This is a genomic window from Mycobacterium sp. 852002-51961_SCH5331710 (genome assembly GCF_001665535.1).
Classification (GTDB): Bacteria; Actinomycetota; Actinomycetes; order Mycobacteriales; family Mycobacteriaceae; genus Mycobacterium.
The window spans coordinates 1-81275 of the sequence record NZ_LZSQ01000075.1 but is presented as its reverse complement, the minus strand read 5'-3'; the positions used below and the strand labels follow the sequence as shown (position 1 = coordinate 81275).

At 69.1% G+C, this 81275-nt stretch carries 70 protein-coding genes and 2 pseudogenes; 24 read left to right on the top strand and 48 right to left on the bottom strand.

The window, feature by feature from the left end; all coding sequences use genetic code 11:
• Positions 1-51: 51 nt before the first annotated feature.
• Positions 52-264: pseudogene (locus tag A5752_RS28300) on the top strand (DnaJ C-terminal domain-containing protein); the annotation flags it as partial.
• A gap of 21 nt (positions 265-285) precedes the next feature.
• Here the strand turns inward: A5752_RS28300 and A5752_RS13000 are convergent.
• A pseudogene (locus A5752_RS13000) lies at positions 286-996 on the bottom strand (DnaJ domain-containing protein); the annotation flags it as partial.
• A 30-nt stretch (positions 997-1026) separates the two neighbouring features.
• Positions 1027-2058 (bottom strand): heat-inducible transcriptional repressor HrcA, encoded by a 1032-nt coding sequence (gene hrcA, locus A5752_RS12995; RefSeq protein WP_067085724.1) that lies wholly within the window; start codon positions 2056-2058, stop codon positions 1027-1029.
• A 166-nt stretch (positions 2059-2224) separates the two neighbouring features.
• Between hrcA and A5752_RS12990 the strand changes: the two genes are divergently transcribed.
• Positions 2225-2539, top strand: coding sequence for a type II toxin-antitoxin system VapB family antitoxin (locus tag A5752_RS12990; protein WP_067085722.1), 315 nt, complete (start codon positions 2225-2227; stop codon positions 2537-2539).
• Positions 2540-2550: 11 nt separating this feature from the next.
• Here A5752_RS12990 and mbtG read toward each other — a convergent pair whose 3' ends face one another.
• The 8 genes from mbtG to A5752_RS12950 form a co-directional block, all read right to left on the bottom strand.
• A complete protein-coding gene (gene mbtG, locus A5752_RS12985; RefSeq protein WP_067085720.1) occupies positions 2551-3846 on the bottom strand; it encodes an NADPH-dependent L-lysine N(6)-monooxygenase MbtG in 1296 nt (431 codons plus the stop codon).
• A complete protein-coding gene (locus A5752_RS12980; protein ID WP_067085764.1) occupies positions 3843-8174 on the bottom strand; it encodes a non-ribosomal peptide synthetase in 4332 nt (1443 codons plus the stop codon). The genes mbtG and A5752_RS12980 overlap by 4 nt, the downstream gene beginning before the upstream one ends.
• A gap of 47 nt (positions 8175-8221) precedes the next feature.
• Positions 8222-13300 (bottom strand): non-ribosomal peptide synthetase, encoded by a 5079-nt coding sequence (locus A5752_RS12975; RefSeq protein WP_067085719.1) that lies wholly within the window; start codon positions 13298-13300, stop codon positions 8222-8224.
• Positions 13297-16236: a mycobactin polyketide synthase MbtD gene (gene mbtD / locus A5752_RS12970; protein WP_067085716.1), complete on the bottom strand. Its 2940-nt coding sequence runs from the start codon at positions 16234-16236 to the stop codon at positions 13297-13299. The genes A5752_RS12975 and mbtD overlap by 4 nt, the downstream gene beginning before the upstream one ends.
• Complete coding sequence (locus A5752_RS12965; protein WP_067085714.1) at positions 16236-17564, bottom strand: beta-ketoacyl [acyl carrier protein] synthase domain-containing protein; 1329 nt, start codon at positions 17562-17564, stop codon at positions 16236-16238. Before A5752_RS12965 ends, mbtD begins: the two co-directional genes overlap by 1 nt.
• Positions 17554-18300, bottom strand: a complete 747-nt coding sequence (locus A5752_RS12960; RefSeq protein ID WP_067085712.1) for a thioesterase II family protein — start codon at positions 18298-18300, stop codon at positions 17554-17556. The genes A5752_RS12965 and A5752_RS12960 overlap by 11 nt, the downstream gene beginning before the upstream one ends.
• Before the next feature lie 250 nt (positions 18301-18550).
• Positions 18551-20287 carry an ABC transporter ATP-binding protein gene (locus tag A5752_RS12955; RefSeq protein WP_067085761.1) on the bottom strand — a complete coding sequence of 579 codons (1737 nt, stop codon included), beginning with the start codon at positions 20285-20287 and terminating at the stop codon, positions 18551-18553.
• The gene (locus A5752_RS12950) at positions 20284-22110 is read right to left on the bottom strand and encodes an ABC transporter ATP-binding protein (protein WP_067085710.1); all 1827 of its coding nucleotides are present in this window, start codon (positions 22108-22110) and stop codon (positions 20284-20286) included. Before A5752_RS12950 ends, A5752_RS12955 begins: the two co-directional genes overlap by 4 nt.
• Positions 22111-22230: 120 nt before the next feature.
• On the opposite strand from A5752_RS12950, the gene A5752_RS12945 reads away from it, so the two are divergent.
• Entirely contained in the window at positions 22231-23091 is an 861-nt protein-coding gene (locus A5752_RS12945) for an LLM class F420-dependent oxidoreductase (RefSeq protein WP_067085708.1), read from the top strand.
• Between the two features lie 4 nt (positions 23092-23095).
• Here the strand turns inward: A5752_RS12945 and A5752_RS12940 are convergent, their stop codons facing one another.
• Complete coding sequence (locus A5752_RS12940) at positions 23096-26581, bottom strand: non-ribosomal peptide synthetase (protein WP_067085706.1); 3486 nt, start codon at positions 26579-26581, stop codon at positions 23096-23098.
• 101 nt (positions 26582-26682) lie between these two features.
• Here A5752_RS12940 and A5752_RS12935 point away from each other — a divergent pair, with 101 nt between their 5' ends.
• Positions 26683-28365 (top strand): (2,3-dihydroxybenzoyl)adenylate synthase, encoded by a 1683-nt coding sequence (locus tag A5752_RS12935; protein WP_067085704.1) that lies wholly within the window; start codon positions 26683-26685, stop codon positions 28363-28365.
• Between the two features lie 13 nt (positions 28366-28378).
• Here A5752_RS12935 and A5752_RS12930 read toward each other — a convergent pair whose 3' ends face one another.
• From A5752_RS12930 to hemW, 4 genes are all read right to left on the bottom strand, one after another.
• Positions 28379-33550: a type I polyketide synthase gene (locus tag A5752_RS12930; protein ID WP_067085702.1), complete on the bottom strand. Its 5172-nt coding sequence runs from the start codon at positions 33548-33550 to the stop codon at positions 28379-28381.
• Positions 33551-33730: 180 nt separating this feature from the next.
• On the bottom strand, positions 33731-34429 hold the full coding sequence (locus A5752_RS12925; RefSeq protein ID WP_067085700.1) for an anti-sigma factor: 699 nt from the start codon (positions 34427-34429) through the stop codon (positions 33731-33733).
• Complete coding sequence (locus A5752_RS12920) at positions 34426-34941, bottom strand: sigma-70 family RNA polymerase sigma factor (RefSeq protein WP_067085699.1); 516 nt, start codon at positions 34939-34941, stop codon at positions 34426-34428. Before A5752_RS12920 ends, A5752_RS12925 begins: the two co-directional genes overlap by 4 nt.
• A gap of 125 nt (positions 34942-35066) precedes the next feature.
• The gene (gene hemW / locus A5752_RS12915) at positions 35067-36206 is read right to left on the bottom strand and encodes a radical SAM family heme chaperone HemW (protein ID WP_067085758.1); all 1140 of its coding nucleotides are present in this window, start codon (positions 36204-36206) and stop codon (positions 35067-35069) included.
• A gap of 138 nt (positions 36207-36344) precedes the next feature.
• Between hemW and A5752_RS28225 the strand changes: the two genes are divergently transcribed.
• From A5752_RS28225 to A5752_RS12900, 4 genes are all read left to right on the top strand, one after another.
• Positions 36345-36455: an Ms4527A family Cys-rich leader peptide gene (locus tag A5752_RS28225; protein WP_353612402.1), complete on the top strand. Its 111-nt coding sequence runs from the start codon at positions 36345-36347 to the stop codon at positions 36453-36455.
• 111 nt (positions 36456-36566) lie between these two features.
• The gene (locus A5752_RS12910; protein ID WP_067085697.1) at positions 36567-38249 is read left to right on the top strand and encodes a nitrite/sulfite reductase; all 1683 of its coding nucleotides are present in this window, start codon (positions 36567-36569) and stop codon (positions 38247-38249) included.
• 8 nt (positions 38250-38257) lie between these two features.
• A complete protein-coding gene (locus tag A5752_RS12905; protein WP_067085755.1) occupies positions 38258-38950 on the top strand; it encodes a phosphoadenylyl-sulfate reductase in 693 nt (230 codons plus the stop codon).
• Positions 38951-38957: 7 nt separating this feature from the next.
• The gene (locus A5752_RS12900) at positions 38958-39665 is read left to right on the top strand and encodes a sirohydrochlorin chelatase (RefSeq protein WP_067085695.1); all 708 of its coding nucleotides are present in this window, start codon (positions 38958-38960) and stop codon (positions 39663-39665) included.
• 7 nt (positions 39666-39672) lie between these two features.
• Here A5752_RS12900 and A5752_RS12895 read toward each other — a convergent pair whose 3' ends face one another.
• The 7 genes from A5752_RS12895 to A5752_RS12870 all read right to left on the bottom strand — a co-directional run bounded on the left by A5752_RS12895 (position 39673) and on the right by A5752_RS12870 (position 45112).
• Positions 39673-40743 (bottom strand): class I SAM-dependent methyltransferase, encoded by a 1071-nt coding sequence (locus tag A5752_RS12895; RefSeq protein ID WP_067085693.1) that lies wholly within the window; start codon positions 40741-40743, stop codon positions 39673-39675.
• Positions 40744-40808: 65 nt separating this feature from the next.
• Positions 40809-41864, bottom strand: a complete 1056-nt coding sequence (locus A5752_RS12890) for a sulfate/molybdate ABC transporter ATP-binding protein (protein WP_067085691.1) — start codon at positions 41862-41864, stop codon at positions 40809-40811.
• Between the two features lie 13 nt (positions 41865-41877).
• The gene (gene cysW, locus A5752_RS12885; protein WP_067085689.1) at positions 41878-42693 is read right to left on the bottom strand and encodes a sulfate ABC transporter permease subunit CysW; all 816 of its coding nucleotides are present in this window, start codon (positions 42691-42693) and stop codon (positions 41878-41880) included.
• Complete coding sequence (gene cysT / locus A5752_RS12880; protein ID WP_067085687.1) at positions 42690-43553, bottom strand: sulfate ABC transporter permease subunit CysT; 864 nt, start codon at positions 43551-43553, stop codon at positions 42690-42692. The genes cysW and cysT overlap by 4 nt, the downstream gene beginning before the upstream one ends.
• Complete coding sequence (locus A5752_RS12875; protein ID WP_067085685.1) at positions 43550-44563, bottom strand: sulfate ABC transporter substrate-binding protein; 1014 nt, start codon at positions 44561-44563, stop codon at positions 43550-43552. The genes cysT and A5752_RS12875 overlap by 4 nt, the downstream gene beginning before the upstream one ends.
• 118 nt (positions 44564-44681) lie before the next feature.
• On the bottom strand, positions 44682-44774 hold the full coding sequence (locus A5752_RS28220) for an Ms4533A family Cys-rich leader peptide (RefSeq protein ID WP_353612401.1): 93 nt from the start codon (positions 44772-44774) through the stop codon (positions 44682-44684).
• Positions 44775-44914: 140 nt separating this feature from the next.
• Positions 44915-45112 carry a hypothetical protein gene (locus A5752_RS12870; protein ID WP_067085683.1) on the bottom strand — a complete coding sequence of 66 codons (198 nt, stop codon included), beginning with the start codon at positions 45110-45112 and terminating at the stop codon, positions 44915-44917.
• Between the two features lie 32 nt (positions 45113-45144).
• On the opposite strand from A5752_RS12870, the gene A5752_RS12865 reads away from it, so the two are divergent.
• Together A5752_RS12865 and A5752_RS12860 are read left to right on the top strand one after the other, a co-directional pair.
• The gene (locus A5752_RS12865) at positions 45145-46359 is read left to right on the top strand and encodes an FAD-dependent oxidoreductase (protein WP_067085681.1); all 1215 of its coding nucleotides are present in this window, start codon (positions 45145-45147) and stop codon (positions 46357-46359) included.
• Between the two features lie 58 nt (positions 46360-46417).
• A complete protein-coding gene (locus A5752_RS12860; protein WP_067085679.1) occupies positions 46418-48454 on the top strand; it encodes a glycoside hydrolase family 15 protein in 2037 nt (678 codons plus the stop codon).
• A 90-nt stretch (positions 48455-48544) separates the two neighbouring features.
• Here the strand turns inward: A5752_RS12860 and A5752_RS12855 are convergent, their stop codons facing one another.
• From A5752_RS12855 to lepA, 3 genes are all read right to left on the bottom strand, one after another.
• Positions 48545-49252 carry a sensor domain-containing protein gene (locus A5752_RS12855; protein WP_082963860.1) on the bottom strand — a complete coding sequence of 236 codons (708 nt, stop codon included), beginning with the start codon at positions 49250-49252 and terminating at the stop codon, positions 48545-48547.
• 62 nt (positions 49253-49314) lie between these two features.
• Positions 49315-50034 carry a sensor domain-containing protein gene (locus A5752_RS12850; protein WP_067085677.1) on the bottom strand — a complete coding sequence of 240 codons (720 nt, stop codon included), beginning with the start codon at positions 50032-50034 and terminating at the stop codon, positions 49315-49317.
• A 6-nt stretch (positions 50035-50040) separates the two neighbouring features.
• On the bottom strand, positions 50041-51951 hold the full coding sequence (gene lepA, locus A5752_RS12845) for a translation elongation factor 4 (RefSeq protein ID WP_067085745.1): 1911 nt from the start codon (positions 51949-51951) through the stop codon (positions 50041-50043).
• Positions 51952-51972: 21 nt separating this feature from the next.
• Between lepA and A5752_RS12840 the strand changes: the two genes are divergently transcribed.
• On the top strand, positions 51973-52584 hold the full coding sequence (locus tag A5752_RS12840) for a type II toxin-antitoxin system PemK/MazF family toxin (protein ID WP_067085748.1): 612 nt from the start codon (positions 51973-51975) through the stop codon (positions 52582-52584).
• Positions 52585-52654: 70 nt separating this feature from the next.
• Here A5752_RS12840 and A5752_RS12835 read toward each other — a convergent pair whose 3' ends face one another.
• Together A5752_RS12835 and A5752_RS12830 are read right to left on the bottom strand one after the other, a co-directional pair.
• Entirely contained in the window at positions 52655-53212 is a 558-nt protein-coding gene (locus tag A5752_RS12835; protein ID WP_082963864.1) for a GNAT family N-acetyltransferase, read from the bottom strand.
• Between the two features lie 40 nt (positions 53213-53252).
• Positions 53253-53681: a CBS domain-containing protein gene (locus A5752_RS12830; RefSeq protein ID WP_067085673.1), complete on the bottom strand. Its 429-nt coding sequence runs from the start codon at positions 53679-53681 to the stop codon at positions 53253-53255.
• A gap of 150 nt (positions 53682-53831) precedes the next feature.
• Between A5752_RS12830 and A5752_RS12825 the strand changes: the two genes are divergently transcribed.
• Both A5752_RS12825 and A5752_RS12820 read left to right on the top strand, forming a co-directional pair.
• A complete protein-coding gene (locus A5752_RS12825; RefSeq protein WP_067085671.1) occupies positions 53832-54854 on the top strand; it encodes an aldo/keto reductase in 1023 nt (340 codons plus the stop codon).
• 37 nt (positions 54855-54891) lie between these two features.
• Positions 54892-55749 carry a ribonuclease Z gene (locus A5752_RS12820; RefSeq protein WP_067085669.1) on the top strand — a complete coding sequence of 286 codons (858 nt, stop codon included), beginning with the start codon at positions 54892-54894 and terminating at the stop codon, positions 55747-55749.
• A 6-nt stretch (positions 55750-55755) separates the two neighbouring features.
• Here A5752_RS12820 and A5752_RS12815 read toward each other — a convergent pair whose 3' ends face one another.
• Together A5752_RS12815 and A5752_RS12810 are read right to left on the bottom strand one after the other, a co-directional pair.
• Positions 55756-56622: a TIGR03560 family F420-dependent LLM class oxidoreductase gene (locus A5752_RS12815; RefSeq protein WP_067085667.1), complete on the bottom strand. Its 867-nt coding sequence runs from the start codon at positions 56620-56622 to the stop codon at positions 55756-55758.
• Positions 56619-57314 (bottom strand): hypothetical protein, encoded by a 696-nt coding sequence (locus A5752_RS12810; protein ID WP_231983395.1) that lies wholly within the window; start codon positions 57312-57314, stop codon positions 56619-56621. Before A5752_RS12810 ends, A5752_RS12815 begins: the two co-directional genes overlap by 4 nt.
• 99 nt (positions 57315-57413) lie before the next feature.
• Between A5752_RS12810 and A5752_RS12805 the strand changes: the two genes are divergently transcribed.
• Positions 57414-57893, top strand: coding sequence for a MarR family winged helix-turn-helix transcriptional regulator (locus A5752_RS12805; RefSeq protein ID WP_231983394.1), 480 nt, complete (start codon positions 57414-57416; stop codon positions 57891-57893).
• On the opposite strand, the gene A5752_RS12800 is transcribed toward A5752_RS12805, so the two are convergent.
• Genes A5752_RS12800 through A5752_RS12790 form a run of 3 tightly spaced genes read right to left on the bottom strand, consistent with a single transcriptional unit; the run spans position 57890 to position 61361 of the window.
• Positions 57890-58729, bottom strand: coding sequence for a transglutaminase family protein (locus A5752_RS12800; protein ID WP_067085656.1), 840 nt, complete (start codon positions 58727-58729; stop codon positions 57890-57892). The two genes, A5752_RS12805 and A5752_RS12800, sit on opposite strands and share 4 nt — an antisense overlap.
• Positions 58729-59700, bottom strand: coding sequence for an alpha-E domain-containing protein (locus A5752_RS12795; protein ID WP_067085655.1), 972 nt, complete (start codon positions 59698-59700; stop codon positions 58729-58731). The genes A5752_RS12800 and A5752_RS12795 overlap by 1 nt, the downstream gene beginning before the upstream one ends.
• 14 nt (positions 59701-59714) lie before the next feature.
• Positions 59715-61361: a circularly permuted type 2 ATP-grasp protein gene (locus A5752_RS12790; protein WP_197500605.1), complete on the bottom strand. Its 1647-nt coding sequence runs from the start codon at positions 61359-61361 to the stop codon at positions 59715-59717.
• Between the two features lie 147 nt (positions 61362-61508).
• Between A5752_RS12790 and rpsT the strand changes: the two genes are divergently transcribed.
• Positions 61509-61769 carry a 30S ribosomal protein S20 gene (gene rpsT / locus A5752_RS12785; RefSeq protein WP_067085653.1) on the top strand — a complete coding sequence of 87 codons (261 nt, stop codon included), beginning with the start codon at positions 61509-61511 and terminating at the stop codon, positions 61767-61769.
• Positions 61770-61830: 61 nt separating this feature from the next.
• Here the strand turns inward: rpsT and holA are convergent, their stop codons facing one another.
• The 5 genes from holA to A5752_RS12760 all read right to left on the bottom strand — a co-directional run bounded on the left by holA (position 61831) and on the right by A5752_RS12760 (position 66721).
• The gene (gene holA, locus A5752_RS12780; protein ID WP_197500607.1) at positions 61831-62772 is read right to left on the bottom strand and encodes a DNA polymerase III subunit delta; all 942 of its coding nucleotides are present in this window, start codon (positions 62770-62772) and stop codon (positions 61831-61833) included.
• A gap of 14 nt (positions 62773-62786) precedes the next feature.
• Positions 62787-62996 (bottom strand): hypothetical protein, encoded by a 210-nt coding sequence (locus tag A5752_RS12775; protein ID WP_067085649.1) that lies wholly within the window; start codon positions 62994-62996, stop codon positions 62787-62789.
• A gap of 278 nt (positions 62997-63274) precedes the next feature.
• The gene (locus tag A5752_RS27490; RefSeq protein WP_156613816.1) at positions 63275-64042 is read right to left on the bottom strand and encodes a hypothetical protein; all 768 of its coding nucleotides are present in this window, start codon (positions 64040-64042) and stop codon (positions 63275-63277) included.
• Positions 64043-64193: 151 nt separating this feature from the next.
• Positions 64194-65891 (bottom strand): ComEC/Rec2 family competence protein, encoded by a 1698-nt coding sequence (locus tag A5752_RS12765; RefSeq protein ID WP_082963863.1) that lies wholly within the window; start codon positions 65889-65891, stop codon positions 64194-64196.
• Positions 65892-65896: 5 nt separating this feature from the next.
• Positions 65897-66721, bottom strand: a complete 825-nt coding sequence (locus A5752_RS12760) for a ComEA family DNA-binding protein (protein WP_067085645.1) — start codon at positions 66719-66721, stop codon at positions 65897-65899.
• Between the two features lie 113 nt (positions 66722-66834).
• On the opposite strand from A5752_RS12760, the gene A5752_RS12755 reads away from it, so the two are divergent.
• From A5752_RS12755 to A5752_RS12745, 3 genes are read left to right on the top strand one after another with little or no spacing between them, the layout of a single operon-like run.
• A complete protein-coding gene (locus A5752_RS12755) occupies positions 66835-67560 on the top strand; it encodes a hypothetical protein (protein ID WP_082963858.1) in 726 nt (241 codons plus the stop codon).
• 37 nt (positions 67561-67597) lie between these two features.
• Positions 67598-68404 (top strand): SDR family NAD(P)-dependent oxidoreductase, encoded by an 807-nt coding sequence (locus tag A5752_RS12750; protein ID WP_197500604.1) that lies wholly within the window; start codon positions 67598-67600, stop codon positions 68402-68404.
• 23 nt (positions 68405-68427) lie between these two features.
• A complete protein-coding gene (locus A5752_RS12745) occupies positions 68428-69480 on the top strand; it encodes an NAD(P)H-dependent amine dehydrogenase family protein (protein ID WP_067085643.1) in 1053 nt (350 codons plus the stop codon).
• A 3-nt stretch (positions 69481-69483) separates the two neighbouring features.
• Here the strand turns inward: A5752_RS12745 and A5752_RS12740 are convergent, their stop codons facing one another.
• From A5752_RS12740 to A5752_RS12690, 11 genes are all read right to left on the bottom strand, one after another.
• On the bottom strand, positions 69484-70107 hold the full coding sequence (locus A5752_RS12740) for a maleylpyruvate isomerase family mycothiol-dependent enzyme (protein ID WP_067085641.1): 624 nt from the start codon (positions 70105-70107) through the stop codon (positions 69484-69486).
• Positions 70104-70589 carry an SRPBCC family protein gene (locus A5752_RS12735; RefSeq protein WP_067085639.1) on the bottom strand — a complete coding sequence of 162 codons (486 nt, stop codon included), beginning with the start codon at positions 70587-70589 and terminating at the stop codon, positions 70104-70106. The genes A5752_RS12740 and A5752_RS12735 overlap by 4 nt, the downstream gene beginning before the upstream one ends.
• Positions 70586-70906 (bottom strand): ArsR/SmtB family transcription factor, encoded by a 321-nt coding sequence (locus A5752_RS12730; RefSeq protein WP_502686723.1) that lies wholly within the window; start codon positions 70904-70906, stop codon positions 70586-70588. The genes A5752_RS12735 and A5752_RS12730 overlap by 4 nt, the downstream gene beginning before the upstream one ends.
• Positions 70907-70980: 74 nt before the next feature.
• Positions 70981-71817: a DegV family protein gene (locus A5752_RS12725; protein ID WP_067085637.1), complete on the bottom strand. Its 837-nt coding sequence runs from the start codon at positions 71815-71817 to the stop codon at positions 70981-70983.
• The gene (gene octT, locus A5752_RS12720; RefSeq protein ID WP_067085636.1) at positions 71808-72530 is read right to left on the bottom strand and encodes a diglucosylglycerate octanoyltransferase; all 723 of its coding nucleotides are present in this window, start codon (positions 72528-72530) and stop codon (positions 71808-71810) included. Before octT ends, A5752_RS12725 begins: the two co-directional genes overlap by 10 nt.
• The gene (gpgP, locus tag A5752_RS12715; RefSeq protein ID WP_067085728.1) at positions 72520-73179 is read right to left on the bottom strand and encodes a glucosyl-3-phosphoglycerate phosphatase; all 660 of its coding nucleotides are present in this window, start codon (positions 73177-73179) and stop codon (positions 72520-72522) included. The genes octT and gpgP overlap by 11 nt, the downstream gene beginning before the upstream one ends.
• A gap of 20 nt (positions 73180-73199) precedes the next feature.
• A complete protein-coding gene (gene rsfS, locus A5752_RS12710; protein ID WP_067085634.1) occupies positions 73200-73601 on the bottom strand; it encodes a ribosome silencing factor in 402 nt (133 codons plus the stop codon).
• Positions 73598-74236, bottom strand: coding sequence for a nicotinate-nucleotide adenylyltransferase (gene nadD, locus A5752_RS12705; RefSeq protein ID WP_082963857.1), 639 nt, complete (start codon positions 74234-74236; stop codon positions 73598-73600). The genes rsfS and nadD overlap by 4 nt, the downstream gene beginning before the upstream one ends.
• 32 nt (positions 74237-74268) lie before the next feature.
• Positions 74269-75717, bottom strand: coding sequence for a vWA domain-containing protein (locus tag A5752_RS12700; RefSeq protein ID WP_067085631.1), 1449 nt, complete (start codon positions 75715-75717; stop codon positions 74269-74271).
• Position 75718: 1 nt separating this feature from the next.
• A complete protein-coding gene (locus tag A5752_RS12695) occupies positions 75719-76621 on the bottom strand; it encodes an AAA family ATPase (protein ID WP_067085629.1) in 903 nt (300 codons plus the stop codon).
• Positions 76622-76636: 15 nt separating this feature from the next.
• The gene (locus A5752_RS12690) at positions 76637-77893 is read right to left on the bottom strand and encodes a glutamate-5-semialdehyde dehydrogenase (protein ID WP_067085627.1); all 1257 of its coding nucleotides are present in this window, start codon (positions 77891-77893) and stop codon (positions 76637-76639) included.
• Positions 77894-77967: 74 nt separating this feature from the next.
• On the opposite strand from A5752_RS12690, the gene A5752_RS12685 reads away from it, so the two are divergent.
• From A5752_RS12685 to A5752_RS12660, 6 genes are all read left to right on the top strand, one after another.
• Positions 77968-78858 carry a PfkB family carbohydrate kinase gene (locus A5752_RS12685; RefSeq protein WP_067085625.1) on the top strand — a complete coding sequence of 297 codons (891 nt, stop codon included), beginning with the start codon at positions 77968-77970 and terminating at the stop codon, positions 78856-78858.
• Complete coding sequence (locus tag A5752_RS12680; protein WP_067085622.1) at positions 78855-79691, top strand: enoyl-CoA hydratase/isomerase family protein; 837 nt, start codon at positions 78855-78857, stop codon at positions 79689-79691. Before A5752_RS12685 ends, A5752_RS12680 begins: the two co-directional genes overlap by 4 nt.
• 52 nt (positions 79692-79743) lie before the next feature.
• Entirely contained in the window at positions 79744-80073 is a 330-nt protein-coding gene (locus A5752_RS12675; RefSeq protein WP_067085620.1) for an ArsR/SmtB family transcription factor, read from the top strand.
• Between the two features lie 5 nt (positions 80074-80078).
• Positions 80079-80681, top strand: a complete 603-nt coding sequence (locus A5752_RS12670) for a methyltransferase family protein (RefSeq protein ID WP_067085726.1) — start codon at positions 80079-80081, stop codon at positions 80679-80681.
• Positions 80682-80726: 45 nt separating this feature from the next.
• Positions 80727-80909, top strand: coding sequence for a glycine zipper 2TM domain-containing protein (locus A5752_RS12665; protein WP_067085618.1), 183 nt, complete (start codon positions 80727-80729; stop codon positions 80907-80909).
• A 49-nt stretch (positions 80910-80958) separates the two neighbouring features.
• The coding region (locus A5752_RS12660; protein WP_156613814.1) for a DUF222 domain-containing protein at positions 80959-81275 on the top strand (317 nt) is incomplete at its 3' end.

Genomic DNA, 81275 nt, shown 5'->3' with positions numbered 1-81275 from the left:
CGCGCCCGCCGCGAGATCAGCGTGAAGATCCCGGCCGGTGTCGGCGACGGGATGCGGGTGCGGTTGGCCGCGCAGGGCGAGGTCGGCCCCGGCGGCGGACCCGCAGGCGACCTGTACGTCGAGGTGCACGAGCAACCGCACTCCACCTTCCTGCGCGACGGCGACGACCTGCACTGCACCATCTCGGTGCCGATGGTCGACGCGGCGTTGGGCACCACCGTCACCGTCGACGCGATCCTCGACGGGCCGACGGAGATCACGATCCCGTCGGGCACGCAGCCGGGCGCCATCGTGTCCCTGCGCGGCCAACCGCACCCGCATCCCGTCGCCGACACCGGCCGGGATCTTCACGCTGATCTCGCGGCGGGCGCGCACGCGGCCGTCGCCGCCGCAACGGTGGCAGGGGTCGGGGATGACCTCGCCGACGCCGCCGCACACCGGGCACGGCCGCGAGGTCATGACCTGACCCAGCAGCGACCGCTGCACGGTCTGGATCTCGCCGCGGCCGCCGCAGGTGTCGCAGGTGACCGGGGTGGAGTTGCCGTGGGTGCCCTTGCCGTGGCAGAGGTCGCACAGGATCGCGGTGTCAACGGTGACCTGCTTGGTCACGCCGGTGGCGCACTCCTCCAGGTCGAGCCGCATGCGTAGCAGCGAATCCGAACCCGGGCGGACCCGGCCGACCGGGCCGCGTGTGGTGGTGCCGCCGCCGAAGAACGCCTCGAACACGTCGCCCAGCCCGCCGAACCCAGCGAACCCGTTGCCGGCCGCGGATGCGGCCGACTCCAGCGGATCGCCGCCGAGGTCGACGATGCGGCGCTTCTCCGGATCGCTGAGGACCTCGTAGGCCGCGCTGATGTCCTTGAACCGCGCCTGGGCCTCTTCGTCCGGGTTGACGTCGGGATGCAGTTCACGCGCCAACCTGCGATAGGCGCGTTTGATCTCCGCGTCCGTCGCGCCCTTGCTCACTCCGAGCAGCCCGTAATAGTCGCGTGCCACGCTGACTTGCCTGACCTTCCTGTGCCGGTGTTACCGGCTGCCTAAGACTTCCCCGATATAGAGAGCAACCGCAGCGACATTAGCGATAGTTCCCGGATAGTCCATTCGGGTGGGGCCCAGCACCCCCATGCCGCCGTACACCTTGCCCGAACTTCCGTACGCGGTCGTCACCACGGAGGCGCCCGCCATCTCCTCGGCCTCGGTCTCGTGGCCGATGCGCACGGTCACCTTGCCCGCTTCCTGCTGCGCCGCGAGCAGCCGCAGCACCACCACCTGTTCCTCGAGCGCCTCGAGCACCGACCGCAGGGAGCCGCCGAAGTCGGCGGTGTTGCGGGTGAGGTTGGCGGTGCCGCCCAGCAGCAGCCGCTCCTCGCGGTGTTCGACCAGCGTCTCCACCAGTACGGTCGCCGACCGGCCGATCGCGTCGGCGAGCCCGCCGTGCCCGTCGAGCTGCGACGCCAGGTCGGCAACCGCGATCGATGCGGCCGCCAGAGGCTTGCCCTCGAGGGCCTGGCCGAGCAGGTCGCGCAGCTTGGTGAGGTCGTGCTCGTCGAGCGCGTCACCGAGCTCGACGATGCGCTGGTCCACCCGGCCGGTGTCGGTGATGACCACCAGCAGCAACTTGGCCGAGGTGAGTGCGACGACCTCGAGGTGGCGGACCGTCGAGGTGGACAGCGTGGGGTACTGCACGATCGCGACCTGGCGCGTCAGCTGAGCGAGCAGGCGCACGGCGCGGCGCAGCACGTCGTCGAGGTCGACGCCGGATTCGAGGAACGTCAGGATCGCGCGGCGTTCGGGCGTCGACAGCGGTTTGATGTCGTCGATGCGGTCGACGAACTCGCGGTAACCCTTCTCGGTGGGGACGCGTCCGGAGCTGGTGTGGGGCTGGGTGATGTACCCCTCGGCCTCCAGCACCGCCATGTCATTGCGCACAGTCGCACTGGAGACACCGAGATTGTGCCGCTCGACGAGGGTCTTCGACCCGATCGGCTCCTTGGTGGCCACGAAGTCGGCGACGATCGCGCGCAGCACCTCGAACCGTCGGTCGTCGGCGCTACCCATGTCTGCTCACCTACCCCTCGAATCGCGTTAAAACCCATTTTAGGGGCACCAACAGCATCGATAGCGTGCGAGCGGCCCTGACGGCCCCGCGACACCCCGCCTGCGGTGCACTAACCTTGCGTTGTTATGCCGTTGCCGGGGGGGACGAGCGAAGGACGCATGCCCGATGATCTTCAAGGGAGTCAGGGAGGGCAGGCCCTACCCCGACCACGGGTTGTCGCACCGCCAGTGGGCGCAGATCCCGCCGCGCCAGATCCGGCTCGACGAATTGGTCACCACGACGACGGTGCTCGCGTTGGACCGGTTGCTCTCCGAGGATTCGACGTTCTACGGCGACCTGTTCCCGCATGCGGTGCGGTGGAAGGGCATCGTCTACCTCGAAGACGGGCTGCACCGCGCGGTGCGGGCGGCGCTGCGTAACCGCACGATCCTGCACGCGCGCGTGTTCGACATGGACGTCCCCCTCGCACAACAGGTCTAGCGCTCCGGCCGTCAACGAACGGATTGATGCTCGCGTGACGGTGAGTCGGTGGCCGCGCCGAGGTCGGCGCCGAGGATCCGGTCGGACAACAGACCCAGGCACGACAGGTTGGGGAACCCGGGCCCCTGAGTCAGCCCCGACAGGCCGGGCAAAAACAGTTTCGGGCGCACCCCGCTGACGGCGAGGTCGTCGCCCATCGCCTCCTGCAGCGCCTCCGAGCTCAGCGGTGCGCCCAGGCCCAACTCCAGCAGATCCAGCGCGTCCTGGCCGAGCAGCGGAACGAACCACATCGCGTCGGCGCCCGAACCGTCGATGACGAGATCGAATCCGTGCACGGTCTCCAGCGATTCGCCGCCCTGGGTGGTGCTCAGCGTCAACCGGATTCGGCCGTCGCAGGCCACCGCATGCGCCACCCGGCCGCGCAGGTGGCGGATCCGGTCGTCGGCGAGCAACGCGTCCTGCACCCGCGCGGAGAACACCCCGCGGTCGGTGCGCAGCAGCGCGTCGCGTCGCTCGGCCATCGTCAGTCCGGTCCAGCCCGTCGGATCGGAGAACAACGTGTTCTCGAAGAAGCCTTCGCCTCGGGTGAACAATGTCACCTGCGGCGAGATCACCGTGATCGTCGAAACCCGGTGCCGGAACAGCTCATTGAGCATCGACGCCGCGGTCTCTCCCCCGCCGATGACGGCGACGCGTTCGGCGCGGATCAGCTCGTACTGCGCCGCGCGGTGCCAGAACTGCGCTATCGAGAGCACCCGCGGATTGCCGGGCAGGATCGAGCGCTCCGGTTGACCGGGGCCGGTGATCATCAGGCCGTCGGCGGTCACGGTGCGGTCGGGGGTGTGCAGCGTCCACCGCGGCCCGCCGGATTCGGTGGCGACCGAGACTTCGCGCACCTCACCCCGCACCACGTTCATCTCGACATTGCCTGCGACCCAACGCAGGTACTGGCTCCACCTGCGGTGCGTGGGCGCGGGACGTCCGCGGTCCACCCATTCGGCGAACTGGCCGGTCGAGATCAGATACTGCTGCCAGCTGTGCCGGGTCATCCGCTCGTCGAGTTCGGCGTTGCGGCGCGGCACCAGCGCCGAGCGGTACGGGAAGCCGACGTCCTTCTCGGGGCTGGTCCCCAGCCGGTGTTGACCGTCGGTCCAACCCCCGTCGGCCTGCCAGTTGGCGGCCACGCCTGTCTTCTCCACGGCGACGATCTCGGGCACGTCGATGCCCATGTCGCGCAGTTCGGCGGCCTTGGCGGCGACGGCGACGGCCTTCGCGCCCGCGCCCACCACCGCGAGTGTCCGGCTCATGAGACGACCTCTCGTAGCGATTCCTGCCACATCGCCTGCAGTGCGGCGACGTCATCGGCGGTCAAGATGTCGGGCAGCGTGCGCCATTGCGTACCGAGCACCGGTGCATCGCTGTCACCGAGAACGGCTGCCAGCACGGTCAATTCGTGCCTGACGGCAAGCCGCGGCTCGGGCAGCGGCGACACGCGCGCCAGCAGCGCACGGTCGGGCCGCAGCGTGCCGCCGTCGAAACCGGCGTGCACGCGGCCCAGGAAATTGAGCAGCAATTGCGGTTCCGGCCGCGCCCCCAGCCGTTCGGCGGTGTCGGGTCGCAGGTAGCGCAACAGTCCGTAATCGATGCCGTCGCCGGGGACTGCGGCGACGTCGCGGGCCGTCTGCACCCGTAGCGGATAGATGGCGGTGAGCAACCCGACGGTGTCGGACGTGTCGGCGCCGTCGACGACGGTGTCGGCGCGGCCGTGGGTCTCCAGCGCCAACAACGGCGGCGGCGTGTCCTGGCCGCGGTGTCGGCGCCAGCGGGTGACGGTGCGCGCCGCGGCCTCAGCCAGCAGATGTGGCGTGGATTCGGGAGCGTTGAGCAACCGCGCGGTGACGTGGCTGTCCGTCACCGCCATGGAGACGACGACGTCGCCGACGCGATCGGTCTGCGGCCGCAGCCTGCGGGCGCCGAGAGGCGGGTCGTCACCGTCGAGTTGGGCCGCCCAGAAGTCGGCCGTGTCGAGCGTGTGCGCGCGCTCGGCGAGCAGGCGCGACCACCGTCGGTAGCTGGTGTGCTCGCGGGTGGGCGCCGGCTCGCGCCCCGACGCGAGCGCGTGCCACGCGGCGTCGAGTTCGCCAAGCAGGATCCGCCACGACGCGGGGTCGACCGCCAGCACATGCGCGGTCAGCAGCAGCACACCGGGAGCGCCGGGCGGGCGCAACCACACTGCGACGAGCATCGAGCCACGTTGCGGGTCAAGGCGTTCCACCGATCGTCGGGCGTGTTCGGCGACGGCCTCGACGAGGGCTTCGTCAGAATCACCGTCGACGGGCACCTCGGTCAGCGAAGTCCGCTCGTCGTGCTCGACGAGCGTCATCGCCTGCCGGTCGAGCCGGCTTCTCAGCACCGGATGAGCGTCGACGACGGTACGCAGGATCCGCTCGAGTTGCTCACCGGTGATGCCGTCGGGCAGCCGGATGGCCTCGGTCTGCGCCAGTCGGCGCGGATCGCCGTGCTCATAGAGCCAGTGCGCATTGGGCAGCACGGGCATCGGGCCGCCCGGGTCGTCGTCGTGTTCGGCGACCGCCGACTCGTTCTCGATGGCCGCGGCGAGTTCGCGCAGCGTTGCGCACTCGAGCATGCGCCTGGCGCGCAACGGAATTCCGCGCCTGCGGGCAGCCTGCACCACCGAGAGCGCCACGATGCTGTCCAGCCCGAGCGCGAGGAAGTCCGCGGTGACGTCGATGGTGAGGCGCTCGCCACCGTCAAGCAGCTCGCAGAGCACGGACGCCAGGGCCTTCTCCGTCTCCGTCTCCGGGGCGGCCGACGGACCGTTCTCGACGGCGATGGCGTTCAGCGCGGCCTCGTCGACCTTGCCGTGCGTGGTCAGCGGCAACTGGTCGACGACGACGATCGAGTGCGGAACCATGTAGCGCGGCAGGCGTTTCGACACCATGGCGCGCAGTTCCGATACCGCGGGCGCGGGCTCGGCGGCGACGAACGCGACCAACTGCGGACCCCACTGTTGACGGCGAACCGCCACGTGGGCGTGCCGCACCGCGGGATGGGTGTGCAGAACCGCCGAGATTTCGTTCGGTTCCACCCGGAAGCCGCGAATCTTGACCTGCGCGTCGGACCGCCCGAGGAACTCCAGCGCACCGTCGGGCCGGCGCCGTACGACGTCTCCGGTGCGGTACATGCGCTCACCGGCCGCGAACGGATCGGCGACGAAACGGCTCGCGGTCTCGCCGAAGCGGCCGAGATATCCGCGGGTCAACTGGGCGCCCGACAGGTACAGCTCACCGGGCACGCCGTCGGGCACCGGGCGCAGCCACGAGTCCAGCACGTGGGCCCTGCTGGGCGAGGTGGGGCGCCCGATGGTCGGCTGTTCGTGTTCGGCGATGGTGGCGACGACGGCCTCCACGGTGGTTTCCGTTGGGCCGTAACAGTTGTACGCCGCCATGCCGGTTCGTGCGCATTCGTCGCGGATGAGGTTCCACGCCGGTATTCCGACGGCCTCGCCCCCCAGCGCCAGCACCCCGAGCGGCACCGTCGTCAGCAGCCCCACTGCGTGCAGTTGGGCGAACATCGACGGGGTGGTGTCGATCAGGTCGATCCCGTACCGCCCGATGGTCTCGACCAGCGCCTCGGCGTCGCGCTGGATCTCGTCGTCGACGATGTGTACCGCGTGCCCGTCGAGCAGTGCCGCCAGCGGCTGCCAGGCCGCGTCGAAGGTGAACGACCAGGCGTGCGCCACCCGCAGCGGATGGCGCAATCGAGTGGCAGCGGGCCGCAACACGTTTCGGGCGTGATCCTCGGCGTAGGCCAGCAATGCCTGGTGGGTGCCGACGACGCCCTTCGGCCTGCCGGTCGTTCCGGATGTGAACACCATGTACGCGGCCTGGCCCGGCAGGGCCGGCGCGGGTCGGAAGTCCTCGACTCCCTTGTCGGCCGCCGCGGCGAGCATGTCGTCGTCTATGACGATCGTCGCACCGCACTGTTCGAGGATGTCGGCGATCCGCTCGTCGGGCATCCCCAGATCGAGTGGCACGATGACGCCGCCGGCCTTGAGCACCGCCAGCATCGCGACCACATATTGCGGTCCGCGCGAAAGGTGAATCGCGACGGGCGTTTCCGTGCGCACTCCCTCCGACGCCAGCGTGGCGGCCAGCCGGTCGGCGGCCTCGTCGAGTTGCCGATAGGTGAGTTCGCCGCCGGACCAGCTCAACGCCGGTGAGCCCAGCCGGGCGCCGGCGGTCTCGGTGAACGCGGTGTGCACGCCGAGATGGGTGGGCACCGCTGCCGTCGGAGCGATCGGAGCCCGGCCTTCATCGTCGAGCAGGACGCTGAGGTCGCGTAGCGGACGGTCCCAGTTCGCGATCAGCCGCTGGGTGGTGGTGAGCACGCGATGCCCGAGCGATTCCGGGCTCATCTGGCCGAGGGCGCCGTCGATGACCTCGACCAGGACGGTGAGCTCGTCGTCGATCATGTGTGCGGCGATGGTGACCGGGAAGTGCGACACGCTCTCCAGCGCGGCCGGGCGGAACGTCGCGCCGTTGGCGACGAAGTCGCCGCCGCCGACCAGCCCGCCAGGCGGGAAGTTCTCGTAGACCAGCAGGGTGTCGAACAACTCGCCGATGCCGCCGAGCGAGCGCAGCTCGTTGTGGGGCAGGTAGCTGTGGTCGCGCAGCTTGGCCGCTTCGCGTTGCAGCGCAACGCATTGCGTGCCGACGCGGGCCGCCGGATCGAGACGGACCCGCAGCGGCACCGTGTTGATGAACAAGCCGACCATGGTCTCGACGCCCGCCAGCTCGCCTGGGCGCCCGGACACCGTCACGCCGAATACCACATCGGAGCGGTCCGTGAACGCCGAAAGCACCGCCGCCCAGGCCATCTGGACCAGCGTGTTGACCGTGACACCGCGCGAGCGCGCGGCCTCCGCCAATTGCTGGGTGGCGGCGCTGTCCAGGCTCAGTTCGGTGCGGCGCGGTTCACCGGTGGGCGGCTCACCGGAGGTGAGCGCCGGCGTCACGAGCGTCGGGCCGTCGAGGTCGGCCAGGTGCTCGCGCCACAGGTTGCGGCTGGTCTCCTGGTCGCGGCCGGCGAGCCAGCCGATGTAGTCGCGGTACGGGCGCGGCGGGGGCGGCAGGACGGCTTGGTCACCGCCCGACTCGTACAGCGCGAACAGCTCACCGACAAACAGGGGCAGCGACCAGCCGTCGATGATGATGTGGTGGGCGACCACAACGAACCGGAAATGCGATCCGGGCACCTCGATGAGGACGAACCGGATCGCCGGTCCCTTCGCGAGGTTGAACGGGCGGCGCCGTTCGTCGGCCTCCAGCGCGTCGACTTCGTCGGCCGCTGCGGTGATCCGACGCCAGGGCACGTCGACGCGGTTGGGCACTACCTGGACCGGTTTGCTCTGCGCCCGAAGGAAACTCGCTCGCAGGTTGGGGTGGCGGGCGAGCAGCGTCGCCGCGCACTCCCGCAGCAGGTCCGCGTCGAGCTCGCCGGTGATGTCGGCCGCCATCGCGATGACGTAAGGGTCCTCTCCCCCGTCGGCGTCGTCGCCGACGCTCAACTGCGCGAGCGAGAACAGCCCCTGCTGTAGCGGGCTGAGCGCCATCACGTCCTCGATGGCGACCTTCGATTCGGCCTTGGGTTGCGTCGAGGTCACGGCGCGCCCTCTTGCGACGCCGACCACATCGACGTGACCGCCGCCAGCTCATCGGACGACAGACCCGAGGCGGCCATCGGCTCGTGACGCACGTCGGGCGCCTCGCTCTGCGCGGTGGCGTCGACCTTGGCCGCAAGCTCGCCGATCGTGGGGTGTTCGAACACCATTCGCGCGGTGACGGCCACACCCGCGTCGCGCGCCCGTGCCGCGAGTTGGACCGCGAGGATGGAGTCGCCCCCCAACTCGAAGAAGTCGTCGGTGCGGTTCACCTCGGGCACATTGACGACGTCGGCCAGCAGGGCCGCCAGCACGCGCTCGGTCTCCGTGCGCACGGGTTCGGCCGGCCCGGAGGGGGTGGACGGGCGGCGCTGCTCGGCGGCATCGACGAACTCGAGGTCGCCGTCCGCGGTCCACCGGCCCCGCCTGCCCGTCGCCCGCAGATCGGCTCCGGTCTCGTCGACGACGTGGTCGTAGACGTCGCCGACCACGCCGATCGCAACCGGATCGCGCCAGCCGTCGAGCACGCTGGCCGAGGCCGCCGCGCTGAACCGCTGCACGAGACGGCGCTCGTCGCGGTCGGCGATCTGCACGTCGCGCACCCGTTGGCCGGGGTCCTCGGCGAATGCGGCCAGCACACGGTTGAGCCATCCGACGAACCGTTCGGCGGTGCTGCGCCGGTACAGGTCGGTCCGGTAGATGACGTGGCCGCGGTAGCCGTCCTCGGCGCCGAAGAAGTTGACCGACAAGTCGGCGTGCGCCACGTCGAACGGCGGCTCGAGCGCGGTGAACGTGGTGTCGCCGTCGGCGCGCGACTCGATCACCTGGTCGGCGGGCAGCGCCTCGCGCACGTGCACGACGACACCGAACAACGGGTTGCGCGACAACGACCGTGCCGGGCTGACCGCGTCGACCACCTGGTCGAACGGCAGGTCCTGGTGGGCGTAGGCCTCCAACGCGGTGCCGCGGGCCCGGCGCAGCACCTCGCGCAGCGTCGGGTTGTCGCTCAGATCGTTGCGCAGCACCACGATGTTGATGAAGAAGCCGACGAGCTGGTCGAGCTCGGACTCGGTGCGGCCCGCGACCGGGGTGCCCAACGGAATGTCCGGGCGCTCACCGGCTTTGTGCAGTGCGACCGCGACGGCCGCCTGCAGCAGCATGAACTCGGTGACACCGAGTTCCGAGCTCAGTTCCGCGAGCTTGCCGCGGGTGGTGGCGTCGATGCCGAACTCGACCGCGTCGCCTTCGCCGCTCAGCACGGGCGGACGCGGGAAATCCGGTGTCAGGCCGGGGTCTTCGTGCATGCCGGCCAACTGTTCGCGCCAGTACTCACGCTGCGCCGCGATCGGCCCGTCGGTCTCGCCGAGCAGCGTCGCCTGCCACGCCGCGTAGTCCGCGTACTGGACCGGCAGTGGCGCGAATCCCGGCGCCTCACCGGCACGCCGGGCGCGGTACGCCGTCAGCAGGTCGGTGAACAACACCATGGCAGACCAGTGGTCGGCGGCGATGTGGTGCACGACCAGCGACACCACGTGCGCATCCGGGGTGGCGAGCACGGCGGCGCGCACGGGCGGGTCGGCCTCGAGGTCGAAGACATGCCTGCGCTCGTTGCCGAGTTCGGTTTCCAACCAGATGTCGTCGGTGCCGTGGGCGCGGCGCACCGCGACCTCGAGAGCGTCGTTGACGATCTGGTATGGCGCGCCGTCGATTTCGCGATACGTCGTGCGCAGCACCTCGTGCCTGCCCACCACGTCCCGCACCGCCTGCACGAACGCCTCGGTGTCACACGGTCCGTGGATGCGGGCCGCGAACGGGATGTTGTTGACCGGGCTGGGTCCGTCGATGCGGTACTGGAACCACATGCGAAGCTGCGAGGCCGACATGAGCAGCGGCCTGTCGTGCGGTACGGGCACCAGCCTGGGACGGGCCGGCCCGGCGGCCGACGAGTCGATTCGCTGCGCGAGGGCGGCGACGGTGCCCAGTTCGAAGACCTCGCGCACGCCGATGTCGACGTTGAATGCACTGCGCACTCCGGCAACGAGTTTGGTGGCCAACAGCGAGTGGCCACCGAGGTCGAAGAACGAGTCGTCGGCACCGATGCGGTCGCGTTCGAGGAGTTCGGCGAACAGGTCGGCGATTCGGCGTTCGGTCCCGTCGGCGGGTTCGCGGAACGCGGCGCCGGAGTCGATGTCGGGTTCGGGCAGCGCGGCCCGGTCGATCTTGCCGTGCGCGGTGATGGGGATCTCGTCGATGACGACGTAGGCGGCGGGGGTCATGTACTCGGGTAGCGCGGCCGCGACGCGGCTGCGGATCCGCTCGACGTCGACGGTGTCGATGTCCTCGGCAGGCGTGACGTAGCCGACGAGGCTCTTGCCCATGCCGGGCAGATCGCTGACCACCACGACCGCCTGGCCGACGCTGGGGTCGACGGAGATGGCCGCCGCAACCTCGCCGAGTTCGATGCGGAACCCGCGGATCTTGACCTGCTCGTCGGCGCGACCGACGAATTCGATGTCGCCGTCGCCGTTGCGGCGGGCCAGGTCGCCCGATCGGTAGAGCCGACCGCCGGGGTTGAACGGATCGGCGACGAACCGCTCGGCGGTCAGCCTGGGACGGTCGTGATAGCCGTGCGCGATATGCGTTCCGCCGATGTAGATCTCCCCGATCACCCCGACCGGAACCGGGCGCAGGGCGTCGTCGAGCAGGTGGATCTGCGTGTTGATCTTGGGCTTGCCGATTGGCACGATGCGCGTGCCCTGCTTGCCCTCGACCTTGTACCGGCTGGCGTTGATGACGGTCTCGGTGGGGCCGTAGAAATTGTGCAGCAGCGCGTCGAACGTGGCGTGGAACTTGTCGGCCAGCTCGCCGGGCAGCGCCTCGCCGCCGATGGGCACGCGCTGCAGGGTCCGCCACTGGTTGACCCCGGGCAGTGACAGGAACAACCCGAGCAGCGAGGGCACGAAATGCATTGAGGTGATGCCCTCGTCGTGTAGCAGCTCGGTGAGGTACCCGACGTCGCGCAGACCGTCCGGGCGCGGGATCACCAGGCGGCCGCCGCACGCGAGCATGCCGAAGATCTCGGCGATCGAGACGTCGAAGCTCGGCGAGGCGACCTGTAGCAGCCGCTCGTTCTCGTCGATCCCGTAGTCACCCTTGAACCAGACGAAGTATTCCGCGACGGGCCGGTGGGGCACCGGAACGCCCTTGGGCAAACCGGTCGAGCCCGACGTGTAGATCAGGTATGCGGTGCTGTCCGGGTCCAGCGGGCGGACGCGGTCGGCGTCGGTGGGGTTGGTGGCGGGGAACCCGTCGAGGTCGGTGATCGGTTCCCGGATGGTCAGCTTCGGATCGGAGTCCGACAGGATGAACGTCAGCCGGTCCACGGGATAGGTGGGATCGACGGGTTGGTACACCGCGCCCGCCTTGATCACGCCGAGGGCGGTGATCACGAGTTCCGGTGAGCGGTCCAGCAGCACCGCGACCCGATCCTCGGTTCCGATGCCCCGCTCGATCAGCCAGTGCGCCAACCGGTTCGCCGACTCGTTGAGTTCGCGGTAGGTGTAGTTGCGGCCCTCGTAGACGACGGCGACCGCGTCGGGTGTGCGGGCGACCTGCGCCTCCACCAGCGCCGTCATGGTGGATGGCTCGGTGACGAACTCCTCGCCCGCCGAGACCCGGCGGAGCCATTCGACGTCGTCGGGCCCCATCAGGTCGAGATCGCTGATCGGCAGGTCGGGGCGTCGCAGCGCATCGTCGAGCAGCACCAGGTAGTGCTCGAGCAGGTGTCGGACCAGCGCCGCGTCCAGGATCTCGACGAGGTACTCGGCCTCGACCACGATTCCGGGAGCGTCGAACTCCACCATGAAACCCAGCGGCAGCTGGGTGAGGTGTCCGCGTAGTTCGGCTCGGCGGCAGGTGATTCCGGGCGGGTTGAATCCCTGACTGTCGGCGCCGCGGGCCCCGAAGGTCACCCGCGTCATCCGTTCGACGCCGTGGCGGCGATCCGGGTTCAGTTCGCGCACCACCCGGTCCAGGTTCACGCGCTGATGCGCGAACGCGCCGACCGCGGTGTCGCGGGCGGCGGCGAGGACGTCGCGGAAATTCTGATGTGCTCCCGCGCGCAGGCGCAGCGCCACCGTGTTGCCGTAATAGCCGATCACGTCCTCGACGTCGGCGGTGCGGTTGAGCACGGGCGTGGCGACCAGGAAGTCGTCGGCGTGGGTGTAGCGCTGCAGCAGCACCCCGAAGGCGGCCAGCAGCACCATGTACGGCGTCGCGCCGGACTCCTTGGCCAGCGCGGCGACCCGATCGACGGTCGCATCGGGCAATTGCAGCGTCAGCCGTTGCGACCGCCAGTTCGTCGGCACCGCAGAGCCGTTGGGACCGGGCAGCTCGAGCGGTTCGGGTGGGTCGGCCAGCACGTCGCGCCAGTAGTCCAGGTCCTCGTCGACCGAGCCGAGCGCATGCGACGGCGGCGTGACCGCGGGTGCCAGCGCTTCACCGGCGTAGGCGCGCGTCAGGTCGCCGAAGAAGACCTGCCAGCTGCCGTCGTCCCAAGCGATGTGGTGCGCGACGAGCAGCATGACGTGTTCGTCGGGCGCGGTACGCACGAGCGTCAGCCGCAGCGGCGAATCGGCGCTCAGATCGAAGGAGGCGCCGAACTCGCGCTGGGCCAGCACCTCGAGGCGCAACCGACGCGCGTGTTCGGACAGGTCCGTCAAATCGTGCACGGCCCAGCCGGGTGACAGGTCCTCGTGCACGGTCGGTTGTGGTTCGCCGTTCTCGTCGACGCCGTAGGTGGTGCGCAGCAGCGAATGGCGCGCGGCGACCGCCTTGACTGCGTCATGCAGGCGGGCGACATCCAGGTCACCGGTGAGCCGGTAGGACAGGCAGATGTTGAGGATGGCGCCGGTCGGGTCGGCGGCCTGGACGAACCACATGCGGCGCTGCCCGTCGGACAGGCCGACCTGCGCGGCCGAGGCGCTCTCCGCGCGCAGTCCCCGCTCGGCGAGCTTGCGGCGCAGCAGCTCGAGCCGGCGGTCTTGTACCTGCTCGCGGATGTCGACCGTGTCAGTCACGCGTTGTTCACCTTTTCTGATCGTTTGGTGCTGTCGAGGTCGGCGACGAGCTCGCCGCCGGTGATGCCACCGAGCAGCACGGCCAGCGACACCTTGTGGCCGGTCGCGCGCTGCAGCCGTTTACGGAGGTCGAGAGCCAGCAGAGAGTCGACCCCGAGGTCGAGCAGCGATGTGTCGAGATCGATTGCGTCCGCCTCGACGTCGAGGACCGCGCCGAGCTCGGCCCTTACCAGCGCCGTGGTGTCGACATCGGCTTCGGTTGACACCGTGTTCATTTCGACGTGGCCGTCGGTTCGGCTTCCCAGGAACACCCGCAACCGGGTCTCGTCGGCGCTGAACAGCAGCGGGTCCTGGACGTGGTCACGAAGGCTGGCCTCGACGGCTGCGTCCGGTGCCATCGCCAGCAGCCCGGACCGCTCGATCTTGGTGACCTCGGCCGCGTCGGCGATGCCGCTGCCGCGCCACAGCCCGTACCTGGCGGCCACGCAGTGCTGACCTTCGGCGCGCAGTTGACCCGCCATCACGTCGAGCATCCGGTTGGCGGCCGAGTATGCGGCGTGACCGCGACCGCCCCAGACACCCGACACCGAGGAGCACACCAGGATTCGAGCGTCGGAGCGCAGGGGCCAGGACTCGGCCATCCTGGCCAGCCCGCCGATCTTCGCGTTCGCCGCGTCGACGAACGCCTCGGAGGTGAGCGCGTCGCGGTCGGCGAACGTCGCCGCGCCCGCGGCGTGGATGAGCAGCGACGCCCCAGCGCCCGCGTACCGCCCGGCAGCCGCGGCGACCTGCTCGCCGGAGGTGATGTCGCACCGGGGCGCGACCACCTCGAGATCCCGTGCGACGGCGGCGAGTTCGGCGCAGACGGCGCCGTCGACGCCGCTGCGGCTGAGCAGCACGATGCGGCGCGCCCCGTGGGCGGCGAGATACCGCGCGAAGTGCAGCCCGACCGCGCCGTTGCCGCCGGTGATCACCACATCGTCGAACGCCCCGGGCTCCGAGAGCCAGGACGGTGCCGGCTCTACAGACTCACCGATGGATCGGACGTAAACCTCTGGGCCTGAGCCGTTGTCGCGCACCGCCGCCTCGTCGACGCGCGAGAGAAGTGCGCCGACCACCGTTGCGCTGAGCGCGTCGTCGGGATCCCACGACGGGAGGTCGAGATGTCTGAACACCTGCTCCGGACGTTCGAAGCCGAGGCTGCGGTGCATCGCGGCCAGCGCGGCCTGGGCGGGCAGGGCGACCGGCTCTGCGGGGTGCACGTGCTCACCGCCGACGGTGACCAGGCACACCGCGCGGCATTGCGGTCCTGCGGCGTCGACGTAGTCGAGCAGACCCTCACCGGCGAGTTGGGCGAGCTCGTGGGCCGCGCGTTCGACGTCGGGGTGGTCCAGCAGGGGCGCGACGGCGACGACGAGGTCGGCCTCGGTCGGCTCCACGACCTCAGCGTCGCTGCGGCGCAATGCCGTTCGCAGCGTCTCGGCGAGCGGCCCGCGCGGACCGGCGAGGTCGACGACCGCGACCCGCTGTCCGGGTGCGTCCGGACCGATCGCGGTGATGTTCCACGCCTCGCGGGCGACGGTGAGGCCGTAGACCGGTGCCAGCGGTTGCGGTTCGGCCCACAGCCGGAGCGCCCGCATCGGCGCGTTCGGGAAGCCACGCAAATGCGGCTGGGCGTCGATGTCCGCCATGTCGGCCCACCGGAATTCGGGGTCGGCCACGGCGACTGTAGCGATGCTGGCCGATACCGAGTCAATGAGCGGATGGTCGCGGTGCCCCGAGCCGACGACCACCGGATCGTCCTCGGACAGGATCTCCCCCAGCGCGAACAGCAGGGTCGGATGCGCCGACATCTCGATGTACGCGGTGGCGCCGTGGCTCCCTGCGGCAGCAACGGCACGATCGAATCGCACAGTGTTGCGCAGGTTCTCGTACCAGTAGGACGTGAAGTCGGTTCCCGCGGGCACGACGTCCGCTGTGGTGGATCCGATGAACCGGATCGGCGCGTCGGCGAAGTCGGCGTCCGGGAGCATGGCGAGCAGGTCGTCGCGCACCCGTTCCAGCGCGCTGGTGTGACCCGGGTAGTTCACGTCGAGTTCGCGGGCGAACAGGCCCTGTTCGGTCGCGGTCGCGAGCAACGCGCGGATCGCGGCCCGCTCCCCCGAGATCGCCACCGACGCGTCGGCGTTGACCGCGGACACCTCGAGCCAGCCGGGGGTCGACTCGATCAACCGTTCGGCGTCGGTGAGCGAAACCCCCAGCGCGGCCATGCCGTAGTCGCCCGAGAGACGGTCGACGGCCGTGGCGCGGGCGACGACGACGGCGGCCGCATCCGGCAGCGCGATGCTCCCGGCGACATAGGCCGCGGCGACCTCACCGAGGCTGTGGCCGACCACGAGGTCCGGCACTATTCCGCACGAGCGCCACAGGTGGGCCAGCGCGACGGCATGGGTGAACTGGGCCGACTGGATCTCGGTCTGCGACCAGGTCCCGCCGGTGGTGTCGGAGGTCAGGTACGGCAGCGGTGAGGGCTGCCCCGCGGCGACGAACGCCTCGGCGCAGCGGTCGGCGAGCGTGCGGTACACCCCCGACCGCCGGTAGGCGTCCGCGCCCATGGACGGCCACTGGTTGCCCTGCCCCGGAAACACGAAAGCCGTTCGCATCGTCGGTGATTGCGACGATCGGGCCACCAGCGGATGCGTGCCTCCGTCGGCGACCGCGCGGAGCCCGTCGGCCAGTTCGGCGGTGTCCGCAGCACGGACCACGGCGCGGTGCCTGCGCAGGCGTCGGGTGCGTAGCAGCGTCGCGGCGACGGCCCGCACGTCGGGTTCGCGCTCGAGATAGCGCAGTATCGCCTCGGCGTCGGCGGCGAGGAGTTCCTCGGCGTGCGTGCTCAAGACGACGGGCACCCGGCCGTCGGGAAATCCGGTGGGCATCACGCCGCCTCGGGTCGGATCGCCGGAACCGAGACGATCACGTGGGCGTTGGTACCGCTCATACCGAACGCGGTGACCGCCGCGAACCGCTCACCGTTGATGTCCGGCCAGGGTGTCAGCTCGGATGCCAGGCGCAATCCCTGGCATTCCCAGTCGATTTCGCGGCTGGCTTCGTCGGTGTGCAGCGTGGCGGGGATCGCACCGTGTTCGGCGGAGATCAGTGCCTTGGCCAGGCCGAGCCCGCCGGCGGCGGCCTGCGTGTGGCCGAGGTTCGACTTCACCGAACCCAGCAGCGGACCCTCGCCGGGTTCGGTGGCGCCGTACGTGCCGGCGAGCGAGAGCAATTCCGTGCGGTCGCCGAGCCGGGTGCCGGTGCCGTGTCCTTCGACCATTCCGATGTCCTGCGGGCGCAGACCGCTCGACTCGAGCGCCCGTGCGAACAGCCGGGTCTGCGCCTGTCCGCTCGGTGCGGTCAGGCCGACGGAACGCCCGTCCTGGTTGAGGCAGGTGGCCCGCAGTTCGGCGAGGATCTCACGCCCGTCGCTTAAGGCTCGAGATCTTCGCTGCAGCACGAACATGGCCGCGCCCTCGGCCCACACGGTGCCGCTGGCCAGTGCGCTGTAGGGCCGGCAGTGGCCGTCGTCGGACAGCGCGTGCTGTTTGGAGAATTCGACGAAGAAGCCGGGTGAGCCCATCACGCAGACCCCGCCGGCCAGCGCGAGGTCGCAGTCCTGCGACCGCAGGGACTGTGCCGCGGTGTGAATCGCGGTCAGCGTCGACGAGCAGGAGGTGTCGATCGTCAGCGCAGGCCCGGCCAGCCCCAGGGTGTAGGCGATGCGGCCGCTGATCACGCCGAGCGCAGTGCCGGACATCAAATGCCCGGTCAGATTGGAGAATTCGGCAAGGTCGGGTCCGTACCCCATCACCGAGGCGCCGACGTAGCAGCCGGCGTCGTGACCCGCCAGATCGTCGGGGTTGATCCCACTGTTCTCCAGCGCCCGCCACGCCACACGCAGCGCGACCCGCTGCTGCGGATCCATCGCCACGGCCTCCCGCGGCGAGATCCCGAAGAACTCCGGATCGAAACTCGCTGCATCGTCGAGAAATCCACCGAGGTCGTGGATGCGTTTGAACCCGTCGCGCTGTGAACCGTCGAGGATGTCGCGCACCGACCATCCGCGATCCCGCGGGAACGGGCACAGGCCCTCACGTCCGTTGACCAACAGGTCCCAGTAGTCGTCGGCGGTGTCGATCCCCCCCGGCGCCTCGATCGCCATCCCCACGATGACGATGGGATCGTCGACGCCGTGTGGCGCGCTAACCGGCATTGACCAACTCCGCGACCGCGTCGAGGTGGTCGTTGATGTAGAAGTGTCCGCCGTCGAACAGCGACAACGTGAAGGCGCCCTGGGTGTGGGTTTCCCATCCGCGCAACATGTCTGGACTGATGCGGTGGTCGCCGCGGCCGCCGATCGTGTGGATGTCGGCAGCGAGGCGGACGTCAGGTTCACACGCGTAGCGGTTGAACGCCACATAGTCCGCGCGCACCGCGCGCACGAGCAGTTCGATGAAGTCCTCGTCGGCCAGCAGCCGGGGGTCCGTTCCACCGAGGTCGACCATGTTGGCCACGACTTCGGCATCGGCCGTCGGCAGTCTCGGTGAGGTGGCGATGGTCGACGGCGCCTGGCTCGCCGAAACCCACAGTTGGCGGACGGGAACGCCGTGACGTTCTGCCACACGGCCGAATTCGAACGCGATCACCGCGCCCATGCAGTGGCCGAACAGCCGCAGCGGACCCAGTTCGGACCAGTCCCCCGCGGCGAACAGGTCGGCGGCCAGATCCTCCACCGTGTTTGGCGCGGGATGGCTCAGCCGGTCCGCCCGTTGCGGGTACTGGACCACATAGGCGTCGTCACCGGTACGGGCCAAGGCCGAGGCGAATGCCCGGTACGCCGCCGCAGCACCGCCCGCGTGGGGGAAGACGACGGTCGCCCCCTCACTGGACTGCCCAGCGGAGCGTTTAATCCAGGGCGCGAAGGTCAGTTGGCTTCGTTCGTCGATCATCGTGTCGGGGTCGCGTCGGGACGGCGATGAAGCCCGGGCAGGTGCGGTGGGCGGGCCTGCGATCGCGCGGTGAAAACACTCATGAATTCCTCCGTGTGATTAGCGCAGGCTGTCCTAAGTCGGAAGTGAGGTTACCCTATCCTTCTCGACGCGGACACGGCTACGTCGCCCCTCCGGCGGGCCGCCTCAAGAGTTTCTGGCGCAACCACCTCTCAGTGCGGCCGCACCTGCGTTGACGTGTGCAAACGCGCTACCCGAACGCTGCGGCCATGACCCACCCACTCGCGGCGACGCGCTGATTCCAGAACTGCGCATACTGCCCGCCGCGGGCCGTCAGCTCGGCGTGGCTGCCCTGGTCCTCGACCGTTCCGTCTGCCGACAGAACCACGATGTTGTCGGCGGCGGTGACCGTGGACAGCTTGTGGGCGATCACGATGACCGTGCTGCGCCGGGCCAATGTCCGGATCGATTCGGCGACGTGGTGTTCGTTCTCGGGATCCAGCGCGCTGGTCGCTTCGTCGAACAGCACGATCGGCGCGTTCTTGACCAGCGCCCGCGCAATGGACACCCGCTGCCGTTCGCCGCCCGAGAGCGCCGAACCGCCCTCGCCCACCCGGGTCTGCCAGCCGTCGGGCAGTCGCTCCACGACCGACAGCAGGCCCGCGGTCCGGGCCGCCTCGACGATGGCGTCGTCGCCGGCGTCGGGCCGGCCGATGCGGATGTTCTCCCACAGCGTGTCGTCGAACAGGTACACGTCCTGGAACACCAGCGACAGCTGCGCCATCAGATCCGCGGTGAGCTGGTCGCGGACGTCCACCCCGCCGACGCGCACCACGCCGGCGTCGACGTCGTAGAAGCGGGCGATCAGCTTGGTGATCGTCGACTTACCGGACCCGGACGGACCGACCAGCGCGGTCAGGGTGCCCGGTTCGGCGACAAAGCTCACGTCGGACAACACTTTTCGGTCCGAGTAGCCGAACGCGACGCGATCCAGCTCGACGCGCCCGGGTGTGGAGAGCGCGCTCGCGGCGGCGGGTTCCGGCAGTGCCGGGGTGTCCAGGATCGTCGTGATGCGCGCCAACTCCGCCGTCGCCAACCTGACCGCGGATCCGAGCTCGGCCAGCTGGGACAGCGGCGAGGCGAACCGGGCCGCGAGCCCGAGGATGGCGACCAACGTGACCGGGTTGACGTCGCCCTGCGCCGCCACCCACACGCCGGCGGCGATCAGCGCCGAGAACACCGCCTGCACCGCAACGCCGTTCAGCAGCAACCCGGTCACCGACTGCCACAGGGCGGCGCGCCCGGCGCGATGCTGATCTCGCAGTGCGTCACCGAGCGGCGTGTAGTCACCCCCGGTGCGGCCGAACGCCCGCAGCACCGGTTGGTAGCGCGCGAACTCGATCACCCGGTTGTTGACCTCGGTCGCCGCGTCGTGCGTCCGCTCCTCGGCGGTGGCGATCAGCCGCGAGGCGAACCGCCCGCACACGACCAGCAGCACACCGCCGACCAACGCGACGAGCCCGACGCGCCAGTCGAAGAAGAACAACCCGATCACGACCGTGACCGCGCTCACGGTGTTGACCACCAGCGGGGTGACCAAGTTGCCGCCGCTGGTGCCGACAAACACCGTTCCCTTGACCGCGATTTGGGAGACCTTGCCGACCGTCTCGCGGGTGAACCAGCCCAGCGGCAGGGTCACCATGTGGTCGCCGAGCCGGTGGTGCAGCAGACGCATGGTGGTCAGCGCCATTCGGATCGCGAGTTTCGCCTGCAGGTAGTTGAGCGCCGAGGCGACCAGCACGGTGAGCGCCATGGTCCCCAGCCAGCGGCCCGCGGCGGCGAAGTCACCGTCGAACAACGACACGGTCACCGGCACCAGGAGCAGCATCACCAACCCGTGCAGGACGCCGTAGACGGTCACCACCGACAGGAAGCTGAACATCCGGCCCCGCTGCGGGCCGAGGATCTGCAGAAAGCCCCGGATCATCGCGCGACCTCCCATTCCTGCGCGTTACCTGCGGTGTAGGTTCGCCACATCCGCGCGTATTGCCCGCCGGCAGCAAGCAATTCATCGTGCCTGCCCTGTTCGACGACGCGTCCCGAGTCGAGCACGACGATGTTGTCCGCGGAGGCGATCGAGCCAAGGCGGTGCGCGATGACCAGCACGGTGCGTCCGACGATGAGACGCGACAGCGCCTCCTGGATCAGGGCCTCCGAGTCCGGATCGGCGAACGCCGTCGCCTCGTCGAGCACCAGGATCGGCGTGTCGGCCAGCAGAGCGCGCGCAATGCTGACGCGTTGCGCCTCGCCGCCGGAGAAGTGCGCATCCTCATCGACGATGGAGTCATACCCGTTGGGCAGCGCCAAGATCCGGTCGTGGATGCGGGCGGCCTTCGCCGCGGCGACGACCTCGTCGTCACCGGCGTCGGACCGGCCGAGTCGGATGTTGTCGGCGACGCTGATGCCGAGAAGTTGCACGTCCTGCAGGACGAACCCGACGTGTCGGTACAGCTCTGCCGAGGCGATGTCGCGCACGTCGACCCCTCCGATGCGGACCGCACCCGCGGCGACGTCGTGAAATCGCGGCACCAGCGTGGCCAGCGTCGACTTGCCGCTGCCCGACGGACCGACGAGCGCGGTGATGGTCCCGGCCGCGAGCGTGAGCGAAACGTCGTGCAGGACGGTGTGCTTACCGTCGTACGCGAACCGCACACTGTCGAACTCGACCGAATTGTCCTGCGGCACCGCGGCTTCACGCGGGACGGGCAGTGCTGGTGTGTCGAGGAGGCGCTGCAGGCGCCCGGCGGCGGCCGCGGCCTGCCGTTTGATGTGCGTGGAGTAGCCGACGGTCAGGACGGCGGCCGGGATGGTCACGGCCACCAGTGTCGAGCCGAGCACCTCGATCGGGCTGACCCAGCCGCTGCGGACGAACCAGTATCCACCGGCCAAGTTGGCCAGCAGCAGCACCGGGGTGTCGATGAAGATCGACGACACCGCCTTGACCCGCACCAGCGGTCCGATCCATTCGGCGAAACCCGAGTTGAACTCGTCGGCGGCGTCGGCGAAACGCTTGTGCGCCTTGCCCGCCTGACCGAAGGTCTTGACCACCGATACCCCGGCGATGAACTCGACGATGGTGGCGCTGATCCGCTCGACTCCCCGGTCGAGCCGTTCCATCTGGGTTCGGGAGTCGCGCCCGAGCGCGAGGTAGACGCCGATGTAGAACGGCACGGTGGCCATCGCGAGCAGGCCCAGCCGCCAGTCGAGGTAGAAGCAGTAGATGAGGCCGAACAGCGGCGTGGCCAGCGCACCGGTGTTCTCCACCGCGGAATGGGCCACTAGGAAATGCAATTCGCCGACGTCGTTCTGGACGGCCTTGCGCACCTCGCCCGACGACCTGCTGCCGAACCAGCCCAGCGGCAACCGGCCGAGCTTGTCGACGATGCGCAGCCGCAGCGACCGCTGCAGGTCCACGTCGGCGAAGTGGGTGATCGTCAGCGCGGCACCGCCGGCCAGCGTGCGCACCAGCAGCGCGACGATCACCACGGCGACGATCGTCCAGAGCCTGGCGGTGTCGGGCGGGCCCTGCGCGAGCAGTTCACGGCCGATCTCGACGATCCCGATGAACGGCACGATGGTGGCCGCCGACGCCAGCAGCTGGTACCGCTGCGCCCGTGACGACCGCGCCCGGGTGGGGGCGAGCAGCTGCTGTAGCGCGAGCTTGTCGTAGGTAGCCGCCCGCTTGGCCGCGTCGCCCGCGGGTTCGGGTGAATCCGTCTCGACGACGGGCGCTGGTTGCACGGCGGTCATGCACCCTCCAGGTCTCGGGGTAAGGGTCGCCTAACCCTACCGGCCGCGTGACGACTGGCGGTCGCTACGTAACGTGAAGTGGTCGGTTATGGGCTCACTCCTCTCTCGAAAGGGACCTTCATGGATCTGGCAGGCGTCGGTGTCTGGAGTTCGCAGTTGCGCTACGGCGATCAGGGTCAAGCGGCCGAGGCCGCCGCGGAGTTGGAGGAGCTCGGCTTCACCGCGCTGTGGATCCCCGACGTCGGTGGGCCCGTCCTCGACTCGGTGGAACACCTGCTCTCGGCGACCAAGCAGGTGGTGATCGCCACCGGCATCCTGAACCTCTGGATGCACGAGCCCGCCGATGTGGCCGCCCGCTACGCGGCGTTGACCGAAACCCACGGTGAGCGCTTCCTGCTCGGCATCGGGGTGAGCCATGCACCGTTGATCGACAGCAAGGAACCGGGGCTCTACCGCAAACCGCTGGCCGCGACCCGCAAGTACTTGGACGGGATCGATGCGACCCCACAGCCGGTTCCGGTCGCCAACCGCGTGCTCGCGGCCCTGGGCCCGAAGATGCTCGAGCTGGCCGCGACCCGGGCTCGCGGCGCACACCCCTATCTCGTCACCCCGGACCACACTCGGTACGCGCGTGAGCATCTGGGTGAGGGCCCGCTGCTGCTGCCCGAGCAGACCGTGCTGCTCACGACCGACCGGGACGAGGCACGCTCCGTCGGAACCGATTGGCTGCGTTCATATCTGGCGCTGCCCAACTACCGCAACAACCTGTTGCGGTCGGGGTTCACCGAAGACGAAGTGGAGACGGTCAGCGACCGGCTGTTCGACGCGATCATCGCCTGGGGTGATGAGAAGACCGTGCTCAACCGCGTCCAGGAACACCTCGACGCCGGCGCCGATCACGTGTGCATCCAGGTGCTCACCGCCGATCCGCGGGAGTTCCCGCACGATCAGTGGCGTCGGTTGGCGGCGGCGCTCCGCTGAGGCTCTAGGCCGACGACTCGAGCTCGGACAGCACGGCCGCGCTGTCCATCTGGGCCACCTCGAGGTAGACCTCGGCGACCGCATTGAGCCGCTCGCCGTCCGGTTCGCGACGTAGGAGCCGTTCGGCGAGCTTGGCGACGCACCTGGTCGCGAACATGTCGGTGACCAACACCGTCGGGGTGTCCAGCCAGTCCCGCACCTGGGCGATCACCTGCGTGGCCAGCACCGAATCCCCGCCGAGGGAGAAGAAGTCGTCGTCGATCCCGATCCGGACGTCGTCATCGACGTCGAGCACATCTGCGACGATCGCGACCAGCGCCGACTCCAGCGGTGTGGTCGATGTCCGGAACTCCTGTGCCGCAGGCGGTTCGGCATCGGCCAGCAGGTGCGCAACGGCCTTGCGGTCGATCTTGCCGTTGACGGTGAACGGTATCCGGTCGGACACCACGATGATCTTCGGGATCATGTGCGCCGGTACGAGATCGGACATCGCCGCGGTGACCGACCCCGCGTCGATCGAGGGATCGTCCGTGCGCACCAGCGCCGCGAGCACGTCGCGCTCGGCGGGGACAACGGCGGCGACCGCGGCGGCGATGCCGCCGACGCGCTTGAGCGCGGCCTCCACCTCGCCGAGTTCGATGCGGTATCCGCTGATCTTGACACGGTGGTCGACGCGCCCGACGAACTCCAGCGTGCCGTCGGGCAGGTAACGCACGAGATCACCGGTGCGATACCAGGTTCGGCCGTCATGTTCGACGAACTTCTCTGCGGTCAGGTCGGGCCGTCCGCGGTATCCGCGGGCGATACCCCGGCCGGTGAACCAGAGTTCGCCGGACACCCAGTCGGGGCAGTCCGAACCGTCGGCGGCCGCCACGCGGCAGGCGTTGTTCGGAAAAGGCGTGCCGTAGGGCACCGACGTCCAGCGCGCCGGCGGGTCGTCGACCTCGCAGATCGTGCCGTGCACCGCGGTCTCGGTCGCGCCCCCCAGGCCCGCGGCGCGCACATCGGGGGCCGAGTTCCGCAGGGCGCGAATCAGTTCCGGCCGCACCCAGTCTCCGCCGAGCAGCACCACGCGCAGACCAGTCAGCCGATCGCCGCCCACCTCGAGGAGCATGTCGAGCCAGCCGGGCATCCAGTTCAGGAACGTCACGCCGTGCTGCTGAATCAGCCCGGCCCAGGTGTCCGGGTCGCGACGCTGATCCTCATCGACCACCACCACCGCGCCGCCCGCGCGCAGCAACGCGAAGATCTCCAGCACCGACATGTCGGCTTCCAGCGACGCCAGGGCCAGGCTGCGGTCGCTGGCGTGCAGTCCGAAGTGGTCGGTGACGAATTCGATGGTGTTCATGACCGCGTCGTGGGTGAGCTCCACACCCTTGGGCTCGCCGGTGGAGCCCGACGTGAACAGCACGTAGGCAAGCGAATTCGGATCGACGTCGGCGGGTTGCGCGTCGGCATCGCGGGCGGACGCGTCGGTGACCGTGACGACCGGCACGCCGGTGTGCGTCGCCTCGGCGCCGCCGCAGACGAGTACCGCGGTGACCCCGCTCGACTCCAGGATCCGCGCGCTGCGCTCGACGGGCTGGTCCGCGCCGATCGGGAGGTAGGCCGCGCCCGCCGCGAGGATGCCGAGCACCGCGGGAATCTGCTCGGCGCACTTCGGTCCGATCAGGGCGACGAGGTCACCGGGGCGAACGCCGTTGTCGCGCAACGTCGCCGCGACGCCCAGCGCGCGGGTGCGCAGTTCGCCGTAGCTCAGGTCGCCGTCACGGCTGACCACCGCCGGTGCGCGGGGGTTGTCGAGGGCGTTGCGGAAGAAGCCGTCGTGGATCGCCTCGCCGCTCGGCGGGGCCGTGGTGCCGTTCACCGCTTGGCGCACGGCTCGTTGCGCCTCGGTCACCGCGGGCGGGTCGGGTGCGTCCCACGCGGCGTCATCGGTCGCCAGTCGGGTGAGTTCGGCGAGGTGATAGGCGAACATCGCGTCGGCCACACCCGGACGGAATGCGTCAACGCGCACGTCCCAGTTGATCATCAGGCCGTCGGCCAGCGGGGTCGCTTGCGCGTCAATGAGCACCTGTGGCCCTTGCGAAATCGTCCACACGGGAACGCCGAACTGGTCGGTCACCTCACCGGCGAACAGATCGCCGAGGCCCAGCGCGCTGGTGTAGACGATCGGGGCGAGCACCTGGTTGCCACGGTGCCGCCCGAGGTCCCTGAGCACCGACAGACCGGAGTAGCTCGAGTGCCGAGCGGTGTTGTGCAGGGTCTCCTGGACGGCGCGCGCCCGCTGCGCGGGTGTGCGGCTTTCGGTGAGGTCGATGTCGAGCATCAGCGAGGACGTGAAGCAGCCCACGAGCTTCTCGACGTCGGGGTGGAACGGCTCTCGCCCGAACATCGGCAGGTTGAGCAGGAACCGCGAATTGCTCGACCACCGCGCCAGCGCATGGGAATACGACGCCGCGACGGCCATCGCCGGCGTGATGCCGCGGCGGTGCGCGGCGGCGAACAGGGCGTCTCGGGTTGCGACGTCGAAGATGTGCCACAGGCGGACGCTGCGCCGGGGGTCGGCCTGTTCGGCGGGCGGCACCAACGGCAGTGCGGGCGCTTCGGGGAGTTCCGGGATGCGCTCGGTCCACCATTGCACGTCGTCGTCGGACGGGCCTGGGTTCGACGCGGTCAACGCGGCCCGGTATTCGCGGTAGCTGTATCCGAGGTCGGCAAGCTCACCGCCGCGGTAGAACACGGCGAGGTCGGCCATGAACTTGCGGTAGCTCACCGCGTCGGCGGCGTTCATGTCCATGTCGACATGCAACCGGGTGCGCCCATCGGGGCGCAGCGACAGGCTCAGTTCGAGCACGTCACCGTCGAGGATCTGATGCGACTTCTCGTTTCGGATGGTCTCGAGGCGTTGCTCGGCAGCCGCGTGGTCCAGCTCGCGCAGGTCGTAGATCGTCACGGGCAGGCGCCGGTCCCCGATGCGCTGTGTGCCGTCGGGGAGGATTTCGACGCGCAACATCGGATGGCGCGCAACCAGTTTCGTCGCCGCACTCTGCAGCCGTTCCGGGTCCACGCCGACGCCGTCGAATTCGACGTACAGGTGGGCGGCCACCCCGCCGAGTTGCTGATCGTCGTTGCGGCCCAACCACATCGCGTGCTGCATCGGCGCCAGCGGGAAGGGTTCGTTCTCGTCGCCGGCGGCGGCGGGTTCGGTGGCCCGCTCGGTGGCGTCCTCGCGGGCACGGTCGGCCACCAGCGCCGACCACGCCGACACCGTGGGATTCTCCGCGAGTGCGGCGAAGTTGATGTCGATGCCCTGCTTCCGCCAGCGACCGGACAGCGACATCATGCGGATCGAGTCGAGGCCGGAGGCGATCAGGTCGGCGTTCGGGTCGACCTCGTCGGGATTCACGCCGAGGAGTTCGGCGACCTCCTCGCGGACGGTGCGATCGGTCGTGCGCTCCGTCGACGAACCAGTCTCACCCACACCCACGCGTGCCCTCCAGATTAGTACAGGCTGCCCTAACTAACCCGAGGCACGCTACCTTATATTCGACGCACCGAACACACCTACCCCACGAGGTCGCATCCTTCATGAGCACCGGTTTTGAGCAGCGCCCATCCGCAGAACAGCCGCTCGACAACACCGGATTCGGCGACCTCACGGCCGGTTTCGTGCCGTTTCCGGCCGACCGCGCCGACGAGTACCGGCGCGCGGGCTACTGGACCGACGAACCGCTCGACTCGATCCTGACCGGCGCGGTCGCGGCGTGGCCCGACCGGACCGCGGTGATCGACGACGCCGTCAGCTACTCGTTCGCTGAACTGGACGCCCGTGCCGACCGGATCGCTGCCGCGCTGGCCGACCGCGGCATCGTCCCCGGTGATCGCATGCTGCTGCAACTGCCGAACACCTGCGAGTTCGCCGTGGCCCTGTTCGGGGTGCTGCGCGCCGGCGTCGTCCCCGTCATGTGTCTGCCGGGCCATCGGTCGGCGGAACTGAACCATTTCGCCGCGGTCAGTGGCGCGGTGGGCTTGATCGTGCCCGATGCGGTCGGCGGCTTCGACTACCGCGAGCTCGCCGACGAACTCGTCAGGGACAACCCCGCGATGCAACACGTGTTCGTCCACGGTGAGCCGGGACGGTTCGAATCCTGGTCGGCACTGGCATCTTTCGACGGTCCGCGCACCGAGCGCCCGCCCGTCGACCCCGAGGCGCCCGCCCTCCTCCTCGTGTCCGGCGGCACCACGGGCCTGCCGAAGCTCATCGCCCGCACCCACAACGACTACCTCTACACCGCCAGGGCCAGCGCCCGGGAGTGTCACCTCACCGGCGACGACGTGTACCTCGTCGTGTTGCCCGCCGGCCACAACTTCCCGCTGGCCTGCCCGGGACTGCTGGGCTCGATGAGCGTCGGCGCCACATCGGTTTTCACCACCGACGCCAGCCCCGAGGCGGCGTTCGCGTTGATCGACCGGCACAAGGTCACCGTCACGGCGCTGGTGAATGCGCTGGCCAAGGTGTGGACCCAGGCGTGCGAATGGGAACCGGTGCTGCCGACGTCGCTGCGGCTCGTGCAGGTCGGCGGTTCGCGGATGACGCCGCAGGAGGCCGAGTACATCCGGTCCGGCCTCACCCCGGGACTGCAGCAGATCTTCGGAATGGCCGAGGGCATGCTGAACTTCACCCGCCCCGGCGATCCCGTCGATGTCGTCGTCAACACCCAGGGCAGGCCGATGTCACCGCACGACGAGATGCGGGTCGTCGACGAGTCCGGCGCGCAGGTGGCGCCCGGCGAGGAAGGCGAACTGCTGGTGCGCGGCCCCTACACGCTCAACGGCTATTACCGCGCCGACGAGGCGAACGCGCGCTCGTTCACCCCCGACGGCTTCTATCGCAGCGGCGACCGAGTGCGCATCTTCGCCGACGGCCCGCGGGCCGGCTATGTGGAGGTGACCGGGCGCATCAAGGACGTCATCCACCGCGGTGGTGAGACCGTGTCGGCGTCAGACCTCGAGGAGCATCTGTTCGCCCACCCGGCGATCTACGCCGCCGCGGCGATGGCACTTCCGGACGAGTTCCTCGGCGAGAAGATCTGCGCCGCAGTGGTGTTCAAGGCCGCGCCGATCTCGCTGGTCGAACTCAACCGGTTCCTCGACGAGCGCGGCGTCTCGGCGCACTGCAGGCCCGACGTGCTGTCGCCGTTGCCCACGCTGCCCAAGACGGCGGTCGGCAAGGTGGACAAGAAGAAGGTCGTCGCGCAGCTGACGTCCTGAGCCCGAGGTCCGCTCAGGACACCTCGACCTTCTCGGCCGCTTCCGGCGCCTCGAGCAGTTCGACGAGTCGCTCGGAAACCGCCCCCGCAGTGGGGTATTCCCACAGCAGGGTCGGCGGTAACGACAGTCCGGTCTGCCTCTCCAACTGCTTGAGCAGCCCGACCGTCATGATCGAGTCGACGCCGGTCTCCACCAACGGCAGGCTCGTGTCGACGTCGGCCTCGGCCACCCCCAGCTGGGCGGCCACGGCGGCGACGACGACCGCGGCGATGCGCTCCGGGTCGGCGTCGACCAGGCTGACGTCCGGCACGTCCTCGCTCGCACCCTCGGACTCCGTCGGCGCGACGTCGGCCAGCATCGGCACCGACGCGGCCGCCGGAAGCAGGGGCAGCACAACGATGTTCGGGTCGTCGTGGCGCATCGCGAGGTCGAGCGCCCGCATCGCTTCGTCCGCGCCGATGGTGTCCATGCCCAGCGCGTCGAGTTGGGCCGCGACGAAGCCGGATGTCGAGCCCATGCCCAGGCCGCGCCACGCGGTCCAGGCGACGGCGACGGTGCGGTCACCGAGAGACCGGCGGTGCCGCGCCATTCCGTCGAGGAAGGAGTTCGCGCACGCGTAGGCGCCCTGGCCGGGGAAGCCGGCGAGGTAACCGCATGACGAGAACAGCACCAGCCAGTCCAGTTGTTCGGGCGGGAACACCTCGTGCAAGGTCAGTGTGCCGTCGACCTTGGGACGCATCGCCGCGGTGAAGTCCTCGGGCGTCGTGTTGACCAGCAAGGCGCCGGCTTCGACGCCGGCCGCGTGGATCACCCCGCGCACCGGGGGCAGGTCGCGCAGCGCGGCGCGCAGCTCGTGGGCCGCCCCGGGTGCGGCGATGTCCAGCGCCACCGCGCGCACGGACACACCGCGCTCCTCGAGCGCCGTGACGGTGTGGACCAGATCCGAATCCGGTTGCCACGCAGAGCGATCGGGCATGCCGCTGCGCGAGAGCAGCACCAGCCGCCGTGCGCCGATGTCGGCCAACCGCTGCGCCATCCGCAGGCCCAGCGCACCGGTGCCGCCGGTGATAACGTACGTGCCGCCGGCCGAGCACTGCATCGGCGTCCCCATCCCCCGCCCCGCGGGCGCGAGCCGCGCCGACTGGGCGACACCGTCGCGGAACACCACGACCGGATGACCCTGCACCGAGGCGAGGACGCCGACCGGCAGTTCGGCGGAAGCGATGTCGAGCACGCCGCCGAAGTTCTTCGGGTGTTCGGCCGCGGCGACCCTGGCCAGCCCCCAAAGCGGGGCGTGTATCACGTTCGCGCCCTCGTGCACGCCCTGCGTGAGCACCCACATCCGCGCCTTGGCGCCGTGTTCGAGCAGTCCGCGCAACGTCTGTGTCACGACTTCCACCGACCGTTCCGGTGTGTCGTGCTGGTCCGGGAGCACCAGCACCACGGTGTCGCGATCCAACGACGCTGCGGCAGAGCCCAGTTCCGCGGCGTCGCGGTAGAACCCATGTGGCACGCCGGCCGCCGACAGGTCACGCGCCACGAACTCGCGCGCGGCGCCGTCCCCGCCGACGATCGCGACCGCACCGGGCCGGCCGTCCGCCTGCCACGGCACCGGCTGCCACGACAGGCGGTGCAGCATCTGGGAAACGTCGCTGCCGGAAGGGCTTTCGAGTTGTTCGAACGACATGCCGATCAGCGAGGCGAGGACTTTACCGGACTCCTCGGCGAGCACGACGTCGGTCGTGGTGGTCCCGGGCCTGCGCCGAACATGCAGCAACGCCACCGCGGGCGGGCGGCCGTGCACCTGCACGCGGTCGATATGAGCGGGCATGCGCAGCCGCGGCGGCCCGTCGAACACCGTGGAAGCCGCCGACGTCGCCGCGTCCAGCAGGGGCGCCCAGGTGTCGGGCTTCGTGCGGTCGCGGCGGGCGGCGACCCTGGCGAGCAGTTCGCCGTCGCCTCCGTGCAATTCGAGGATCTCCCAATCGAATCCCATCGCGGCGACACCGAGCGTCGCGAGCGTGTCCACCACATGATCCGACGGGAGGGGCTCGCGGCACGCGTCCCGTGTGGCCGATTCGTCGAGCACCCCGCCGAGGAGGTCTTCGATGTCGTCGTCGGCGGCGACCACCGCGCTGCTGTGGGTCAGCCAACCGCCCTCGTCGGCGTCCTCGTCGTCGTCGACGAGGCGCGTGGCCAGCGTCAGCGCGCGGTCCTGCAGAACCACCTGGACGTCGCGGGCCCGCCCCGGTGCGACGGGTGTGCGCAACCGGACGTCCACGAGGTCCCTGCCTGCGCGGTCACAGGGCGAGTCGAGTTCGTCGGCGGCGCCCAGGAAGGTGTTGACGATGACGGCGGCGGGCACGATCTCGGTGCCCTTCACCGGGTGGTTGCCCGGATACGGGCGGGTGTCGAGGTCGACGCGCGTCTGCCACATCTTGGCGGCCACCGCACCGGTCACCTCGAGCCGGCCGCCGAGCAGGGCGTGGGTGTCGACGTCGTGCACGCCGCGGCCGCCGGGTGGCGGGGTGGGCGTGCGCCAGAAACGACGGTGATGCCACTGCGTGACCGGCAGGTCGGCCGCCCACGGCGTGGACGACAGCCGGTGCTCGACCCGCGCGCCGTGGCAGTGCAGGGCGGCGACCGCCGTTGCCACCGAATGCATCTGCGGACGGTCGCGACGCAACAGTGGGACGACGGCGTGCTGGTCGACACCGGTCGTCGTGAGCGTCTCGACGATCGAGTGCGCGACCACCGGGTGCGCCGACACCTCGAGGAACAGCCGGTGCCCGTCCTCGATCGCAGCAGAGACGGCCTCGGAGAACCGTACCCGGTCGCGCAGGTTCGCCACCCAGTAGTGCTGATCGCGTGGCGCCGTCGAGCGCGGATCGGTCAATGCCGTTGTGTATAGCTGAGTTTCGGGTGTTTCGGACGGTGGCAGTTGCGCGGTGAGGCGACCGAGCTCTGCGGTGAGCGCGTCCATCGCCGGGCTGTGGAAGGCGACGTCGGTGTTGACGCGGCGCACCATCATGCCTTGGTCGGTCCACTGCCGGCTGATGTCGTCGATCGCGGTCACCGTGCCGGAGATCACTGTCGATTCGGGCGATGCGCTGATCGCCGCCACCACGTCGGTCCGCCCGTCGAGTCGTCGCTCGGCTTCGGCGAACGGCAGCCGCACGAGCGCCATCGCGCCCTTGCCCATGACCGATCGGAAGCCGCGGGCGCGATAGCACGCCACGGCAGCGCCCACTGTCAGGTCGAATACGCCCGCGGTGACGCATGCGGCGACCTCGCCGACAGAATGCCCGATGACTGCGGCGGGCGTGACGCCGCGCGCGCGCAGCACCGCGGCCAGGCCCACCTGCATCGCGAACGTGAGCGCCTGCACCTGGTCGGTGCCACCGAGCTCACCGGTGCTCAACGCCTCGCGCGCGGAGAAACCGAGCTCGGCGGTGTACACGGGATCGATCTCGTCGATCACGGCGGCGAATTCCGGTGCGGCGGCCAGCAGTTCGCGCCCCATACCGGCCCAATGCGAGCCGTGGCCGGAGAAGACCCAGACCGCACCGTTCGTCGCGGCCGGCAGCACCGTCCCGGTCACCACCGACGGGTCCGGGACGTCCTCGGCCAGTGCGGTCAGCGCGGCCGCCACAGCATCGGTGTCGTCGGCGACCACCGCGGCCCTGGCCGATTCGTGCGAGCGCCGCGTCCACAGCGTCGCCGCGACGCGCTCGATCGGCGCCGAGTGGTCCCGCAGGTGTTCGGCGAGCGCGCGGGCTTGTGTGCGCAGTCGCGCGACGTTGCGCGCCGAGACGGGGATGATCGCCGGAAGACGCTGCGCCGCTGGATCGTTCGTGACAGCAGGCGGCGCCTCCTCGAGCAGCACGTGGGCGATCGTGCCGCCGTAGCCGTAGCTGCACACCGCGGCGCGTCGCTGTGCACCGTCGCCGTCCCACGGTTCGACCTGTGTCGGGACCCGCAGGCCGCTGTTGGCCCAGTCGACGGCCGGGGTCAGCGAGGTGAGGCCCGCCGTCGGCGGGATGGTCCGGTGGTGCAGCGCCAGCGCGGCCTTGATGAGCCCCACCACGCCGGCACCACCCTCGAGGTGGCCGACGTTGGGCTTCACCGACCCGATGCGACACGGCGCGTCAGCGGGCCGGTCCGCTCCGTAGACCGATGCGAGCGCCCGCACCTCGGTGGGGTCACCCGACGGTGTGCCGGTGCCGTGCGCCTCGATGAAGCCGACGCTTGCGGGTTCGACACCCGCGAATCGGCATGCGCGACGGAACATGTCGGCTTGTGCGTCGCCGTTGGGCGACATGATGCCGACGGTGCGCCCGTCCTGCGCCACCGCGCCGCCGCGCACGACGGCGTACACGTGGTCCCCGTCGCGCAGCGCGTCGGCGAGCCGTTTGAGCACCACCACGCCTGCGCCTTCGCCGCGTCCGTAACCGTCGGCGGCGGCGTCGAAGGTCTTGCACCGGCCGTCGGGCGCCGTCGCACCCGCCACGTCGAGCACGCGGGTCAGGCCTGGGCCGATCAACGCGCTGACACCGCCGGCCAGCGCCAGCGACGTCTCACCGGCGTTGAGCATCTGGCACGCCTGATGCACGGCGACCAATGAGGCCGCACACGCCGCGTCGAGGGCGACGCTGGGCCCGCGCAGGTCGAGCAGGTGCGAGACGCGGTTGGCGATCCCGCACAGCGACGTGCCGATCCCGGTCCACGCCTCGATGCCGGGCAGGTCCTCCATGATGAGCTTGCCGTAGTCGTCGGAGTTGACGCCCATCAGCACCGCGGTGTCGCTGCCCGCCAACGTCTTCGGCGGGACGCCGGCGTGTTCGAGCGCCTCCCAGCTGACCTCGAGCGCCAGCCGCTGCTGCGGGTCCATCAGCTCGGCCTCGCGCGGCGAGACGCCGAAGAACTCGGCGTCGAACCCGGGCAGGTCGTCGAGGAACGTTCCGAGCCGCGTGACGTCCTTGAGCACTGCGGCGTTGCGCGGGTCGCGGTGCAGGTACGGTTCCCAGCGTTCGGCGGGGACCTCACGGACGTCGCTGCCGCCGTCGAGGAGGAAGTTCCAGAAGTGTTCCGGCGTGCCGATCGCACCGGCCACGCGGCAACCGATCCCAATGATCGCGATCGGTTCGGGGCTCGCGGAATCGTCGGGTGAGGCGGTATCGGTCACGTCAGCGTTGTCCCGAAGTCTGGATAGCCTTGCCTAAGAAGCCACACGCCATGGCGGCCATACTGGCATAACCGCGCTCATTTGTGGGAGCTACGCAGGCGGCGCGAGCGTGGTGCCGGTCACGCCCAAAAGGATTGCCGCGACGTCAATTCGCGCCGCGGCGTCGCCGCGTCGACGCCGTCACAGGTTGCGGATGGCCAGCGGTTCGTCGCTGCCCGACACCCGGATGTCGATGCTGCGGATCTCCGAGGTGGGGATGCTCGTCGCCGCGGACAGCCCGGTCGCCTCGTCCCCCGACGGGCGCCACGAACCGACGGCGGTCTGCGCGCCGTCGCGCGTCGTCACCACGATGTCGTAGCTCTCGACGTCGCGGGCCCATTCCTTGGTGTACTCGCACGCCCAGTTGAGCTCGGTGCCCCATTTCTTCTCCGACACGGCCAACTGCGCGGTCAGGCCCTGGCGCTGACCGGGCTGCATCGGCTCCAAAGCCACCGTCTGCACCGACGGCGTGCGCGGGAACACCGTCGCGCCGACGACTCCGCCGACGATCGCGAGGGCCGCCGCGACGGCCACCGCCGCTGCGAGCTTCGTGCGGCGCGACTGCCGCTGACGCTTCGCCGCGGCCTGGGCCAGCGATGCAACGTCGGAGTCGGCGGGCGCCTGGCCCAGATCGGTCAACGCGAGGGCCTCGTCGCGGCTGAGAGCGCCCAGGATTCCGGGCATCTCCTCCAGCTCGGTCAGCTCGGCGGCGCGGCCCGGGTTCGCGGCGAGGTAGTCCTCGTAAGTGCGCCGGTCCTCCAGGCTCAGCGCGCCGAGCACGTAGGCCGCATCCCATTCGGCGAGGTCGTCATCGGGTGTCCGGTCGAACTCCTGGCTCATTGGACAACCCCCCTTTCCTGCAGCGCGATCCGCAACGCGCGCAACGCGTAGTGCAGCCTCGACTTCACGGTTCCCGGCGCAATCCCCTCATGCGCGGCGATGTCGGCCACAGTCTGGCCGAGGTAGTACGCACGCACGATCGCGGTGCGATGGTCGGCGCTGAGCGCTTTCAGCGCGTCGGCGAGCACCCACTTGTCGACCGCGGGACCGATCGCGTCGAGCGAGGGCCGCTCGGGCAGGTCATCGGTCTGCAGTTCGCGGCTGAAACGCGCGCTGCGCCGGTCGTCGATGACGAGGTTGCGCGCGACGGTGAACAGCCACGCCCGCGCGGCGTCGCCCGGCTGCTGCAGGATCTCCGGTTTGCGCCACAGCCGCAGCAGCGCTTCCTGCACCACGTCCTCGGCGAACGGCATGTCGCCGCGCGTCAGCCGCAACACGTACCGCAGCAGTGCCTGGCTGTGCTCGTCGTGGATCGCGCGCAGCAGCTCGGCCTGCGCGGGGTCGGGTGTCATCGCTCATCCACCGCAGTCGTCATCGCTGATCACAACGACAATCACCGGTCAATCGTTCAACGCCCGGCCCGCGAACGTGAGGTTATGTGCGAGAAATCGGCGGATTTTCGTGCACAAGCTCATGTTCAGGCGAGCAGATCGCGCACCACCGCGTCGGCCAGCAGCCGGCCGCGGTCGGTGAGCACCAGCCGGTCGGCGGCCCGGCGCAGCAGCCCGTCGGACACCGCGACCGCGGCACGCTCGCGTTCGGGCGCGCTGAGCACGCTGGCCGGCAGCCCGTCGCGCAACCGCACCCGCAGCATCACGTCCTCCATGTGCATGGTGTCTGCGTCGAGGTGCTCGAAGTCGGCCACCGGCAGCCGACCGTCGGCCAGCGTCTGCGCATACGCGTTCGGGTGTTTGGCGTTCCACCAGCGCACCGCGTCGACGAAGCCGTGCGCTCCCGGCCCGGCGCCCCACCACTCGCCGCCGTTCCAGTAGCCGATGTTGTGCCGGCACTCGCCGCCCGGCCTGCTCCAGTTCGACACCTCGTACCAGGCGAAACCGGCGGCCGCCAGGCGCGCGTCGACCAACTCGTAGCGGCGGGCCAGCACGTCGTCGTCGGTCGGGGCCAGCTCACCGCGCCGCACCCGTCGGGCCATCGCCGTACCGTCCTCGATCACCAGCGCGTACGCCGACACGTGATCGACGCCGGCCTCGACGACCGTGTCGACCGAGCGCCGCAGGTCGTCGTCGGACTCCCCCGGCGTTCCGTAGATCAGGTCGAGGTTGACGTGCTCGAACCCGGCGGCGCGGGCCTCCCGGGCCGCGGCGAGCGCCCGCCCCGGCGAATGCGTGCGGTCCAGCGTGGCCAGCACGTGCGCGGCCGCCGACTGCATGCCCAGCGACACCCGGGTGTATCCGGCCGCGAGGAGCTCGTCGAACAACACCGGAGATGTCGACTCCGGGTTGGCCTCCGTGGTGACCTCGGCCCCCGCCGCCAGCGGAAAGTGCGCGCGCACAGCGTCGAGGACCGCCGCCAGGCCGGACCCGCCCAGCAGCGACGGCGTGCCTCCGCCGACGAACACGGTGTCGACCTCGGGGATGCGGCCGAGGTGCCGCGCGGCCAGCGCCAACTCAGCCCGCAGCGCGATGAGCCAGCCATCGGGGTTGGCCCCGCCCAGCTCGCCAGGGGTGTAGGTGTTGAAGTCGCAGTAGCCACAGCGGGTGGCGCAGAACGGCACGTGGATGTAGACGCCGAACGGCCGTCCGGGCGCAGGAGTCATCGCCGGCAGCGCCGCCGGTGCGGCCTTCGGAGTCGCTGCGGTTCGGACGGTCACCCAGCCAGTTTCCCAGACCGCGGTTTTGCTCACCGTGAGCGCAAATCTCGCCCGGTTAGGGCTGGTGCGGGTGTCCGTGGCAGAATGGCGGACGTGACTGCCGGCCGCATCTTCCCCCAGCGCGTATCGCTGGTGGCGCGTCGGCACGTCGACTTCAAGCGCGTGTGTACCTGTTGTTGTCTGCCTTGCGCTTGATCTAGGTCCCAGCCCACCCGTACGTACAGCTGGCCGCCGGATCTGCGCCGCCGGACAGCCACCCGGTGACCACGCGCGATTCGAACGCCGGCTCCACCAAGGAGCCACCCCATGACCACCGCGGAATCCAAACCGAGACCCGCCAAGAAGACCCGCGCCGAAGGGCAGTGGGCACTCGGATACCGCGAGCCGCTCAACGCCAACGAGCAGTTCAAGAAGGACGACGACGCGCTCAACGTGCGCGCCCGCATCCTCGACATCTACTCCAAGCGCGGTTTCGACAGCATCGACAAGCAGGACCTGCGGGGCCGCATGCGATGGATGGGCCTCTACACCCAGCGTGAGCAGGGCTACGACGGCACATGGACCGGCGACGAGAACGCCGATCTGCTCGAGGCCAAGTACTTCATGATGCGGGTGCGCTGCGACGGCGGCGCGCTGAGCGCCGCGGCCCTGCGCACCATCGGCGAGATCTCCACCGAGTTCGCCCGCGACACCGCCGACATCAGTGACCGCGAGAACGTCCAGTACCACTGGATCCGGATCGAGGACGTACCGCAGATCTGGGAGCGGCTGGCCGCGGTCGGCCTGCAGACCACCGAGGCGTGCGGTGACTGCCCCCGAGTCGTGCTCGGTGGCCCCCTGTCGGGCGAATCGCTCGACGAGGTCCTCGACCCGAGTTGGGCCGTCGACGAGATCGTGCGCCGCTACATCGGCAATCCCGCGTTCTCCAACCTGCCGCGCAAGTACAAGACCGCGATCTCGGGCCTGCAGGACGTCGCCCACGAGGTCAACGACGTCGCGTTCATCGGCGTCAACCACCCCGAGCACGGCCCCGGCCTGGACCTGTGGGTCGGCGGCGGGCTGTCCACCAACCCGATGCTCGCCCAGCGCCTCGGCGCGTGGGTGCCGCTGGAAGAGGTTCCGGACGTCTGGGAGGGCGTGACGTCGGTCTTCCGCGACTACGGCTACCGGCGCCTGCGCAGCAAGGCCCGGCTGAAGTTCCTGATCAAAGACTGGGGCGTCGAAAAGTTCCGTCAGGTTCTCGAGGACGAGTACCTGGGCCGCAAGCTGATCGACGGCCCTGCACCCGAGCCGGTCAAGCACCCCATCGACCACGTGGGAATTCAGAAGCTCAAGAACGGGCGCAACGCGGTCGGCGTCGCGCCGATCGCCGGCCGGGTGTCGGGCACGATCCTGACCAAGGTGGCCGACCTCGCCGAGGCAGCGGGTTCGGACCGGATCCGGCTGACCCCGTACCAGAAGCTGGTCATCCTCGACGTCCCCGATGAAAACCTTGCCAAGCTCGTCGAAGAGCTCGACGCGCTGGGGCTGCCATCGCGGCCGTCGGCGTGGCGCAAGAACCTGATGGCTTGCACCGGCATCGAGTACTGCAAGCTGTCGTTCGCCGAGACCCGCAACCGTGCGCAGGTCCTGGTTCCGGAACTGGAGAAGCGGCTCGAGGACATCAACGTGCAGCTCGACGTGCCGATCACGGTCAACATCAATGGCTGCCCGAACTCGTGCGCCCGCATCCAGGTCGCCGACATCGGGTTCAAGGGCCAGATGGTCGACGACGGCGACGGCAACTCGGTCGAGGGTTTCCAGGTGCACCTGGGCGGAAGCCTCGGGCTCGACAGCGGTTTCGGCCGCAAGCTGCGCCAGCACAAGGTGCTGGCCACCGAGCTCGGCGACTACATCGACCGGGTGGTTCGCAACTTTGTGAAACAACGCGAGCAGGGCGAGCGTTTCGCTACGTGGGCAATACGAGCAGACGAGGCGGATTTGCGGTGACGGATTTGATGAACGAGATCGAACTGCAGGCACTGGCCGAGCGCGGTGCCGCCGAACTCGACGGGGCGAGCGCGAACGACCTGCTGCGCTGGACCGACGAGCATTTCGGCGGCAATTACGTGGTGGCCTCGAACATGCAGGACGCCGTGCTCATCGATCTGGCCGCCAAGGTGCGTCCGGGAGTCGACATCCTGTTCCTCGACACCGGCTACCACTTCGTGGAGACCATCGGCACCCGCGACGCCGTCGATGCGGTGTACGACGTCAACATCGTCAACGTCACCGCGGAGAAGAGCGTCACCGAGCAGGACGAGTTGTTCGGCAAGGACCTGTTCGCCCGCGAGCCCAACGAGTGCTGCCGGATGCGCAAGGTCGAGCCGCTGTCGAAGGCGCTACGCGGTTACTCGGCGTGGGTGACCGGCATCCGCCGAGTCGAGGCGCCCACGCGCGCCAACGCGCCGCTGATCAGCTGGGACAAGGCTTTCGGGCTGGTGAAGATCAACCCGCTGGCGGCTTGGACCGACGACGACATGCAGGAATACATCGACGCCAACGGCGTGCTGGTCAATCCGCTTGTCTACGAGGGTTATCCGTCGATCGGCTGTTCACCGTGCACGGCGAAGCCCGTCGAGGGCGCCGATCCGCGCAGCGGCCGCTGGGCGGGCACCGGCAAGATCGAATGCGGGTTGCACGCCTCGTGAGGCCGCAGTGACGCTCGTGCTGACCGCGCACGGCAGCGCCGACCCGCGCTCCGCGGCGGTGACGCACGCCGTCGCGGGCCGCATCCGGAGACTGCGGCCCTGGCTCGACGTCCGTCCGGCGTTTCTGGAGCAGAACGGGCCCAGCCTGTTCGACACGCTGAGCGGCCTGCATACCCCCGGTGTGGTGGTTCCGTTCCTGCTGGCCAGTGCATTTCACGCGCGCGTCGACATCCCTGCGGTCATCGAAGATTCGGGCGCGATGGTCGACCGGGCCGAGGTGCTCGGTGAGGATCCGGCGTTGCTGACGGTGCTGCGTCAGCGGCTTGCCGAGCTCGGCGTCTCCCCCGACGACGAAGGCGTTGGCGTCCTCGTCGTCGCAGTCGGGTCGTCACGCCCGGACGCGAATGCCAGGACCGCGACGGTCGCGCAGGTGCTGCGGTCCGGAACCCGCTGGGCGGGAGCCGAAGTCGCGTTCGCCACCGGACCGTACGCCGACCTCCCGGACGCCGCCGAGCGCCTGCGCGCCCGCGGTGCGGAACGTCTGGTCATCGCGCCATGGTTCCTGGCGCACGGCCGGATCACCGATCGCGTCGCGGAATACGCTGCGGCGCAGGGTATCGCGATGGCCGAGCCACTCGGATCGCACAACCTCGTCGCGGCGACGGTGCTGGACCGCTACGACGCGATCACCGCGGGCGCCGCGGCCGCCGCCTGACCGGGCATCAGGGCCGAATTTCGAACACGTTGTTGAACGGGGTCTGCGCGGCCAGCCGGAACCGGCCGAAGCCCGCCTCGGTTACGACGTCGCGGATGCGGGCCGGGCCCGCCTGAGTGCCCAGCGCCATGCCGACCGGCTGTGCCATCGACGACGGTGTGCACAGCAGCGCGGAGAAGCCGTAGTACGCGCGCCCGATCGGATTGAGGTTGTCTTCGACCCGGTCGCCGGCTGCCGGTTCGACCACCATCCACGTGCCGTCCCCGGCGATGGCCTCGCGGATGTGGCGCGCGGCGCCGATCGGATCGCCCATGTCGTGCAGGCAGTCGAACATCGTCACCAGGTCGTACGGTCCACCGTCGAAAGCGTCCGCCGGCGCGACCCGGAATTCGACCGCTGAGGTTGTCCCAGTGCGCTCGCGGGCCACGTCGATGGATCCCGCGTGACCGTCGACGCCGACGAACGTCGACGCCGGAAACGCCTGTGCCATCAGCAATGTCGATGCCCCGTGGCCACAACCGACGTCGGCCACCCTGGCGCCGGACGTCAGCTTGTCCACGACGCCGTCCAGCGCCGGGAGCCAGTCGTCCACCAGGTGCGCGGTGTACGTCGGGCGGAAGAACCGTTCGCATCCGACGTGGACATCGGCGTTGTGATCGCCCCAGCCGACTCCCCGACCGCTCGACGCCGCCTCGACGATCCGGGCGGCGTCCGCCGCGGTTCCGTGGGCGATCTGGAACAGACCGCCGACGAACGCCGGGCTGGTCTCGTCGGTGAGGGCGACGGCCTGCTCAGGGGGCAACAGGTACCGGCCGGTCTCGGGGTCGTATTCGACGAACGATCCGGCCGCCTGCGCATTGAGCCACTCGCGGGCGTAGCGCCCGTCGGTGCCGGTGCGCTCGGCCAGTTCGGCCGAAGTGCTCGGCCCGTGTTCGGCCAGCGACCGGTAGTACCCGAGACGGTCGCCCATGACCACGAGGGCGCAATTGAGTGCGGCGCCCGCCTCCTCGACCGCGCGGAAGACGAAGTTCATCAGCTTGTCCTGGTCGACCAGGGTCGGTGTACTCGAGGTGTTCATAACACCACCCAACCAGGCGAATCGCCCGCGCGGAATGGGGCAATCGCCCCATCTTCAGTCGGGAGTCAGGACTTTGTCAGCGCCTCGGCGTCGGCCTTGTCAGCCGGCGGAACATGCGTGCCGTCCGGCAACGGAGGGATCCGGGTGGCGCGAACGTAGACCGTGTCGCCCTCCTTGAGGCCGAGTGCCTCGGCGTCCCCTCGGGTGATCTGCGCGGTGAACGGCATCTGATCGGTCGCACTGTGCAATTCGACGCGAACCTCGAATCCCAACATCACGATCCGGTCGATGACCGCGCGGACCACCCCGGTGGCCTGTACCGACTCGTCGCTCGACGCGATCGCCATCTCCGGGTTGCGGCCGACGCGGATATCGTGCGGGCGGACCAGCGAACCGTTGAGCGAGGACACCGCGCCGAGGAATGACATCACGAACGCGTTGGCGGGCGCATCGTAAACCTCTGCGGGAGAGCCGATTTGCTCGATGCGGCCCTTGTTCAGCACCGCGATCCGGTCGGCGACGTCGAGCGCCTCGGACTGGTCGTGGGTCACCAGCACCGTGGTGACGTGCACCTCTTCGTGCAACCGGCGCAGCCACGCCCGCAGGTCCTCACGTACCTTGGCGTCCAGCGCGCCGAACGGTTCGTCGAGAAGCAGAACCTGCGGGTCGACCGCCAGCGCGCGGGCCAACGCCATGCGCTGACGCTGGCCGCCCGAAAGCTGATTGGGGTAGCGGGTCTGGAAACCGGCCAGTCCAACCACTTCGAGGAGGTTGTCGACCTTCTCCCTGATCTCCGCCTTGGGCCGCTTGCGGATCTTCAACCCGAACGCGACGTTGTCGCGCACCGTGAGGTGTTTGAACGCCGCATAGTGCTGGAACACGAACCCGATGCCGCGGCGCTGCGGCGGCACGTCGGTGACATCGCGGCCGTTGATCGTGATGGTGCCGGTATCGGGCTGGTCCAGGCCCGCGATCGCCCGGAGCAACGTCGACTTGCCCGACCCGCTCGGACCGAGCAGCGCGGTCAGCGATCCGGAGGGCACCTCGAAGTCGACGTTGTCCAACGCCGCGAAGTCTCCGTAGCGCTTGTTGGCTCCACGCACGACGATTGCGTTCGTCATCTGTTCTGTCTCCCTACGCCTTGCCCGCCCGGACCCGCCGCGCGTCGAGAACCAACTGCGCGACCAACACCACCACCGCCACGGCCATCAGCAGCGTCGACACCGCATAGGCGCCGTATTCGGCGCCGCGGGTGTAGCGGTCCGACACCAACAGTGTGAGCGTTTGCGATTTCCCCGGCAGGTTCGACGACACCATCAGCACCGCGCCGTATTCGCCGAGGGTGCGCGCGATCGTCAACACCACGCCGTAGGTCAGACCCCAGCGGATCGACGGCAGCGTCACCCGCCAGAACGTCTGCCACCACTGCGAGCCCAGCGTGGCCGCGGCCTCTTCCTGATCGGTGCCGATCTCGTGCAGCACCGGTTCGACCTCGCGGATCACGAACGGCACGGTCACGAAGATGCTGGCGAGCACGATGCCGGGGAACCCGAAGATGATCTTGAACCCGAGGCTGTTCTCCACGAAGCCGAACAACCCCGCCGAGCCCCACAGCAGGATCAGAGCGACGCCGACCACCACCGGGGACACCGCGAACGGCAGGTCGATGACGGCCTGCAGCGCGCTCTTGCCGCGAAACTTGTTGCGTGCCAACACCAATGCCGTAGGCACACCGAACAACACATTGAGCGGCACCACGATCGCGACCACCAGAAGCGACAGGTTCAGTGCCGAGATGGCGGCCGGGGTGCTGATCGATTCCACGAACGCGCCGACGCCCGGCGAGAAGGTGCGCCACAGGATCAGCCCCACCGGCACGACGACCAGGATGACGACGTAGGCCAGCGCGAGGTAGCGCAGCAGGTGTTTGACGACGGGCGAGAGGGTCATTGCGCCAGCTCCCGCCGGGCCGCACGCGAGCCGACCGCGCGCAGTATGAACAGCACGACGAACGAGATCAGCAGCAGCACTATCGAAATCGCCGCGGCGCCGGTGCGGTCGTCGTTCTCGATCAGGGTGCGGATCCACTGCGAGGACACCTCGGTCTCGCCGGGTACGGCGCCACCGATGAGGACCACAGAACCGAACTCACCGATCGCGCGGGAGAACGCCAGGCCCGCGCCCGACAGCAGCGACGGCAGTAGCGCGGGCAACATCACCCTGGTGAAGATGACCCAGTTGTTGGCGCCCAACGACGCCGCGGCTTCCTCGATCTCGCGGTCGAGTTCCAACAGCACCGGTTGGACGGACCGCACGACGAACGGCAGCGTGACAAACAGCAGCGCCACCCCGATGCCCCACTTGGTGTGCTGCAGGTGCAGCCCCACCGGGCTGGCCGGGCCGTAGAGCGCCAGCATGACCAGGCTGGCCACGATCGTCGGCAGCGCGAACGGTAGGTCGATCACCGAGTCGATCAGCCGCTTGCCGAAGAAGTCGTCGCGCGTCAGCACCCACGCCACCAACAAGCCGAACACCATGTTGACCAGCGTCACCCCAAACGACACGGTCAACGTCACCTTGAACGATTCGATGGCCGCGTTCGAGCTGACCGCCACCCAGAACGCCCGCCAGCCGCCGCCGACCGCCTGCCAGAGGATGGCGGCCAGCGGCAGCAGCACGATCAGGCTCAGCCAGATGGACGCTGCGCCGACACGCAGCGACGTCGTCCCGTGCCGACGCCCGAGGAATCGGGAGCCGTCGCCCGGCTCACCGCCGGTGAGCTCGGGCCGGGCCACGACGGAAGAGGTCATCCGGTCGCCTGGGTGTAGATCTTGGTGATGGAGCCGTTGGTTTTGTCGAACAGCTCGGGATCCAGTTTGTCCCAGCCGCCGAGATCCTGGGCGGTCCACAGCTTCGCGGGAGCGGGAAACTTGTCCCTGAACTCTTCGAGCACGGCGGGATCGACAGGCCGGAAGCCGGCCTCGGCCCACAGCTTCTGCGCCTCCGGCGTGTAGAGGAAGTTCTTCAGCGCGTTCGCCTTGTCCAAATGTGCGCTCGATGTCACCACGGCGACCGGGTTCTCGATCTTGAAGGTCTCCGGCGGGTTCACGTACTCGAGGTCGAAGTTCAGCGCCTCGTTCTCGTAGGCCAGCAGCACGTCGCCGCTGCCCTGCCGGAACACGTCGGTGGCCTCACGGCCCGAACCGGGACGCAGCTTGATGTGCTGGGACACCAACTCCGTGACGTAGTCCAGCCCGGCCTGGGGATCCTGGCCGCCCTTGCTGGCCCACGCGTACGGCGCCAGCAGGTTCCACTTCGCCGAGCCGGAACTCAACGGGCTGGGCGTGATGACCTCGACGCCCGGTTTCAGCAGGTCCGGCCAGTCGCGGATGTTCTTGGGGTTGCCGGGTCGCACCGCGATGGAGACCACGGATCCGAACGGGATCCCTTTGGTGGCGTCGGCGTTCCAGTCCTTGGCGACCTTGTCGGCCTTGACCAGGCGGGTGATGTCGGGTTCGACGGAGAAGTTCACGATGTCGGCGGGTTTGCCGTCGACGACGGCACGCGACTGGTCACCCGAGGCGCCGTAGGACGTCGTCACGCCGACACCCTTACCCTCCGGGGAGGCAGCGAAGGCGGGGATGATCTTGCTCCAACCCGGCTCGGGCACGGCGTACGCGACGAGCGTCAGCGTCGTGTCGGCGCCGTCGCCACCGCCCTCGCCCGCCACGTCGCTCGAGCCACCGCTGCACGCGGCGAGCATGGTGGCGGTGGCGGCCAGCGCCGCTGCGGCGCGCCAGGTTCTGCGGATGTTGACCATCGGTGACCTTTCGTTGGGGGACTTCGGCGGAACCCGACCCGACGGAGAGGCGATGGATCAGCGCAAGGGCGTCATCCCACAGCCGTTACCGACACCGAACCGCGGACGGGCGGAGGAGTCAGCAACAACAACAGACATCGGCGACAGCGCTCAAACCCACGGCAATGAGGGCCACCACATGGCCGCTCTTGTTGCCGGACGCCGTTTGCATGGCGGGAAGCCTAACAGGTTTCTCGCAACCTGCTCGTCGAGGGTTTCGCGCGCGTCAGCGAGTGAACAGCCACATGACGATCACCAGGATCAGCAGGATGACGAGCACCAACGTCACCCGCGACCGCGGCATCCCGCCGCTCATCGGTCGGCGTCCCGTTCGTCGTGGCGAACGTGGCGGAGCAGCCTGATCCCGTTACCCAGGGCACCGTCGAGCACCATCGCGATGCCGTATGCGAGCGCGAGCACCACCGGCATCACCACCGCGGTCTGGGCGACGAACGGCAGGCCGGTGAGCCAGAGCTCGACACCGTCCCACCAACTCAGGAAGCCACCCACGCGGCCAGCCTAGGCGATGCGAAGATGGGCCCGTGCCCGCCGACACCACCTGCATCGTCGCCGGAGGCGGTCCTGCGGGAATGATGCTCGCGTTGGTGCTCGCCCGAGCTGGGGTCGCGGTCACGGTGATGGAGAAACACGCCGACTTCCTCCGTGATTTCCGCGGTGACACCGTGCACGCGAGCACACTGCGGTTGCTCGACGAGTTGGGACTCTCCGACGAGTTCGCCGCCATTCCGCACCGCGAGATCGACATGCTGGCCATGACGGTGCAGGGCACGCGGGTCGCGATGGACCTGCGACGAATTCCCGGTCCGCACAAGCACATTGCGCTGGTGCCGCAGTGGGATTTCCTCGAACTGCTGGCCACCGCCGCGGAACGCGAACCGTCGTTCACGTTGATGCGCAGCACCGAGGTGCTCGGGCCGATCCGCGAGGGCGGCAAGGTGGTCGGCGTGCGCTACCGCGGCACCGACGGTGAGGTGCGCGAGATGCGCGCGACGCTGACCGTCGCCTGCGACGGCCGGTCGTCGACGCTGCGCACCGAAATGGGGCTCGAACCGAAGAACTTCGGCGTGCCCATGGACGTCTGGTGGTTCCGGGTGCCACGCGAGCCCGACGACCCGCACGGGCTCGGCGGGGTCCTCGGCGCCGGACACGCGCAGATCGTCATCGACCGCGGCGATTACTACCAGTGCGCGTACGTCATTCCCAAGGGCCGCGATGCGCAGTTGCGCGCGCAGGGCATCGAGTCGCTGCACCGCGGTGTGGTGGCGCTGGTGCCGTGGCTGGCCGACCGCATCGGCGCGGTGACCTCGTTCGACGAGGTGAAGTTGCTCGACGTGCAGCTGAACCGGCTGCGGCGCTGGTACAGCGACGGCCTGCTGCTGATCGGCGACGCCGCCCACGCAATGTCGCCGGTCGGCGGGGTCGGGATCAACCTCGCCGTGGCCGACGCCGTCGCCGCGGGACGCATCCTGGCGGGCCCGTTGCGGTCGGGCACGCTGTCGAGTCAGCATCTGGCCCGCGTGCAGGCGCGCCGCTGGGTGCCCGCGGCGCTGATCCAATCGGTGCAGAAGCTGATCCACCGCCGCGTCATCGCGGTCGCGGTCGCCTCGACGGGGCAGGCCGAGGCGCCGCGGTTCGTGCGCCTCGCGGCCGGGCTGCCGGTGCTGCGCCGACTGGCCGCCTACGGCGTCGCGATCGGTCCCCTACCGGAACACATTCCGGCCTTCGCGCGCCGCTGACGGCGCGTCGAGCGCCAACGAGTAGACGCAAAGCACGTCGGCAGTCGATGATGACGGCATGGTTCTGCAACAAACCGGGCCGTCGGACGGGTCAGCGGAGACGGAGAACGGGGCGAAGCCCGCCCAGGCCGTCCTGTCGAACACCCCGTTGACCGTGACGGCGCCGACGCCGTACGCGCCCACCGGTGCATTGCGGAACCCGTTTCCGCCGATCGCCGACTACGGGTTTCTGTCCGACTGCGAGAACACGTGCCTGATTTCCTCGGCGGGGTCGGTCGAGTGGTTGTGCGTGCCGCGCCCGGACTCGCCGAGCGTGTTCGGAGCCATCCTGGACCGCGGCGCCGGCCATTTCCGGCTCGGCCCGTACGGGGTGACGGTCCCCTCGGCCCGGCGCTACCTGCCCGGCAGCCTGATCCTGGAGACGACCTGGCAGACCCACACCGGCTGGCTGATCGTGCGCGAGGCGTTGGTGATGGGTCCCTGGCACGACCTGGAGACCCGGTCGCGTACCCACCGCCGCACGCCGATGGACTGGGACGCCGAGCACATCCTGCTGCGCACCGTGCGATGTGTGAGCGGCACCGTCGAGTTGGTGATGAACTGCGAGCCGGCGTTCGACTACCACCGCATCCCGGCGACGTGGGAGTACTCGGCGCAGGCTTACGGCGAGGCGATCGCGCGGGCCAGCCGCGACGCCGACGCGCATCCCACGCTTCGGCTCACCACCAATCTGCGGCTCGGCCTGGAGGGCCACGAGGCGCGGGCGCGCACCCGGATGAAGGAGGGCGACAACGCATTCGTCGCGCTGTCCTGGTCGAAGCATCCGGCGCCGCAGACCTACGACGAGGCCGCCGACAAGATGTGGCAGACCAGCGAGGCCTGGCGCCAGTGGATCAACGTCGGCGACTTCCCGGACCACCCCTGGCGTGCCTACCTGCAGCGCAGTGCGCTGACGCTGAAGGGGCTGACGTACTCCCCGACCGGCGCGCTGCTGGCCGCACCCACCACGTCGCTGCCGGAAACGCCTCAGGGCGAACGCAACTGGGACTACCGCTATGCCTGGGTGCGCGATTCGACGTTCGCGCTGTGGGGCCTCTACACACTGGGGTTGGACCGCGAGGCAGACGACTTCTTCGCGTTCATCGCCGACGTGTCCGGCGCGAACAACGGTGAGCGACATCCACTTCAGGTGATGTACGCCGTCGGTGGCGAGCGCACGCTGGTCGAGGAGGAATTGCGCCACCTGTCCGGTTACGACGGGGCGCGACCGGTGCGCATCGGCAACGGCGCGTACAACCAGATGCAGCACGACATCTGGGGCACCATGCTGGATTCGGTGTACCTGCACGCCAAGTCGCGCGAGCAGATCTCCGACACGTTGTGGCCGGTGTGCAAGCAGCAGGTCGAAGAGGCGATCAAGCACTGGAAGGAACCCGACCGAGGCATCTGGGAGGTGCGCGGCGAGCCGCAGCACTTCACGAGTTCGAAGATCATGTGCTGGGTGGCGCTGGACCGCGGCTCGAAACTCGCTGAGCTGCAGGGCGAGAAGTCCTACGCGCAGCAGTGGCGCGCGATCGCGGAGGAGATCAAGGCCGACGTGCTCAAGCACGGCGTCGACTCCCGCGGTGTGCTGACGCAGCGCTACGGCGACGACGCGCTCGACGCCTCGCTGCTGCTGGCCGTGCTGACCCGGTTCCTGCCACCCGACGATCCGCGGGTGCGCGCGACGGTGCTGGCGATCGCCGACGAGCTCACCGAGGAAGGCCTCGTGCTGCGCTACCGCGTCGAGGAGACCGACGACGGATTGGCCGGCGAGGAGGGCACCTTCACGATCTGCTCGTTCTGGCTGGTGTCCGCGCTGGTCGAGATCGGCGAGATCAGCCGCGCCAAGCACCTGTGCGAACGGCTGCTGTCGTTCGCCAGCCCGCTGCACCTCTACGCCGAGGAGATCGAGCCGCGCACCGGCCGGCATCTCGGCAACTTCCCGCAGGCGTTCACCCACCTGGCGTTGATCAACGCGGTCGTACACGTGATCCGGGCCGAGGAGGAGGCCGACAGCTCCGGCGTCTTCGTTCCCGCCAACGCCCCGATGTAGGTCACCTCTTCCCGCGAGCAGACGCGAAACTGCCTCTTTTGCGCGAATTTTGGGCAGGTTTGCGTCTGCTCGCCGAAGGGAGGCTGGCGCCTACTTCGCCGCGTTGGCCAGCATGTCCAGCGCGATGGTGGCCGCCTCGTCACCGATCGAATAACTGCACGCCCACGCCTCGACGGTCAGGTTCGACGCCGTCGACAGAGCGTGCTGGCACGCCCAGCCGTCGGCGTCCTGTTGCGTCGTGACCTGAGTGATCAGCATGCCTTCGGTGTGGACTTCATCGAGGTCCCACATGTACGAGTCCCCTGAACTACCTACGGCCACAGTCGAATCCGCGCAGGCCTCCCACGCGGCCTTGGCATCGTCGAAGAACCGCTGCGCCTCGTCGGCGGACGGGTACAGCACCGCGGTCTGCTCGACCCAGTGGTCGTTGTCGTCGTCGGGTTCGCGCGCCACCTGGTCGCGCACGTCGGTCCACCCGCTGCCCGCGTACACCGGCTCCTCGGCGCCGTACATCGCCCCCAGACAGTCGCGGTCGGACACGTCATCGGAATGATCGGTCATTTCCTCGAGCTCGCTGGTGACCTTCATCGTCGACGAGCCCATGATGCCGTTGAGTTCGCCGATGGTCAGCAACACGTCGTCGAGCTTGTCGGCGGTCAGCTCCGGAACATCGACAGGCCCCGTCTGGGCGCGCAACGCCGTCCCCGCAACGGTGCTCACGCAGCCCGCCAGCACAACCGACACGGCCAGGAGCGCACCCGCGGCGCACAACCGCGACGCCGTGCGGAATGGAGTCACCGCGTTATTGTGACCGACTTCTGGCAAATTCGCGGCGTGGGCGACAATTTCGTCCGCGCGGTTCAGGACCCGCCGATCTTCTCCAGCATCAGGTCCGCGACGGCGGCGGCATCCCGCGCTCCGGTCGCCTTGGGCCCCGCGACGTCGGCGATCTCGACGTCGACGACGGAGTCCCCGGCCACGCCGAGCGCCCGCTGGACCGTCGATCCGGCGTCCTGCATCACCACCGCCGAGACGATCTCGTCGCCGACGTCGACCTCGGTGATGCGGCTGGACCCCTGCCCGCCCCGGTCGGATCGGTTCAACACCAGCGTCTGGCCGTTGCACCGGTGCCATTTGTCGGCAGAGGCGGCGAAGAACTCCCGCGCGGCGTCGGCGTCGACGAACTCGACCACGCCGAAGAACCCGGTGGCGGTGGGGCCGTTGGCGTCACCGCCGGCCCACGACTGGCTGGCCACCGACCGCACCGGGCTGGCCTGGTACACCACCTTCTCCAGCCGGTATCCGGTGCTCACGCAGTCCAGCGGCGTGGCCTCGGCCTCGCCGACACCCTGCAGCAGCATCTCCGCGCCGCCCTGGACGACCTGGCCCATGAAGCCGTCGCCGCCGAGCATGATGCTCAGCTCCTCGGCGGTCGGCAGCGCCCGGTCCAGCGCCGGGTTCGGCGAGAGTTTGACGGCCGGCGCCACCTGCGGGGACGGCGCCTGGCCTGCGGGTGCGGAACAGCCGGCGACGATCGCACACGCGCCCAACGCCGCCGCCGTCATCGCCGCCGTGCGCACGGCGACCTACTTCTTGGCCTTGTCGGCCGACGAGTCGGTGGACAGGGCGGCGACGAACGCCTCCTGGGGCACCTCGACCCGACCGATGGTCTTCATCCGCTTCTTGCCTTCCTTCTGCTTCTCGAGCAGCTTGCGCTTGCGGGTGATGTCCCCGCCATAGCACTTCGATAGCACGTCTTTGCGGATCGCGCGGATGTTTTCGCGAGCGATGATCTTCGAACCGATGGCCGCCTGCACCGGAACCTCGAACTGCTGACGCGGAATCAGCTCCTTGAGCTTGGTGGTCATCTTGTTGCCGTAGGCGTACGCCGACTCCTTGTGCACGATCGCGCTGAAAGCGTCGACCGGCTCGCCCTGCAGCAGGATGTCGACCTTGACCAGGTCGGCCTCCTGCTCGCCGGCCTCCTCGTAGTCCAGGCTGGCGTATCCGCGGGTGCGCGACTTCAGCGCGTCGAAGAAGTCGAAGATGATCTCGCCCAGCGGCATCGTGTAGCGCAGTTCCACCCGCTCCGGTGAGAGGTAGTCCATGCCGCCGAGTTCGCCGCGCCGCGACTGGCAGAGCTCCATGATGGTGCCGATGAACTCGCTGGGCGCGATGATCGTGGTCTTGACCACCGGCTCGTAGACCGTGCGGATCTTGCCGTCCGGCCAGTCCGACGGGTTGGTCACCGTGATCTCCGAACCATCTTCCTGCACAACGCGATAGACGACGTTGGGCGAGGTGGAGATCAGGTCGAGATTGAACTCGCGCTCGAGCCGCTCGCGGGTGATCTCCATGTGCAGCAGGCCCAGAAAGCCGCTGCGGAAACCGAATCCGAGCGCCACGGAGGTCTCCGGCTCGTACGTCAACGCCGCATCGTTGAGTTGCAGTTTGTCGAGCGCGTCGCGCAGGTCCGGATAGTCCGATCCGTCAACGGGATACAGCCCCGAGTAGACCATCGGCCGCGGTTCGCGGTATCCGGTGAGCGGTTCGGTCGCACCGTTGCGCGCCGTCGTCACCGTGTCACCGACCTTGGACTGGCGCACGTCCTTCACGCCGGTGATGAGGTAGCCCACCTCGCCCACCCCGAGTCCAGCGGACGCCTTGGGTTCGGGCGAGACGATGCCGACCTCGAGCAGTTCGTGGGTGGCGCCGGTGGACATCATCTTGATGCGCTCGCGCGGGATGATCTTGCCGTCGACGACGCGGACATAGGTGACCACGCCGCGGTAGGTGTCGTAGACGGAGTCGAAGATCATCGCCCGTGCCGGCGTGTCGGCGTCGCCGACGGGTGGCGGCACCTCGCGCACGACGTGGTCGAGCAGGTCGGCCACGCCCGCACCCGTCTTCCCGGACACCCGCAGGACGTCTTCGGGTTCGCAGCCGATGATGTGGGCGAGTTCGGCGGCGTAGCGGTCCGGGTCGGCCGCGGGCAGGTCGATCTTGTTGAGCACCGGGATGATGTGCAGGTCGCGGTCGAGCGCCAGATACAGGTTCGCCAGCGTTTGCGCCTCGATCCCCTGGGCGGCGTCGACGAGCAGCACCGCCCCTTCGCACGCCTCCAGCGCGCGCGACACCTCGTAGGTGAAGTCGACGTGGCCGGGGGTGTCGATCAGGTGCAGCACGTAGTCGTCGCCGTCGACTTTCCATGGCAGACGGACGTTCTGCGCCTTGATCGTGATGCCGCGCTCGCGCTCGATGTCCATGCGGTCGAGGTACTGCGCGCGCATGTCGCGGTCGGCGACGACGCCGGTGAGTTGCAGCATCCGGTCGGCCAACGTCGACTTGCCGTGATCGATATGGGCGATGATGCAGAAGTTCCGGATCTGCGCCGGCGCCGTGAAGGTCTGATCGGCGAAACTGCTGATGGGAATCTCCTGGTGAACGCGGACTTCGGGTGCCACCAGCGTATCCAGGCCATGGCCTGAGCACACAATCGCGCGGTGTGGGCCTCGCTTATGCTCGGAAATATGCCTGCGCCCTGGAGACCGCTGCAGACCTTCCAGAGGTTCGCGGAGAACTTGGTGTTCAACGAGGCGCCGAAGCTCATCCGCCAGATCGGTCAGTCCGAGACCGTGCAGCGCGGTATCCAGCAGGGCATCCGGATCGGCCTGGACACGATCGCCGGCACCCCGAAGGAGGCGCCGCCGGCGATCACCGCGGGCAGGCCGGTGAGCCGTCACTTCGTGCCGACCGCCCATCGGGCCCGCAAGATCGTCTACGCCCCCGACCTCGACGGCCGCGCCGATCCGGGCGAGATCGTGTGGACGTGGGTGGTCTACGAGGACGACCCGACGCAGGGCAAGGACCGGCCGGTTCTGGTGGTCGGCCGCGACCGCTCGACGCTGCTCGGGCTGATGCTCTCGAGCCAGGACCATCACCGCGACGATCCGAACTGGGTGTCGATCGGCAGCGGCACGTGGGACTACGAGGGCCGCGCCAGTTGGGTGCGGTTGGACCGGGTGCTCGACGTCCCCGAAGACGGGATCCGTCGCGAGGGCGCGATCCTCGCCCGCGAGAAGTTCGAGGCCGTGGCCACGCGCCTGCGCGCCGAGTACTCCTGGAGCTGACCCCCGCCGCCCGTCTGTGAAACCGGCGACGGTTCCGGCGCTCTGAGCGTCGCCACATTCACAAACGGCGTCAGCGCGGTTCGCGCCACATCGGCCACATGCCGGGCCCGCCGTCGGGCAGCGTTATCTCGCCGGTGACGTCGAACCCGAAGCGCTGGTAGTAGCCGATGTTGTCCGGATTGCTGGACTCGAGGTACGCGGGTGCGCGCTCGGCGTCGCAGCGGTCCAGCCGCGAGCGCATCAGCGCCTGCCCGTATCCCGTGCCGCGCACGGTCGGGTCGCTGCCGATCACCCCCAAATACCAGTGCGGCTCCTCGGGGTGGTGCTCCTTCATCAGGCCCGCGACCTGCTGGCCTCGGCGCACGTTCGACCCCAGCGCCAGCATGAACGCCGGCATCATCCGCAGTTCCTGTAGCCCGGTCTGCCGCCACTCGCCCGGCGGATCCCACAGCGCGGCCGCGCCGATCGGCCCGCTGCCGGCCACCTCGACGCCCTCGGTGCGCAGGAAATGGTGGCGGATCATGGTCGCGAACATCCGCCCGAGACCGCGCTCGCGGGCGGAGTCGTCGGGCAGCATCCACGTCATCACCGGGTCGTCGTAGAACGCGCGCGCCAGCACCCGGGACATCTCGCGCACCTGCCGCCGCGACGCCGGCGCGACCTCGACGTCAGCCACGGGTGATGTATGCCTGCAGCTGCTCCTGCTGTGCCTCGAGCTCTTCCATCCGCGTCTTGACGACGTCGCCGATGCTCACGATGCCCACGAGCCTGCCGTTGTCCATCACCGGGACGTGCCGGACCCGGTTCGTCGTCATGAGCGCGCTCAGGCTGTCGACGGAGTCGTCGGGCGCACACGTCGCCACCAGCGTGGTCATGATCTCCGAGACGGGCTGGGTGAGCAGCTCCGCGCCTCGGCGGTGCATCGCACGCACGACGTCGCGCTCGGAGACGATCCCCATCAGACCGTCCGGCGACACCACGACCATGGCGCCGATGTTGTGCACGGCCAGCTCGGTGAGCAGTCCGGACACCGAGGTCTCGGGGGTAATCGTGGCCACCGCGGCGCCCTTGTTCCGCAACACGTCCGCGATCCGCATCTTCGCCTCCGCTCGTGATGTTCCTCACAGGCTAGGTCGGACGGAGGCGGCGCGGAAGGGTTTGCGAGGTTGCAACCGGGTCACACTCAGCGAAGCGCCCGGTAACCCGGAAGCGGAATACCGCCGGCGTGCGACGGGTTGGGAGACGCCATGGACAACGCGCACTCAGTGCCCACCGTCGAGCTGGGCGACAAGTTAACTGCCAGCGCCATCGGATTCGGGGCCATGGCCCTGACCCCGGTATACGGCGACGTCGACGACGGCGAGTCGCTTGCCACGCTGCACCGCTGCCTCGACCTCGGGGTGACGTTCATCGACACCGCCAACATCTACGGCAACGGCAACAACGAGCGGCTCATCGCGCGCTTGCTGGCCGACCGGCGCGACGAGGTCACGCTCGCGACGAAGTTCGGCATCACCGGCAACCCGGCCGACCGCGCCGCGGGCCGTCCGAACATGCGCGGCGACGCCGCCTACGTCCGGCAGTGCATCGACGAGAGCCTGCAACGCCTGCAGACCGACGTGGTCGACCTGTACTACATGCACCGCCGCGACACCTCCGTGCCCATCGAGGAGACCGTCGGCGCGATGGCCGAACTCGTCGCCGCGGGCAAGGTTCGTCACCTCGGGCTCTCCGAGGTCACCGCCGACGAGCTGCGCGCCGCCGTCGCAGTGCACCCGATCGCCGCCGTGCAGAGCGAGTGGTCGATCTGGAGCCGCGACGTCGAACGCAACGTCGTCCCCGCGGCCGCCGAACTCGGCGTCGGCTTCGTGCCGTACTCGCCGCTGGGCCGCGGCTTCCTCGCCGGCGCGGTCCGGTCGCCGGCGGATCTGTCGTCGTCCAACGACTTCCGGCGCAACATGCCACGCTTCCGCGACGACGCGCTCGACGCCAACCTCGCGGTCGTCGACGTCGTCGCCGCGATCGCTGAGCAGCAGCAGGCGACGCCCGCCCAGGTGGCGCTGGCGTGGCTGCGTCACCGTGCCGACGAACTCGGTGTGGCGTCGGTGCCGATTCCCGGCACCCGACGGGCGTCGCGGGTCGAGGAGAACCTCGGGTCGCTGGCGGTGACGTTGACCCCCGAGCAGCGCGAAGCCCTCGCCACCGCCGGGGCGGCCGTCAGCGGCGACCGGTTCGAGGACATGAGCTGGGTGTCGGCGGGGCGCGAATAGCGCCCTTCGCGCGCGGCCCTCAGGTATATGTGGGGCCATGATCGAGGTCACGCTGCTTGGCACCGGAAGTCCCATCCCCGACGCCCGCAGGGCGGGGCCGTCGACGCTCGTGCGCGCGGGCGGGCAGACGTTCCTGATCGACTGCGGCCGCGGGGTCCAGCAACGCCTGACGGCCGCGGGCGCCGCCGCGAACGGACTGTCGGCGCTGCTGTTGACGCACCTGCACAGCGATCACATCGCCGATCTCGGCGACGTGATCATCACCCGCTGGGTTTCGACGTTCACCGAGCAGACCCCGCTGCAGATCATCGGTCCCCCGGGCACCGCCGAGGTGGTCGAGCACACCCTCAAGGCGTTCGGCTTCGACATCGGATACCGCATCGCGCACCACGCCGACCTGACGGCGCCGCCTCCGGTCGAGGTGCACGAGTACACCGAGGGCGAGGTGTGGAACCGCGATGGCGTGACGATCCGGGTCGCGCCGACCGATCACCGGCCCGTCGAACCGACGATCGGTTTCCGTGTCGAGCACGCCGAAGCGTCGGTGGTGCTCGCCGGTGACACCGTTCCCTGCGACAGCCTCGATGCGCTGGCGGCGGGTGCGGGAGCGTTGGTGCACACCGTGATTCGCAAGGACCTGGTGGACAAGATGCCGATGCAGCGCATCCGCGACATCTGCGACTACCACTCCTCGGTCGAGCAGGCGGCGGCCACCGCGGCCCGCGCCGGCGTGGGAATCCTGATCCTCACCCACTATGTGCCGGCGATCGAACCGGGGCAGGAGGACGACTGGCGCGCCCTGGCCGCAACGGTCTTCGACCGGCAGATCGAACTCGGCGACGATCTGCTGCGCGTCGAAGTGCATCCCGGCGTGTGCGCCAAACCGGCGGGCTGATCGCTCTCAGGCCGTGACGCCGCACAGTCGGTCGGCGGCGTCGGCGAGCGTCTCCAGATCGCCGTCGCCGAACGGTCGGCCCCGCGCGATGACGACGATGTGCTCGACACCCAACTCCCCCAGTGACCAACACCTTTCGGCGAGGTGTTCGGCGGACTCACCCGCATCGAGTCCCGTGGTCACGGTGCGCTCGATCTGTTCGGGGGGACGGCCGACGTCGGTGCAGTGTCGGTTCAGCACGTCGAGCTGGTGGGAGATCGTGGTCCCACCGTCGGGGATGTCGAACAGGTTGCAGGCGTCGGCATACTCGGCCACCAAGCGCAACGTTCTGCGTTCCCCCGTCCCGCCGACCAGCACCCGCGGCGGTGTGGTCGGCAGGGGGCGCGCGACGGGCCGCTCCAGGCGCAGATACCTACCGGTGAAGGGTGTTTCGTCCCCGCGCCACATCTGGCGCGCCAGTTGCAGCAGTTCGGTCATGCGGTCGAAACGTTCGGCGGTGTCGGGCAGGAACAGCCCCAACGCCCGCGCCTCGTCGGCGTTGTAGCCGGCGCCGAGGCCGAGCCAGGCGCGCCCGCCCGAAAGGGCGTCGACGCTCGTGACGGCTTTGACCAGCAGCGCCGGCGCGCGAAACGTCGCCGCACTCACCATGGTGCCCAACCGGATTCGCGATGTCACCGCCGCCAGGTAACCGAGCGTCGTGTACGCCTCGAGCATCGGTTCCTCGATGCGACTGAAGGGGTCGGCCTGCAGCAGGTGGTCGGCCACCCACAGGGTGTCGACGGCGGTGCCGTCGAGGAAGCGTGCGAGCCGGGCGAGCCGCGCGCCGAGCGGTTCGTCCCACGAGTAATTCGTCACGCTGACACTGATTTTCACCGCGCAGGCTCCTTTCGAGGCCGTCGCAGCGGCAGCATCGCGCCCGCCGTGATCAGCCAGATCAGCCCACCGATCCGCGCGATGGGCAGCAGCGGGGACAGGGCCGGCCAGATCAACACCAGCGTGGTGATCTCGGCGATGGCCGCCAGGACCAGACCCGCCCATGCGAGCGGGCGCGGCAGCAGGCCGACGATGAGGCCGGGCACCACGATGCCGGCGATCAGCAGTCCGAGCGCCACGATGTGCGCGGGCCCACCCGTGAGGAATGTCAGGTAGTACAGCGCTCGGACCAGCGTCGCGTCGGAGGTCACCTCCGGCTGCGACAGCGTCCACGCCAGCAGACCCGACAACCCCAATGCCCCGGAGGCGAGAACACCGCCCGCCAGCGCGATCGTCGCGCCGGGCGCCGTCACACCGAGTTGGCGCAGGCGGGCGCTGGCGGTGGCCGCGTAGATGCCCAGCGGTACCGCGGACGCGAACATCCCGACGGCGCACGCCCGCACCGCCGCGTGGTGGTCGACGACGTAGTCCTGAATGGCCGCCCCGGCGCCGTAGGGCAGTGGCATCACACCGCCGAGTGCGACACCGACCGCGAGACCTGCGACGAGGAGCGCCAGCGAAACACCCGCCACCACCGCGAGCGGTGGACCGCCCTGGCGCGAACGCGCCGGCCGGATAACTCGATCGGTCATTGAATCGTTCATAGTTTGAACGATATGACCGTTGGAGCATCGATGCAAGGCTCGAACGGTTCTAATTCAAAACCGTTCACAACTGATATGATTTGCCGCGTGCCACGCGAAGACGATGGTGACGGTGCCGCATTCCTGCTGGCCCAGATCGGCCACCACGCCGCGACCCTGTTCGCCGAGAAGATGCGCGCGCTCGACCTGACGCCCCCACATGCGGGGATTCTTCGCGCGATCGCCGCCACCCCGGGGCAGAGCCAGCAGGCGCTCAGTGCGCAGCTCGGACTGCTACCGAGCCGAGTCGTCGCGTTCATCGACGACCTGGAAGGCCGCGGCTACGTCGAACGCCGGCGGAACCCCGACGACCGGCGCCTGTACTCGCTGTATCTGACCTCGGCCGGCACGAAGCTGATGGGCAGGATCGGCGAGCTGGCCCGCGACCACGAACGTCAGCTCACCGCGGGACTGACCGTTCGGCAGCGAGACACCCTGCGCCGCTTGCTGAGCATCGTCGCCGACGAGCAAAGGCTGACACCGCACGTGCATCCGGGCTTCCGCAACATCGGTCGCGCACGGAGTTAAGCCAAGCGGGTGATCTCGACAACGACGTCCAGGTCCGTCGACCCCTCACCGGAGTAGATACCCTTCAGCGGGCTGACGTCGGAGTAATCCCGGCCGACGCCCACGCTGATGTACTGCTCGTTGATCGGGGTGTCGTTGGTGGGGTCGTAGTTCCACCAGCCGCCCGTCCACGCCTGCACCCACGCGTGGCTCTGCCCGTCGATGGTGTCACCGATGGCGGCCTTGCGCTTGGGATGCAGATAACCCGACACGTAGCGGGCGGGAATGCCCATGGAGCGCAACAGGATCAGCGTCAGGTGGGCGAAGTCCTGGCAGACGCCCTTACCCTCGCGCAGAGCGTCGACCCCCGACGAGTGCACCCCGGTGGTACCGGAGACGTACTTCAACTCGCTGCGCACCCAGTGTGCGGCGGCGGTGACGGCGTCGCACGGCGCGTGATTCTTGATGATGCGCTGGCCGACGCGGGCGATCCGCTTGCTCGCCGGCGTGTAGTGGGTCGGCGCGAGGACCTCGTCGAAGCGGTCGACGACCGCCTCGGATTGCAGATCCTCCCACGTCACATCGTCATCGGGCATCTGATCGAGGTCGGTCTCCACCACCGACGACGACGTCACCTCAAGTTCGGTGTGCGGTGCGTGCAGATCGAAGGCCGTCACCGCGGTGCCCCAGTAGTCGACGTACCGGTAGTTGCGCGTGGCGGGCACGGTCTCCACGCGGTTGAGGATGACGTTCTGGCGCGAGTCCGAGCGCGGCGTCAGGCGCGCCTCGTTGAACGACGCCGTCACCGGCGACTTGTATGCGTAGCCGGTCGAGTGGACCACCCGCATCCGCCACATCAGAGCTCCCCCTCTTCGATGACGAGCGCGCCGTGCTGGCCGGCGTCGTGCCACGCCACCCAGGGCGCGGAGTGAAAGTACTGCAGCGCCAACGCTTCCCCGACGTCGAAGCAGGTCTTCTGCAGGTCGGCGAGCCGTTGCTCCAACGATTCGAGCAGCACACCGGGGCGTAGGAACTCCAGCTCGCTGCGGGCCCTGCCGAGGAGGCGCTGGGCCTCGGCGGTGGCGCCGAGTCGGCTGTGCGGCCGATTCATCAGCTCGTCGAGGCTGTGTTCGGCCAGCCGCAGCGAGTAGAAGATCGAGCGCGGGAAAAGCCGGTCCAGCATCATGAATTCGACGACCCGCCCGGCGTCGAGCACGCCGCGGTAGGTCCGTAGATAGGTGTCGTGCGCACCGGCCGACCGCAGCAGCGTCACCCATGCCGGGGACGACGCGCTGTCCCCCACCCGCGACAGCAGAAGCCGCACTGTCATGTCCACGCGTTCGATCGCCCGGCCCAGCACCATGAAGCGGTAGCCGTCGTCGCGGGACAGCGTCGAGTCGGCCAGACCGGCGAACATCGCCGCGCGGCCCTCGACGAACGACAGGAACTCGTGCGGCCCAAGCCGTTTGGCGGCGCGTTCCCGCTCGGCCAGCGCGTTGTAGGTGGTGTTGAGGCACTCCCAGATCTCGGTGGAGGTGACTTCGCGTGCGCCGCGGGCGTTTTCGCGGGCCGCCGAGATGGCGTCGACGATCGAGCCCTGGGTGCCCCGGCTGAACGCGACGATGTCGGTCAGCGACCACACGTCCAGCGGCGCGTCGGGCGCCTCCATGCCCAGCACCCGCAGCAGTGTCCGCGACGCCTGGTCAGGGTCGACGCTGGAGTCTTCGAGCAGTTGGTGCACGGTGACGTCGAGGATGCGCGCGGTGTCGTCGGCGCGTTCGACGTAGCGTCCGATCCAGTACAAGGATTCGGCGTTGCGGGCCAACATCAGCGCACCACCCCTTACTGCTGCTGTTGCTGCTGGTCTTGGGTCTGGCCGTCGCCGCTCTCGGCCTTCGGGCCCCGCGCCGCCTTGGGCAGCTTGCGCACGATCTCGGCGGCCCCGAGCTCGCGGTCGGCGACCGAGGTGCGCGACGCGAGCACCCAGGTGTCCTTCGACCCACCGCCCTGGCTGGAGTTGACCACCAGCGAGCCCTCGGGCAGGGCGACGCGGGTGAGCCCGCCGGGCAGCACCCACACGTCGTCGCCGTCGTTGACGGCGAACGGGCGGAGGTCGACGTGCCGCGGGACCAGCTGGTCCCCGATCTGGGTGGGCACCGTCGACAGCTGCATGACGGGCTGGGCGATCCAGCCCCGCGGGTCGTTGCGGATCTTCTTGGTGATGGCGGCGAGCTCTTTCTCCGACGCATCCGGTCCGAACACGATGCCGTATCCGCCCGACCCTTCGACCGGTTTGATGACGAGCTCGTCGATGCGGTCGAGCACCTCTTCGCGCTCCTCGTCGAGCCAGCAGCGGAAGGTGTCGACGTTGGCCAGCAGCGGCTTCTCGCCGAGGTAGTACTCGATGATCGTGGGCACGTAGGTGTAGACGAGTTTGTCGTCGCCGACGCCGTTGCCCACCGCGCTGGAGATGACGACGTTGCCCGCCCGCGCGGCGTTGAGCAGGCCCGCGACCCCGAGCACGGAGTCCGGCCGGAACTGCATCGGGTCGAGGAACGCGTCGTCGATGCGGCGGTAGATGACGTCGACCTGCCGCTCCCCCTCGGTGGTGCGCATGTAGACGGCGTTGTCGCGGCAGAACAGATCGCGACCCTCCACGAGCTCGACGCCCATCTGGCGGGCCAGCAGCGAGTGCTCGAAGTACGCCGAGTTGTAGACGCCGGGCGTGAGGACCACGACCGTCGGGTCGGCGACGTTGTTGGCGGCCGCGTTGCGCAGCGCCCGCAGCAGGTGCGAGGAGTAGTCGCCGACCGCGCGCACCCGGTGGGTGGCGAACAGGTTCGGGAACACCCGCGCCATCGTGCGGCGGTTCTCCATGACGTAGGAGACGCCCGAGGGCGAGCGCAGGTTGTCCTCGAGCACGCGGAAGTCGCCCTTGGCGTCGCGGATGAGGTCGATGCCCGCGACGTGGATGCGCACCCCGTTGGGTGGGACGATGCCCGCGGCCTCGCGGTGGAAGTGTTCGCACGAGGTGATCAGCCGGCGCGGGATGACGCCGTCGCGCAGGATCTCCTGCTCGCCGTAGATGTCGTCGAGGTACAGCTCGAGCGCCTTGACCCGCTGGATGATGCCGCGTTCCAGGCGCGTCCACTCCGCGGCGGAGATGACGCGCGGCACCAGGTCGAGCGGAAAGGGCCGCTCCTGGCCGGACAGCGAGAACGTGATGCCTTGATCGATGAAGGCGCGGCCGAGAGCCTCGGCACGGGCCTCGAGTTCGGAGGCGTCCGACGGGGCGAGTTCGGTGTAGATGCCCTTGTAGGGTCCGCGCACATTGCCCTGAGCGTCGAACATCTCGTCGAAGGCTTTGGCGTAACTGCCGAGGTCGCTGTAGCCGGAGAAGACGCCGTCGTAGCGCTTGGCCTGCTTACGGGGGCTTCGCGACGGTCGCGCGGTTTCGGTCGGCAGAGTTCGCAGGCTCACAGCTGCCATGCTGCAACACTTCGGACGTTTCGGCAGGCCAGAGGACTCACTTTGGGCATTTACCCACTCCGCTGGTAACCTGAACCCTCGCTGCCCGGGTGCCGGGCGCCTACAAACTTTGCGAAACCCCTACAGGATTTACGAAGGACTACACGCGTGGCCAACATCAAGTCGCAGGAGAAGCGCATCCGGACCAACGAGCGCCGTAGGTTGCGCAACAAGTCGGTCAAGTCGTCGCTTCACACGGCGGTGCGCGGTTTCCGCGCGGCCGTCGAGGCCGGTGACAAGGACAAGGCCCAGGAGCTGCTCGCCTCGACCAGCCGTCAGCTGGACAAGGCCGCCAGCAAGGGCGTGATCCACAAGAACCAGGCCGCCAACCGCAAGTCGGCGCTGGCTTCCGCGTTCAACAAGCTCTGAGCTCTTGAGGGCCGGGCTCTGAGCTTCTGAGGGCTCTGATCCTTTTTAGGGCTCAGTCTGCTCAGTCCTCGATGAGTTCGGCGACGCGCCGCACCGTCGCCTCCAGCGCATAGTCCGCATCCGCCGCTGCACCCTTGACGTCCGCGTTGAGCGCGGCCACCAACCGCATGGCCTCCGCGACCGAGGTGTTCGACCACCGCCGCGCCTGCTTCTGCGCCTTCTGCACCCGCCACGGCGGCATGCCCAGCTCTGAGGCGAGCCGGTAAGGGTCGCCCGACAACGGCCGCACCCGAGCGATGGTGTGCACGGCCTCGGCCAGCGCGTCGGCCAGCACGACGTGTGGTTCGCCGCGCATCATCGCCCAGCGCAGGGCCTCGGCCGCTCCGGCGACATCGCCGACCACCGCCTTGTCGGCGACGTCGAACCCCTTCACCTCGGCCTTGCCCGAGTGGTAGCGGCGCACCGCGGCGGCGTCGACGGCCCCGCCGGTGTCGGTGACCAGTTGCGAACACGCCGCCGCCAGCTCCCGGATGTCGGAGCCGATCGCGTCGAGCACCGCGGTGACCGTGTCCTCGCCGACCTTCACCTTCAGGGTCCGGAATTCGCGGCGGACGAAGTCTGCACGCTCGGCGGCCTTGGTGATGCGCGCGCACGGATGCACCTGCGCGCCGAGCTTCTTGAGCTGATCCGCCAGCGCCTTGGCGCGTCCGCCGCCGGAGTGCACGACGACGAGCATGGTGCCCGGCGGCAGGTCCGCCGCGGCCTCGGCGATGAGCGAGACCGCGTCCTTGCCCGCCTCGGCCGCCGACTCCAGGACCACGACGCGTTCCTCGGCGAACAGCGACGGGCTCAGCAGTTCGGCCAGTTCACTGGTGCTGACCTCGCCGGCGCGCAGCCGGTCGACCGGAATGTCATGTATCCCGGCCTGTTTGCGAACCTCCCGCAGTACGTCCGCGACCGCGCGTTCGACCAGCAACTCCTCGTCCCCGAGGACCAGATGCAACTGCGACGCTTCGCTCACCCCACGATCGTGTCACGGCCAACCGACAGGCCCGACACCGTCCACGCCAGCACGCACACGACGGCGGCGCCCGCCGCGAGGCGCACCCACCGGAAGCGCCACATGAGCACGGCGGTCGTGCCCACCGCCGCAGTCAGCATCACCCCCGGCAGACCGGACGGAACCGACACCGCCGAACCCGGGACGTCGGCGGCCCAGCGGGCCACATGCAGCAGCCACTCGGGACAGAAGTGCGCGGTGCCACGGCAGCATGGCAAATGATCGCGCGCGCCGGCGCATTACCGAGGACTGGGACGTCTTCGTATTGACGCCGGGTGACCTTGGGCGGGCCACCGTTCTGCTTGCGTCGGTAGCCGCAATTGCGATGGGAATTGCGGGGAACTGGCCCGCCACGAGATGGCAAGCTACGGGATCTGAGGCCTTCAAATGTGGAGTCTTTGGTGCCCACATAGCCGGAGCCTCAGTCCACACCTGATCGCGTGAATTATCGCGGGATCCAACATGAAACGAGGCTTCTGGGCAACTGTTCCGAAGGCAAAGGCGAATCGTCTTGGAGCCGCGGATGCAATCTCTTTAAATTGCTCTGAAGAGCTTTCCGCTTCCCAGCCCCTATCGACTCATCGACCGCCGCCCGTACGTCCTCACGTTGGAGAAGAATCCAGACGACCTCTGCGAAGATCTTCTTAGTTGCAAGGTGAAGAGTTACCGCGTCTTCGACGAATCCGGCTTTCCAGAGTGACAACACGTCACGCTGCCGATCAGTCGGACATGCAATCGCACTTTCCGCAGCCATGATTTGGTTGTAGACGTCAGCGAGGTAACTCCACTGGGCAGAGAATCGCGTGTACAAGGCCACATAGACGCCCGCGAAGATAGCGCCCACCCACTGCAGAGTCTCGGACAGCTCCTTGCCCAACGCCTGCAAATCGAAATCGAATGACCAGCCGGAGGATGCCCATGAGTGGATCACTATTGCTGGCACATATACGAGAACCGAAATCAGGATGGTACGTATCAGAATTACGTCTCCGCCGTTAGCTCGGCCGGAGAGGAGAACCCATTCTCCGGTCAGCCCATTGAAGGTACTCCGCAACCAAGGATTTCGAAACGGGGGTAGATTCGACCGTTGATCGTTTCGGGTTGCGGCATTTGAGCTCGGCTCGCGGCTGCCGGGGGCGCCACGCAGGCATTGATGTAGCAGAATGGTCAGCAGAAGGGCGACACCGACAACCAATTCGGCCAACGTACGCATGGCGGCAATTTAGCCCGAGAGACGTCACAGCGTCCGCCATTTCTCAACCTAGATCGGAGTCAAAGATCTCGGGCATCAGGGGACATCCGACTGCTTCGTAGCAAGTCCATCCCCCGGCGATTGTGACAGCCCGACCGCGCTTTCTTGGGGATCAGGCCGCGACCGCGACTAACTGAGCGTGATTCAGCATGCGCTGGAAATCCGCTCTGTCCGCCACGCAAAGTCCATTTCCGCGCAGCGTCAGATCGCGGTTCTCGTTCTGGCACCGGTCAATGCGGGCATTGACACGCTCGAGACACGCCCCCGAGTGGGTTTCGGGCCCCGCACCAGGGATGCATGACAGCACCGTCCACGCCAGCACGCACACCACGGCGGCGCCCGCCGCGAGGCGCACCCACCGGAAGCGCCACATGAGCACGGCGGTCGTACCCACCGCCGCGGTCAGCATCACCCCCGGCAGACCGGACGGAACCGACACCGCCGAACCCGGGACGTCGGCGGCCCAGCGGGCCACATGCAGCAGCCACCACAGTTCCGGTCCGGTGAACCGGATCAGCAGGTCGGCACCGGCGGGCCACACCCGGCCGAGGGCGGCCGCGGCCGTGCCGATCACGGTGATCGGCGGGATCACCGGGGCCGCCGCGACGTTGGCCGCGACCGATACGACGCTGAACGTGCCCGCCATCCCGGCGACGAGCGGTGCGGTGACCAGTTGCGCGGCAGTGGCCACGCTGATCGCGTCGGCGGCCGGCTTGGGCCAGCCCCGTGCCACAAGTCGCTGCGACCACACCGGCGCGACCACGACGAGCGCCGCGGTCGCCGACACCGACAACGCGAATCCGACGTCGACGGCCAACTCCGGTGATCCGATCATCAACATCAGCACGCTGGCCGACAGGGCGGGGATCGCCTGCCTGCGCCGGTGCGACAACACCGCCAGCAACGTGATCGCGCCCATCACCGCAGCGCGCAGCACGCTCGCCGACGGCTGCACGACCACCACGAAGGCGAGCAGCGCGACAGCCGCCAGGCCGACCGCCGCCCGCGGCCCAATCAGAGTCGCCGTCAGCAAGACTGCGCCGCAGACGATCGTCACGTTGGCGCCGGAGACCGCGGTCAAATGCGTCAGGCCCGCCGCGCGGAAGTCGGCTGCCGTCTCACGCGGCACGCCCGAGGTGTCGCCGAGCACGAGCGCGGGCAGCATCGCGGCCTGATCGGCGGGCAGCGACCGTCGCGCTGCTTCGGCGAAGCCGGCGCGGATACCGTGTGCGGCGCGCTGGACGGCGGAGGCCTCGCCGTAGGTGGGGTCGCCGACGGCCGACAGCACCGCCACGCTGAGGTCGCGTCGCGTGGGTCGCCCGACCCGCGCCCGGAACGCCACCGGGGTGCCTGCCGTGAGATCTGCCATGCGGGTGGTCGACGCGAACACCACGACCCGGCCGGACATTTCGCGTCCGTCGAAGGCCACGAGGGAACCGCGGAACATCGTCCGGTTACCGCCGAGCGCGCGTGGGCTCTCCGTCGGCGTGACCACGACAGCGGCGATCGTGCCGTAACGCTCGGTGACCGCGTGGTGGCCGACCTCATCGACCCGCAGACCGATCGCGATACCGAACGCCGCGGCCACCAGCCCCACCGCCAGCACGCTCGCGCCGAGGCCCTTCCTGTCGCTCGCCGACCCGCGCGCACTACCCCACCACCCCACCGCGGTGGTCGCGGCCACCGACCCGACCGCGGCGGCCGCCGCCCCACCGGCGGGCCAGAGGATGCCCGCGGCGGTGACCGCCCAGCAGGTCAGCGCCGCGGGCACCAGCCGCAGATCGAGCGGGGCCGACTCGGCGTCCGCCACCGCGGTCACACATGCACGAGGTTGCGCAGCTTCTCCAGCCGCGCAGGTCCGATGCCGTCCACGTCGCCGAGCTGGTCGACGCTGCTGAACCGGCCGTTCGCGTCGCGCCAGGCCACGATCGCGGCGGCGGTCACCGGGCCGATCCCGGGCAGGGCGTCGAGTTGTTCGACGGTCGCGGTGTTCAGGTCCACCGTGCCGCCAGCGGGCGCGCCGGCGCCGTCCCCGGATGCGGGAGCGTTCGCCGGAGCGGGCGACGCGACGCCCGTACTGACGGAGCTGCCCATCGCCGGCGGTTCCCCCGGCGACGGCGCGATACCCACCACGATCTGCTCACCGTCGGTGATGCGTCTCGCCATGTTGAGCCCCACCAGGTCAGCGCCGTCCAGCGGCCCGCCCGCGGCGGTGAGTGCGTCGGCGATCCGCGCACCCGTGGCCAAGGTGACCAGACCCGGCTTGTGCACCAGGCCCACGACGCTGACGACGACTCGCCCGTCCGGTGCGGGCGACGCCGCATCCGGTGTCGGGCTCGCCGACGAAACCATCTGCACCGGCGGCAGTTTGGCCGCAGCCACGGCCGGACTGTCGTCACGCAGCAGCACGAACACCGTGACCAGCACAGCGAGAAGCCCGACACCGCCGAGCGCGATGACACCGGCGCGACCCGGATCCGCGCGCACCGCCGCGATCCAACAGGCCGCCCCGCCGCCCGTGGATTCGGGCAGCCAGCGGGTCAGCGCCGTGTCCGGCCGGCGATCCTCATCGTCCGGTTCGGGCTCCACTTCGGCTCCCAGCCTGCGCTGCAGGCGTTCGGCGGGCAGTTCGGTTCGCATGGATGTGAAGTTAGGCGCGGACGCCGACCGCGCGGCCCGCCATCCGCCGTGTACGACGCGCCCTGTGGATGAAATGAGCGTTGGGGATAAGGGGGCTGTCTACAGTGTTGGCTGTGGATCGTCGAGTGCCGATGGTCGCCGCCATCGCGTTCGCGGTGCTCTACGCCGTTGCGCTGCTGATCGTTCCGGCCCTGCCCGGGATCGACCGCCCGGGCCTCGACATCGTCACCCACCTCAACGAACACTCCGGCGCGATGCGGACCCAGGCGCTGCTGTTGGCGTTCGGCTCGCTGGCCTTGGTGGTGGTGCTCGGCCATGCCCGCGACCGGCTCGCCGGACCGTATGCGTTCGTGTTCACCATCGGGTCGGCCGTCGTCCTCGTCCAGATCAGCATCGCGACCTGGTTCACCGCAGGATTGTCCCTACATCCGGGTGATCTCGGCTCGGGGACCGCGCGGGCGATCACCGACGTCGTCACGATGTGGGGACCGATCCTGACCGTCGCCGACATCATGGTCGCTGCTCCGATCCTGTTGGCCGCCAACGAAGGACGCTTCCCCCGCTGGGTCGGCATCGTCGCGGCGGTGTTCGCCGTCGAGCAGCTCATCGAGACCATCACGATCATCGGACCGCCAGGAAGCTTCATCTCCCCGGGCGGGCCGATGAACCTGTACCTCGGCGGGCCGCTGTTCATCCTGTTCTTCTTGGCGCTCGGCGTGGCGCTGTCCCTGCCCGAAACACCGCCACTGCCCGCCGGCGGCGAGCCCGCGTCAGCGGCCGCCGAGCGTGTCACCGAGGACGCCGACACGACCGACGGGGCCGAGCCCGAACCCGAATAACGCAGCAGAAGCGCACCGACGCACTAGCATTCCCCCGGTGGCGACGTTGCAGCGGTTCACCGACCGTAGGGTTTTGATCACCGGAGCAGGATCGGGCATTGGACAGGCGACGGCCCTGCGCATCCTCGAGGAAGGCGGCACCGTCGTCGCCGCCGACGTCAGCGAGACCGGACTGGCCGACACCGAGTCCAAGGCCCACGGGATCAAGGGTCGGCTCACCACCATCGTGATGGACGTCGGCAGCGAGGGATCGGTGATCACCGGGGTCTCGCTCGCCGTTGGCGCGCTCGATGGCCTCGACGCGCTCGTCAACGCCGCGGGAATCCTTCGGTCCTGCCACTTCACCGACACCACACTCGCCGACTTCGAGCAGGTCCTGCGCGTCAACCTCATCGGGACGTTCCTGGTCACCCGCGAGGCCCTGCCCGCGCTGCGCAATGGCACGGCGCCGGCGGTCGTCAACTTCAGCTCGACATCGGCGAATTTCGCCCACCCCTACATGTCTGCGTACGCCGCGTCCAAGGGCGGCATCCAGGCCATGACGCACACGCTGGCCCTGGAGTTCAGCAAGGAAGGCATCCGGTTCAACTGTGTGCAACCGGGATCGATCTCGTCTGGAATGACCGACGGCACAGGGCAATCCGGGCAGAGTGTCGGACCGGGCCTACCGGACGACGCCGACTACACGCTGTTCGGCAAGATCACGCCGCTCCTGGCCGTCGACGGGGGCGGGATGTTCGCCAGACCCGACGCTGTGGCGGCGGTGGTCGCCATGCTCGCAGCGCCGGAAGCCTATTTCGTCACCGGCACCGAGGTCCGCGTCGACGGCGGAACTCATATGTAATCAGCTGACATCGAGGAGTTTTCGTGACGACACCTGATCGGCCGCTACGCGTCATCCAGTGGACCACCGGCAACATCGGCCGCCGTTCGCTGCACGCGATCATCGGCCGCGAGGACATGGAACTCGTCGGCGTCTACGCCCACGGTGCGGACAAGGTCGGCGTCGACGCGGCAGAGCTGGCCGGCTGGCCGCAGCCGACCGGGGTGATGGCCACCAACGACATCGATGCGCTGCTGGCGCAGCGACCCGACGCTTGCTGCTACAACCCGCTGTGGCCCGACATCGATGAGCTGGCAAAGCTTCTCGAGGCAGGCGTCAACGTCTGCTCGAGCGCGGCGTGGATCACCGGCGGCAAGCAGTCGCCCGAGGACCTCGACCGCATCAGGAAGGCCTGCGAGAAGGGCAATTCGACGATCTTCGGCAGCGGCGCGCACCCGGGCATGAGCAACATGGTGGGCATGGTGCTGTCGGGCGCGTGCGAGCGCGTCGACGAGATCCGCATCACCGAGTCGGTGGACTGTTCGACGTACGAATCCGCGGGCACCCAGACCGCGATGGGCTTCTCGCAGGACCCGAACACACCCGGACTGGCCGAAAGTGTGCGGCGCGAAAGCGAGGTGTTCGCCGAGTCGGCGGCGATGATGGCCGACGCGATCGGCGCCAAGCTCGACCGGATCACCTTCGACGTGGAATTCACTGCGGCCACCGGCGATTCCGACCTCGGGTTCATGCAGATCCCCGCGGGCACCGTTGCCGGCGTCTACGGATACCACCGCGGCTGGGTGGGCGAGAAGAACGTCGTCAGCGTCGGATTCAACTGGATCATGGGCGAACACGTCACTCCGCCCAAACCGCTCGAACACGGCCACGTCATCCAGGTGTTCGGACTTCCCAACATGCGCACGGTGCTGCACTGCCTGCCGCCCAGGGACTGGACCGAACCCGGGTTCATGGGCCTGGGCATGATCTACACCGCGCTGCCGGTGACCAACGCGGTGCCGGCGGTGGTCGCCGCGCCGCCGGGCATCGTCACGCTGAAGGATCTGCCGCCGGTCACCGGGCGCGCCGCGACCTGATCCTTAGCTGAGCCGTTGCGCGAGGGCGTCTTTCCCGGGTCCGTCGAGATCGCCGAGCGCGGCGGGCCGGCCCGTCATCGCCATCATCAGCGCCTCCCCCGGCCCGGTCACCTCCGGACCCTGCCCGTGAGTCCAGTCGACGTCGGTCGCGCGCAAACGTAGTCCGCGGATGCGACGTCCCGCGCCCAGTCGCGGATTGCCGGGGATCAGCGGCAGGATGCGCGCCAGGCGATCGGCGGGGATGGTGCGGGGACGGCCGAGCGCGCGGCGGATGTCCTGGTGATGGATTGTGCCGTCGACGAATCCGATCGTGCCGCCGAGTCGAGCCGTCAGGCCGCTCGGATACAGGTGGCGGTTCAGATAGGCCAGCAGTTCGTCGGGTGTCAGGCTCGCGAATTCGTCGACACCGACCTGATTGGCGTTCACCACCATGCCCTTGGCGAACCGCTTGAGCAGGCCGGCGGTGCCGAGCTCCTCATAGCTGACCACGTGTGCCACAACATCTTTGACCGTCCACCTGGTGCACAGGCTGGGGTGGTGCCACTCGTCGGGAGTCAGCCCGGCCAGAAACGAGGCCAGGTCGGCCCGTTCGTCGCGGGTCAGCTCCTTGAGGTCGGCGTCCGTCACTGCGCTTCCCGTTCCAGTAGCTCACCGTACCGGTGCAGGTACAGCGGCCAGCCCGCGTCGCCGCCGACGCCCGAAGCGACCGAATCCCAACCGTCGCCGTGCCGTTCGATGTGGCGATGCTCGATGCTGACGCGCGTGCGATCGTCCGACTCGGCGGTGAACGCCACCTCCACCTCGCTGCACCGCGCGGGATCGGATTCCAGCTGCCACGTCGTGCCGATGTTCCACGAGAAGACCAGGCGATGCGGAGGGTCGACGACCAACACCCGTGCCCATTCGCACACGCTGCCGTCGACACCGCGGTCGTAGATGCGGCCACCCACGTGAGGCTCCAGCACCGTCTCCTCGATCGGCACGCTCAGCAGGTTGTGTTCGCGGGGCTTGAAGTCGCCGAATCTCTCGGCGAACACCCGAAATGCTCTCTCGAGCGGCGCGTTCACCGTGATGCCGTGACGGACGACCGCGGACTGGGCAGAGGTCATCGGGGTTCTCCTTCGCTCTCTACTATCTCTTTGAATCCGGCCAGCGCCTGCATCCAGAAGCGGTCGAGTTCGGACCGCATGGCGGCCAAGCCCGCCGGGTCCAGCTGATAGACGCGGCGGGTTCCGTCGGCGCGGTCGCACACCAACCCGGCGAGCTTGAGCACCTTCAGATGTTGAGAAACCGCCGGCCTGCTGACCGGAAGATCGCGGGCCAGCTCCCCCACCGCCATCGGCCGGTGCGCGAGCCGTTCCACGATCGACCGTCGGGTGCGGTCGGCCATGGCCACCCACGCATCGCCCTCTTGGTAAGCCAGCACGAACGGTAAGTTACCACTTACCAATATTCGCGACAAGACCCGCGAAGGAAGCGTGCGCTCGCCGAACTACCCGGCTACGAAGCAAGCTGGACGACGACGCCGATCGCTCCGGCGCCGACATGGATCGACAGCACCGGCCCCATGTCGGTGACGGTGAGCGCCTCGAGCTGAGGCAGGCGGTCGGTCAGCGCGGCGCCCACCTCGTCGGCGCCGTCGTGGTTGTCGACATGGTGTACCGCGATCGACGCCTGACGTTCGCCGACGAGATCGGCGATGCGGTCGACCATCGCCGCGTGCGCCTTGGTGATCGTCCGGATCCGCTGGTCGAGTACGAGGCGACCGTCGACGTCGAGGCGCAGCAGCGGTTTGAGCGAGAGGGCGGTGCCCAGCCAGGAAGCCGCGGTGCCGATGCGCCCGCTGCGGCGCAGGTTGTCGAGCCGGTGCACGACGATGAACGCGTGGGTGCGCTGTGCGGCCGAACGCGCAACGGCCTCAACCGAATCCAGGTCGGAACCGGACGCCGCGGCCCTGGCCGCCGCCATCGCGGTGAACCCCACCCCCATCGCCGCCGACCGCGAATTGACCACGCGCACCGAGGGTCCGAACTCGCGCGCGGCCTGGACCGCCGAACTGAAACTGCTTGACAAGGCCGACGACAGATGCACCGCGACCACGCCGTCGCCGCCGCTGTCGCTCAGCGCCTGCCGGTACGTCTCGGCGAGATCGGCGGGCGCGGCCCCCGCGGTACTCGCGCGCGACACCTCGTGGATGTCGTAGGGCACGTCGTCGATACCGTCACGCAGATCGATGACGTCGACCAGCACGTGCAACGGCACCTGCCGGATGTCCCACTGCTTCAACTCGTCGGGCGCCAGCCGCGACGACGAGTCCGTGACCACCACTACCGACATGGCACGCCGGCTTCGGCGAGTGCCTTGAGCATCGAGTCCGCGACCGCCTGGTGGGCCTCGAAGTTCCAGTGGATTCCGTCGGGGTTGCCCTGACCACTCATGATGTACTCGCCGACCGCGGCCTTGAGGTCGACCAGCGGAACGTCGTGCTGCTCAGCCCATTCCGTGATCGCCTTGACCGTGCCGTCTCGGCCGTGGTGCGCCTTGCCGTAGGTGTCGGCGATGTGGACCGAGGGCAGGCATGCCACGACGGGGATCCCCGGACGGTTGAAATCGATCGCACCGCGGGTCATCTCGAGGTACTCCGCCGACAGGTGCGGCGGCAGCGCCGCCCGCGCGACCGGCGACAACCGCGGCTGTATCCAGCCGTACCCGTCGCGCACCCAGCGCCGCAGCAACGGCGGGCGCACGTAGCGGATCAGCTCGCGCAGTGCGGTCGGCAGCGGCGAGGGCAGCGAATCCATTCCGCCCGTGGCAAAGACGACCGCGCCCGCGCGCGGCAACGCTGCCCACGCCCGCGGATCCTGGATGGCCGCCCACCACACGTCGCGACACGTCCACCCGATCCGGCCGATCAGCTCGACATCCCAACCGAGTTGTGCGGCAACGATGTTCGGCCAGATGCGCGAGTCGTCGGACGGCAGGCCGCCGGTCGGCCCGTAGTAGGACAGCGAGTCGCAGAAGACCAGCAGGGTCTGACGGTCAGAGGACATCGTTGGCGACCTGTGCCGAGGCGTTCCACACGTCGAGCCGCCACCGGATATCGGCGGGCGTGGCGTCGACGGCGCTGTGGCCGGACAGCTGGACCCAGCTGGCGTTGCCCATCCCGCCGAGGATCGGCCAGTTGTCCACGGGTAGGTCGAGCAGCGAGGCGGTCAACGCCGCGATCAGCCCGCCGTGGGCGACGAGAACGACAGGCCGGTCCGGTCCGTCGCCGGCCTGATCCACACCCCACTCGGCGTGTGCGCCGATGAGCTCGTCGACCAGCGGCCTGCTGCGGTGGGCGACGTCGACGCGGCTCTCGCCGCCGGGCGGTGCCCACAGGGAATCGTCGCGCCACGCCAGTCGGGCCCCGGGCGCTGCCGCGTCGACCTCGATGTGCGTCATGCCCTGCCACTGGCCGAGGTGGGTTTCCCGCAGGCGGACGTCGGCGATCACCGGCATGCCGGCGCGTTCGCCCAGCGTGACGGCGGTGTCGAGGGCACGGCGCAGATCCGACGACACAATCACCAGGGGTTGGCGCTTGGCCAGCACCTCCGCGGCGGCGACGGCCTGGTGGCGGCCCAGGTCGGTCAGGTCGGTGTCCAGCTGTCCCTGCATCCGGCTGCCGGCGTTGTACTCGGTCTGCCCGTGCCGCAGCATGACCAGGCGCCGGACCCGTCTCACGGCGCGCCGTCCTCGTCTGCCGCCGGTTGCGCGGCCGGCTGGTCGAGGTCGACGGGAATGGTCGGGCAGTCCTTCCACAACCGGTCCAGCGCATAGAAGTTGCGCTCGTCCTGATGCTGGATGTGCACCACGATGTCGACGAAGTCGAGCAGCGTCCAGCGGCCCTCGCGGGCGCCCTCGCGGCGGGCGGGCTTGTAGCCGGCCAGTCGCATCTTCTCCTCGACCTCGTCGACGATCGCGTTGACCTGGCGTTCGTTGGAGGCCGAGGCGATCACGAAGCAGTCGGTGATGACGAGTTGGCTCGACACGTCGATCACGACGACGTCGTCGGCCACTTTGGACGCGGCCGCCTGCGCGGCCACGGTCGCCATGCGAACGGCTTCGTCGGAGGCGCTCATTGATGCTTCCCTTGGGTTGTTATCGGTTGTCTCGCATAGAGTTTGCGCTTGGCCACGTACTGCACGACGCCGTCGGGGACCAGGTACCAGATCGGTCGGTCCTGTTCGGCGCGCTTGCGGCAGTCGGTCGACGAGATCGCGAGCGCGGGCACCTCGACCAGCTTGAGCGCATCGTCGGGCAGCTCTTTGATCGCCGCCGCGATGTGCTTGCCGTCCAATTCGTATCCCGGCCTGCTCACCCCGACGAAGTTCGCGATCGCGAACATGTCCTCCCAGTTCTGCCACGTCAGGATCGACGCCAGCGCGTCGGCCCCGGTGATGAAGAACAGGTCGGCGTCGGGGTTGAGCGCGTGCAGATCGCGCAGGGTGTCCTTGGTGTAGGTCGGCCCGCCCCGGTCGATGTCGACCCGGCTGACGCTGAACCGCGGGTTGGAGGCGGTGGCGATCACCGTCATCAGGTACCGGTCCTCGGCGGCGGTGACGTCGCGATCCTTCTGCCACGGCTGTCCGGTCGGGACGAACACGACCTCGTCGAGCCCGAACCGGTCGGCCACCTCGCTGGCGGCCACCAGGTGGCCGTTGTGGATGGGATCGAACGTCCCACCCATCACGCCGAGCCTGCGTCGCGGAGCCACGAATAGCCAGCTTACGGGAGCGCTCGCCCCGGTTAGACCGGGAGCAACTGGTCGATCACCGACGCCAGCTGCTTGGCCGACCGGCATTCGTGCATGGTGATGACGTCCTGATAGCGCGGCACCGCCGAGTCGCCGCTGCCCCACAGGTGGCGCGGTTCGGGATTGAGCCAGTGTGCGTGCCTGCTCGAGTTCACCATGTGCGCGAGCAGCTCGATCTCCGGATTGCGGTAGTTGTTGCGGCCGTCGCCCAAAATCAGCAGCGCACTGCGCGGTGAGAGCGCGTTGGGCCAGCGGTCCATGAACGACACGAACGCGTGGCCGTAGTCGGAGTGCCCGTCGCGCGTGTACACCCCGGCCTCGCGCGTGATGCGCTGCACCGCGACCGCCAGATCGGCATCGGGGCCGAACAGCTCGGTCACCTCGTCGGTGGTGTCGATGAAGGCGAACACCCGTACCCGCGAGAACTGCTGGCGCAGCGCGTGCACGAGCAGCAACGTGAAGTGGCTGAAGCCCGCGACCGACCCGGACACATCGCACAGCACCACCAGCTCGGGCCGCGCGGGATGCGGTTTCTTGAGCACCACGTCGATCGGCACGCCGCCGGTCGACATGGACTTGCGCAGCGTCTTGCGCAGGTCGATCTCGCCGGCCCGCGACCGCCGTCGCCGTGCGGCCAGCCGGGTCGCCAGCGTGCGGGCCAGCGGCGCCACCACCCGTCGCATCTGGCGCAGCTGCTCACCCGACGCGCGCAAAAACTCGACGTTCTCGGCGAGCTGCGGCACGCCGTACATCTGCACGTGGTCGCGGCCGAGCTGCTCGGCGGTGCGGCGCTTGGTCTCGGACTCGACCATCTTGCGCAGCTGGTTGATACGTTGTGCGGCAAGCGCTTTGGCGATCTGCTCCTGGGTCGGCGACGGCTCGTCACCGTAGGGCGCCAGCAGACCGGCCAGCAGCCGGCCCTCGAGGTCGTCGAGGTTCATCGCCTTGAGCGCCTGATACGACGAATACGACGGCCCGCGACTGGAGTTGTAGCGGCCGTACGCCTCGACGATCTGCGCGATCATCGTCGCCATCCGCTCGTCGAGGTTGGCCAGATTCTCGTTCTGGGCCAGCATGTCCAGCAGCGCCGCGCGCATCGCCTCGACGTCCTCGGGAGGCAGGCCGGGCTCGTCAGCGTCGCTGTCATCGTCGTCCTCGACCAGAACCGTCCTGGCGCCCAGCGCGGCCGGGAACCACAGGTCGAACATCGCGTCATAGGTGTCGCGGTGGTCGGGGCGGCGCAGCACCGCGCACGCGATGCCCTCGCGCAGCGCGTCGCGGTCGGCCAACCCCAGCACCGACAGCACCCGTCCGGCGTCGACGGTCTCCGACGGACCTACCGAAATGCCCTGCGCCCGCAGCGCTTCGACGAACCCCACCAGATGGCCGGGCAGGCCGTGCGGCGCCAGCGGCTGCGGCGGTCGGGTCCGGCGGACGGCCATGTCAGTTGAGCCTCAGCTCGCCGGACGCCTTGATCTGGTCCGACTGGTGTTTGAGCACCACACCGAGCGTGGCCGCGATGGTCGCGTCGTCGATGGTGTCGAGCCCCAGGGCCAGGATCGTGCGGCCCCAGTCGATGGTCTCGGCGACCGACGGCAGCTTCTTGAGCTGCATCCCGCGCAGCACGCCGATGATCTTGACCAACTCGTCGGCGACCCGCTCGGGCAGCTCGGGAACCCGCGACAGCAGGATGCGCCGCTCCAGATCGGGATCGGGAAAATCGATGTGCAGGAACAGACACCGGCGCTTGAGCGCCTCGGACAGCTCACGGGTGGCGTTGGAGGTGAGCACGACGAACGGCGGCCGCTCGGCGACGATGGTGCCGAGCTCCGGCACCGTCACCGCGAAGTCGGAGAGCACCTCGAGCAGCAGGCCTTCGATTTCGATGTCGGCCTTGTCGGTCTCGTCGATCAGCAGCACGGTCGGTTCGGTGCGCCGGATCGCGGTCAGCAGCGGCCGCGAGAGCAGGAACTCCTCGGAGAAGACGTCGTCGCGGGTGCTGTCCCAATCGCCGCCGGCCGAGCCGGCAATCGAGCCTGCGTGCCCGGCCTGGATGCGCAGGATCTGCTTGGCGTGGTTCCACTCGTACAGGGCGCGGGCCTCGTCGACGCCCTCGTAGCACTGCAACCGCACCAGACCCGAGCCCGTCGACTGCGCGACGGCGCGGGCCAGTTCGGTCTTGCCTACCCCGGCGGGGCCTTCCACCAGCAGCGGCTTGCCCAGCCTGTCGGCGAGGAAAACCGCTGTGGCGGTTGCGGTGTCGGGCAGGTAGCCGGTTTCGGCGAGCCGCCTGCCGACATCCTCGATGTCGGCGAACAGCGGCGCTGGGCGCGCGGGGACACTCACGGAATAGCTCCTATTTCAGGCCGGGCGGGTGTGGCCGTCTCCCCACACAATCCACTTGGTTGACGTCAGTTCGGGCAGACCCATGGGTCCGCGGGCGTGCAGCTTCTGGGTGGAGATGCCGATCTCGGCGCCGAACCCGAACTGCTCGCCGTCGGTGAACGCCGTCGACGCGTTCACCATCACCGCGGCGGCATCGACCCGTTCGGTGAACCGTTGCGCGGCAGCCAGATCGGTGGTGACGATGGCTTCGGTGTGTCCGGTGCCGTACTCGTTGACGTGGGCGATCGCCGCGTCGACGCCGTCGACCACCGCCAACGCGATGTCGAGTGACAGGAATTCGGCGCGCAACTCGTCGTCGGACGGGTTGTCGTGCACCGTCACGCCGGCATCCTTGAGCGCCTGGGTCAACCGCGGCACCGCACGGTCGGCGATGGCCGCGTCGATCAACACCGATTCGGCGGCATTGCAGACGCTGGGACGGCGCGTCTTCGCGTTGAGCAGGATCTGTTCGGCGACGTCGAGGTCCGCCGACTCGTGAACGTAGACATGGCAATTGCCGACGCCCGTCTCGATCGTCGGCACCGTCGCATCACGGACGACGGCGTCGATCAGCCCCGCTCCACCGCGAGGGATCACGACGTCGACCAGCCCGCGAGCCTGGATCAGGTGGGTGACGCTGGCGCGGTCGGCGCTGGGTAGCAGCTGGACGGCGTCCACCTCGAGCAACTCGGTGGCCAGCGCCGCACGTAGCGCGTTCACCAGCGCGGCGTTGGAGTTGGCAGCCGATGAGCTGCCACGCAGCAGCACGGCGTTTCCGGATTTCAGCGTCAATCCGAACGCGTCGACCGTCACGTTCGGCCGGCCCTCGTAGACGATCCCGACCACACCGAGCGGCACCCGCTGCTGGCGCAGCTGCAGACCATTGGGCAACGTCCGGCCCTGCAACACCTCGCCGAGTGGATCGGGCAGCCGCGACACCTGTCGCAACCCGTCGGCGATGCCGTCGATCCGCTTCGGGTTCAACGCCAGCCGGTCGAGCATGGCCTCGGGTGTGCCCGCGGCGCGGGCGGTGGCGAGATCCTGCTCATTGGCTTCGAGGATCTGACTCGTCGACATCAGCACGTGATCGGCGGCGGTGTTCAGCGCGCGGTTCTTGGTTTCCGAGCTCAGGACGGCCAGCGCGCGGGCCGCCGTGCGGGCGCGGCGGGCAGCATCGTGCACCTGCTGACGCAGGTCGGCGGCGACAGCGCCGACGGGAGCCTCGACACTCATTTATCCAGGGTATCGAACGGGGTTCCGGCGTTCGACACGTGTCAGGTAGGGGCCCTGCATTAGCGTTGGCATCCATGGCGCCGCGGGACTGCAGCCGGGTATGTGTGGTCGGCAGTGTCAATGCCGATCTGACCTTCACCGTGCGTGCGCTGCCCCGGCCGGGCCAGACCGTGCTGGCGTCCGATCTGTCGGCATCGCCGGGCGGCAAGGGCGGAAACCAGGCGGTCGCAGCGGCCAGGGCGGGCGCACGCGTGCAACTGGTCGCCGCGCTGGGAACCGACGGGTCGGCCGACATGCTGCGGAACCACCTCAGCGCCAACGGAGTCGGCCTCGACGGTGTCGTGACCGTTGCCGGCCCGAGCGGGTCGGCCGTCATCACCGTCGACGCGTCGGCCGAGAACACGATCGTGGTCGCGCCCGGTGCCAACGCCGCGCTCGCCGTCGACTCCCCCGACGTCCGCGCCGTCATCGCCGACAGCGACGTGGTGTTGCTACAGCTGGAGATTCCGATCGCGACCGCCATCGCCGCCGCGCAGGTGGCCCGCGCCGCCGAAGCCGTCGTCATAGTCAACGCCTCGCCGACCGGGGCGCCGCCGCACGACCTGCTGGCCCTGTCCCAGTCGGCCGACGTCGTCGTGGTCAACGAGACCGAGGCCGGCGAGTGGCACTGGCCCGTTCCGCACCTGGTGATCACGCGCGGTGCGCGCGGGGCCAGCTATCTGGGCGACGGCGAACGGTTCAGCGTCCCCGCCCCCGCGGTGCGGGCGGTCGACACCACCGGCGCGGGAGACGTGTTCGCCGGCGTGCTCGCAACGCACTGGCTCGACGGTCACGAACTAGCGCTGCGACGCGCCTGCGCCGCGGCGGCGCTTTCGACGCTCGTGCCCGGGGCCGGTGACTGCGCGCCGTACGCCGAGGCCATCGACGATGCTGTGTCCAAAAGAGTGACAGAAAGGCAGTTATGACGAGCACCCAGCCGAGCACCACCGACACCCCGCGGCCGCCCGACGGCGACTGGCTCGGCACTCCGTTCCTGAAGTTCACCCGCGAGGGGGCGTTCGGCGTGTGCCGGCTCGACCGGCCGGAGGCGCGCAACGCGATGACGCCCGCGATGTACTTCGGCATCAAGTACGCGGTCAAGCACGTCGAGAGCGATCCGGATCTCGCGGGCCTGTTGATCACCGGCACCGGCGACGTCTTCGCGCCTGGCGGCGACATGGGTGGCGGCGGCGCCGACAACTGGATGACGTTCGGGCCGGCGCTGGGTATGGACGCCTTGCCGTTCGACACGCTGCGCCAGTCGGCGAAGCCGGTGGTGGCCGCAGTGAACGGGCTGTGTCAGGGCGGCGGTCTGCAGATCGCGCTGTGCGCCGACATCGCGGTGGTCAGCGACCGGGCCACGTTCCGGGTGCCCGAGCTGTACCGCGGGATCGCCGACACCTATTACAGCCACATGCTTGCCAGGCTGATCGGGCCGGTCCGCACCCGCGACCTGATGTTCACCGGGCGGACGCTGACCGCCGCCGAGGCGCACGACTGGGGCATGGTCGCGCGGGTCGTGCCGCACGACGAGCTGGCCGACGCGGCTCGCGAGGTGCTGGCGCAGTGCTGCCGGACCGCGCCGGCGGCGCGAACGGTCGTCAAGTCCAGCCTCGACAACTACATCGGCCTCTACGACCGGATCGGCATGCAGGCCAGCCTGGGGGCACCCGAGTCGATCGAGGGCTTCATGGCGTTCAAGGAGCGCCGCTCGCCGAACTGGGTGCACCCGGAGCTGCGCATCGACGGCCGCCTCTGACGGCGATAATTCAGCCTTGGCTGAATACAGAATCTGATGTACTGTCTGCGCCATGCAGACGGTCACTCACAGCGATGCGCTGGCACGGTTCGGTTGCGCCCTGTCGGACCCGACCCGCGCCGAGATCCTGCTGATCCTGCGCGACGGGCCCGGCTACCCCTCGGAGCTGGCCGACAAGATCGGCGTCTCGCGCCAGATCCTGTCCAACCACCTGGCGTGTCTGCGGGGCTGCGGCCTGGTGACCGCGCAGCCGGAGGGTCGCCGCAGCCGGTACGAACTCGCCGATGAGCGGATCGCGCACGCGCTCGACGACCTGGTCGGTCTGGTGCTCGAGGTCGACCCGGCCTGCTGCCCCGCCGCCGACGACGAGGCCTGCTGCTGATGACGATGCCGATCGTCGCCATCGTCCTGTTCGTCGTGTTCGCCGCGCTCGGATTCGGTTGGCGCAGTTGGCAACAGAAGCGCCGCACCGGATCGACGGGTTTCCGCGGGATCAGCGGCCGACCGCTGTCGATCGAATGGTTCGCGGCTGTGGGTTTCGTCGTGTCGATGGGTGCGGCGGTGTTCGCGCCGATCCTGCAACTGGCGGGCGTCGTCGCGCCGCTGGCGCCGCTCGATCGCCCGTGGGTGAACGTCGCAGGCGTCGCGATCGCCGTGATCGGCATCGCCGCAACGCTGTACGCGCAGGTCGACATGGGCGAGTCGTGGCGGATCGGTGTTGACGCCAGTGAGACCACCACGCTGGTGCGCCGCGGCGTGTTCGGCTTGGTGCGCAATCCGATCTTCACCGCGATGATGGTCTTCGGCCTCGGAATCGCCTTGATCACACCGAATCTCGTCGCGGTGATCGGCTTCGTGCTGCTGGTGACGACCATCGGGGCACAGGTCCGCGTCGTCGAGGAACCGTATCTGCTCACCGTGCACGGCGACGCCTACCGCGACTACCTCGCGACTGTCGGACGGTTCGTTCCCGGCGTGGGCCGGCGCTGACGCGGGGCGCATGATCGACAGCCCTACCGCCGTTACCGTGGGGCCATGGCACGCAATCAGACGAACAGCAAGCAGGAAGCGGGCTGGCGCTGGATGCCGCTCATCATCGGCCTGATCGTCGGGTCCGCGGTTGCGGCGGCGACGGGCCAATGGTGGTGGGCGACCATCGGGGCGCTGGCCGGCGCGGCCGCCGGCGCACTGTCCGAGCGGTTGCGCAACAACTCCTGACCGGCGCGGGCCACCAGACCGTTGGGCGCCTCGACTTGTCAGACCTCGAATGTATGTTCGGGTTATGTCGGGGACGGCGTTGCAGGCGGCGATATCGGCGCTGCGTGCGGCTTATGAGGAGGTGGCCGCCTGCGATGTGGATCTGTTGACCCGGCATGAGTTGGTGGCTGCGCTTGATGAGTGGGAGACGTTGTCGTGTCAGCTCCCGACGATGGGTCACCGCTTGTTGGCTCGTCTGCAGTGTGAGACGACGCCCAATGAGATGGGTGCTCACACCTGGAAAGAAGTGCTGCGGGTGCGCTACCGGATCTCGACGAGCGAGGCGCATCGGCGGTTGACCGAGGCCGAGCTGCTGGCCCCGCGCCA

Coding starts and splice junctions, on each gene's coding strand:
- hrcA (WP_067085724.1), bottom strand. CDS start 2,058: ATGGGTAGCGCCGACGACCGACGGTTCGAGGTGCTGCGCGCGATCGTC.
- A5752_RS12990 (WP_067085722.1), top strand. CDS start 2,225: ATGATCTTCAAGGGAGTCAGGGAGGGCAGGCCCTACCCCGACCACGGG.
- mbtG (WP_067085720.1), bottom strand. CDS start 3,846: ATGAGCCGGACACTCGCGGTGGTGGGCGCGGGCGCGAAGGCCGTCGCC.
- A5752_RS12980 (WP_067085764.1), bottom strand. CDS start 8,174: ATGGCGCTCAGCCCGCTACAGCAGGGGCTGTTCTCGCTCGCGCAGTTG.
- mbtD (WP_067085716.1), bottom strand. CDS start 16,236: ATGCCCACCGGATTTCCCGACGGCCGGGTGCCCGTCGTCTTGAGCACG.
- A5752_RS12965 (WP_067085714.1), bottom strand. CDS start 17,564: ATGCCGGTTAGCGCGCCACACGGCGTCGACGATCCCATCGTCATCGTG.
- A5752_RS12960 (WP_067085712.1), bottom strand. CDS start 18,300: ATGATCGACGAACGAAGCCAACTGACCTTCGCGCCCTGGATTAAACGC.
- A5752_RS12955 (WP_067085761.1), bottom strand. CDS start 20,287: ATGATCCGGGGCTTTCTGCAGATCCTCGGCCCGCAGCGGGGCCGGATG.
- A5752_RS12950 (WP_067085710.1), bottom strand. CDS start 22,110: ATGACCGCCGTGCAACCAGCGCCCGTCGTCGAGACGGATTCACCCGAA.
- A5752_RS12945 (WP_067085708.1), top strand. CDS start 22,231: ATGGATCTGGCAGGCGTCGGTGTCTGGAGTTCGCAGTTGCGCTACGGC.
- A5752_RS12935 (WP_067085704.1), top strand. CDS start 26,683: ATGAGCACCGGTTTTGAGCAGCGCCCATCCGCAGAACAGCCGCTCGAC.
- A5752_RS12925 (WP_067085700.1), bottom strand. CDS start 34,429: ATGAGCCAGGAGTTCGACCGGACACCCGATGACGACCTCGCCGAATGG.
- A5752_RS12920 (WP_067085699.1), bottom strand. CDS start 34,941: ATGACACCCGACCCCGCGCAGGCCGAGCTGCTGCGCGCGATCCACGAC.
- hemW (WP_067085758.1), bottom strand. CDS start 36,206: ATGACTCCTGCGCCCGGACGGCCGTTCGGCGTCTACATCCACGTGCCG.
- A5752_RS28225 (WP_353612402.1), top strand. CDS start 36,345: ATGGCGGACGTGACTGCCGGCCGCATCTTCCCCCAGCGCGTATCGCTG.
- A5752_RS12910 (WP_067085697.1), top strand. CDS start 36,567: ATGACCACCGCGGAATCCAAACCGAGACCCGCCAAGAAGACCCGCGCC.
- A5752_RS12905 (WP_067085755.1), top strand. CDS start 38,258: ATGAACGAGATCGAACTGCAGGCACTGGCCGAGCGCGGTGCCGCCGAA.
- A5752_RS12895 (WP_067085693.1), bottom strand. CDS start 40,743: ATGAACACCTCGAGTACACCGACCCTGGTCGACCAGGACAAGCTGATG.
- A5752_RS12890 (WP_067085691.1), bottom strand. CDS start 41,864: ATGACGAACGCAATCGTCGTGCGTGGAGCCAACAAGCGCTACGGAGAC.
- cysW (WP_067085689.1), bottom strand. CDS start 42,693: ATGACCCTCTCGCCCGTCGTCAAACACCTGCTGCGCTACCTCGCGCTG.
- cysT (WP_067085687.1), bottom strand. CDS start 43,553: ATGACCTCTTCCGTCGTGGCCCGGCCCGAGCTCACCGGCGGTGAGCCG.
- A5752_RS12875 (WP_067085685.1), bottom strand. CDS start 44,563: ATGGTCAACATCCGCAGAACCTGGCGCGCCGCAGCGGCGCTGGCCGCC.
- A5752_RS28220 (WP_353612401.1), bottom strand. CDS start 44,774: ATGCAAACGGCGTCCGGCAACAAGAGCGGCCATGTGGTGGCCCTCATT.
- A5752_RS12860 (WP_067085679.1), top strand. CDS start 46,418: ATGGTTCTGCAACAAACCGGGCCGTCGGACGGGTCAGCGGAGACGGAG.
- A5752_RS12840 (WP_067085748.1), top strand. CDS start 51,973: ATGCTCGGAAATATGCCTGCGCCCTGGAGACCGCTGCAGACCTTCCAG.
- A5752_RS12835 (WP_082963864.1), bottom strand. CDS start 53,212: ATGTCCCGGGTGCTGGCGCGCGCGTTCTACGACGACCCGGTGATGACG.
- A5752_RS12830 (WP_067085673.1), bottom strand. CDS start 53,681: ATGCGGATCGCGGACGTGTTGCGGAACAAGGGCGCCGCGGTGGCCACG.
- A5752_RS12825 (WP_067085671.1), top strand. CDS start 53,832: ATGGACAACGCGCACTCAGTGCCCACCGTCGAGCTGGGCGACAAGTTA.
- A5752_RS12820 (WP_067085669.1), top strand. CDS start 54,892: ATGATCGAGGTCACGCTGCTTGGCACCGGAAGTCCCATCCCCGACGCC.
- A5752_RS12810 (WP_231983395.1), bottom strand. CDS start 57,314: ATGACCGATCGAGTTATCCGGCCGGCGCGTTCGCGCCAGGGCGGTCCA.
- A5752_RS12800 (WP_067085656.1), bottom strand. CDS start 58,729: ATGTGGCGGATGCGGGTGGTCCACTCGACCGGCTACGCATACAAGTCG.
- A5752_RS12795 (WP_067085655.1), bottom strand. CDS start 59,700: ATGTTGGCCCGCAACGCCGAATCCTTGTACTGGATCGGACGCTACGTC.
- A5752_RS12790 (WP_197500605.1), bottom strand. CDS start 61,361: ATGGCAGCTGTGAGCCTGCGAACTCTGCCGACCGAAACCGCGCGACCG.
- A5752_RS27490 (WP_156613816.1), bottom strand. CDS start 64,042: ATGCGTACGTTGGCCGAATTGGTTGTCGGTGTCGCCCTTCTGCTGACC.
- A5752_RS12760 (WP_067085645.1), bottom strand. CDS start 66,721: ATGCGAACCGAACTGCCCGCCGAACGCCTGCAGCGCAGGCTGGGAGCC.
- A5752_RS12735 (WP_067085639.1), bottom strand. CDS start 70,589: ATGACCTCTGCCCAGTCCGCGGTCGTCCGTCACGGCATCACGGTGAAC.
- A5752_RS12725 (WP_067085637.1), bottom strand. CDS start 71,817: ATGTCGGTAGTGGTGGTCACGGACTCGTCGTCGCGGCTGGCGCCCGAC.
- octT (WP_067085636.1), bottom strand. CDS start 72,530: ATGTCCTCTGACCGTCAGACCCTGCTGGTCTTCTGCGACTCGCTGTCC.
- gpgP (WP_067085728.1), bottom strand. CDS start 73,179: ATGCTGCGGCACGGGCAGACCGAGTACAACGCCGGCAGCCGGATGCAG.
- rsfS (WP_067085634.1), bottom strand. CDS start 73,601: ATGAGCGCCTCCGACGAAGCCGTTCGCATGGCGACCGTGGCCGCGCAG.
- A5752_RS12700 (WP_067085631.1), bottom strand. CDS start 75,717: ATGGCCGTCCGCCGGACCCGACCGCCGCAGCCGCTGGCGCCGCACGGC.
- A5752_RS12690 (WP_067085627.1), bottom strand. CDS start 77,893: ATGAGTGTCGAGGCTCCCGTCGGCGCTGTCGCCGCCGACCTGCGTCAG.
- A5752_RS12685 (WP_067085625.1), top strand. CDS start 77,968: ATGGCGCCGCGGGACTGCAGCCGGGTATGTGTGGTCGGCAGTGTCAAT.
- A5752_RS12680 (WP_067085622.1), top strand. CDS start 78,855: ATGACGAGCACCCAGCCGAGCACCACCGACACCCCGCGGCCGCCCGAC.
- A5752_RS12675 (WP_067085620.1), top strand. CDS start 79,744: ATGCAGACGGTCACTCACAGCGATGCGCTGGCACGGTTCGGTTGCGCC.
- A5752_RS12670 (WP_067085726.1), top strand. CDS start 80,079: ATGCCGATCGTCGCCATCGTCCTGTTCGTCGTGTTCGCCGCGCTCGGA.
- A5752_RS12665 (WP_067085618.1), top strand. CDS start 80,727: ATGGCACGCAATCAGACGAACAGCAAGCAGGAAGCGGGCTGGCGCTGG.